The following is a 115,343-nucleotide window of genomic DNA, read 5'->3' as shown; positions in this document are numbered from 1 at the left end:
GTTAGAGCTATCTTCAAGTATAAGTGGTACTTTTGCTTTTAATTTGTAAGGGAGTTTTTCTACAACAATACCATACTCACTTAATAGACCACGTAACTGATTAACCAGTGCCGTACGGGATTTAATTAAGCGCTCCCGAATTCGCTGTAAGGACTGAACATCTTGTTGCTCCAACGTTTTAACTGGGACAAAACGTGCCTTGGGTCGTAGCGAGGCTTCTGCAATGGCCACTGCATCATTGTGATCATTTTTATTGCCTACTAAAAATGGTTTGACCTGATAAGGGGGAATTAACTTTACGTCAAATCCTAATTCCTGTAGTTTGCGACCCCAAGGGTTAGCTGAATAACAAGCTTCCATAATAACAGGAGCAGGCGATAGTTGTTGCAGCTCACTTACTAACTTTTTTCTAGTGACTTTTTTATTGAATACGACTTTATGATGACTATTTAAAGCACAAATTTGAAAACTATTTTTTGCTAAATCAATGCTAATTACACTATTATTCATGGTGGATGCCCTTTTTAATTTGCTAGTTAGCCAAAAATAATTCTAGCGTGGTACATATGATGCCGTGGATTAAAAGGGCATCCATCTCAGCATCCTATGAAATTTGACAGCACAGAAGCTTCATCTAAGCTTAAAATAGCTGTCAAATAAAAGGGGTGGGCCTATATGACTCGTGCCCGTCGTGAACAGGTGGCGTTGGATGCGACGCCTTTTTACCATTGTATTACCCGCTGTGTTAGGCGAGCATTTTTATGTGGTGAGGATAAATTGACAGGGTGTAGCTTTGAGCACCGCCGTCAATGGATTGTGGATCGTCTAGCAGAGTTGGTAGACATCTTTGCGATTGATTTATGTGCTTATGCGGTGATGAGTAACCACTACCATATTGTTGTGCGCATTGATAGCCATCGAGCTGAAGAGTGGAGTAATCATGAGGTGGTTGAGCGTTGGATGAAGCTTTATAACGGTAATTTTTTAGTTAATCGTTGGTTAAATGGTGAAACGGGTAAAGCAGAAAATTTTGTAGTTAGCGAAATTATTCAAACATGGCGTAAACGGTTAGCAGATTTAAGCTGGTTTATGCGTTGTTTAAATGAGTTTATTGCTCGCAAAGCGAATAAGGAAGATAACTGCAAAGGTCGTTTCTGGGAGTCTCGTTTTAAGAGCCAAGCCTTGTTAACAGAAGAGGCTCTGCTAACCTTTATGGCCTACGTGGATTTAAATCCTATTCGGGCTAAGCTGGCTGATAGGCCAGAAACTTCTGATTTTACCTCGGTACAAAGTCGAATTCAGACTCGGCAGCAGCAGAAAAAGAAAAAAATCATTAAAAAAGCTAAAGCTTCAAAAAGGGCTACGCAACCAAAATCAGCTGAGGAAAACAAATCACCGATGTTGTTACCTTTTAGTGGTAATATAAAACCTGAGGTTGATCCAACCTGTGGTATTTATTTTCATGAGAGCGACTATTATGATTTAGTTGACTGGAGTGGTCGTGCTATTCGTGACAATAAGCGAGGTAGTATTCCTGCGCATATTCCTCCTATTTTGCAGCGACTAGGGGTTAATGAAAATGAGTGGCTAAATACTATGCAAAAACTCACCCGCCAATTTAACCGAGCGGTTGGCCCTAAAGAAAAAATACAACAACTGAGCCGTCAATTAGGGCAAACATGGCTAAAAGGTATACGTTCTGCACAGCGATTATTTTCTACCCCACTAAATTCAACATCTGTTTAACTAAAGTTATTTTTAAAGAGTCACTAGTAGTTATCCTGTAGTTAACCTTTTTCTGCTGTTGTTATGAAGCAAATAGAGACTTAGTTTTCTCTTTGTATTTATTATTCTGCATGTCCTAGAAGTCTTTAAGTATGTTTTGGATAGAAAGTGTAAAGTGGTAGATGAAAGTGGTTTTGATTATTATCATAAAAAGCTAAAGAAAATACTGTTTAACATATGATTTAATAGTTGTTATCTTAATTTTTATATCTAAAAATTAAGCGTGTTGGGTATGTGTGAATGCTTTTCAGAAAATATTAAATTAATCAATACGACTAAAGTATTATATGTTGAGTGGTTATCTCCATGTATTAGTCATTGCTGCTAAATACAGGATAGATTAGTATTTGCTTCCATAACACATAAGTAAAAGTAAGGAAGTAGATAATGAAAAATAAAGCAGCTGTATTAGCGTTGGGTTTAGGCGTCAGTTTAGTTACTGGGCAGGCATTCAGTGCAAATGAAAGAACATTGACCTGGTATTCTTCTGGTCTTGGTAATCAGTTGGTGATCGATACAACGTTTGGCTGTATTGATCAAAAAATGATGTATGAAAAGCATATTGTAAAGGCGAATAGCTGGAATGGGGAGTGGGATAATAGTGACAATGTGTATTTATTTCAATTTTATCCTGAGAATAATGCCTATAATAACAGCTTGCCTGTTCATGCAGTAAACACCAAGCTAGCACATGATGCCAATGGCAAGACTACGAATGCATTTGGTAAGCCACTTACAACGACAATCTATAAATTCCGGCCTTATGCTGTTATCGGTGGTAAGCGTGATAATACCCAATCTAGAATAGATTATGCTCGTGAACGGGGGTATCGAGAAAGCTGGGGAATTCGCCAAATGTCTATTGATTTGCAATGTGGTAATTTATAAATAATAAAAGTAGCAGTATATTTGCTAGCTTCTGGTCCCTTCTTATTAACATTGAAGGGACATTAAGTGTTAGCCTTCTTTTTAGTTTCTTCTGAAGTATAGGAAAAACATAGAAAAAGCACCTAAGTACGCCGGTGATGAAAAAATGACTCCAGATCATAATATAACAAGCACACTTGCAGCACTGGATTATTATACGCATACCAAGCAAGTAATAATAAAAGACTTAAGTGAGGTGCTTGGTTGTGAACAAGATGATATTTTTTATAGTTGGTGTTTTCGAAAATTCAAGCAGCATGGTGAGTTAGTAAAACTGGATTATATTTACTTTTTTCATGGCTACGAATGCGATATTCGAAGTAAAGATAAAAGTCAGTATATAAGAATTGACTTTGGGCCTGGTGGGCGAATTGATACATTTTCTGAATGGGGGCTTTATAACTTTGTTGTATCGTTTAAGAGTCAAAATTCTGCCTTATTATCTTTGCATGAATATCTAATAAAAACGGTGGAAACAAGAAGTCGGAGTGAAACAAGCAATAATAGTGAGAGAGATATACTTTCAGAGTTAATTGATTATATGAAAAAAGATGGGTATTTATATCAAGCCTTTTACGAGCCATTAAACTATGAAAATAAACTTAACTTTCCTGTTGATGAAATCAAGTACTTTGATGAAGCTGTTTCAAACAGGCTGATAATTTCTACTGACTGAATGCGATGATATTAGTTTTTACTAATAAAACCCTGCAATATTACTTCATTAGCTTCAACCACACTATAGTTATAATCCCTACATTGCAATTGTCGTAGACTTCGGCTAAAACGATTCTTTTTTTAACAAGACAAGCTTAAAAAATTGTAAAGATAAAACTGTAAAGATTGTTTTAGGGGCGAGTGAATTATGGTAGGGCGAGTTAAGTACTTACTGCTATGTGCAGTAAGTGTATTGTTACTGGTAGGTTGTTCTGGTGCACCTAAAGTAAAAAGCGATTTAGGTATTGAAGATGCACCAAACTGGGTGAATGAAGGCTCTCAAGCAGTTGAGAATGATGACGGCCGTTTTATTCACGGCGTTGGCATGGCACCTGTGGTGGGGGATTTGTCATTACAAAAGTCCACTGCTGCTAACCGTGCTAGGGCTGAGGTAGCTAGAGTGCTATCTGTTTCGATGGATGCCTTACATGCAGATTATATAGCCAGTGATGGGGAGGAGGCTGATAGCAATATTGAGCGTGAAATAAACTCTCATACCCAGCTGGCACTGAATGGCGTGAAGATTATTGGCTATTGGAAAGATCAAAATACGAAAGATATTTATGCAATTGCTCAGCTGGATTTAAAAAAACTAGAAAAGTCAATAAAAAGAGCTTCTCGCTTAAGCGAAAACTTTAAAAGTCGCTTTATCAAACATTTACCTTTCTCAAGTAACTAATTGCAATTTTAAGGAAGTAACTCGTGAAGTTGATTATCAAGTCTGCATTTACTGTGGTAATGGCATTGGGGTTAGTAGGCTGTAATAGTACTCAAGTGACTCGAATTGGTGCTGATGAAGTCGTTGATTTAAGTGGTGCCTGGAATGATACTGACTCTCAGTTAGTGTCTCGTGAAATGATTAATGATGCACTATCACGGCCTTGGATTGCTAATTTTATGACAAGAAGAGGAAAAACGCCTGCGGTTATTGTGGGCACGGTGCGTAACTTAAGTCACGAGCATATAAATGTTAGAACCTTTGTAGCAGAGCTGGAAAGAGAGTTAATCAACTCAGGCCGGGTAGAGTTTGTCGCTTCCCAAAATGACCGTAATGAAATTCGTGATGAGCGAATGGACCAGGATCTTCATGCCAGTGAAGACTCACGAAATGCGGCGGGCCAAGAGCGGGGTGCTGATTTTATGTTGCAAGGGCAAATCAATACCATTTTTGATGTTAATGACAACAAACAAGTACGTTATTACCAGGTAGACTTAACCATGGTGAGTATGGCTGATAATAGAAAAGTTTGGATTGGCCACAAAAAGATTAAAAAGCTGGTTAAAAACGGCAAGTTTCGTTATTAAGATTTAATCAATGATGGAATTACTTTTTAGACACCCTTTAGGGGTGTCAGGACTGTTATTGTGCTTGTTATTACAAGGTTGTGCGCTTTCTTCGATGCGGCTCAATGATTTGGCCGCTGAGTTAGAGGCGCATTCACCGGAGCAGGTGCTGGCTGAATTAAAAACAATTAAATATTCAGCAAGGGACCAAGTGCAATACTTACTTGATTATGGCCTATTAAAAACCCTAACAGGTGACTTCATTGATGCAATACAAGATTTGCAGACGGCAAAAACGCTCATCCAACAACTAGACGCTATCAGTATTAGTGAAAATATAGGAGCGGTAGCGGTTAATGATACCTTAAAAAGTTATGTTGCTACGCCAAGTGAGCAGATGTTGCTGTATGAGCTGCTGGCTTTAAACTATTTATTGTTAGGCCAACTGGATGCTGCTCGTGTAGAAATACTTCAAGCACAGGTAAAAACACGACAATTTGCTGAAAGCAGTGCTTCGAATGGGCGGATAGCCAGTATGGAATACCTTGCTGGTTTTGTTTATGAGTTGTTAGGCGAAACAGATAATGCCATGATCAGTTATCGTAATGCAGCGAATATCTTAACAAGCCAGGAGATACCAATTCCTCAAGCATTGCAAGAAAAACTATTACGTTGCAGTTACCAATTAGGGCTACATAAAGAGTATAAAAAATATACTAAGCATTTTGGTGAAACGGCTAGTTTTCCAAATAGACACTCGGGTGAAGTGACCATTGTGTATTGGGATGGTGTGGTTAGTGCAAAAAAACAGCGATTTTTGACAGTTTATGTGCCTCAGTTAGAGCATAATGTTACTCTGGCTTTGCCCTATTATCCTGATATTGATAAGCAATCTAGACCATTAACGTTTCAAATTAATGGTGACAACTTTTATACAGACACAATTGAAAGTGTAGAAAATATAGCTCGTAAAGATCTTGATGAACAAAGTACTGTTATTTACTCCACTGCTTTAGCTCGCATGGTAGCAAAACATCTGGCTATTAAAGCCAGTCAAAATCAAAATAATGCAAACTTAACGATGCTGCTAAATGTTGCGTCAGTATTTAGTGAAGCTGCTGATGTCAGAAGCTGGAATATGTTGCCTTCTTCCATTCAAACGGCGACAGTTCAACTCAGCCCAGGCCGTTATCGATTATTTCCATATCAATTTACTTCTGAAAAAGTACGAAAAAACGACAGTAGTTTAATTGACTGGTTTTTTTCTGGTGTGAATAAAACATCAGAAAAAAAGGAAATACCTACTGTTAATGAAAAAGGAGTGGAGCTAAGTCAGTTTATTTTAGATATACAGGCAGGGCAAAAGGTATTGTTGTTCGTTTCAAAAGTAGGTAATCGAGTGTACAGCTCGACACTTCACCAAGAAAATCAATAGTTTTTTGCAAAAATGATTAAATGAGAAGGCTTTATGGTTAGCATACTAAGTAAGAAAATACGGCAGTATCAGCAGTATTACTGGTACTTATCTATTTTATGTTTGGCTGTTATTACAGGTTGTGCTGGGCCTGTAAAGCAGCCTGAATGGTTGACTTCTCAACCAGCCAGCTACCCAGCCAAACAATACTTAGTGGCAGTAGGTGAGGCTGACAACCAAGCTCTAGCTGATAATCGAGCGTTAGCCAATTTAGCTAAAATTTTTGAAGTGTCAATTGCTGATATCTCAACTGATTTGGTGCAGTCGAGTGTGTCAGGTCATGGTGTAAATAGAAAAATAAAAACAGAGCAACAGCTAAGTCGCTCAATTAATACGGAAGTAAGACAGGTGCTGGAAGGGGCGCGAATAACAGACCGTTATAAAGGAGCAAATGGCTTATATCACAGTTTGGTAGTGCTTAAAAAATCTGCTGTTGGTCGTCCATTAAGACGATCCATTTTAGCCGCTGATAGAGAAACCACTAATTTGATTGCGTTTGCTAAACATCAAGAAGCCACTAACCCTTTTCTTGCTTTGGCTACCTTGGATAAAGCACAACAAGTGCAGCGACAACGGGCAAGTAATAACCGTAAGCTACATGTTTTGTCTGGAAGAGGGGTAAATGAAAAAAACAGTAGTGCTGACATCGAACAAATGATTCGTCAGCTGATAGCTGACTTGCGCTTTGAAATTGATGCTGATACGCAAGAAGAGTTTGATTTACTCTCAGCGGCATTAGGTGGTGTGGGAAGCCAAATTGCAGACAATGCTCCCTATCTGGTTAACTTGAAGTTAGATAAGTTGCCAATTAAATATCGACAAAATTGGTATTGGCAAAGGGGGGCTGTTGAATTAACCATCTATAATGATAGTGGTGCTATAGTCAAAAAACGCTGGCCGTTTAAAGTGTCAGGGCAAGAACCCGATTTAACAGAACAGCGGTTATATGATCATTTAACTGAGCACTTGCCTGGTTACTTTTATACATTATTAACTGATACCTTGTCGAAATAACCTAGCTTAAAAAAGTAGGTTTTACAAAGTAAATGGTTATAAATTAACTATAGTTGTAAAATTTAAACGGCCTATAAGTTAATCTTTATAGGCCTTTTGTTTATTGGTCAGAGATTATTTTACTTCCCAAGCTGATTGCCAGGCACTACCTACACCTGGTTCAAACTGGTTAGCATACTTAGACCATTGCTGACAGTAGCCACTGTATGGAAATGGTTTACACTGGTAAATTTTTCCATCTTTGGGCTGTAATACAGTCGTGCCTGCTTTATAGCTTGATACACCTTCTGGGAATTTAAAATCATAATCACCTGAAGGATCGGGATTTGGTTTGTCTCCACCGTCTTTTACTAACTCAAATGAATAGGTTTGTTGCATAAAACTGCTAGCAATGCCCTGTGCTTTCGCTTTTATGACCAAGGTATGCTTGCCTGGAATTGCATTGGTTATATTGACCTGAACATTTTTAGAAGCGTTATCAATAGGCTCTGAACCAAATGCCACTTGTGAATTATTAGGGCCATATATAGTGTAATCAATTTTCAATTTAGCTTGAGTCGTTAACGTAAAGTCGACAATTGCTTGATTATCGGTAATAGTGTATTTATCTTGAAGCCCACCTACATCTACCTGTGGGTCAGGTTGTTGGTCTTTATTAATTTGAATTTCTACACGCTTAATTCCACTGTCTTTTAAGGCGTAAATATTATTTTTACCCATTGCTGGCACAACATTGCCTTTGGCGTCTACATGACCTGCTGCGATCTTTGTTTGCTTGTTATTAATCGCTTTGGCCAATAAGTAAGGCCAGTTATTTTTACGTCCATCATCGGTTGTATTGATTGCCAGCTCAGTTGCCATATCCGGTAACTCTCCTTGGTCATCGAATACTCTGGCTTTTACGCTATCACCTGGCTTAAGTGTAATGGTAGGGTTAATATCGCCTATGTCAGTCCAGTTATTGGTGGGATTGGGGTTTGGATTAGGGCTTGGATCGGTACCACCATCAAAGTTGACATCGATCGCTTGATAAAAGCTCATCGCTGTATCGCCTACATCCCATACTGCTAGAATGACGTGATATCCTTGGCGGTTAGGTACATTACACTGATGAGAGACTGTTTTAGGTGGCTTTTTATTATAGGGAATGTTACAGAATGGTGTTAGCTCAAATGAGCTGCGTTTAAGCGTAGCATTTTTATTCCACCCCTGTTTAGTCATATAATATTTAAAATCTTTTGTGACATGATTGGCTGTGAAAGTCCAAGTAAACGTATTATTGCCGGGCTTTATATTGTTTTTATTCCAGCGGTCAACCGTTTGTTCATTCAACTGAGAAAACTGAACCAGACCTGCACTGGCTATTTTGCCGTCAGCAGGACCACCATTAGGAAAGCCGTCAGGCCCTTCAACACTTTGTGGTTCATATTGTACTGGACCACACTTCACGTTATCTCCCTGTTTGCACTTTAATGAGCGTGACTCAGGCTGTGATACATAACCATGGGCAAAAACACCCTGGGCAATAATAACAGAGCACATAAGAGCAATTTTAGTTAAACCAATAGGAATAATATTTGAACCTTGTACTTTCATTGGAAGTGCCTCACTTATTTATTGATTGAATATTTAGATAGAAACTAATTAATTATCTTAGTATAGAAGACCCGAATAGATTTAATCTGTTGTACTTCAAATTAATAGAAGTCGCTAAATTTTGAAGTTGGTATATGTTTCGGTCATTTTGGCTATAGAAAGAAGTGGTTGTTTGTAAGTGTTTGGTCATAAAATATAAAAGTTTTGTGATTCAAATTCGAAATTATTTTTAATAAACAATTAGAAATATACTCTTCGCGAATGATTTTTAGGCTTTGTTACCATCGCTCTTGTGCCCTAGGGGTATAAATAATCCTTCGCTGTGAGTATATACCACTTTATTTTTACACCTAAAAATGATTCATGATGGGTATATGTATAAAAATATTTTTGGGGAATAACTAAAAATTAGTCTTTGCATCTAAAAGTGAATCATGATGGACATGTGTTGTGTAGGCTATCAATAAGAGGGTTAACAATAGGGTAATCTCGCGAATAACAATCAATGCAACGTGTTAGGCAATGCAACGTATTAGGTATTAGCGACTTCTGAAGTATTAGCTATTTGAGTGAATACTTCTTTGAAATAGTTTCCATATTTTTATATCTTCTTTATTTTGTTGTTTGAAAGTCAGTTAAATGACACAAAAGGTCTGTTAATGGTTCTAAATATTTGGACATTAATAAACTTGATAGAAAAATTAGGTAGGAAATGAGTTGATAAATAATAAACCATTAAGGCCAGCAAAGGGTTACTTTGATGATGTAAACGGCCATAACGCCAAGTTAACACTATTTTGCTTTCCCTATGCTGGTGGCAGTGCTGCAATTTATTACCATTGGCCACAGCTGCTGAAAGCTAAGATAGCGGTTTGTCCTGCTTATTTACCTGGTCGGGGAATACGTTTTGATGAGACTCCCATTGATCAACTGGATTGTTTAACAAATAAGCTGTTATCTGCTATTACCCCTTATTTAGATCGTCCCTATGCCTTGTTTGGGCATAGCATGGGAGCACTCATTGCATATGAGTTGACTCAAAAAATTTGCCAAGCAGGTTTAACACAACCTGAGCACTTGTTTGTATCAGGTAGACAAGCACCACATGTATCTCGGAAAAAATGCAATATACATCATTTGTCAGATAGTGAGTTAAAGGTTGAGTTGAAACAACTGAATGGTACACCACAAGAAGTATTGAACTCGGATGAGTTAATGGAGTTGATGTTGCCTGTGGTACGAGCAGATTTTAAGCTGGTAGAAACTTATCAGCTTACAGAGCATGCTCCATTAACCATCCCGATCACGGCATTTACAGGCACTCTTGATGTTGATATTCCTTTGGCTGATGTTATTGCCTGGCACCAGCACACATGTAATCAATTTAATTACTATGAACTACCAGGAGACCACTTTTTTATTCACCAGATGAAAGACGATATGTGTCAAATTATCAGTAACAGTCTATTGGACTCCAGCCCGTAACTATGGATAGGTAATTGTGAACAAGTGATTGTAGATATACCCAAAGCGGAGGATTGTTAGTTGCAGCTGTCGAGTAATGAAATCCTATGAGCCTAAAAATCGTTCGCGAAGGGTATATCATTGAGTGGCTCTCAGAGATATCCACTTGATGTTGTATGTGAGTATTCTCTGAGATAAGAGGGCATGTAGAATGACTGACTTTGCAATTAATGATGTGTTGTTTCTTCTCCCCGTCTTAACACGATGACTGGACAGGGAGCCAAACGTACCACCCGCTCTGCAACCGAACCTAACATGAGTCGTTTAATACCATGGTAGCCATGAGAAGGAATGATTATTAAGCTGGCACTCGCTTCTTTAGCATAAGCTACAATTTCTTCACCAGGTTTACCGGTAAGTAATGTCCAATTCAGTTCTTGCCACTGATGGTTTTGAATAAATTGCTGAAAATGCTTCTCTATTTGCTTGGTATGCTCAGCTTCATCCAACTGTACATAAGCTGTACCACAAGTAATGTAAGTGGTTGGACATTTCACATGAACAAGCGTCACCTGCTTAGGAGAGTTGACCAATTCTAATGCGGTGTTAACTGCACCGACACACTCCTCTGAAAAATCAATGGGAACAATGACTGAATTAAATGAAAGTAAGCTCATTTGAGGGCTCCTAACGGTTTATTGTTGTCCTGCTTTTAGTATCTTTGATCCATCACAGTGATGAGATGACCTGAATCAACAATTATTTTACATAGGATATCTGACTTGAATATTTCACTGAAACTTGGCGACTACGTTGACAAACACCGGAATTGAACGTGATGCTTTATGTCAATTTCATCAGACTTGGGCTAACGCAAGACAGTCATTTCTTCTGACATAAAAGTGTCTACTGACTACCATTTCTATCGTTGTCTACTAATCTACTGAATAGAGGGTTTTAACCTTTAATTCTGTACTTAGTGATAGCGCTTCATACCAGGTAAACATAGTAATGGCCACTTCAACTCAAGCAACTAAAACAGCGATTGGTTTTGTAAAAAAGTCTTATGGCGAGGTATATGCTTATGACGCAAGTGGGCAGCAACGAATTTTAAAGTCCGGTGAAGAGGTTTATGGGTTTGATACCATTAAAACGTACTCTGGGTTTATTATGGTGGAGTTTGTTGATGGTAGCTGGATGGATATGGGTGCCGATGACCAAATGACGTTTAATGAGAGTCTATTCGGTAAAAAGGCATTAACCGCTTTAATGAACATTGAACCAGATGATGTAACACTTATTAAAGAAGCATTAGTGGCAGGTAAAGACCCTACCGATATTGCCCAGCCTACAGCAGCAGGCCCTGCAACTGAAGGCGCTATAGAAGACTTGGGTTCTACTCCTCCAATTATTGGGCGTGAGCCTCAAGCCGTTTTATCAGAAGAAATTCTACCTTCAATTACCACCACAGGAATAGAGCAGAGGGAGAGCCAGGCGCGCACAATTTCAGAAATTGAAGTAGACGAACCTGATAAAGCGATTGCTATAACACCTGTACCGGTTAGCATAATAGGGACGGCAGCAGATGATATTATTTTTGGCACGTCAGGGGATGACTTAATTGAAGCTGGCCCAGGCAATGACACAATTACTGGTAATAGTGGAGCTGATGGCTTTGTTTGGAGTCAGGGCGATGATGGTACAGCCATCGCACCTGCCGTCGATACGATTACTGACTTTAGTCGAGGTGAAGGTGATTTTTTAAATGTCAGTGATTTATTGGTAGGGGAAGATGCCAGCAATTTAGACCAGTTTCTACAGCTTAATTTTGCTGGGGGCAGTACACTCATTAATATTAGCCCTGATGGCTCTGGAGTTGTCACACAACAAGTGTTGCTGAGTGGTGTTGATTTATCTGTTGATTTTGGTACAGCTGATTCAGCCACTATCGTTACTAATTTACTTGATGAAGGGAGTGTGGTAATTACCTGATTACCACACTCTCGCTGTAGCTATTGTTTTGCTAGTTGTGTAGAGGGTTGTTGGTAAACTGGTTTTCCTGCCACCCAAGTTGCAGCAACTTGAACTTTCCAAAGTGATTGCTTATTGACTGCAAAAGGATTTTGCTCTAATAAAATAAAGTCAGCCCAATGCCCGGGCTGTAAATTACCTACTTTATCTTCCTGATAGGCTGCATAAGCAGCATTATAGGTAAACAGTTTAAGAGCTTCTGCTACTGTTAATTTCTCTTCAGGGTACCAGCCTTTTGGGGGGTGATTATTATGATCCTGACGAGTGACTGCAGCATGGATACCATAAAAGGGGTTTGCTGGCTCTACCGGAAAGTCAGAACCACCTGCAATAAGTGCATTATTATTCATCAGCTTACGCCAGGCATAGGCCCCTTTAATCCGTTGTGGCCCTAGCCGATCTTCAGCCATGTTTTTATCACTGGTTGCATGAATTGGTTGCATGGATGGAATGATATTAAGCTTGGCAAAACGGGGGATATCCTCAAGCTGAATCACTTGTGAGTGTTCTATGCGATGCCTAGAGGCTTGTTTTGAGGCTAGCTTATTCAGTCGCTGAAATATATTCAGAGCCTCACTGTTTCCACGATCACCAATAGCGTGGATATTCACCTGAAAACCATGGTTTTGAGCTTGTTTGGCTAATAGTAATAATTGCTTGGATGGATATAACAGTAATCCTTTATGATTGTTTTTATCACTATAACTGTCGTGTAGTGCAGCTCCACGACTACCGAGAGCGCCGTCAAAAAATAACTTGATGCTACGAATGGTTAGGTAGTCATTGTGAGATATAAAGGGGCCTGCTTTAATTAGCTGGTCAACGTTTTTGTCACTACCCGACAGCATGGCATATACCCGGATAGGGAGCTGCGACTGCTCAGCAAGGGTTTTATAGGCGGCAACTGTCTGACTGTTGATGCCTGCATCGTGAACACTGGTTAAGCCTAATTTAGCTAACTGATTTAATGCTTCGGGCAGTAGAGCGATCTCTTCCTGTAGCGAAATTTCAGGAATATGCTTACTGATAAGATCCATTGCATTATCAATAAAAATACCAGTAGGGTTACCTTCACTGTCGCGAATAATTTGTCCACCTTCTGGGTCTGGTGTCGTACGACTGATACCGGCTATTTGCATCGCTTTAGAATTGGCCCAGCCTGCATGGCCATCAACCCGTCTTAACCAGACAGGACGATCTTTAATTTGCTTATCTAGCATAACGGCTGTTGGGTATTGTTTACCTGGCCAGAGAACTTGGTTCCAACCTCGCCCTTGTAACCATTTTAGTTTTGGGTGGCTATTACGGTAAGCAACAACTCGTTTAACTGAGTCGGCAGCTGATGCTGAATTGCGTAAATGAATTTGTAGCTTTGCTAAGGCGTATCCTTTGATATGACCATGCGCATCAATTAATCCTGGTAGCATCGTTCTACCTTGACCATTGAGTCGTTTACCTTGATAACTGGAGGGAATATCTGTTGCTGCTTTATAAATGTTTTTTACTTTCCCTGAGTTAATGTGAATGGCTTTGAAAGGTTGCCATTGGTCTTTTTCCAAAAGATAGCCATTAAGGTTGTCAATAAGTAACTCCTCCGCTTGAGAGGAGTAAATCCAGAGAAAGGTAGCAATAAGCAGGAGTGTTTTTCGCATAATTTTTTTCATTATTGTTAGTTAGTATCAGGGAGCTGATAACAAGCCCTAAAAATAAAGTGATATATACTCACTATGAAGGGTATATAAAAAACAAAAGTTAATTGCAGTTATATTAAAGCATCCATAAAATCAACTAATCATTAATATTAATAAGGATGCAGCATGGTTAAGTTAAGGACAGTAGTGCTTACATCAAGTGTGATAGCAACATGTTTTGCTCAAACCACTCTGGCACAAATGAATAGTAAAGACCATAAATGGATTACGTTAGGCAAAGATGCCGCTCTCACAATAGAGCAATTAGTCCCTGGTTTATTGTCTGAAAGAAAAATTATCAAGAAGCCTGTTGTCAATGGAGAAGTAAGTAATAACGATAATATATCGCCTGATAAACAATCGACAATAGTCGTCAGATCAATCAACAGCAAGCGTATTGAAGTGTTATCAGTTTATATGCATCGGTTGTTTAACCGCTGTGGTGGGTTTATGGTGCATCCAAGCTATCAGTCTGCTCACAAGTTTTTAAAGCAAACACACCGTTATGTAGACCGGGCAAAACATCGTGCGGCCAGTGATATTGCAGAGACTACATATTCGATTAATCAACAACAGCAAGTAGCACAATTATTACCACAAATAACGGAGTCCCAAATTAGGCATACCATTGGTAAGCTTTCAGCTTACCAAAACCGTTACTATTTGAGTGAAACAGGTGTGCAGGCTGCTAAGTTTATTAAGCGACAGTGGGCGCATTTAGCGCGCAACCGAGATGACATACAGGTTAAATTGTTTAACCATGATTCATACCCTCAGTCATCGGTAATTATGACGATACCGGGTAAAACCAAGCCTGATGAAATTGTGGTGGTGGGTGGTCACTTAGATTCGATTAATGGTGGCGATCCTCGGCTCACTGCATTAGCCCCCGGTGCAGATGATAATGCTTCTGGTATTGCCACCATTACTGAAATTATTCGAGTGTTATTAAAAAATGATTTTTATCCTGAACGCACGATTCAGTTTATGGGATATGCAGCAGAAGAAATTGGTTTATTAGGCTCTTCAGATATTGCTGCACAATATCGAGAGGCAAACAAAAAGATAGTAGGTGTAGTACAGTTTGATATGACTAACTTCCAAGGAAGTGCCAATGATATTGTGTTAATGGAAGATTATACTGACCCAGCACAAAACCAGTTTTTAGCCCGCTTAGCCAGAACCTATTTACCTGAAATGCAAATTGGTTATTCCAAGTGTGGTTATGGCTGTTCTGATCATGCCTCTTGGACAGCCAATGGTTATCCTGCCTCTTTCCCGTTTGAAGCTACTATGGATAAACTGAACTGGAAAATACACTCCACAGAAGACACTATAGAGCAGTCTGGTGGTCATGCGTTACATGCACATAAATTTGCCAAACTAGGCATTGCTTATGTAGTGGAAGTCGCTATACCCTTCTCGCATGATTTTTAGGCTTTGGGTAAAAATCAGAGCTGCGTTTATAGTTGTTAGAAGAAGCTGAAAAACAGGGATATACGAAGGATATACTGAAGTAAGGAGAACAGATGAAAATAAAAGGGCTATTTAAATCATTAGCAGTCATTAGTCTTAGCTGTCAATTAAGTTGGGCAGCGGATTTAAATGAAGGAATTACCTGTGGGTTGGTAGATAAACCCCCTGAGTCACTTAAATCGGTTCACAACAACCTAGCGGGTCAACTCGATTATTCAGGTGCTCTGCGCCAGGTAATGAATTATGTGTTTACCCCTTTACCTGAGCGAGGGTACGACGTTGACAATTTTTTATATTATTTACAGGTCTTATATGAAGACAGCTTGGGAGTAACCGTTACCCCACGAGAGTTAGACTTGCTTTTGTGCACTTTTTTAAGTGAATCGACAATTACGCTATATCCAAATCATAGTGAAGCAGGACTGGCAAGTTTTTCACCAGAACAGTATTACTTATTCTATTTAAAGTTGAATATTTTAGATGGCTTTATGGCCCATGGCTGGTTACTGGTACATAAACAGACAGGGCAAGTGACTTTAGCGGCTTTGGATGACTAAAAGCCTTCATAAGTATTATTAACAGAATATACCCAATGCGAAGGATTTTTAGGTGAGGAACGAAGACAGTTAAATGCTCCTGAATTAACTGCATTCCCACCATCCATGGTGATCATAACAAAACCTAAAAATGATTCGCGACGGGTATATCATGACGTTTGATTGGCTTTTTCAAGTAGCTTAATTGAATTCATATTAGGAAGTGTAATAGCAGCATAGAGCCTATGAATAGGCATTTGGCTGATTAAATTAAATAGCTGGTGATATAGTTTATAACCAATACCTAAACCAGTGGAATCTGGTTTAATATAGATTGTCACTTCTGAAGAGGTTTGGTAAGCAGCCCTTTCCTTAAATTGTGCATTATAGGCAAAACCAACAACTTGCTCTTGCCATTCAGCAACTAGCAGATAATAAAGAGAGTTGTTATTAAATGCTTTATACCATGAACGTCGTTTTTCAATAGACCAAGGCTCAATATCAAAAGTGGCGTTCGTTTTTAACACATAGTAGTTGTATATTTCATTGATCTGGGCTAGGTCTGGAGAGGTTGCTGGCCTTATTTTTGCTTTCATAGCTAACTCTTTTTTCCAGTGAACAAAATGTTAATGATGAGGTAGTGTAAATCTCATGGTTGCTGAGGCCAAGGCTTTGCAAGACTAAGTATTTGGTAGGTTGGCTTTATAAGATCTAAACTTATTTAGATCTTATATGGTGTTCAGGTTATGATCAAATTTGAGGTTTATATAAATGATAAGCTTTATTCCGAAGCTGATGTAGCATTTGGTGATCAGTTAGAAACAGCTGTCTTCAAATTAGTCGGCGATGAAGGTATTGGCATGGTAATGACAGCTTTTTTACCAACCTCGCTTGAGTCAAAAAAATATTTGAACTGGGAGTATGAATATTTAGATGTTGGTGATGAAATAAGGATTAAACTGACTAAAGCTGAAGCAGCGGAAACAACCCAGATAACAGATCATACTGAACCTGAAAATGAAGAAAAAGCCGAAAGCAGCTTATTTTGCTCATTTTGTGGCAAAGGTGATTTAGAAGTAAGAAAAGTTATCTGTGGTGAAGAGGGTAATATCTGTGATGAATGTATAGAGCTTTGCTACAGTGTGATTGAGGATGAAAAACAACGTTAATACTGTAAACACTCCTTACTATGGCTGTATAGTAACAATATGCAAAATGATAAAAAGTAAAAAATCTACTTGATGTCATTATTATATTCTAGCATGATACCCCACCTACAATTTAAGGGTAGGTATTTTACATGAAACACATGCGTTTACTGGTTATTTTGGCTTGTACTATTTTTGCTGGATGTGCATCTAACCCAATGCTTGTTTCACAGCAGCAGACTATAAAAGTAGTTGATTCAAGTCTATCTCAAGTGGTTTTTCTCCGTTCCTCTTTTGTCGGTAGTGCTATTAGTGCATCATTATATGATGTGACTAATGGAGAGCCTGAGTTTATTGGAATTATCGCTAATGGTACTAAAATCGCCTATGATACGACACCTGGTCCACATACTTTTATGGTAGTTTCGGAGGCGGCAGACTTTTTACAAGCTGAGATTTTACCTGGAAAAACATACTATAGCCTTGTGACCCCAAGAATGGGTATGTGGAAGGCAAGATTTTCCTTATGGCCCATTCGTAATGACAGCTCTTCCAAGTTTAATACAAGTATGCCTGAGTTTAAAAAATGGCTTGATAATACAAAACTTGTTGAAAATTCAGACAAATCAAAAGCATGGTATAAAAAGAATGCAAATAGTGTGAAAAGCAAACAGGTAGAGTATTGGCCAGTATGGAAAGAGAAATCAGCTGAAGATATAGAAAAGCGTACACTAAATCCTCAAGACGGTATTTAAAAACTGTCTGATGCCAAGCGATTATAATCAGCTTGGCATCTTTTCTTTTTCTAATATTTTAATCATTATTATTATTCGGTTAGGCACTGAAACACATACCCCATTAAATATTCATGAATTTCTTTACAGCGTTCATTTTTAAGGTCGTAAATTGATGACTCTGCTGGAAAATAAACTTTCCATTGCCCTTGATCCTGGGGGGTTAAGGTTATTTGGGTATTGGTGGTGGCGAGTTTGACTGGCGTGGTGGAGGCGACTACTGGAATTGCGAATGCATCTCCTATCTGTATATATAGACCTGCCTGATCTTTGTTTTCAGCTCCTTTGCAACCTGCGAGTAAACAAAACTTAAAACGAGTTGGAGTGAGCCCTAAGGCAACAATGTTTTTAGCAATTTCGCTACCTGACAAATAGGCTTTGTAACCACCACTGTTGTAATCGGTAATAAAGTTTTGATTATTGGCATGGCTGAGCAGGGTAATTGGGTGTATTTTATTACCGTTATAACTATGAAGATCTGGGTTTTTCCAATAGCGTTTAGCGACACAGGCTGCATCCATACTAACAATTTGCAAATAATCGTCCAATGCAGAGTCATTTTTTGATATTTCTACTATTAGGCTTTTTTTTAGCATTTTTTCTTCCTTGAATACTGTAATTATGTCCCTTATTTGTCGGTTTTGCTGCAAATCCTGTTTTATAATTAAAAAAGAACGTTTTATAGATGCCTAAAATATTAAGATGAAGTTATATAGAAGTATATAGAGGGGCGGCCGTTATACTAAAGTACATTTCGCTATAGCCTTCTCGAATGATTATTGGCTACCTCCAGTGTATACCCAATGCGAGTGGTTTTTAGGGGCGGCCGTCGAGCGACGACAACAATCCCTAAAAATCACTCGAGAAGGGTATAACTGGTTTTAGTGTGAGGTTGGCGATAGAATCTACCTATGAAAGAGTTGTTCATGTTACTTATCAGAGCCTATCAGCTAGCAATTAGCCCGTTATTTGGCAGAAACTGTCGGTTTTATCCCAGCTGTTCTACTTATGCTCTTGAGGCTGTGGAGCAATACGGTGCAATTAAAGGCTGTTGGTTAGCTACTAGACGTTTACTGCGTTGTCATCCTTGGCATCCGGGTGGCTATGACCCTGTGCCAGGTACTGTTGATTGCTGTGAGCAAACTGAAACTGATAATAATCAATCTCAAGCTGCTGCTAATAATAAGACACATTCTAAAGGTTGAGATTTTTTAAAGACACCCTCACCCCAGCCCTCTCCCAGAGGGAGAGGGAGCTAAAAATGTCTTTTGCGACACCCTAAGTAAGCGAAAATAACTTCCCTCGTACCTGGTGCCGATAGTCACTAGGGCTCGCTAAGGCATGCTTTTTAAACGTACGTGCAAAATAACCTTCGTCGTTAAAACCAACTGCATCGGAAATTTCTGCAATGGTTAGGTTGGTATGGTTAAGTAGCTCTTTGGCAGCTTGAATTCTGATTTTTTGCAAATAACTGGACGGTGTTTGATGGGTAGCGGCTTTAAAGCGCCGGTTAAACGTTCGTAAACTCATTTGTAACTGTTCTGCCAATTGCTGCCAATGAATGGACTGACTGTGATTGGATGAAATCCATTGTTGGGCTTCAATAATTGCTTCATCCTGATGATTACGAGTATCTTCAAAAGAATAGAAAGAGGTTTCGTAAGGGCGGCGTATTTCCCGTGAAAATTGCTGCTCTACTCGGGTGGCAATTTTTTCTCCTAATAGCTTACCGATTAAATGTACGGTTAAATCGGCAATAGAGTTGACACTACCTGCGCAATAAATGCGTTCACTATGGGTGATTAAGTGATGACGACACAGCTCAATATTAGGGTAGCGGCGACTGAAAGTATCAAAATAGTACCAGTGTGTGGTGGCAGGTTGATTATCCAGTAAGCTTGCCTCTGCTATTAAGGCTACCCCCGTACCGGCTGCGCAGATCGTGGCTTGTCGTTGATACTGTTGTTGCAGCCACTTAATCAATGGTTGGTGGTTGTGAATAGTTGTATGTGGGTTGCGCCACAAGCCAGGGATGATAATTAAATCTGTTGTTTCAATATCTTTCAGTGAACAGTGGGGGGTAATACTTAACCCACCCGTAATAGCAACAGGTTGGCCATCCCAACTACCGACAATGATTTCCAGGGGCTGTTGGCGGGTTTTATGATAAGCCTGGAAAGTTGCATTGGCTGCATTCAACATTTCCATAGGTAAGGTTAGGCTGGTGCCTAGCATATGCTCAATGGCAATTAGAGTAATTCGAGTGTCCATCACATAACAGATTTTTCACCAGTGGGTAGTGACTAAATAATCCTAATATTTGGCGAAAATGTCCAGTCTTGTTAGTCAGAACGAAATTACACTGTAGTGAGTGTTGTTAGTGGTGCATCTAGTTCATCAGAATGCCTTTAGAGCGTCTACTCGTTCCAAAACCATTGGCTTATACCTTTCACTAGCCTCCAAAACGCCGTTATAGGTAAATCAACTTTAAGGGGTAATGGTTTGTCTAGACTTCCTGTTATTGTCGGTATGGGTGGTATTAACTCCGCTGGCCGTACCTCGTTACATCATAGTTACAAACGTTTAGTGATTGATCAGCTTACTCAAGCAGAAGCTGATAGTACCTGGCGAAGCCTGGCCCAGCTGATGGGGATTAATTATGGGGTTGATCAGCAGAATTATATCAAACAACATACCCTAATCCGTCAAATAGAGTCAGGCTATTTTGATACTGAACAACTGTCGTATCATCAAGCAGAACAATTTCAAGCAGGCGCCAGTGTCGTATTAGCAAAACGTAAGTTGCCTGCCGATATTCCATCCCATTGGCAGCTAGAAGATATTGATGCACGCCATGTAAAAGTCACTTTTACCGATATCCAAGCTTGGTTATTGCCTGCTACCCGGCAAGCGGCTGTCCGTGCTGCTGGACAATTACCTAGTGGATTTAAGCCTGATCAGTTATATCAATCCCGTAACCATCCCCGAGGCCTGCAGTTAACAGTCTATGGTGCATCTGATGCGTTAGGCTCAATAGGTGTTGATTGGCAACAGGTTATGCAATGGGTGAAGCCTGATCAAGTCGCTGTTTATGCAGGCAGTGGGATGAGCCAACTGGATTACAACGGCAATGGAGGCATGCTCAAAGCCCAGCTGTTGGGCAAGCGAGTTACGTCTAAGCAATGCCCATTAGGTATGGCAGAAATGCCAGCTGACTTTATCAATGCTTATTTGTTGGGAAGTGTTGGTAATACCGGTACCAGTATGGGTGCTTGTGCCACCTTCTTATATAACCTGAAAAATGGTATAGACGACATTCGTAGTGGTCGCTGCCGAGTTGCAATTGTTGGTAATGCGGAAGCCCCTTTGTTACCCGAAGTATTTGATGGCTATGGCACAATGGGTGCTTTGGCAACAGACAACGAGCTGCGGGCATTAGATAAGCTGGCAGCAGACCAGTCACTAAACTATCAACGTGCTTGCCGTCCATTTGGTGAAAACTGTGGGTTTACCTTGGCGGAGTCTGCTCAATTTGTCGTGTTATTCGATGATGAGCTAGCTTTGGAGCTGGGGGCTAATGTGCTGGGGGCAGTCGGTGATGTCTTTGTTAATGCCGATGGTTTTAAAAAATCTATTTCCGGCCCAGGTGTGGGTAATTATTTAACCATGGCTAAAGCGATGGCCTCTGCCCGTGCTGTTTTAGGCGAAGAAGCGCTGCGGTTAAGAAGTTTTGTCCAGGCCCATGGCACTGGTACGCCGCAGAACCGGGTAACAGAATCGCATATTTTGGATAAAGCCGCTGAAGTTTTTGGCATTACAGGCTGGCCGATTACTGCTGTAAAAGCGTTTGTTGGGCACTCTATTGGCGCAGCAGCCGGTGACCAGTTGGCAAGCACTTTGGGTGTTTGGCAGTATGGGGTATTGCCAGGTATTACCACAATTGATAAGCCTGCAGCAGATGTATATCAAACCCATTTAAAAATAAATACCCAGCATCAAACCGTAGATAAAAGCGCACTGGATATTGCATTATTGAATGCGAAAGGGTTTGGCGGAAATAATGCGACAGCATTTATTATCGCACCACATATCACCCAGCAAATGCTACAGAAAAAACATGGCAAGTCAGCCTATCGGCATTATTTAAAATCCAATGAGCAAGTGCAGGCCAATGTTGAAGCATACGATCAGCGTTGCATAGCTAATCAACAACAACCTATTTATCAGTTTGGTGAAGGGGTTATTGAAGGTGAAAATATTCAGTTTGATACCCAGGCAATTCGCTTGCCAGGGTTTGAGCATGAAGTTTCACTGGATTTAGATAACCCTTATCCTGATATGGTGTAATTGGAGAGTTTCGCTGAGCTATATGAGTTTTCATATAGCCTAGCCCAAATATTTCATCAAATCACAAAAAAATCCATGTAGTTCAGTGGTATCTGATGAAGTATTCGGGCTAGTGAGGACAGAATTTATGATTCCACAAGTATTTGAAGTAACGGCAATAGGCAAAGGGGCTATTTTTGTCATGCCAAAGCTATCATCAATGTGGCTGAACGATGATATAAAACATTTACGCTCAAACAGCAATTGATATGGTCTCAGCTGCTCGTGGTGTTGGTATTCCAGACACTCAAGAACAATATGATTTAATATGTAATTATGAAAAGGGAAGTCTCGATTAAAAAAGTCAACCTGCTCCCTAAGCAAAAAGAGTATCTGAGCAAATATTCCAAGAAACAACTAAAATAAGAAGGTTAGATTAAACCAGATGGTTGGAAGCCTGCTAAGGAATATGAGCTTTGGTAAAGCGCGACAAGATGTTTAAAAATGGTGTTTAGTAATACTGAGAAAGAAATTATATGGGTAGATACCTGGAACGATTTATATGATTTAATTGAAAAATATCCAGGTGGATATATATTGCTACCTGACTATATTGAAACTGATAAGGAAGGTGCTGAAGGTTGGATACAAAATGCTGCTTATGAAAGTAATCGAATTGTATTCAAGGTAGAGTATTTCAAAGGTAAAGAATCAATATTTATAAACAAGATGGAGGCATAAGCATTTAATAAGTTCAGATAAGAGGAACTTCTGATGTTGCACCACAATAAAAAACCCGCTGCAAGCATATGTCACTCGTACAAACTTCCATTAATATCCTATCTCAGCTGTGATCACCCCTGTTTAGGGTTGGTATATACGTATTTTCCGAGTAAAAATCATTATCTTTAATTTTTATTTTGAGCAATGATAAGGCAAGCTTATGAGTATGAATTATAGTTGCAATTATTATAGGTTTGGTTGAAATCTGTTCGCTTTATTGCTCTTCAATTCAAAGCCTCTTAACTTAATTATTGAAAAATCTCTTGTAATGCTAATGAAACGACTACCTACCCCTGCAGAAGTTAAAGTTAACTGTCTCATCTTTATTGCTGTGTTATGTGCGATGTGTGGGATCGTATACTATGGTAAAAACCCCAGTCCACCGGAGAGTGTGGAGCAACAGTATTTAAATCTGGGCTCCTACGAGCAATCTAAAGAAAAATTTAAGGACTTGTTATTGAACTCAGAAGACCCAGAACAAGTGGATTCGGCTTATAACGAATTTGTTGATGATGTTCAAAGTAACTTTGCCTTGATGGAAGGGGTAAAATCAGGGAAAGAAAAGTTATTTTACAGTATTTTGAGAACATTTATTGAGGAAACGGCACAAAAAAATATTCAATTGAATGATGTAATGATTGCAGTTCAATCACCGAGAATTCTTGACTACTCTATTTTAAAGCGGGAAGGTGAGTTTGAGTTTCAAATAGGAGTAGTTAGCGATTATATTAAAAAAGCAACTGAAAATAATGAGTATACTTTCAATGCAATTGTAAATTTACAAGAAAAGTTAAAAGCACTTGGGGAAGATAGTCAAATATATAAAAATTCAGTAAGTGCAATAAGTGAAACTTTCGCAAAACAGAAGCCTGTTTTGGAATTATTAGGCCAAGCACAAATCGATTATGGTAATCATTTGTTAGGTATATTAGAAAACCTAAAAAATAACAAAAAAGTATGGTTGTATGAAAATGATATGTTGGTAATTAATGATGATGGGGTGCTAACTAAACATAATCAGTTGTTTAATTTTCTGGAAGAAGATGAATAAAAAATAAATGATTTGGTAGAGCAGTTAGTTCCATTGCTATAAATGGCCTTTGATTTGAGTAAGACAATATTAAGTTTCCCCCAATAACAGCTTGAGAGGATAATTGCATTAGTGGTGTCTCAAACTTCTTCCTAATCCGCTGTCATTGCGAGGAAAAAATCTGACTAGGAATCCGAAGGGAGCAGTCAGACTTCTGGGAACCGGAAAAAGCACTCATCGGTTTTGCATCATAAAAGTTTTGTGCAATTGAAAAGAGTACAGAAGAGTAGGGGCAGTCCTATGATAGTAAGAGATTTTTCAGTAGATAGACTTATTCACGAAGTGAAGAAAATGAAAGAATTTCTACTAGGTTAGAAAACGATGAGATTAGAAGTGATATACGTAATAACACTTAATTGAAGGTAGGCGAAATAACTTAATTTTATATTTAAAATAAGCAAGCCTTATAATAATTTGAACTGGTTGATTTTTGAACCAGTGCGTATAAAATACCGACGCTTTATTGCTATTGAATGATTCGATCTTATTGATCTCAAGTAGCTTTTAGTTGTCATGACAATACTCGCTCTGGGTATGGGTGAGTTTTTGAAGTTCTCTTATTACGGATATAGGTAGAGTTGTGCATTACCGAAGTAAAAAACTAATTATCAAGCTTATATATGTCCTGTCTCTTCTGAGCTGTTCTACTGGATATGTTTTTGCTAAAACATATACTACAAGCTTGACTGGTGGTCAGGTTTTTAAAAGCAGGGGGGATGCTGAAGCAGCTATGAAGAGTACGAGTGATGCTGCTTCTTTACTTAGGTATGACTCAATACAGTCTAAAACAGCTAGTGAGATTATTTATCTGTATAAAATTCCCCCTAAAGACCCTAAATCAACTCCTTGGGTTTATCATCATGTACGCTGTGATGCTAAGGATGAAACATATACTACAGAACAAGCAGCTATTCTAGGTGGAATGAGAAAATATTATAATGGTTGTGGTGATCCATCTATAGAAAATAAAGGCCAGTGGGGAACACTTAATAATAAAACATCAGGATCGTGTGGTAGTACAAATACCTATCCTAAATACTACAAAGGCTTAGAATATATCAATACTAGAGGAGTCACAGTTAAATACTGTAAACATATTAATGGGGGAGTTTCTGATGGTTTTACTGTTTATCGTGAGCGAGAAGTGTTTGACTGCCCTGAGAATTATAAACCAAGTCCACTAGGTGTTAAGTGCGTTTATAAAGACAATATCGTTGCAACAATTAGTGAAAAATGTGAGCCGCATGAAAACTGTACTCCTCCAGAAACTGAAGAAACACCTGAGGAGTGTGAGGAAGGATTTGAATTGGTTAATGGAGAGTGCGTGCCAAAATGCCCAGAAGGATATGTACGTAATGAAAAAGGTGAATGCGTTTTAATAATTGAGATAATTAAAGATAATGGACCAGGAGACCCTTGTGATAAGAATCATCCAAATACTCGCCCAAGCGTAGGCGAGCCTATACGCATATCAACAGGTAATATGTTTCACCAAAATGTCGATATTACAGGACGCCTCCCACTAATCAGAACCTATAACAGTAGTACGGGTGAATGGACACATAATTATCAGACTTACTTAACTATTAATAATCAATTAATTTTACTAAAAGATGGTGATGGCAAGGGCTTTCAGTTTAAATTAAAGAATTCTGAGTGGGTAAGTGACCCTGATGTATTTCATAAGCTTGAAGAGACTACTGAGTACAACGCGGCTTGGAAAGTCACATTTTCAAATAATGTTATAGCCTGGTTTGATTTCAAAGGAAAAATTATTAAAAAACGTGTATTGGGTGGTGTAGAGCTCGATTTTATAAGGGAAGGAGCAAATCTTACTATCAATGATACGAAAAGTAATTATAAGTTAAATATGATTGTTGGTGAGTATGACCGTGTATTACAAGCTTCAATAGACCCCAATGAAAGAGTTGTTTATCAATACAGTGATCAAGGACAGTTATTATTTGTTACTTATCCTAATAGTAAAACTCGTCAATTTAATTATGAGGATAGTCGTTTCCCTAGATATCTAACCAGCTTAATTGATGAAAATGGTGTTGTAGCTATTAACTGGAAGTACGATAATCAAGGTCGAGCCATATCATCTGAGCGAGCTAACAGTAAAGAAAAATATACTCTTACCTATGGTGATGATTTTACAACAGTAGTGAATCCACTCGGTAAGGTCACAACCTATTATTTTAAAAAAATTCATGGAATTAAATACTTAACTGAAGTTACAGGTCATGCGTCTGAAAACTGTGCTGCTGCTAATCAGTCGTATGAGTATTATAGTAATGCGCTATTAAAAGCTAAAACTGATTGGAATGGAGTCAGAACCACTTATCAATATAACCAAAGAGGCCTAGAGGTGTCTAGAACTGAGGCATCAGGGACATCAGATTCATATACTGTTTACACTGAGTGGCACCCCTTTTTCGCTAAACCAACAAAAATTGCTGAGCCAGGCAAGGAAACAACATTAGAATATAGTGAGGCAGGACAGCTCATTAATTTAATCGAAAATGATACTACTTCTGTTTTTTATCGTGGTGGTAATGCAAATGGATTTTCAGAAGAAGTAATTGAAGACCCAAGTGATAAAGAGACTAGTGTCGTTATACCTGAAATAGAAGTTAAAGGCTCTGAATCAAGTGATTATTTGAATGGTACAAATAAGAGTGAATATTTAACTGGATTGATAGGAAATGACACACTTCTTGCAGGTGAAGGAAATGACGTACTAGAAGGTGGAAAAGGAAATGATAGCCTAGATGGTGGTGCGGGCAATGATATTTACTTATTTGGCCGAGGCGACGGACAGGATAGGATAAATAACTATGACCCTAGACAAGGGAGCCTTGATAAATTGCGATTTAAAAGTGGAGTATCTCCACAAGATGTAAGATTACGTCGTAATGCTAATCAATTAATTGCAGAAATTATAGGTACATCAGATAGTGTAATCATCAATAACTTTTTCCATAATGGCTATAATCTTGATGCTATTGAGTTTGATGATGGCACAAAGTGGTTATTGACTAAAATTAGGCAATTAGTACAGCGTCCGTCGGACGATAAGGACGAAATTCACGGCTATGAAAGCGATGATGAATTACATGGTGGGGCAGGTCATGATGTGATCTCAGGCCATCAAGGTGCGGACCGGCTGTTTGGTGACGCTGGGCATGATCGCCTGCTGGGGGATGACGGCGATGATGTGTTATTCGGTGGTGAAGGCAATGACAACCTATCAGGTGGCGCGGGTCAGGATCGTCTACATGGTGGTGAAGGCTCAGATACCTTAACGGGTTATACCGGTGATGACATACTGGATGGTGGCCCTGGTAATGACAATTCTGATGGTGGTGCGGGCAATGATATTTATTTGTTTGGCCGAGGGGATGGGCAAGACCGAATTACTAATTATGATCCAACGCCAACCCATATCGATATCTTGCGTTTTAAAGCTGGTATAGCGCCAAAAGATATTAAGCTGCGTCGGAGTGGTAATTTATTAATCGCAGAAATTATGGACACGTCAGATAATGTGATTGTGAATTATTTTTTCAATACAGGCTATGCGCTAGATGCTATTGAATTTAATGATGGCACAAAGTGGTCATTGACTAAAATTAGGCAATTAGTACAGCAGCCGTCGGATGATAAGGACGAAATTCACGGCTATGAAAGCGATGATGAATTACATGGTGGGGCAGGTCATGATGTGATCTCAGGCCATCAAGGTGCGGACCGGCTGTTTGGTGACGCTGGGCATGATCGCCTGCTGGGGGATGACGGCGATGATGTGTTATTCGGTGGTGAAGGCAATGACAACCTATCAGGTGGCGCGGGTCAGGATCGTCTACATGGTGGTGAAGGCTCAGATACCTTAACGGGTTATACCGGTGATGACATACTGGATGGTGGCCCTGGTAATGACAATTCTGATGGTGGTGCGGGCAATGATATTTATTTGTTTGGCCGAGGGGATGGGCAAGACCGAATTACTAATTATGATCCAACGCCAACCCATATCGATATCTTGCGTTTTAAAGCTGGTATAGCGCCAAAAGATATTAAGCTGCGTCGGAGTGGTAATTTATTAATCGCAGAAATTATGGACACGTCAGATAATGTGATTGTGAATTATTTTTTCAATACAGGCTATGCGCTAGATGCTATTGAATTTAATGATGGCACAAAGTGGTCATTGACTAAAATTAGGCAATTAGTACAGCAGCCGTCGGATGATAAGGACGAAATTCACGGCTATGAAAGCGATGATGAATTACATGGTGGGGCAGGTCATGATGTGATCTCAGGCCATCAAGGTGCGGACCGGCTGTTTGGTGACGCTGGGCATGATCGCCTGCTGGGGGATGACGGCGATGATGTGTTATTCGGTGGTGAAGGCAATGACAACCTATCAGGTGGCGCGGGTCAGGATCGTCTACATGGTGGTGAAGGCTCAGATACCTTAACGGGTTATACCGGTGATGACATACTGGATGGTGGCCCTGGTAATGACAATTCTGATGGTGGTGCGGGCAATGATATTTATTTGTTTGGCCGAGGGGATGGGCAAGACCGAATTACTAATTATGATCCAACGCCAACCCATATCGATATCTTGCGTTTTAAAGCTGGTATAGCGCCAAAAGATATTAAGCTGCGTCGGAGTGGTAATTTATTAATCGCAGAAATTATGGACACGTCAGATAATGTGATTGTGAATTATTTTTTCAATACAGGCTATGCGCTAGATGCCATCGAATTTAATGATGGCACAAAATGGAATCTCGATACAATTAAATCTAAAGCACAAACTAATTAATAACTAATTGTTTTTTTATTAGGCAGCCAATGCTGCCTAACAGCAGTTTTTTATATTTAAATATTTTGAGAATAATTGATATGAAGTTTACTCAAACAGTATTGGCTGGCTCATTAGCATTTATTTTTTCCTCTTTGGGGTTAGCCAGCACATCAAGCTCAATTAGTTACCAATACAATGATATGGGTTTGGTGAGCCAAGTTGATGACCCAAGAACAGATGTACAGGATATCACCCAATTTCATTACAGCGAAAAAGGCCAATTAACGGAAGTTATTAATGCTCTGGGCCATACTACTCGTTTAGAAAACCACGACAGTTATGGTAATCCTCAGCGTATAGTTGATGCTAATGGCCTAGTGACCGAGCTGACTTATAACCGTCGTGGCTGGCTGACCCAAGCTTCTGTAAAGAGTGCTGCAGGTAATGCGATTACTCAGTTTACTTATGATGGAGTAGGGCAAATTACTGCAGTGGTTTTACCTAATGGCAGCCAATTAAATTATACCTATGATGCTGCTAGGCGTTTAACGAGAGTTAGTAACGGCTTAGGTGAACGGATTGATTATCAACACGATAACATGGGCAACCTTACTCAGCAGCAGGTGACATCAGCCACTGGTTCTGTTGTTAGTCAATCGACTCAGGCTTACGATGAAATGGGGCGATTGCTGCAAGCTGTTGGTGCTGGGGGGCAAACAACTCGTTTTCAGTATGACAAAAATAGTAATACAACAGCTACAACGAATCCTCGCAATTATAAAACGAGTCAAGCCTTTGATGGTTTAAATCGTTTGGTAGAAATTACTGACGCTTTAAATCAGGTGACTCAACTTAAATACGATGTGCAAGGTAATTTAACTCAAGTCACTGATCCGCGAGGGGTAACGACGACCTATGTTTATAATGGTTTAGGCCAACTAGTTAAGGAAGTTAGCCCAAGCAGTGGTACAACACATTATTTACATGATGCGGTGGGTAATTTAACAGAAAAAACCGATGGCCGAGGCCGTATTACTCGTTATCGTTATGATGCATTGAACCGGCTAACCCAGCGTATTTATCCATCAACACCCACATTAAATGTCACTTATCTTTATGATGACACCAGCGATGGCAGCAAAGGCATTGGTCGCTTAACTGGCATTCAGGACCAGTCAGGCTTAATTGCTTACCATTACGATGACCGAGGCAATGCCACCAAAACCATGCGCTCGGTAAGCCTGAATGGTAAGGATCAATTCTTTGGCGTGGCTTATGGTTACAACCTGGCTAACCAACTGACCCGTATTCAATACCCTTCTGGTTTAACCATCAGCTACCAGCGCAATAGCAATGGTCAGGTTAACCAAGTCACGGGGCAATTTAAGGGAGGCGACCAGGTCATTAATTTAGCCAACAATATTGGCTATGTTCCCTTTGGCCCTGTACAACAACTGACGTGGGGTAACGGTAAAACCTTAAACCGCCAATATGATCAGGACTTACAGTTAACTCAGCAAACCGTGCAAGGGATTCAAGAGCTAAATTACCAGTACGATCCTAACGGTAACATTACCGGCATTGAGAACTTATTGGCTGAGCAAAACAACAGCTCATATGGTTATGACCCGTTAGACCGCTTAATTGAAGAGCAAGCTAATTATGGCCGTAAAACCTATGAATATGATCCGGTTGGTAACCGCACCAAGCGTACAACTGAAAAAGCCGGTAAAACTGAAACCCAACAATTAATTTATGCTAGCAACAGTAACCAAGTAGTCCGTCGTAATGAAGGGCCTTTTACCTATGATGGTATGGGTAATATGACGCGCAATGGGCAAGGACTTAGCTTTAAATATGATGGCCAAGGGCGACTAAAAGCCGTTGTTAAAGGTGGTACTACCCAAGCCAAATACCGTTATAACGCGATTGGCGAACGATTAGTAAAAGCCTTAAACAGCCAGACTGTTATTTATAGCTACAACCAAAACGGGCAACTGTTAGAAGAAGCTTATTATAACGCTAGCAATAAACTCTTCTACACCCGTAACTATGCGTGGTTAGGTACGCAACCGATAGCCATGTTAGAGCAATGGTTAAACGACAAAGGCCAAAGCACTAAACAGCAAGTGGCGTATATCCATAGTGATCACCTTAATACCCCACGAGTAGCTACCAATGCAGTAGGTCAAGCCATTTGGCAATGGCAATCCGATGCATTTGGGGTTGGCTTAGCTAATGAAGATGTAGATGGTGATGGCCAGAAGACAGTGGTTGCACTGCGTTTTCCTGGGCAGGTTTTTGACCCCGAGTCAGGATTACACTACAACTATTTTAGGGATTACGACCCGAATTTAGGGCGGTATGTTCAGAGTGATCCGATTGGGCTTGAAGGTGGATTGAATACTTATGCTTATGTAGAAGGAAATCCTCTTGTATATTTTGATGATAAGGGATTAAACACTCAAACTCTTATAAAACAAATTTTGGGGGGGCGTGGAAATTCAATAAGTTGTGTCCCTCAAACAGCTCGCTGGTTAGCTGCGGGAGATTGGAATGGAGTTTTAACTGTTGTAGATGCTTGCTGGCCAGGCATTCCAACTCATAAATTAAATCAGCTAAAGAAGTACTGTAAAGATAAAGTTAAGTGGGATGACATTATTAAACAAAAGTACAAGAGCTATGATAAGCTGGGAGCGCATGAAAAGAAAATAGCTGATAATATACTGGACCGCTTTCAACAGCAATATTTAAGTGGAACAGGTACTCCATTATCTAATATACGAGATGTAAGATACTTAAAAAATGGAATCTATGAAATTAAGTCAAAACAAGGAGTGAGGGTGTATTTAGACTCAAAAGGAAATGTTATAGGATATGGTAATAAAAATAGTCAGCCTAAAGATATCCCGAGACTTAAGTCATTGCTTGGTGAATAATGAGTGAATTAGATTTTGAATTATGGTTAGAATTTGAAGAGTGGAATGATGAATACAACGAGGTTTGTGAGTATTTCAATATGCATGTGAAATTAAAAAATGGAAACGTATATGCATTGAATGTTTGGACTAAGAAAGTCCTTGAAGATAGCTTGCAAGAGGACTTTGAACAAAGTGGACTTAAATATTTGTTATTACCAGATTTAGTAGTAGATAAAGCAAACCGAGACTATTTAGAAAAAGTTGTATTTCGATTGATAAGTAATGAGGAGATGAAAGAGAGCTGGTTGATAGGTGATGATAGTTAAGTGTAGGTAGCATACCAAATTATTGACCATACAGTTTGATGATAATTTAAATCTCTTCGGGTTCTATTCCCCGCCGCTTGCGGCGTAAAAGGGAGGGGTATTCATCTAACCAAAATACCCCGCTTCGCAGAGCGAAGTTGAGCGTAAGCGAAAGGGCTTGCCCTAGCCTGTCGAAATAAAATATATTTCGCACAACATTAATTCCCGGTTTTCAGTACCTGCTCAGACATACAGGTTTTCTAAAAATGCTCGTCTATTGCTGTATAGGGAGTGTGAGATATTTTTTTGCTCCCATCTAGCAAGATCTTCATGCTTAGTCTGGCTGAAAGCGTTTAGCATGGTCTGTTGACTCATTCCGTTTATACATAATGCAGGAATAATTAATACCATTCGATTAATATCAGATAGAGGACAGCGTTCAATAATGTGTTTGTATTTACCAAATAAGCTTTCAATAATATCGCTGCTCACTAATAATGGTGTTTGTTTGACCCCCAAATGAGCTTGCTTTGCCAAGTGACTCTTTAACCATCTGACAAGTCGTTTTCTAACAATTGATCCTCTTGGTAATGCTTCTGACAGTTGGCAGTATTGTCGATAAGTCCTCTGGTTAAGCCCTTTGTTTTTTAGAACCTTATTGACTTCGTTAACAATATGCGTGGTCCGACTAAAACCTTCAATAAATGTTTTCATTTGAGTAAAACCTGGAAGTGCTTTGCGTAGTTTTTCCAACGGACTATTCACTGCTGCTCGCCCACGTACTCGCATCAAACACTCTATTTTTGTACTCCATTTTGCTAGTTTACTAATACTTTGAAAACGCCCCTTGACCCTTATTTTTGGAGGTAATAAAAAAGCAAGCTCCGTTTGTCGTAATCGTGAGGCACCTTTTCTCACTGCTTCCAGAAATTGTTTTAGTGGCTTACTTTCTTTATATTGTTCTTGTAGTGCATTGGCTAGTACATGACCAATATCGTCAATGGTCGTGACGGACTTTACTCCAGATATTTGCTTCCACTGACTAACCCCCTTTGATAAATTACCTGCCTGATCTTTCACAATCACTGCCGGTGAGCCTGCTAACTCAAATATAGACACTAATTGTTGGGTGATGGTATCAGCATCTGTCTTTTCTGATACCTTTAAACCAATACACTCACAGTCACTCAGTGTTAAAGCTTGGCCCTTTTTTGCAAATACTTTGATTGGTACTCTCAGGACAACTAATACTTTTTTTACACCGATTACTATTGAGTGGTCCATAATGGCAACCCAAGGCTCTTTTGACTCAGTGACCTGATTTAAACAAGCTAAGCCTATACGTAAGGTCCAGTTAATAACAGATGTAAAATGTGGTATCCAGCCATAAGGGGTGGCACGTTGAGCATTCAATACACTTAAAATTCGAGGTACTGATCGGAATGAGACAAAAGCGCGCAGCACCATAAAAACACACTGCGTACGCACTTGTTGGGCTTGACTAAACTCAACGGCTGAAGTACTTGGTTGAACTGGGTTATTTTTTTTTCTTGTTTACTTCTTTTTCCAGTTGAATCAGTTTTGCTTCAAGTTCGGCTATTTTGAGCTCTTTTCTGGAAACTTTTTTGCGAAACTCCCGGATTTCTTCAGCCCGTTTTGTTGCTTTTTCTTTCCATTCGTCTCGGCTGTAACGCATTCTTGTCAGTTTATGCATTAGTGTGCACTTGCATTATTTCTATAGTTAATAAGTATACAATGCATTCTTATACTTTTGGTTGGAAACTTCAATAGCTAAAGAAGAGGACTGAAAACCGGGATATAAAGCCGTACATTAAATAAACAATTTCGACAGGCTAGGCTTGCCCCGGGGATCTTTATTAGGTAAGTCCCTGTTAATCAGTGGGCTTGCCTGCATTCACCTATTTATTACCTTCACCTGAGCAACGGCTGTTGTACAACCCTAAACAGCACTTGCCGTCCATCCAGGCAAAGAACTTTTGCATGATGCGCCATGTAACCAAAAATACGGAGACAGTAGATCAGAAACTAAGCGGAAGATTATACAGAAAAATTGGCTTTACCACATTAGCGTTATAACGAAGGCATCAGTTATGATTTTAATTTGGCTAAAAAAGGGCTGATTTTACGACGATAAACTGGGAATTAACAGCATAGAGCATTTAACTGTCAACCCAATCACCTATTTATATAGGCTCATGGGGCTTCGTCACTTGATGGCCTCACCTAAAAACCCTTCGCATTGGCTATATTAGAGGTGCCCTAAAGTCCATCACATCGCTCTTGCAGATTTGGCAAGTCGCACTAAATTAATAAACTCAGCGCGATAGCCATACTCATCAGTACCGCGAGCATCCTTGGCTAATGCAATGATGTCATCGAAAGAGAAGTCACCCAGGTATTGGCCGCCGCGTAATAATTGTCCAAATGCAGCGACACTGGCAGCAAAGCGAATATCTGTCGTGGTTGCTGTAATACTGGTTGCTTCTGCTTCTTTGTTGATAGGTACTTCAATCAATTGGCTGATATCTGAATCAGGCAGTTTATAACGTAATTTCAGAAATGCATATTCAGTTGCTTTTTCTGATGCCTCTTGCTTGGTGTCTTGCTGATACCGTAAATTATCTATGAGGGCTCCCTCTGAGTTAGTTGGGGTGATCTCATAAATTGCAGTTACCGTGTGGCCTGAGCCAATATCACCAGCATCTACCTTATCATTATTAAAATCTTCTCGATTTAAAAGGCGTGTTTCATAGCCAATCAATCGATATTCTGAAACCCTATTTGGATTAAATTCAATTTGTATTTTTACATCTTTTGCAATGGGGTATAAAGTGGAGCTGGCTTCATCAACTAATACTTTTCTTGCCTCATTTAGCGTATCAATATAAGCGGCATTGCCATTGCCGTTTTGCGCCAATATTTGCATTAACGCATCGTTATAATTACCTTGACCAAAGCCTAACACAGAAAGAAAAATACCGACTTCCCGTTTGCGTTCAATATAGCTTTTAAGTTCTTCACGGTTGGTGATACCTATATTAAAATCACCATCGGTTGCTAAAATAACTCGGTTAACCCCTTCTTTGTTAAAGTTTTGCTCTGCTAATGCGTAGGCTTGCTTGATACCTTGGGCACCTGCGGTAGAGCCCCCTGATTGTAATTGATCGAGGGCAGCTAATACCTTTGCTTTTTGTTTAACTTGAGTGGGCTCAAGTACTGTGGCAGCTCGACCCGCATAGGTCACGATGGCGACGGTATCTTCTGGGCTTAAATTTTCAACCAGCAGGCTGAAAGCATTTTTTAGTAGCGGTAATTTATCTGGATGATTCATTGACCCAGATACATCCAGTAAAAATACCAGGTTAGCATGTGGCTTTTCGGTTAGGGTAATGTTGTGACCTTTAATACCGATATGGAGTAGTTTGGTGTGCTGATTCCATGGGGTTGGGTAAACCGCGATGGTTGGTTTAAATGGCTGTTTTAACTCTTTTGGAAGGGGATAAGCATAATCAAAATAGTTAATTAATTCTTCAACACGCACAGCATTTTTCTGTGGTAATTTACCTTTATTCAAGGCATTGCGTGTAAATGCATAGGAGGCTGTATCCACATCAATAGAAAAGGTAGAAACGGGCTCTTCAAACACTTTTTTTACGGGGTTTGGAGTGATTTTTTCAAATTGATCCCTGCCTTTATCTTGATATTGCCCTGCTGAGTTATCTGCCAAAGTGGGTTTTGAAGGTAATGTTGAAACTGGCTGCGCTGCAATTGCCGGAGTGGCTGGTAGTCTTACTAACTCTGTTTTTATATCGACTTTTGCTTTTGCCGGTGGATTTACTACAGGCGCTGTAGCGGCTTGAACCTGAGTCGGCTCTGTCGCTTGTGAAGCGATTTCCTGCTCGCGACGTGCTTCAATTCTACCGGATTTCTTAAAACCAACAGTATCTGCTTTTGTTGGTTCTGGAGATGTAGACGCTAGACTATCTAACGGAATAGTCTGTTCGTCTTGTTGCCATAAGAAAGTCGTTACTGCTACTGCTAACACACTAGTCAGTACTGTGCCTCCAATGATTTGTTTTTTCATGATGAAACTCCATAGCTTTTGATTAAAAACATGGATAATACGTTTCACGCGTTCAAATCCTTGGAATTTTTTTTGCTCTTTTTTTGCTTGGCTGTTTTTGGCGGTAGTGAAAGCCTCACAAGCCATATTAATCGCTTGTTGCTTAGCTTCGTTAGAAGGTGGGGGAGGTTCAATATGCCTCAGTTGATTTAAGTCTTGTTCTTCAATCATGATGCATCAACGCTTTCAATTGTTTTTTAGCTTCGTGTATGTACCAGGATACGGTGCTCTCTTTACAGTCCAGCACATTGGCTGCTTCACTATGGGATAGGCCTTCTGCATATACTAATAAAACTGCATCACGCTGCTTGTCGGGTAATTGTTGTACCAGCTGCCATAATTGCGTGTTATGCATCTGCTGTTCTGAAGTATTACCATTTGTGGCAACTGATATTTCATCAATATTGGCATGATTACGTTGCTTGCGTTGAAAATCTCTCACTGTATTCAATACAATTTTGTATACCCAGGTGGAAAATTTACTATTGGCTTGAAAACCATGAATCGACCGACCAAGTTTGATACAGACTTCTTGCGCAACATCTTCAGAATCGTCCTGGTTGCCCAACCATCTAAATGCCATTCTATAGATCATCGTGTAATACTTCTCCAACAAAGCAGAAAATGCTTGCACATCTCCTGCTGTCGCTTGTAGCAGCAACGCTTGCTCTTCAGGTTGGTTCATATATTCGTAAGACGCTGTTTGATTACTTTTCCTTGGCTCTTTGTTTGAGAAAGCCGCACATTGGGTTATTCATAAACACAAAAAATGTAATAGTAAATTAACTTCTAATAGCTTTATGTGCTGGCAAGTTTCTACTTATATTAGACGGGGGATTTGCGGTATTCCTTGGACGTTTGCGAAATATAAATTTATTCTATGTGTTGGATAGTAGGGACCACCATTAGTCTAATAAGTGATCCCATCGATCCTAATCAGCTTTTACTGCTTTAAATAGTTTGAATGCTGCTTTTACCCGTTCAGTATTGGGGTAGAATTTATTGGCGAGAATCACAATACCTGTTTTTTCTGCTGGAATATAAGACACATAAGCACCAAATCCACCTGTTGATCCCGTTTTGTTAATGAACACATTGTCATTGGCTGGCTGTGGTGACTTAAACGGCTTAGTTGGTTTTGCTTCTAATATGGTTTCTACTGAATTACCTGCTAACAACGTATTTAATTTAACTGGATAGGGGTAGGTTTCCCAGCCTAATGCTTGGGTGAGGGTGCTAGCTTTGTAATATCCTATATGGGTGTTTTGCAGGGCTTTATTAATGTCTGCCTCTAATGGAATCATCCCCATATTCGCTTCTATATAACGGAGCATATCTTCAGTTGTTGATTTAACGCCATAAGCTTCAGAGTCCAACATGCCAGGGTTTACTCTGACGGCTTCGCCTGATTTTGAGTAGCCATATGCGTAATCCTTCAATTTTTCTTTTGGCACATTAATATAGGAGCTACTCATGCCAAGTGCGCTGAATAGTTTATTTTCTACCAACGTTTCATAAGGGGTACCCATGCTCAACGCGGCCAGATAGCCAAATAACCCAATACTGGGATTAGAATATTGTCGCTTTGAGCCAGGCGTAAATTCAGGTTGCCAGGATTGATAGTAGGCGAGCATTTTTTCACTGCTATCTACTTTTGCAGGAAACTGTAAAGGTAAGCCGCCAGCTGTGTAGGTAGCTAGTTGAAGTAGACTGGTATTGCCAATAGGACTGTTACCAAGCGTGGGTAAGTATTTTGAAGCTTTATCCTGCATAGACAACTTACCCTTGATCTCAGCGTAGCTAGCCAGTGTTGCGGCGAAGGTCTTACTAACAGAGCCAAGCTCAAATAGTGTGTTTTCTGTGATTTTTTGCTTAGTGGCTTTGTTTGCTAAACCATAATTAAAGTAATGCCTGTTGCCATCAATGGTAATACCAATTGCCATGCCAGGGATTTGATACTTATCCATTAGCATGTGTGCCTGCTTATCAACTATTAACTTAAGTGATTGAGACTTTTGTGTTGTTTGGGCGTAAGCGGCGGTATTGACTATAAATGATATTGCAGAGCATATAAGGGTTTTTCTTAAAATGGTTTGCATAAAAATCTCTTTTTATTGAAGGGTAGCCAAGAAGGCACATGTATTACTTCTTACTGTTTGAATCACTAGGCTCGAGCGTTGGCCATATTTTATGGGTTTGCTGAGTGGCGGCGCAAAATGTTATTTTTAGGAGTAGCCATAAATTAAATTAGGGGCTTAATATGATTCGTCCTTATTTGCCACTTAATGCGTTACGGGCGTTTGAGGTTTCAGCAAAACATTTAAATTTCACGAAAGCGGCGAATGAGCTGTGTGTGACTCAAGCAGCAGTGAGTCATCAAGTGAAAACGTTAGAAGGGCAGTTAGGGGTAACTTTATTTAAACGGCAGCCAAGAGGACTTGCCCTCACAGAAGAAGGTTATATGCTGCTTCCTGTAGTCAAAGAGGCTTTCCTCAGTATTTCAGATACACTTGATAAATTCGAGCAAGGCTATCATCGCGAAGTGTTATCAGTGGGGGTGGTAGGAACGTTCGCTGTTAATTGGTTATTACCAAGGATGAATGATTTTTATGCAAAACATCCATTCATCAATGTTCGTATATCAACCAATAATAATGCAGTGGATTTGGTGGCCGAAGGGTTGGATTATGCAATCCGATTTGGCGGAGGACGCTGACATGGCACGAATGCTGTCTTGTTGTTTGACTCACCTTTCTCGGTATTGTGTAACTCAACAATCAGTCAGCAATTGAGAAAGCCAAGTGATGTATTGAATTATACTTTGCTACGCTCATATAAGGCGACAGAATGGCCAAATTGGTTGAAAAAAGCCAATGTAAAAGAGCCCAAGCATATGCCGCACAGTATTATATTTGACTCGTCCATTACCATGATGGAAGCGGCAATCCATGGCCATGGTGTTGCATTGGCGCCACCCGTGATGTTTGAACGTCAGTTGAGAGAAGAGACGATTAAGCAGCCCTTTGATATTGAAATATTGGACGGCGCTTATTGGCTCACCAGTTTACAGGCCAAAGTAGAAAACCATGCAATGGAAACTTTTAAGGCTTGGTTAATAGAGCAAACTAAACAAACCACCTGATATCTGAAATAAATTAAGGATATTTTTAAATATCCTTAATTATTGTTGAGTAGGAATGAGTCCTTAATTAATAACACTGGGTTGAATGCTTGGTTAATGCTCGCAAAATATCTGAACGGGTAATAATACCCACCAATTTTTCATTTTCTACAACCGGGTAAATTTTAGGCTGATGATTAATAATTCGCTGTGCCACATCGATAATATCATCATTAGGCGACACAGTGAGTACGTCTTTCTGCATCACCTCATTGACTCTGGCGTTTTGGTTGCAGTAATAGGAACCTTCTAAGGCTTGCTTGACACAATCCTGTTCAGACACAAAGCCTATCACTCGCTTATGTTCATCGACCACCGGAAGGCCGGTTAGGTGATCATGGATTAATCGTTCTACTACTTCATTTAATGGGGTGCCGCAGTGAATCGGTTGATGGTGCTCGGTCATATAATCTGCAACACGAATTGACGTTTCTTTCATTGCTGTCACTCTTAAAAAAAAAAGGCACCACAGTGTTTAGCTGCTGCTTGTGGTGCACTACTTATCCATTAGTGTAGATCAAGGTTGCCAGGGCTTGGTAGTTTAAGCGCCAGGCCCACAGTCAAGACAGTGCTTAATCATTTCTGGCCCTAGCTTCAGTTTGCTGTTTAAGTCTCTTAGTGCAGTGCGCAAACCTTCTTCAATGACTGGATGATAAAAGGGCAATGCTAATACTTCATTAACAGTTAAGCGCTGTTGAATCACCCAGGCTAATAAGTGAGCCAGGTGTTCAGCGGCTGGACCCATCATTTCTGCTCCTAACAGCAGGCCAGTCCCCTGTGCGCCATATACCCGCAAAATGCCTTTATTTTTAAGCATTACACGGCTTCTGCCTTGGTCTTCAAAAGATACTTCTCCTACTGCATAACAACCACAGGTTTGATTTTTCTGATCAACCTGCTTGAAGGTTTGACCCACCATTGCTAGTTGTGGGTCAGAAAACACTACACTGATAGGCGTACGTCGCTGGCCACTTCGAATGGTTGGGTATTGGCCTGCATTATCACCGGCAATGCGTCCTTCGTCGGCTGCCTCATGGAGTAACGGTAATTCATGATTAGCATCGCCTGCAATAAAAATATGGCTATCACTGCACTGCAAGGTATAGCGGTTGTATTCTGGAATGCCTCGTTCTGACAAATTAAGAGTGGTATTTTCCAAGCCTAATTTATCCACATTGGGGGTGCGCCCGGTGGCAGCCAATAAATATTCAAAAGTGTCTTGTTGGTAGTTACCTTCATCATCCTGGTATTCAATACTCAGCCCTTGCTCGGTTCGCTGAATACGCTCCAATTTAGCATCTGCAATAAAAGGGAACTGCTGTTTAAAGTGGTTGCGAGCATAATCAATAACCGCTGGGTCAGTCAGTGGCCCTACTAAATTACCAATCCCAAATAATTTAACGTTAACGCCTAACCGACTTAGCGCTTGGCCAAGCTCAAGACCAATTACTCCTGGGCCAAATACAGCGACAGAGTGAGGCAGATCTTTCCAGTCAAACACATCATCATTCACAATGAGGCGATCTCCTGCTTCAGCAAAAATAGCGGGATAACTGGGGCGAGAGCCTGTCGCAATAACAAACCGCTGAGCAGTGATAACAGTGTGGTCATCGACTTGAATACGGCTGTCGTCTAGGAACCTGGCATAGCCACGAATTTTATCGGTTGCAGGGATATTATCGACAGACTCAACAACAAAGCCTGCAAAGCGATCTCGCTCAGAACGTACCCGTTGCATAACCGCTTTACCATCAATCAGGATTTCCCCGCTGGCTTTTACGCCAAAACCAGGTGCTTGCTCAATATGATGGACTGCTTCAGCTGCCGCAATCAGTAGTTTGCTAGGCATACAGCCTACCCGGGCACAGGTAGTGCCATAAGGGCCACCTTCAATTAATACGACATTCTCAGTATGGGCTTTAGCCGTGCGATAAGCGCCTAGACCAGCTGTTCCTGCACCAATAACGGCTACATCCACGTTTAACTGCTTCATTGACGGGTTCCTAAATTGTTTTGAATTTCAGATGGGGTTTATTATTGTGAGAAGCTATAAAAAGGTAAAATTGATTAAATAAAATCGACTAATTAAGAAAATTAATTAACTTGGTGGTAAATATAGCCAAGGCGAATGGTTTTTAGGGGCGGCCGTCGAGCGATGAAGCCCCATGAGTTTATGTATTTATAAATGATTGGGGTGAAGACAGTTTAATGCTCCTGCATAAACTGCATTCCCACCATCTTTGGTGGTCAGCGACGACAACAAACCCTAAAAATCATTCGAGAAGGGTATAAAAAACAATAAAAAGAGCCACCTAATAAGGTGGCTAAATGGTTGAGTAGGGGAGTCAATTTAAAAGATCTACAGAACTGGATTTATAGTGAAACTATTGGGCGAAAAAAGCTTCCAGGTCGTCAGCACCGCCAATTCGAACGCCACTGCGGAACACTTGGGGTACAGTATCTGCACCTGTTACGGCACGTAGGCTGCGGCTCGATGCATCGCTACCTACTTGGATTTCCTCATATTTAGCACCTTTTTCGGTTAGCAATACTTTGGCTCTGGCACAATGTGGGCAGCCAGGTTTGCTAAATAAAGTGTAGAACTCAGGCTCTTCCGCTTGGGGGTTAATATAGTTCAGCATTGTGTCAGCATCAGATACTTCAAAGGGGTCGCCAGGCTTATTAGGCTCAATAAACATTTTTTCGACCACCCCATCTTTCACCAGCATTGAATAGCGCCAGCTACGAGCGCCGAAGCCAAGCTCAGCTTTATCAACTAACATTCCCATGCCTTCAGTAAATTCGCCATTACCATCAGGGATTAGCCTAATATTTTCAGATTGCTGATCTTCAGCCCAAGCATTCATAACAAAGGTGTCATTAACCGAAACACAAACAATGCTATCAACCCCATTGGCCTTGAATACATCTGCTAGCTCATTGTAGCGAGGCAAGTGGCTGCTGGAGCAAGTAGGCGTAAATGCCCCTGGTAATGAGAAAACGATGACCGTTTTATTAGTAAATAGCTCATGAGTCGTGATGCTGACCCACTCGTTGTTTTCTCTTACGCGGAAAGTAGTTTCTGGAACCTGTTGGCCTTCGCGGTTTTCGAACATGCTGGTTTACCTTAGTGTCAAATCTTAAAAAACCATTCATTTTGGCTATACATCTAAATTCGCTATATAGCCTATGCTTTGAATATACCCTTCGCGAATAATTTTTAGGGTTTGTTGTCGTCGCTCTTCACCCTAATCATTTATAAATACATAAACTCATAGGGCTTCATCGCTTGACGGCCGCCCCTAAAAGCCATTCGCTTTGACTATAAATAGAACGTTGTTGCCTTGAAAGTGAGGTCGATTATGGAGGGAGGGGGGTAATTTGGAAAATTGATAATATCTTTTTTGTTGATAGTTTTTGTTGATAGTTTTAGTTAATTTTAGATGATGATGAGTTCAAAACTATCTAAACGAAGTATTTCTCTACTCATTGCGCTGGTTTTGGTGATGGTGACGGCTAGTGCTATTTGGGGGCTAAAGTTAACAGCCAAGCAGCCGGAGCGGAAACCTAGCCAGGAGCGTGCTTGGAAAGTAGAGGTGATGACGGTAGCTAAACAAGACCATCAACCAGAGTTAACTTTGTATGGCCGTGTAGAGTCACCTTTTGAAACCACTTTAACGGCAGCTACCACAGCGTATATTGAAGCAGTACCGGTAAGGGAGGGAATGCTGGTTCAACAGGGGCAAGTACTTGTCAAACTTGATCAACGGGATTTATTGCTGAAAAAAAACCAAAGAGAAGCTGATATTCTTAATATTAAGGCAAAGATAGCGACTCAAAATACCCGTTATCAATATGACCAGCGTTCGTTAGTTGAAGAAAAAAAACTATTAGTGATTGCCCGTAATGCGGTTGCCCGGCAAAGTTCACTTAAACAACGTAATCTGTCGTCTGTTACCCAGCTGGAAGAGGCGAAACAAGGTGAGGTTCGGCAGGCACTGAATGTTAATAAAATGGAACAGGCCATTGCTGATCATGATAACCAACTGCAACAGTTACAAGCCCAATTAAAGCAGGCAGAGGCGCTGCTTGCCGGGACGTTGCTTGACCTTGAACGAGCCACAGTCAAAGCCCCTTTAACTGGCCGTATATCACAAGTACAGGTAGCCCCCGGTGCTAGAGTGAAAGAGGGAGAGCCTCTGTTGACTTTGTATGATGTGGCTAACTTAGAAGTGCGAGCACAACTTCCCAGTCGATTGCTGCCACGTTTAAAAACACAAAATCCGCTGATTGGACAACAGGTGCTGCCTGATCATACTACACAGAAAGTGGATGATAATCGCTCGACGACATTAGTAGGTATTTTGCAAGGTACACTTTCCGAAGTACAAGGCACCTTGTCTGAAGTAACAGAGGCTCAAGTAAACAATAGATTAAGCGTTCAGTTAGACCGGTTTGCTGCCGCGGTCAGCCAAGGGCAGGGCGGGGTGGATGGTATCTTTCGGATTACCTCCACTTCATTACCTAACCTGGAGTTAGGCCGTTCTGTTGTGCTTACTTTGCAGCTGCCCCCGGTAGATGACTCTATGGCTGTACCAGTAACGGCTGTTTACAACAATCAGCGTGTATTTAAAGTGGTTGATAATTTTTTGCAATCGGTTTCGGTAGAGAAAATCGGGGAGTTGAAGCGAGAAGGGAAAGAGTGGGCTTTAATTCGCTCTAGTCAATTGCAAGTAGGTGATCAGTTAATGATTACCCAAATACCCAACGCCATTACGGGAATGAAGGTTCAGCTGACAAGTACGGTGGTTAACCCAGTAAAAAAGCAGCAGCCAGCCAAACTGCTATCAAATAGCTGAAGCTAATTGATGAGAGAACAGATGCTTTTGTGACAGCTTTATCTATTATGGACAGGGAAAATGGCCCAGCCAGGTTTGATTAATTTATTTGCCAGTCATCGTGTGGCAGCCAATTTATTAATGTTTATTGCAATTCTGGCGGGCATCTGGGGAGTCAAAAAACTGAATACTCAGTTTTTTCCTAATTTTGAAGTGGATGTGATTACGGTAGCTGTCGTTTGGAGCGGTGCTTCAGCAGAAGATATTCAGGCTTCTATTACCATCCCCATTGAGCAGGCCCTGAAAGGCATTAATGGCATTGATAAAGTATTTGCCACATCGGCACCAGGTAGCAGTCGGATTCGTTTGGAGGTGCAGCCAGAAGCAGATCTTGCTGGCGTGCTCGATGAAGTCAAGCAGGCTGTTGATAATGTCCGTAATCTGCCGTCTGATTCTGAAAAACCAGAAGTACTGAAAATTACCCGGTTTGAAAATATAGCCAAAATTTTATTAACTGGCCCCGTTACCTTAGCTGAGTTAAGGCCCTTGGCATTTAGGCTAGAGCGGGATTTACTCAGACAAGGCATTCGCAAGGTAGAGTTTTCCGGTTTGCCTGAGCTGGAAATTGCTATTGCCGTTCCTCCAGAGCAACTACATGAACTGGGTTTAACCCTTAATCAGCTGACTGAGGTAATTCGTCAGCATAGCCTGGATTTACCCGCTGGCACCGCAGGGCGCAAAGCGGGGGCTAAACAAGTGCGAAGCTTAAGTCAGGAACGTGATGTTGAAGGGTTTCAACAGTTAGTGATTTTAGCTGATGAACAAGGGCGGCTGATTCGTTTAGGCGATATTGCTGTAATAACAAAAGGCGCAGACCCTGATGATGAATATATTACCTATAAAGGCCAGCCTGGCATTGAGTTGCGGCTATTGAGAACAGAAGCCGATGACACGCTGAGGTCTGCAAAAATAATGCGTCAATGGTTGGAAAAAATCAGGCCAACCTTGCCCAAAGGTATTCAACTGGTGGTGTATGATGAGTCTTGGGTATACCTTAATGAACGAATCCAATTACTGCTGAAAAACGGGGTGGGTGGTTTAGTTCTGGTAATTGGCATGTTGTTTTTATTTTTAAATGTGCGGGTTGCCTGGTGGGTGACGGTAGGTATCCCTATTTCATTTTTAACTGCCCTTGCCATACTGTATGTAATTGGCGGTACTATCAATTTAATCAGTTTATTTGGCTTAATTATGACCCTTGGTATTATTGTTGATGATGCTATTGTGGTTGGTGAAAATGCGCTAATGCGGATTCAGCAAGGAGATAACCCCGAGCATGCGGCAGTAGCTGGTGCGAATATGATGTTGGCACCAGTCACTGCATCGTCTTTAACCACGATTGCTGCGTTTTTACCCTTATTAATTTTGGAAGGGAATATTGGCAATATTTTAATTGATATTCCGGTTGTGGTTATCTGTGTAATTTTAGCCTCGCTGGCAGAATGCTTTTTAATTTTGCCTGGCCATTTAAATCATAGCTTTCGTCGTCGTGCGGTTACAGAAACACAATTAAGGAAAAAACTGGATCGATTATTTAATCAGTTTCGGCAGGGAATATTTTTAAAAACCGTTAAAATATCCATTGAATATCGGTTTATTACTATTTTGGCTGCCATTGGCTTATTTGTATTTAGCTTAGCTATGTTGATAACCGGGCATTTAAAATTCACTTTTTTTCCTTCCATTGACAGTACAGCTATTAATGCCAGTGTGCAGTTTAGTGCAGGTACGCCTGCGACAACAGTTGATGAATTTTTAATTGAACTTGAGCGTGCACTTTACGAAGCGGAAAAAAAACTGGGTGAGAAAATAGTCGTTAATGTTTTTGCCCATCACCGAAAGGCCGCTTTTGCCAGTTTTTCAGGCACCCGGGTAAAAGGGGATGAATTTGGTTCTTTAAAAGTGCAAATTGTTTCGGCCGATGAGCGGGCAGTGACTAATGCGCAAATTGTTAAAGCCTGGCAGCAAACTATACAGCGCCCTGCGGGTATTGAACGTTTTGCTATTGCCCAGCGGCGCCCAGGCCCACCGGGTAAGCCAATCGAAATTAAATTAATTGGTACTGATGTGTTAGCGTTAAAAGAAGCGTCTTTAAAATTACAGCACGTTATTAAAAGTTATGCAGGGGTGAGTAATATCGAGGACGACCTGCCCTATGGGCGAGAGCAGTTGATTTATAAGTTAACCCCGGCAGGTCAGGCATTAGGCTTAACCATGGAGGATGTAGGGAAACGGTTAAGAAGTGCCTTAGATGGTCAGGTAGTGCAGATATTTCATGATAGTAACGAAGAAGTGGAGGTGAGAATTGAACTACCGGCTGCCCAGCGTGATTATTTAACCTCCTTATTGCAATTGCCCATTGTTCTGCCCAATGGCAATACGGCATTACTGGCTAATGTGGTGTCATTTGATACTCGCCAGGGCATTGATACATTAAATCGAGTGGATGGTGAATTAGCGGTGTTGGTCAGTAGTGATGTGGATGCAGATACGGCCAATGCGAATGATATTGTGGCAGAGCTGGAGGCAGTGGTACTGCCAGAGTTGAAAACTCACTATGGGGTTAGCTATGCCTTTGAAGGGCGTAGTGCTGAACAACAGGAAACCCTGGCCAATATGCGGCTTGGGTTGTTTATTGCGCTAGCGCTGATATATATTATTTTAGCTTGGGTATTTGCTTCTTATAGCTGGCCAGTGGCTGTGATGCTAGTTATTCCATTTGGTATCACCGGTGCGATTTTTGGTCATTTTTTTATGGGGCTGAATCTCACTATTTTATCTTTATTTGGCTTGTTTGGCCTGACAGGGATAGTTATTAATGATTCGATTATTTTAGTGAGTGTTTATCGCCGCTTACGAGCTGAAGGCCTAATTATAGAGCAAGCGATTGTGCAAGCCGTGTGTATGCGGCTAAGGGCTGTGCTGCTTACTTCATTGACTACTATTGCTGGGTTAACTCCCATTTTGTTTGAAACATCGCTACAAGCTCAGTTTTTGATCCCAATGGCTACTTCTATCGTATTTGGTTTAGCCTTTGGCACGCTACTGATTTTGTTAGTGGTACCAGCCATGCTAGTGGTAGTTGAAAATATCTCTCTGACAACTAAACGACATTTGCGTGGTCTAATTGCCAACATTTGATTTGGAGGCTGAACAATATGACAACTGATGTACGCTGGACTCTAAAGCCAATTATATTTTCACCGATTAGACTCTCACCCATTGTACTGTCGATGTTATTACCTGCAGTTGCATTTCAAGCAGCAGCTGCAGAAGAAGCTACCTTAGATGCGAGTAAAGAAGCGAAATCCACTCAGCTGACCCTTTATCGTCAAGCGACTTTGGTCAAGCAACAGTTTACTAAACCCTTACCAAAAGGTGATTATCAGCTATTGCTGCATAACATCAGTGATCAATTATTATTAGATTCTTTGCAGGTACAAGTAGCAGGCGGGCAGATTAATGCCCTGGAAATGATTCGTAAGCCACTGACGGTAGATGAAGTATTTAAACGATTAGTGGGCAAATCGGTGAGAGTGTACCAAGCGAGTAAATATCAAGCCAAGGCTGGAAAAGGCATATTGCAGGCTTATTCAAACCGACTAGGTATTGTAGCGCTAGACCATGGTGAGCAGGTCGTTGTTAACTGGAAGGATAATAATGGTTTACGGTTGGCGTTGCCTGAAAATACCTTAGCAGAAGCCAGCTTTGCACCGCGGTTGAGTGCTCAAGTGTCAGCATCGCAGTCGGTGGAGTCTGCATCTGTTCAGTATCTAACCCGAGGGCTGTCATTTAATACTAATTACAGTATTCAGCTGCACCCTAATCAAGCAACCTTGGATTTAGCTGTTACCACTGTTTTATCTAATAAGACCAATACCGTCTATCCAGATGCGCAAGTCACTTTAGGAGTAGGAGATGTAAAAGAGCCGATGCCTCGCGGGGCACGAGTAGAAATGATGGCTCAGGCAGCTCCCATGATGGATAAAGCGGTTTCTGAGCCTGAAGCGGTTGGTGATGTACATTTTTATCACTTTAATCAGCCCCTCTCCATTCCCGCACACTCTGAGCAGCAATTACCATTGTTTGAAAAACAACAAGTGGCGTACAGCAAATATTACCGCTTAAACTGGTATGCTTATGCCTTTGATCGTAACTGGCTGCCACAAAAAGAAAATCCTGTCACTCTCTATCGGTTTAAAACTGATACACCGATGCCAGGAGGTGCTGTTAGAGTATTTCAAGATGATAAACAGGGGCAGTCTCGTTGGATTGGTTCCAGCCAGCTAGAGGATACTGGCGCTAATCAGTCAGTAGACTTACAGTTGGGGAAAAGTGCGGATATTGCCATTAAACGCAATCGGTTAGCTTATCAGCAGTTGGATTCTAAGAATGCCAATATTAGCTGGGAAGTAGACATTCACAATAGTAAAAAGGAAGCCTCTACCTTAGAGCTGGTTGCCAATGATCATAGTTTGCTGGAAATTAGCAAAATTACAGGGGCCAAACTTAAGGGAACGAATACACTTGTTGTAGACTTGCCTGCTGAAAAAACAGTGAAGGTTAATTATACCAGTACCCATCAACGGTAAACTTCATGCAATGGTAAGCCTTATGCGTTATCAATCTATTGTTGTATTAACGGGAGCCGGTATTTCAGCTGAATCCGGTATTCGAACCTTCCGTGCCAGTGATGGCTTATGGGAGGATCATCGAGTGGAAGATGTAGCCACCCCGGAAGGGTTTGCTGCAAACCCCGCCCTGGTACAGAATTTTTATAACCAGCGGCGTCAGCAACTCTTGTCTGAAGCAATTAAACCCAATGCAGCACACCTTGCATTAGCTGAGTTTGAAGCCAGCTTTGCAGGTGATTTTTTACTGGTTACGCAAAATATTGATAATTTACATGAGCAAGCGGGTAGCCAGTATTTGTTGCATATGCATGGAGAATTACTCAAGTCGCGCTGTATTGCTACTGGTCAAATCTATGAGCAAACCGTGGATATTCAAGTTAACTCTCGCTGCGAATGTTGTCAGCAGCCAGGTTACTTAAGGCCGCATGTTGTCTGGTTTAATGAAATGCCACTCTATTTGGATAAAATATATCAAGCATTAAGCCGTTGTGACCTTTTTATTGCGATTGGGACTTCTGGTAATGTCTATCCTGCTGCAGGCTTTTTTCAGGAAGCAAAAAGCCATGGCGCAACTACGGTAGAGCTGAACTTAGATCCATCGCAGTCAAGCTCCTGCTTTGATATTCAGCAACAAGGCCTGGCAACCGAAGTGGTACCTGCATTTCTGAATGGGATTAAATAGGCTTTACACGTTTTCTTATTAGAGGTGCCCTGAAGGGAAAGGTGAAGAGTTTATTGTTGAAGAGTGCCAGTACTAAAAATATCATGTTTTGTCATAAGTAATTTCGGCTTATTACTTGTTGATAATGCCCGTTGGCTAAAATATGACAAAATTGTGATGGCTTTTATGGAGAGCCCATTAAAGAAAGTCATACCATAACTCCATTGGTTTGCGGCCAGTGGAGAGGCGTGATGAATCGGTTTTTTGAAGCACTTGTCATGTTAGGCTTGTTTTATTTGTGTGTTGTAGCCATTGGCATTGTTGCCTTATTTTTTTATCTTTATGGATATTATGCATTATTGCCAGCAGTTGGTTTTGTGGGGGTGGTTTACCGGTTGCTGAAGCACTCACCTTCTAATGATCTACATAACGTCAACTAGCTGAAAGCCATCCAGTCAGACCAAAATAAAAACAGACGTTTGTTTTTATGGCTTGTGCTTCTCTCTTTTACTTGGCTCTTCTTTGACCCGATTGGTTATTAGTCCCTTTGAGGGGCACTTTTAATTCAACGTTAATTATTTGAGCAAAAAATAGCCTGGTGAGATCAAGGCCTGCTGGAAACCAAGTACACTGTTTCATTAAAATACCAAAAGTCGTTGATGTCTGATGAAATATTCAGGCTAAGGCATTGTTTTCTGGGTTAAAGTGGGGTAGAGTAACGCGCCTCAGCTACAGGGGTGCGGCTTGTCTATTTATTTAAGCTATTTTTTTAAGCATAAGTTGCTATAAATAAACCCTAAGGCTGTCTTTTTATGGTGAGGTGTCCGAGTGGCTGAAGGAGCACGCCTGGAAAGTGTGTATACGTTAATAGCGTATCGAGGGTTCGAATCCCTCCCTCACCGCCATCTATTTTGAGTTATGTTCTCTTTAATTAAATCTACAGCAGAAATTATTTAAAATTTACTGCCCTTTTTCCGGTGTTTTCCCGTCATTCAGTTTGGCTATTTTTTAAAAGCTTTGTACTATCAAGCTTATTTCCTGTTTATATTGATTAACTAGTTGCAGTTCGTTATTGCTTGTAACGGCGGTAAGTTCCTCAGGTAGTTTACGAAAGGCAACAAGAGAATTAATCGCAGGTAATTCTACTTGTGGTGAAAGTATGCGAATAGCACTGAATAAACCAAGATTGATTAAATCAATTAGGGTAAAGCCATCACCAGTATCACCCTGCCAGTTACCAGAGTAACGGATGGTTTCAATGTAATGCTCATTGACTCCCCATTTTTTGAGTAGAACAATTCCTAATGATTTGCTGTATTCCCTACATAATGTGTAGTAGGTTTTGTCACTGGGAATGTCTTTTTTACTTTTGAAGGCAGAAAGTACAGCTAGTGTTCCCAGGTCACTAATCAGGCTAGCAATCAAAACTTCTTCTAGCGGCTTATAGGATAGTTGTTTGGCAATTGTATAGCTGATCGCAGACTTCAGTTTTTGTCTCTCCCACGCAATATGAAATAATTTTTTCAATTGAGGTGACTGCATGGTGAATAAGCTTTTAATACTATGACTCATGACAATACGGTCGACAGTCTCCCAGCCTAAATGAGCAATTACCTCTGTTAGTGATTTGGGTGATACCCGCGTGCGATAAAGAGGGCTACAGGCATATTTCAACAAAAGGGCAGTTAGGCTTGGGTCTGCTTTGATGAGCTTGGCCAGTTGGTTATTCGTCGTATTAGGTTGGGTCAGCGCAGCACGGATTTTCATCGTAATCGTGGGTAAGCTGGGTAGTTGTTCTTCCTCCCGTAGCACCTGCTCTATCACAGTGCGGTAGATTGCATAGTCCTCTAGCATAGTTTTGTTCCTAGCAATATGCTTACAGGATAGTCTATTTTTTCAATAGCTAGGAAAGTGAAAAAAATTAATATATTTGTAGTGAAGCTGTTTAAAGAGGCTCAATAGAATAAGCTATATCGCTATCACACAAATATAACAATAAACTTTTGATTGTCTGAGCATAAAGTGCCGAAATCCTCACTCTCGACAGCGATAATAACTTTGCAACTTCAATAAATAAAAGCAGATAAAAATAATAATGAAAAAAAGTTCTCTTTTTTTTGTATTTTTTCGGTATTTTAATGGTATTTAATGTTTGGCCTATATACTTTATATATTGGTGCAACTGAAAACATAATCTTTAGTGTAATATAAATGTAATGTTCATCTGTACAATAATAGCTAACCTGTAAAGTTGCTTTTAATTATTTAAATTTGCTCGATAGCTGGATTAATAATGAACTCTAGTCCCTGTTAGTAATTTTACCCTTCAATAAATAGCAGCTAGCTATTGAGGTTTGTTGTGTTTCGTATGGTACTATCTTGATAAATAATAAACATTCTTGTTATTTAATTATACGCCAATATGTTTGTTTTTTGAGCGAGTGGATGAGGTGGTAAAAACAAGTATTAGATAGGTATATTAGATAAGTATGTGATTCTTCAAAAATGTCGGCTACTTAAAGTCAAAAATTTGTGCTTTGTCACAATTACTGGTTCAAATAAACTCGATATATTTATTAAATAGGTAACAAGATATCGAATGCATTATGATTCAGAGTTAAGCGCAGCAATACTAGTGTTGTATGAAAATGCATCAAAAAATATTCCTAGCTTTTTGGTTAGATAAGTTTTATAGATGGTAGGCCTCGGAAGTAGTTTATTTTAGAGAGTGCTTATGTTTTATCGATAAATAACCTTTTTGCTAGGGTGATTAGGCTCTGGTGATTGAAGGCAGAATAAGTGTAAAGATAGAGAATCGGTAACAGCTTATTTATTGTTGATTTTATGTCGAGATAATTAATGGTTACAGGTGGTAGTAAAGAGAGTGCTATCTATAAAAAGTCCCGGCTTTTCTTGACAGTGGATATTGTTCAAGGCTCGTACTATCAAAGAAAGTCAATTGTTTATAGATGTTTTTAGTCGTCATCTTTTTAGATTTTTGATTGGGTTTTCATTGGCAGACTGGTTGTTTTATGAGCGCATCAGATGAATTGATTGAAAAAAAAATACAACAAATAATTTCAGATACAGAACGACAATATAAAGAATTTGAAAACATACAAGCAGGTTTTCAAGGTTTACAACAGGATATGTTGAGAGCAGGCCTACCTAACCAATTGAGCCTCACCCCTGCTGAGCAAGCTGAACTGGATAGACAGCTAGCACAGTTCAACCAACAGCTAGACAGTGAGTTGGCGCAGCAGAAAGAGTATTCAATTGGTTCTGGCTCTCGTACATCAATAAAACGTAGGCCACGTGGTATTAAAATCTAATTTAGGAGAAAATAAAATGTCATCAGTAAATGCTGTAAGCTCACCTAATGCGGCAATTGGTTTGGGTATGGGTATTGATGCAATGGCCATGCTTGTAATGATGGAGCAAGCAAACAATATTCAAGCAAGAATCCAAGACCAGTTTGCTGAAATTCAACAGCGTAATAACTTGTTGAAAGATGCTAACCAGTGGCTGCAACAAGCAAGAGTATTGCAAAACCAAGCCGGTGATGATGGCTCTAGTAATATGCCTCCTGCAATGGCTGAATGGTTTAAGAGTCATGGTGTTGAATATGATAAAACTGGCGGTGATTTAATACACAATAAAGACGAGTGGAGTATTAACATTGAAAACTTGAAAACCAAAATTGATGAGTTTTCTAGCCAAAACCAATTAGAAACAACTCGTCTGCAGTCCCTTTTAACAAAGTTTAACCAAAGCTTTGAGCTTGCTTCTAACACTGTTAAGAAAGACGGTGAAAGCAAGTCGACTGTTGCGCGTAATGTTTAGTAAAGGTTAAGTAGTATGACGACAACTGAAAAGGCCGATCAAACACCTGCAACCCCAGAAGACTTGCTGGATTTTTTTGCTAGTGGAGGGGCGATACGTGATCTAAGAGCAATCAGTGATGAGTCTATCGAAGCTATGTATAGTATGGCTTATAGCCTCTACGAAAGTGGTAAATACCAAGATGCGCATAAAGTATTTCAGTTTTTGTGCTATTTAGATCACTATCAAAGTAAGTATTTTATAGGTCTTGGTGCTTGTCGTCAGATGATGAAGCAGTATCAACTGGCGATTGATGCGTTCAGCTATGCTTCTGTTCTGGATGCTAACGACCCACGACCACCTTTTTATGGCGCAGAGTGTCACTTGGCATTAGGTAACTTAAAAGAAGCAGAAAGTGGTTTTACGGCGGCTATTCATTGGGCTAATGAAAACCAAGAATATCAGTCGTTAAAACAGCATGCGGAGCAAAAATTGCGAGTGGTTACTGCCACTTTAAAAAAACAGGAAGACGTCAAATGACCGATTCAATCATGTTTCCCAGCGCGATTTCGGGTTTTGATACAGCCACTGATTTAGCAGACGTTAAAAATATTATTTCATCTGCAACATCAACCAGTGTGCCAACTGAAGCTGCAAAATCAGATGCTAATCCGCAGGTTCGCGCCGATTCTGCTGCACCCTCTTTAACCGCGCCGAGAGGAAATGCTTTAGCAGATAAAGCATTGGCGTTTGCTATGTTGCAAACGATGATGAGTCAAGAAAATTTTGCTATTGCAAAAGAAACAATTAATACCACCCGCCAAGAGAAAAAACTAGCTGCTGAAGAACGCATGGAAAAATTAAAAGAGTCCATGGATCAGCAAAAAGAAGCTAAAAAAGGTGGCTTCTTTGGTAAGTTATTTGGCTGGATTGCGACGGCAGTGACTGCCATTGTAGGAGCTGTGCTAATTGCAACGGGCGTAGGTGCAGCAGCCGGTGTAGCATTGATAGCCTGTGCAGTGATTACAGGATTAAATCAGATTTCTGAAGAAACCGGTGGCTGGCTACAAGCCGGTGTCGCCAAAATGTTCCAAGCTTTTGGTATGAGTGAGGAAAAAGCCAAAGAAGCGGCGGGCTGGACATTAATGGCAGTTTCTGTAGCAGCTGGTATTGCGGCAGCTGTTGTAAGTGGTGGAGCATCAGTGGCTGCTTCGTTTGGTCGATTAGCAGCCAAAATTGCCACTGATGTTGTAGCAAAATTGGTTAAAGCCATCCCTCAAATTACTCGGGTTGTAGAAGCCAGCTTGCAAGTAGCAACAGGTGCAACCCAAATTTATTCAGGTGTTAAGCAGAAATTTGCGAATGACTCAAAAGCTGAGGCAATGGATTTAAAAGCATTTTTACTTAAGCTACAGCAAATCATGGATGATGAGAGTGATCGAATAAAAGATATTCTTGATCGTATTTTGAACTTGGCAAGTGTAGTGAATGAGATTTTATCTGGTCAACAAACCAGCAACGCCAAGCTTAATCAACGAATTTCTGCGTAATCAGGAAAAGGTATTTATATGTCAATTACATTTAATAGCGACATAAGTAGTGCAGCAGTTAGAGGGGCAGGGGAGCCTGTTATCTCCACTGGTACTTCAAATCCTGTTAGCTATGAAGCAGCTAATGTTGCTGGAGCAGGTCCAGCAGCCAATGAAGTGTTGGATGCACCAACCCAGCCTCACACGCTTGCAAGCTTAACGTCGCTTGCAACAGAGCTAGCAGCTGCAGGGGGAGGTAAATCCTCAAGTACCAATATTATATTGGAAGCCATTAGGTTAATGATGGAGTCTGCTCGGGAGCAAAAAAAATCTTCCCACGAAATTAAGCAGGCAGAGTTAAGCATGGAAACTCAGGCTATTTATGATATTGCTGAAAAAATAGTTAAATCAGGGAATATTGCTTTAGTGGGGGCCATTGTTGGTGGGGTAGTATCAATTGCTGGTGGTGCTTTTAGTATGAAAGCGGGTGCTAAAAACATTAAGGCGATAAAAGAAGGACCTACTGGCTTGAAGCAGGGGCCTAGTATAAAAGAAGATTTGGATTTTAACGCTGAAACGAAAAGAGCGTTTAACAGCCTTATGGATAACCGTTCTGCGAAAGCAACCGCTTGGTCAGCTGGTCTGAATGGTACAGGGCAGAGTGTTAATGGGGTAACTCAGCGCCAGTCTAAACTGGAGGAAGCGGGCTCTAAAGAAACTGAAGCGGAGCAGACTAAACACTCAGCTGCTCGTCAAGCTGCTACTGATTTCCGTAAGGATGCTTCTGATCTTATTAAAAGCCTGGAGAGTAAGCTTCAAGAAATGCTGAACGCAGAGAATAGCTCTGTTGGTAAAATTATTAATGCCTAAATAGTACACAACTACTTCTCAGGCAATGGGAGGTTGACTCCCATTGCTTTTTCTGTTTGATAAGATATTTATAACTACTGCATTCATGCAGTATGGCTTCAACTAATACGCTTCATCTATTTTATTTTTTTAGTATTCCTGTTCTAGTTATGTTGTATTTATGCTTTTTTGCTGAAAGCCTACAATGGTAATTGGTAGAAAAAACAATATAATTTAGATTAAATAATCGGCAATCAATCGTTTGAATTAATTGTTTGACCAATATTTTTTTAAGTATATTGTTGAAAATTTAAGTACTAATGCGGATTAAAAAAATAACGTGGTTATTTAAAAATCATCATGCAGAGGTTGTAAGGTGAAACGCCAACTAACTGCTAACTCGTGTTGTCAAGCAGGCATCAACCTCGTCACTTCACCACAACTAGCGCGACTTTTTGTGTAAGTACATATACACTACAACAAGTATTAAGCTGTTTGTTAGTCTAAATAATGAACAGTTGTGGCATAAAAATAATTATAATTCTAACGTGCTTGTTTAATAAGCAAGCTTGATCTTTGTTGGATAACATTATAGTTTGACTGGGCGGGCATTTTGTTAGAAGCGTCCTTGGTTTTCTCATTTTTGAATGTAACCCAATCAGGTAAGTGATAATGACTAGCTTATTTGGTTAGTGTGCGTACCTATTGGAATAATCACAACAACAATGACTTTACTTAATAACTCATTGTGGGAACTACCTTTATGCAAGCGAGCTCTTCAGTATCTAGTGCATTATCTTGGGAACAAAGCCTATTAGTGAGTAATGTGGTAACCGATGAGCTTCGGTATCGTACCAAATTTTATGAAAAAGATGTGTTAATACTTGTAATTTCTGGTCAATTTGAGTTAGAAATTGCTAATAAACAACATATTGTAAATGCGGGGCAAGGGATTTACTTACGTTCAGGCAGCTACTTGGTATCTAATCATTTAGCTGAAGATAATGGCCGCTTTCAGAGCATAGAAATTTCTATTTGCTCGTGGTCATTGCAGCATTTTATCAGCAAGCATGGAAAAGCGGTTGCAGAGCAATATTCAGCGTCTGTACCGAGTAATAGCTCAGTGATTATTTTTGATGCGGGTGGGCTTATCGAACAAAGTATTACCTCTATTTGTAGTCTGTTTAAATATGATCACCCTGAAAATCTACGCTTATTAAAAATAGAAGAGCTATTGTTACTCTTATTATATAGCCCGCAAGGCGGTGAGTTTGCAGCTATTTTGCGCCAATCAACTAGCAAGAATGCTATTCGGTTGCGTCAGTTTATGGAAACTCACTTTATGCAGCTTTGGTCGCTTGAGCAATACGCTAAAGAGTTTGGTGCAAGTTTAACCACTTTTAAAGAAATGTTTGACTCTGAATTTGGTATGTCACCTCGTGCCTGGATAAATGAAAAACGCTTGCAATATGCTCATGAATTGCTGCTAACCAGTAATGTAGGTATTGTTGATGTGGCTTTTGAGGCTGGGTTTTCCAGTCAGTCTTATTTCACTCAAGCGTATCGACGTCGCTTTGGTATTACACCGAGTCAAGCGCGTAAAATGCAATAATGACTTCTAAAATAGCCAATTATTGAGTAGCAGATCAGTTACTGACTTTTTGGTTATTAGATTAACATTTGGTTTACACTATTTAATCGAAAATCGCTTTGTAGAAAATCAAAGTATATCGATGTAAAGGTGGTAGTTGCGATTTTATGACGACAACTATTAGTGATGTACAAGCCATTAAGTAGCATCAATAGCATAGCACTAAGCGTTTGAAGTTATGTTGCTTTTAAAATAGAAAATACTGACATACCTATAAATAGCAGTATCTTAGTGTCGACTAATTTTAAGTATTAAAAATAATTTTTTATATTGTTTGCTATCAATAGTTAGGGTAACGCGCCTAAAATAATGATTGGTTCACAGTTTGCTGATATATAATAAACGTAGGAATTTTTATATTAAAAAATACCTCTTTTTTAGTGTGATCATTTAGGCTACTATCCTGTGAAGTAAACATTTGTAATATTGAGGCTGATCGTTGGTTACTTTAGCTGCACTTGTAGACTCATTAACTAAAAAATTACAGATAAGTCAATGGCAAATAAGTGGTGATAGTACGTATCAGCTTGATGTTGATGGCTCGATTTCATTGACACTTTTTACAGCTAGACAACGAGTTTTTATTATTTCAGCGTTTGGTCAGTTGAGTGATGACCTGATAGATTACCCTCATCAGTTAGCGCGTATCTACCAGCTAGCGTTATTAAGAGCGAGTGATTACCAAGATGCCTTGATAACGACCGATAAAAAACAAATGCAACTACAGCGACAATTGGTTTTAAATGGGTTAACAAGCGATCAGTTTGAAGCAGCCATTTCAGCGCAGCTTAATTATGCAGATGAGTTATTGTTGATTATTCAACAGTCACACTCGCAAAAATTAACCAATAGTAATGTGTGGTTTCCCTAGCCGTGTTAATGCAGTTAAGTCGTCTATACAGTAAAGTGCTCATTTTGGCGTGGATAGCTTGGTATCCTGGCACCGTTTTTTCTGCTCAGCCCAATTGGTCAGGAAAGCCTTTTAGTTATGTGGCACGTGGCCAATCGCTGGGTGAAATTCTGACCAGTTTTGCTTCAAGTTACAGTATTCCAGTAGTCATTAGTGAAGCGGTGGATGATACGGTAAATGGTGAGTTAAAACAGGATACCCCCATAGCTTTTTTGGATTATCTTGCCAAAGTTTATAATTTAACCTGGTATTTTGATGGGCATATTTTATACATCTATAAAACCAATGAAACTAAAAGCAAGTTGATTAAGCTCACCAGCTTTTTAGATGCCAGTCAATTGAAAAGGTATTTAGATAAGCTGGGGATTTGGGATAGACGTTTTAACTGGCGAGTGATTCCAAGTAAAGATTTAGTGTATGTGGCAGGTCCGCCACGCTATGTTGAGCTTGTCAGTGAAACAGTGGCAGCGCTGGAGAAAAAAATAGTTAACCAGCAACAAGATCAAATGGTGGTAGAAGTATTCCCATTAAAGTATGCCTGGGCAGTTGATCGGGAATATAGTTTTCGTGGTAAGCAAGTGGTAATGCCGGGTATTGCAACCATATTAAATCAAATGATCAGGGGAAATCAGCCACCCAAATCAAATACTACAAATGATGCTTATGGCTTAACCAAACTAAAGGGACAGGGACTAGTTAAGTCTGCTCCTCATCAGTCGTCTACCTCCCCAACTAATCCAACAGCAGATACCAGCGGGTTACCTGCAGCAATGCAAGGCCCAACCATTGAAGCTGATCCAAGACAGAATGCTGTATTGATTAGAGATGTCAGAGCACAAATGCCAATCTACCAAGATTTAATCCGCAAGCTGGATCAGCCACAAGGACAAGTTGAAATAGGACTATCAATTATTGACATCAGTCGTAGTGATATCGATGAGCTGGGAATTAACTGGTATGCTCAAAAAAGATCCGGAGATGGTATTTTTGAAGTAGTAACTCAACCTCGAACAAGTCAACCAGTTAGTACGTTACTTACCCAAGGCTCAGATTTCTTTCTTGCTAAAATCCGTTTGCTAGCAGAAGATGGAAAGGCGCAAGTTTTATCGCAACCAACAGTTCTCACGCTAAACAATGTAGAAGCAGTGTTTGATCAAAGCACAACATTTTATGTACGTCTTGCAGGGCAGGAAGAAGTAGATCTGGTGCCAGTAACAGTAGGAACAGTATTAAAAGTTACGCCACGCATCGTGTCAGAACGCGGTGCTAACAGAGTCCATATGGATATCAATATTGAAGATGGTAACCAAACAGATGATCAGGTCGACAGTATCCCAACGACTCAGAAAGCAACTATTAGTACCCAGGCAGTGGTGGGAGAACAGCAAAGTTTATTAATTGGCGGGTTATATAGAGATAGTGAAGAGCAAACTGAAAATAAAGTACCAGTATTAGGTGATATTCCCTTCATAGGGGCTTTATTTCGCTCTACTGAAAAAACTAAGCGAAAAATAGTCAGGCTTTTTTTGATACAACCTAGAATAGTAGCTGACCCATTAAAAGTCGCTAATGAGTTAACCCAAAATGCTATGGCATTGTCTCAACTACCATCAATTAATCAGCGTTTATCCGCTAACCGGGCAGTGCCAGATGCAGGGTTTTGTCATTCAAAAAAATCGGCTCAAGCAATTTTGAACGCTTTAAAGCGACAGCAGATAAAAGTACATACAGAAGTTTGCTATTTAACGAATGGGCAGTCTGGTTTTTACATTAAACCTGTACAACAGGGCACCTTGTGATAAGAACAATAATACATTTAATCCATTTGGCTGAAGGTAACTCATCATGAAGCCGCAGTGGAAAATAAAAGTACTATCTGGCACTCATCAAGGTGCTGAAATTCAGCTTGTTGAAGGGGAGTTTCTGCTTGGCTCGGACATTAATACGGCAGATCTTGTCTTCCAGGATAATGGCGTGCCTGCTTTGCTGGGGCGGCTGATTGTTACTGTAGAAGACCTTAGATTTCAGCGTGGAGAAGAGCCTTTTGAGTTACTTGTTGATGGGCAGCCAGAAACAGAATTACTCATCAGTTTGGTATCTCAACAGCAGTTACAAGCAGGTGAATTGCTTATTGCGGTTGCTCGGTTCGATGAGCCTTGGGCATTAATTGAAAAAGCAGTAAAGGATAATGAATCGATCACAGCTGATGAACCTCTTGCTGACTCTGTGCCATCTCGTACCAATCAAAAGCCAACAAATAGGCAGATAAATAATTCAGCTAAAAAACAACCAAAAAAAAAGTTGACTCAGAAAAGTAAGTTTCATTACTCTCGTGGATTAGCTTTATTGTCTAGTGTTGCTGGCACTATTTTGCTGGTTTGGTTTATTAGCTTTGCCTGGCCACAAAAAGTCGACTCAGGTGTGCAGCCAACTAAGCAATTGTCGCCTTTAGAAAAAGCCCAACAAGTAGTGAAACAATTAACTCTTGAGAATGTCAAGATCACTTGGCAAGCTTCCCGTCAGCGGCTGTTGTTAACAGGCTATGTACCTGATACAGAAAGCAAGTTGCAGCTAAAAAATGAGCTGGAGTCGGCTTCTTTATTTAATAGAATTAACCTTTATGTCGAAGCTGATATTATTCGCTCAGTGCAATTTATTCTTGATAATAATGGTTTGGGACATATTAACGTTACTTCAGGCAAAACGGCTGGTGAAGTTAGATTAATGGGGCTGTTAGATAATGGGAAACGTTGGGCCAAAGTGGAAAAAATGCTTAAACATGATGTGCCTGGCTTAAAAGGCTACCAGGTTGATTTTGATTCTAGCCGCCAACATATCGCAGCATTAACTCAGGTATTAGAAGAAAACCATTTATTGGGTCAGTTACAAATTGTTTCAGTAGGCAACTATATCGAAATTCGTGGAGAAATTAACCAGAAGTTGGAAAATAAACTTAACCAGCTGATTGAGCATTTTGAAACAAACATTGGCCAGTCAGGACTGATTAAAACGCGTAATATGCCGCTTTTTGCTGATGATCCACTGCATCTCCCCGTAAAAAGTATTAGTATTGGCAGTGTTCCTTACATTGTATTAAAAAATAACCAGAAATATATGGTGGGTGCCAGGCTACCGAATGGTTATCGGCTAGCGAAAATTGATAATGACTTTATTAAACTGCGTAACCAAGACCAAGTAGTAAAAATTACTATCAAGCCAGAAAATTATGCAAACTGAACTACTTTTAACTGATTTAGAGGTGCAGTTAACCGGTCCGCATGGTGAGGATTTGGCCCATCAGCTACTGGCCAAACTGGGTGAAGAACAGCAACAGGTAAAAGCAAAAATAGCCATGGGGCTAGATCCGCAAGCCTTTCATTATCAGCAACACTATTTAGAGGCTTTGCAAGCAGCTGAAAAAGTGATAGCTAAAGTGCGTAATGCAAGTCAGCCAGACTTAAACGAGGTGATAAATGGCTTTTAATATTGAAGAAGTAAACAATGTAATAGGTGGTCAAACAGCAAAAGTTGAAAGTGAGTTGAAAGCTTTTCAGAGATCAATGGATCCTAATAGTCAGCAAGACTTACTTAAGTTTCAGTATATGATGAATCGTTGGAACCTTGTGACTAACTTACAAAGTAACACGATTAAAACAATGAAAGAGACGTTGCAAAGCACTATTCGCAATATGGTATAGCCGGTAATATGGTGTAGCTCATAATACAGTTTAATGAGGCGCAGTGTATGGTAAATAATCATTTGCCACAATTGTTAGTTGAGCTTGGCTTTATTGCTGTTGGTCAGGGAATGAATAGCGAGGCACAATGTATTTTCGCTGCAATGCAGCAGCAACATCCGCAACAGTTGGCGCCTATATTGGGGCAAGCTTTATTGAAGCTAAACCAAAATGAGCCTGAAGCAGCATTAGTAACCTTAAAAAACTTCTCTACTGTAAAAGAACAGGATATGTTGCAGGCATATCAAGCACTTTGCTTAATGAAGCTAGGCCATAACAATGAAGCAGAACAGTTGTTAAAAATACTCATCAATAGCCCTGAGCCGGCAGTTGTTCCCTTTGCTCAAGCCTTGCTTAAGGAGATCACTGATGACTGAAGCTGTGTTCCATAGTATAACGGTGGCAATTGATAGCCCTTTAACTGACGGCGGGGCTGCCAGAGGTGATGATATTCAGCAGTTTGACGCTATGATGACAGAAGAAAATGGTATTACTGATCAAGCGGTTGAACTAGTGGAAAATGTAAAAGCATCGATTGAAAAGTCTGATCAAAAGCTGTCTAGCTCTATGGAGGTAGCTCAAGATGATCCACTATCAATGCAAGCAATTATGGCTATGCAGGTTGAGCTTGCAAAAAAACATTTGCAGGAAGAGCTAATTACCAAAATAGCCAGTAAGTCAACACAACATGTCGACACTTTTTTGAAAGCACAATAGCTGTCTACCAGCAGCACTGGCTATTCGAAAACAAGAGTAAGACGTAAACGGTAAGGTAGTAAAATAGTGTTTATAACGCTAAAAAGACTGAGTTTTATCTTGTTCTTATCCGTTATTCTAACGGGTTGTAAAATTGAGCTTTATTCCGGTTTAGCGGAAACTGAAGCAAACGACATGTTGAGTATTTTATTGGCAGAGGGGATTGCTGCAGAAAAACAACCTGGTAAAGAGCAAACGGTGGCTATCAAGGTTCCAGAAAGCCAGGTGGCTGAGTCAATTAGTTTGCTGAAAGCTAAAGGCTATCCTAAAGAAAAATTTGCCTCTATCAAAGAAATTTTCCCCCAAGAAGGGCTCATTTCATCGCCTACTGAAGAAAAAGCCAGACTGGTTTATGCACTGTCTCAAGGCTTAGCAGAAACACTTACGCAGATTGATGGTGTAGTGACTGCCAGAGTGCATGTCGTGCTTCCTAAAGCGAAACAACGTAAAACTGAGTCTGTTACACCTTCTTCTGTTGCAGTATTTATTAAGCATCACGCTGATGTTGATTTATCATCTTATATTCCACAAATTAAGTTGCTAGTCAATAACAGTATTGAAGGGCTTGATTACGATAAGATCAGTGTTGTGTTATTCCCTACAGCCCAACAAGAAACATCATCAATAAAAGCAAAAATGACCTCAGCTTTAGGCGTTAGTCTCGCAAAGAATTCTCAAGGGGTATTTTGGGGATGGCTGAGTGGTTTATTACTATTATTATTGCTTAGTAATGTAGGCTGGTGGTTAAAGCTAAAAAAGGGTAATAATAACCAGCAGGCCAAAGCCAGCTAGCAGTTTTAACTGTGTAATTGTTGTTCTGATATTGGTGTTATTCATCTTATGTTAATAGGCTGGTTTGCTTTAAAACGTTTGCATTGGCTATGAATAATTGAGTATTGATGAGGTAATCGTTGAGTACAACACTTGAGGTAGCTATTGCAGAGTTTAACTGGTCGCTACTTAATACCATGCATCCAAGCCAATTAGCTGTATTTGAGCAGGAACCCTGGTGGCAGACGATAGCCGTGGATCACCGATTTACGGCTATTGTAGACCAATATTTACTTAACAGTTTAGCCTTATCCCACTGCCCTGATTATGACTTTCAACAACCGTTGAAACGAATTGCGCTACTTGATCACGAGAGTATTCTGCAATGGCTATTGGCCATTGGTGTTACTCTACACTCTCATACCATTAAGCAAACTATTTGGCGCCAGCAACAATTGCTAATTAAAGAGCAAATTGGTGAGCAATGGTATCAGTTTGCTTTAACTAACGGCTTATTTTTATATCATCAGCCTATCGCTTCTATTGATCAGTGGCTTACAGAGTTAACTATCAATGAGCACTATTGTGAGCAACTATTAATTGTTGGTCTAGCTGTGTGGCAAGCCTGTTTAGAAAATTCAACCGATGGTTGGTGGCAACGATTGCAGTTGAAGTTACCCATTAGCCTTTCCCTGGAAAAGTTTTCGCCTTTTCCTGAGTTGGGGGAGCAGTTAATCACTTTAAGCAAAATGTTAGAAAAACTGATTCATCAGGTGTGCCCGCATGTTTTCGATCACTAACTTAACACAAGGTGACTTTCAAGTAGCACCAGGAACTAAGTTAATCAAGCGGGAGCAGTATGCGAAGTTTTTGTCTGCAGAACAGCTGATTGAGCACGCGAATCAACAGGCTGCTGGTATTGTAGCAGACGCTAAAATATTGCAGCAGGAGGAAATGGAAAAGGGGTTTAACCAAGGTTTAGCAGAGGCTCAGCAGCAACAGACAGTATTAATTAATCGTACATTACTGGAATGTGCGCAATTTAAATCGCAGTTGGCGGCAGAGTTAGTTCAGGTTGTATTGCAGTCGGTTAAAAAAATTATCGCTGACTACGATGATATTGCGCTGGTAAAAGCGTGTGTTGCTCAAGCATTAGCACAAACTACTGACTGCCAACAGTTAAGTTTATTAGTGGCACCTGCCATGTTAACCAGTGTTAAAGATCGCTTAGATGATATTAAGGAGATGGCCCCTGATATTCAGTGGAATGTTTTGCCTGATAGCAGTATTACAGGAATGGGCTGTAAAATTGAGACACCTATTAAAGTTATTGACACAACCATTGATAATCAGCTAACTGCCCTGGAAAAGGCTGTTAATGATTGGTTTGTAAATGCTGATGAATAATGCTTTGCAGCTTTTTAAGCGGAAAATAAGGGCGATAATCTGAGAGTTGAAGAGCTAACCACTCTTGACCGTGCTCCCAATGGCTGGTTTGGCCATTGAACCATTGTTTATAAATGACTTTTAGCTTTTCTGTGGAAAGTGGGTTAGTAAAACATGCTTGCAATGCATCTGCGGAGCCTTTTACTTCATGCACTTCAGGTATTGATGATAATAAATAAAGAAATGCATCAAATACTAAAAAGGGGTTTTTAAGATTATTTCGTGCCGACATTCGCCGGTAAATAATAAATATGACTGTGTTGCCTTCCAGCCGGTAGACAAGCTGAAAACCGTTAATAGTGAGCTGATAGCCTAATTGAAAAGAAGACTTTCTTAAGTAATAAGGCTTAATGATAAAACCACGTTGTTGTAACTGCTTTGATAGTACATCTTGTGTACTGGGTATAGCATCTTGTTGGTCAAACATAGGTGGTCATTTTCCAAGGCTGTTCATTATAATGTCATAGTGACGGGTAAGTCATAATATTTCAATGTTTGACAACGTTTTGTCAATAGTGTATTGACAGGAGTAGTATGTTAAGGAAAACAAGGACTCAGGCATCTCAGGAAGAGCGTCATTATGACATATACTACAAATGATATTAGAAATATTGCCCTTATTGGTCATACTGGGGTAGGTAAAACAATATTAACTGAGCGGTTATTGTACACCGCTGGTGCCATCAATACGATGGGGTCAATCAGTCGTGGCTCAACCCTTAGTGATTTTGATGAGCAAGAAAAAGCGCAGGGCCATTCACTTTACCCAGCAGTTTGTAGTCTTGATTATCAAAATACTCATATTAATTTATTAGATACCCCAGGATTTCCTGACTTTTCTGCTCGGGCGATGAGTGTGTTGGCTGCGGCTGATGCGGCTGCACTGGTGATTAATGCCGCTGAAGGGGTTGAAATGGTAGCTGAGCGATTAATGGAATCTGCTAAGCACTTTAAACTATGTAGGATGATTATTGTTAATCACATAGACAGTCAGCAGATAAATTACCAAGAACTTATCGAACAAATTCAATCAACATTTGGTGAAGAGTGTTTACCATTAAACTTACCTGTTAAGAATGGTGAGGCTGTAACTGATTGCTATTTCTCTCCTGATGAAAACCAGCAGACAGACTTTAGTTCAGTTGAGGAGGCACATAACCAATTGATTGATCAGGTTGTGGAAGTGGATGATCAATTAATGGAACTGTATTTAGAGCAAGGAGAGTCACTCAGCCCTGGTCAATTACATGACCCATTTGAAAAAGCATTACGAGAGAATCATCTTATCCCTATTTGTTTTACATCGGCTGAAACAGGAGCAGGTATTAAAGAATTATTGCAGATTTTTAAACAGTTAATGCCTAGTCCCCTCGAAAGTAATTTACCTCAATTTATTAAAGGAGAAGGGGAAAAAGTGGCACCGGTTAAGGTGGTTGCTGATTCTGATAAGCATGTGATTGCTCATGTGTTTAAGGTTGCTGTAGATCCTTATGTAGGAAAACTCGCGATGTTTCGTATTCATCAAGGTACCATTAAGCCTGATACCCAACTCTTTATCGGTGATAATAGAAAAGCATTTAAGGTATCTCACCTACTAAAACTACAAGGTAAAAAAAGCCAAGAAATCAGTAAGGGGATACCAGGCGATATTTGTGCAGTGGCAAAAGTGAATGAAATAGAATACGACAATGTATTACATGATTCTCATGATGAGGATCATTACCATTTAATACCTATTGATTTACCTCCTCCAATGCATGGTTTGGCGATAGAGCCGGTCAGAAGAGGTGATGAACAAAAGTTATCAGATGCTCTGCATAAAATTGTGGCAGAAGATCCAACGTTGGTTGTGGAGCAGCGAGTGGCTATGAATGAGACTGTACTTCGTGGGCAAGGGGAGCTTCATTTAAAAATAATATTAGAAAAAATGCATCAGCAAATGAATGTGGCAGTAGCAACCCGGCCTCCCAGTATTGCTTATCGGGAGACAATTACTCAGCCTGCCGCTGGCCATAGTCGACATAAAAAACAGACAGGTGGGGCAGGGCAGTTTGGTGAAGTTTTTCTTAAGGTTGAGCCGTTAGAACGGGGGGCAGGTTTTGAGTTTGTTAATCAAATTACCGGTGGCGTTATTCCCTCGCAATTTATTCCTGCTGTAGAAAAAGGAGTAAAGCAGGTATTGGAAGGTGGAGCCATTGCAGGTTATCCGCTTCAGGATGTCAGAGTGATGGTTTATGATGGTAAACATCATCCTGTTGATTCAAAAGAAATAGCCTTTGTTTCAGCTGGTAAAAAGGCTTTTTTAGACGCAATTGATAAAGCGAAACCTGTTATATTAGAACCAACAGTAAATTTGGAAATAACCGCGCCAGCACAATGTATGGGGGATATTTCAGGAGATATTGCTAGTTTTAGAGGAATTATTAGCGGTACTGAAGCGTTGCCTGGTGGAAAAATCAAAATTAAAGCGCAAGTGACGTTAAGGGAAATCAGTGATTATCAGTCCAGGTTAAAGTCATTAACAGGTGGAGAGGGTTTCTATTCAATGACATTCAGTCACTATGGAGTGGTGCCAGCTGACTTACAGCAAGCACTAATTAAAGAATATCATCAGCATAAAGAAGCCTCTTAGTTAGGTTTTGCTTTGTTACTCATGATAGACATTATTACTATGGATCCAGTAGCGCTTTTATAGTAATTGAAAGTGCTACCGCAAGTTAAACAGTAGTTAACTTGCCTATCATGGTTAACTGGTTTGCTCTTTGCGGGATAAAGACCAGTACTCCATCAGCTCTGTTGAAAACACCTTGTTACTTTGGTTGGTTTGATCAATATATAATACAAACTCAGAACCATCATGGCGGGTAATAACAATCTCGGCGTAGTTGTTACAACAATCTTCTACAATAATGTCTTTAATTTCATTGAATTTCGCTGTTTCGTGTCCTCTCGACAGTTGTGGGTAGTTAATTAAAATATTTCTGCTGACACATACTTGCCAAGGGGGCACTACTGTACTGTATCTTTGTCAAGGAGGCAGAGTTATCCTCCCATTGTACAGTTCAATTACGCTACGTAAGTAGTGCATACAAAGGAAATGCTATGAGTAAATTATCATTGGGAGTCATAGGGACTTCCAAAAAAGAAAATGAACGACGAGTAGCTATTCATCCAGGACATTTTTCACGCCTTCCTGAACACATTCTTCGTCAATTGATATTCGAAAAAGGCTATGGAGCACCCTTTGGTATTGCTGACTCAGAAATTGCTAATCAGACTGGGGGGATTGCGTCAAGGCAAGAGTTATTGGCTGATCTAGGTACAGTCATCATTGCGAAACCAGTACTCGCAGATTTACAAGCACTTCGTGAAGGTGGTCTTCTATGGGGGTATGTACATTGCACGCAACAACGAGCCATTACACAAACAGCAATTGATCGCAAGCAGACACTTATTGCGTTTGAAGATATGTACATTTGGGGCCCCAATGGTGAGGTTGGTCGTCATACCTTTTATAAGAATAATGAAATGGCAGGCTACTGCGCAGTCTTACATGCACTACAACTTAAAGGTATTGATGGGCATTACGGAAATAGGCGTAAAACAATTATTTTTGGTTTTGGTGCAGTTAGTCGCGGCGCTATCTATGCACTCAAAGCTCATGGGTTTAGAGATATTACTATCTGTATTCAACGCCCTGATCACGAGGTGCGTGAAGAAATACTCGATTGTCATTATGTCCGTGTTTGTGCAGACAAAACAGGTGACGAACGTATGCTGATAGTCGAGCATGATGGGGTTGAACGCCCGTTAAAGAGCTTGATCAAAGAATCAGATATAATTATAAACGGAACCTATCAAGAAACTGATCACCCTATTCTCTATGTGACTGAAAATGAAAGCTCATATCTCAAACCTGGCTGTCTTATTATTGATGTTAGCTGCGATGAAGGAATGGGGTTTTATTTTGCTAAGCCGACTACATTCAAAAATCCAATTCTTAAAATTGGTATGATAGATTATTATGCCGTTGATCATACACCAAGCTATTTATGGGAAAGCGCCTCTCGATCTATCTCGGCCGCTCTAATTGTTTATCTACCAACTGTGATAGAGGGCTATAGCAGCTGGCAGCAAAGTGACACTATCCGAAAGGCTATCAATATTGATAAAGGTGTTATTCAAAATTCCTCAATTCTATCGTTTCAAAATCGCCAGCAGCAGTATCCTCATGCAACCATCGACATGCTTGAGCACTAGGAATTTGGGGTAGTGACTCAAAACTGTGTCTACTCATATTTGAAGGCCAAACTCATAGCGATTAATAAAAAGTCCAATCACAATATCATGCATTTGATTGGTCTTTAAAAAGCAAATGGTTTTTCTGGTAAGGCGTTTAATACGAGTCCTTAACGTTAGGTGTTTTCGCTCTATTTTTTGAGTGTTTCTTTTTCCTATAATATGTTATTCACCTGGAATATGTCGGCTATATGCTCCCCAGTCATCTGTACAAAATACCTTGATTTTAAAGGGTTTCAACAAGGTTTGTAATGTTTGAAAAGCTTCATCTTTTCTAGAGGTTAGTATCCCTAATGCCACTGCCACAAACGTTATCTCATCCAAAAACACCTTACTAACATATGATGATTATACAACAAGTGCTACATACTTTGAAAAGATCTGCGTTGAGTGAAAATCATACAAACCAGTCTTTAGACATACTTTTGAGGCACTACCAAGATTCATTTGTTCACTTTGAAACACTAGAAAAAATTTAAAACAGCCATAGTGGTTACTACTTAAATAGTGATTACTAGCTGTTTGTTTGAAAAATTAACTAAATATTTCTGTAATAAATACTTATTAAAAATCACTATTTTATCTTTTGTAATTAACTCATTCGGAATTCTTCTAACGGCTTTGTAAGATATTAACCATAATTCAAGTAAGCGAATCAATTAAGCCGCTTAGGAATGGATGCTATGTACGTATACTTGACCAAAGAAGCGCCTAATCAAATACCAGCTCTTTTTGTTATTGTAAAACTGGAACATGATTTGACTAATCACTGGTTAATTAGACAGATATCTGGATTGGCAAAGTATCAAAGGCAAGTAGCCTGTGATAAATACGAAGCTTTTAATAGTTTTAATCAAGCATTTTATCGCTTTCAACAACTGATTGAGTTGAGAGCAGAGCAGGGTTATAAAGTGCAATAAATAATATAATATTAGTAGAGGTGCTCTTTCCTCTAATGTTCGGTAGTTTCTTTAATTTGTTCGGCCCATTTAATCACTTCAGCAACGGCGGCGAGTAGTTCACTGGCAACAAACTCATTTTCGCCTACTTTAGCTGATAACTGACGGGCTAACCAGACGTGTCTTAGTACAGGAACATTAGCTTCTTCTGCAAGTTTTATCATATGTTGAGCTAGCCAGTCGGTTCCTTTGGCTGTGACTTTGGGTAAGTCTGTTTCTCCACGTTTATAGTATAAAGCAACGGCGAAGTGGGTGGGGTTGGTCACCAGTAAATTGGCATTATTGACATTATCGACAATATTTGAAGCCAGTAAATCTTTATGGATTTGCTTTCTTTGTTGTTTTATTTCTGGGTTACCTTCAGTTTCTTTGTATTCTCGTTTAACTTCATCTTTCGACATTTTGAGTTCTTTTTCATGGTGATGCTTTTCATACACCATATCCAACACAGCCAGTATGACAAAAACAACCAATACAACAATAAATAACTGGAGTAACAGTGCGCCTAATAATGGAATGCTGCACTCTACGCCACAATGTACAATTTTAACTAAATCTTGCATGTTGGCGCGAATGACCCAGTAAATAGCAATGCTTAAAGTCAAAATTTTAATGACTGACTTTAAAAATTCTACCAGATTTTTTTTGGCAAAAATTTTCTTGGCACCTTCAATAGGATTAATTTTTTTAAGTTCTGGCTTAATGGGGGTAAAAGACAGCAGCCAACCAAATTGCAGGTTGTTAGATAATATACCAGTAATGAAGACCACTGTAAAAATCGGGGCAAGCAAATAAAATGACTCAGTTAAAATACCTTTGCCTACTTCACTCAGTGCAAGCTGCCAGGGGGCATCGAGAAACTTGACAGGAAGGTTGATAAGTGCTGTTAAATGGCTTAAATAATAGCCACTCATTAGCCAGAATAGCAGCACAATAACAACCAGCAGTGCCAGTGATACGATTTCTTTACTTTTGGCTACTTGCCCTTTTTTTCGTGCATCACGAATTTTTTTGGGGGTAGGCTTTTCTGTTTTTTCGCTCATTATTGGATAACGGAGTAAAGCTTATCAAACACGAGATCGATGTTTATTAACTGCTCACTGGCAATGGAAACCAATATTGCAAGGTAAACCACTAAAATTGCCTGAGACACAGCGCTTTTAATTGGCATCGCTAAAAAGAATACATTGAGTTGGGGGGCAAATCGGCTGATTAAACCCAGTCCAAACTCGCTGAGAAACATTCCTATTATCACCGGTGCAGCCAGTAACACAGCTACATAACCTATCATATCTAGCTGTTTTAGGAAAAAATAAACGCCATCTGTAGTAAATGCAGGTAATAATGCACCTACAGGCCAAAGCTTATAGCTCAAAAACAACCCTTTTAGGCACACAAAGGCTGCGCCACCGACAAAAAACAAAGTAATAATAGCCTGGCTAAGCATCAAGCCTAGGGGGGATGTTTGGGTACCTAAACTAGGGTTAACCACACTGGCTAATGTGGCCCCCCGTTGGTTATCTATAAAAAAGCCGGCTGCCTCTATTGCCCAGAATGGGATTGCAGCACAATAACCTAATAGTAAACCGAGAGCGACTTCTTTAAATAGTAATGAAAGTAGCCAATAATCAGGCTTTGTTGCAAGGGCTTCAGAGTCTGGCATTAATGGAAAAACAAACAAAGCAAAACTTAAGGCAACCCCGTTACGAATGAGTCCGCCTCCCAACGACTTTTTACTAAAAACAGGCAAAATAGTAAAAAAGGTAATTAGCCGGGGCAGGGCGAGCGCATAGCTTAATACGGTTGCCTGAATATCGGTTAGCTGGGCCAGTGCATTCATATAATGGTTTCCTGGTTGCTGGCCTTACACATTAACCATCGCATCAAATATATTTAGCCCATAATTATATAGCTCAATACCCAACCAGCGAGCAGTAATAAATAAAGTTACAATAACTGCAATCAGTTTAAGCGTAAATGATAGGGTTTGTTCTTGAATTTGGGTGAGGGCTTGGATTAAGCTCACCAACGTCCCTATTAATGACGCAGCAATAATGGGTGGTAAAGAAAGTATCAATACTAATAAAAGAGCTTGGGCTGAATATTGAACGATTTCTGCTTCGGTCATTGGTTCATTCTCTAATAAGATAATACCAGACCGTGAGTAAGCCGAGTCCAGCCATCTAATAACACAAATAACAATAACTTAAATGGTAATGAAATAGTGACAGGAGAAACCATCATCATACCCATTGCCAACAAAATATTCGATATAATCAGGTCGATGGCAATAAAGGGTAAATAAAGTAAAAATCCCATTTTAAATGCATCAGTGAGTTCTGATAGAGTAAATGCTGGCATTAAAATTAATAGGCTATCTTCACTGAGTCGCTCACTGTAATTGTCTGGCCATAAATTGGCTGCAGCATCTTTAAAAAAAGTACGTTCGCTTTCGTCACTATGTTCCAATAAAAACTCTCGGTAAGGATTTAACCCACTGTCAACAATTTTGCTGATAGCTTGTTTGTCCTCAAGATTGATTGGGTTTTCAATAAAGTGATCATGAATAGCAAAACCAACCGGCGCCATAATATAAAGGGTTAAAATCAGTGCTAAACCATATAGCGCCATATTAGGTGGAATTTGCTGGATACCTAATGCATTTCGTAACAGTGAAAATACCACTGCTAGCTTAACAAATGACGTAGCCATAACAGCAATAAAAGGAATAAGCGATACAAGCCCTAATACTACGACTAGCGTAAAGGGTTCAGGTAAAGTCATTGGTTATTTTATACTCCTTCGTTTGCCAGCTGGTTTTGCCAGGCTAACGATTGCACCTGCAAACCTAGTTGATTAGCGATATTGACTAGAGCGCCGGTGCCAATCAGTTTGCCATTGGCTTTAATATTAACTTGTTGGGTATTTAATGACGGTAGGTCAAGCACTTGTCCGGGCTGCAGTGCTTGTAATTGTGCTAGGGTTAATTCTACTTCACCGACTTCTATTGAAACCGTTACGGGTAATGCATCCAGTGAATTCATCGCTAAGTCATCGGTTGAAGGCTGTTCAGAGTTATGTATCATTTGTTCAATCATGATTTGTTGTCCGTCATAAGCAAGCCAGGCCACAGGCTGTTGATTAGCTAACAGTTTAAGGCGTTGCTCAATAAAGTAGCACTCGTCAAATAATAAAATATCACCCAGTGTGATAGTCGACAGAAGCTGCTTAGTTAAATTGGTTTTACCTAACTGTAAGTGAACTGATCGCTGGATATACTCCAAGGCTATGGAGGAAGGTTCGCCACCTGGTAATTGTTGAAGCAAGTCCAATAGTGCTTGCGGTTCAGCAGTTATATAAAGATTAATGGAATTAAGCTGATTACTTTCTTGGCAGTTGACTTTTAAATAAAGGTTATCAGTAGTTGATAAAAAACCAGTTGTTGCAGAGTGTTGCCATTGAGCGCTATCAAATTGAACAGTACTTGGGTCAATCATTAAGTTCACACCTATCTGATGCAGCTGATTAACCCACTGCATTAAACCGCTTTGAATTAACCCTAGCTGAATGGTTTCAGGCATGACTCGCCATTGCTCTAGTGCCAGTTTAACCGGTAGCCAATCTACAATTTGGCTGGCACAAAGCGTTAATTGATAAGGTTGATCATTAATAGCGAGCTGTAAGCTAATGGGGTGATGTATGCCTATAACGCTACTGGTTAAAGACAGTTCACTATTTAACCAGGCGACTTGATCGGAGTAGTCATGGTGAGTCGCTGTGCTGTACTGAAAATAGAACTGCTGTTGCTTGCCTGAAAATAATTGGTACAGTGTTGCTGTGTGGCGATCTATGCTGGGTAATTCGACCGTTGAGGTTGTCACTCGTGCTCCTCCCGCTTGGTAATATAGTCGGGCCTGGCACCTTGTTGATTCGTCGTGTCTGTGGATAAGCCAAGTTCAACTGACACTTGACCAAAGCGTTTAGCCAATTGGTTTTTTAATTGGGTCGATGCTTGGTTGAGCAAGTCATACTGTTGTTTTTCTGAAGTAGCAAAAGCAACTTGTAGCTGGTTATTCGTTAAGCTTAAGGTTAATTGGGTATTATTTAACAGGGGGTGGTTCAGGGTAATTTGTAATGTCGATTGATTCGACAACTGTCTTCTATATTCAGTAATAAGTTCTGTTAATTGCTGGTTGACTTCTGCAATGACTTGGCTGCTATGGCTAGGTCCTGTTTGTTTTATGCTAGCTGCTAGCATAAACGGGTTTGGCAGACTGCTCAGAGTGTCGGGCTGTTTTTCTAGGTCATCTTTGCGACTGGATTGTTTGGGTTGCTTATTTAACTGCTTTTCAAAGTGCTCTTTATCCACTTGGCTTGAACGCTGTCGGGTATTTTCCGCTGAGGTTGTTGAGCGATTGGATTTACTGCTATCTATTTTCATAATCAATTTTTTTAAAAGCGGTTGCCATGATGGGCTATTTTCATGACTGAAAAGCCTGTTGTAATTCAGCCACTTCTTCTTGTTCCTGCTCAGCTTTGTATTGCTCAACTTTATCATTAGTTTGTTGCAATTGCTCAATCAATTCTTCAAAGCGCTGCTCTGCTTGAGTGGCTTGTTGGCGCTTGGTTTTTAGCATTGATAAGGTTTGTTCCGCTTCAGCAAGAGTTTGTTCTGCTTCAGTTATTTTTTCCTGTAATTGATTTTCTTTATCTCGTAATAACGAAATTTGAATTTTTAAACGGTCTAGCTCAAACCGCTTCATCACTTGAGTGCTTGCCTCTTGCCAAATTCGCTGTTCTTCTTCCAGGCGCCATTGGTGGTATTGGTTAAATTGCTGCTGGCAATGATTAAGCCGTTGGTTATAAACATCAACCTGCTGTTGTTGTTGCGTAACAGCCAAAGCAGCCTGCTGTTGTCGTTGCTGTTTTATAACAAGTAATTGAGATAAGTCCATTATTTAAATAACTCCATTAATTAGCCAACGCGATTAGTTGACTAAAGGTTTCTTCAACACTTGTTAGCTGATGTTGTGGTTGCTGTAAAAATGCTTGGATAGCAGGCCACTTATCAATAGCCTGGTCTGTTTCTAGGTCGGTACCCTGCTGGTATTCTCCTACTTTGAGTAATAACTCAGCAGACTTATACTTAGCCATCCATTGTCTTATTTGGCCAGCCGCCATTTGCTGGTCTTGGCTGACAATATGGTTCATTACCCGGCTGCTGCTTTGCAAGACATCAATGGCAGGGTAGTGGTTAGCAGCAGCAAGTTCCCGCGATAAAATAATATGGCCATCTAAAATAGAGCGCGTTTCATCGGCAACTGGCTCGTTCAAATCGTCACCTTCCACAAGTACTGTATATAAGCCAGTAATTGAGCCTTTGGCGGCAGGTCCAGCACGTTCTAATAATTTAGGTAATGTTGCAAAAACAGATGGAGGAAAACCGCGGCGGGTGGGCGGTTCTCCCGCAGCCAAGCCGATTTCTCGCTGGGCTCTGGCAAACCGAGTAACAGAATCCATCAATAGTAGTACTTGTTTGCCTTGGTCACGAAAAAATTCAGCAATAGTGGTTGCCACAAAAGCGGCTTTAGCTCGTTCCATTGCTGGACGGTCAGAGGTTGCTACTACTAGTACTGCTCGTTGGCGGGTCGCTTCGGTTAAGCTATGCTCAATAAACTCTCTAACTTCTCGGCCCCGTTCACCAATTAAAGCAATAACGATGACATCAACACTGGCTCCTTTAGCTAGCATTGACAGTAACGTACTTTTACCTCCACCAGCCGCGGCAAAAATTCCCAGGCGTTGACCCGCTCCACAGGTAAGGAGCCCATCAAGGGCTCTTACGCCTAAACTGAGAGGAGTATTAATCAACTGTCGGTCAAGTGGCGCGGGAGCATCAGCTAATATAGGGTAATAGACAGCATTTGTATTATCTTGTGTAGCGGGGTTTAGTGTGTCTGTTTGCAGGGGCTGGCCAAGCCCATTTAGCACCTGACCCAGCAAATGATCTCCCACTGCCACTTCCAACATTTTTCCTGTGGCGATCACTTGCGTGTTGGATGAAATACCGGCTAGTTCTCCAAGTGGCGTCAGTAAGGCTTGCTGATGCTCAAAACCAACCACTTCTGCTAATTGACGCTGATTCGTTGATGGGCAATACAGGGTGCAAAGCTCGCCAACTTTCACATTGGCCATATGGGCACGAATAATTGTGCCTGTTACATGGGTCACTTTGCCATGAGTCTTGATTAGACTGGCTTCGGCAATGGTTTTCTTTAGTCCTTCGCTGAATTGCTCTGCAAACAAACGCTGACTGCTCAACGGTGGACTCCTTAACGCATGAATAGTAGTTATCAAGGTGATGATTATATATCGTCCAAAAAAATAGGATTTGTTTAGATTAGTTGTATTTTTTTATATTGATGGGTTGTTGATGTTTAGGTAAAGATTACTATGACCAGTTTGCTTTTTGAACGATTAGTTGAGGCGAGATAAAAATTCTCGGCTAGTGGCTAAAGGATATAGTGAAACGGTTTCTTACAATCGATGAAAAGTGGATGTTTTAAAAGGAAATATTTACATATTTAGGCGAAATAAAAGCGACTGCTAATTTAAAGCGATTAATTTCTGTGTAGCCTATTTTAAAATTGAAAGAAAATAACAGCCGTTATTTTATGCGAGTATAAAATAATAATCGACACGTTGGATTGATTTTGACTAGGCTGCTTGAACGATATCGCTTGAACGAAATGAATTAAGTAAAGTTGTAAAAGGTTATGAGCGTGGTTATATTACGATGCTCTCATTACTGTGGATGATGTATACCCTTTGTAAAGGAAAAACTGACAGGCTAGTTGCCTAGTAGCGTACTCCACAATGGGTATAAAACAACTGCCAGAGGTGTTTTAACAGTGAATCATATATCATCAGTAACTAACCAGCCTCTTGGTAACAATATCGCTTCAGGCCAACCTTTGTCAGGTAGTGCTCAAGGTAACTACCAAGGTCAACAAGTTCGATTATTAGATGCCAAACCATTTACTGCATCTGTGGCTGAAGAAATGTCATTTGCTGCCAGTGAAAAGCGTGAGTCTGATAGCTTACGTAATCGCAAAATCAATGATCGTTTTGGCGGCAAGTCTGCAGTACAGCAAGTGGCAGAAGACTATTTGAAGTTAGTGGCAAAAACGCCACAAGCTGAGGCAATGAGGCGATTTGCTGAAAATTTGTTAGATGGTTTCTTTAGAAACCCACAGCAAACGATGCAACAGCTTAAAAACTTTAGCTCTGATATTAGTGATCAATATTTGATCTTAAAGTTGGCTGCTCAGTTGGCAGGTGAAATGCTAGCAAGAGACAAGCAGGCTAAAGATAAACTGAAAAATAAAAATCAACTGCAAATGGCTAAAGCCCATTTTGAAGGGCTAGCCGAACAGCTGTTAAATAGTAGTGAAAATGCTGAAGCCTCTATTATTGCTGGGATCAATATCAACCAAGTCGTATCATCACCGGCTGGGCAGGCTCTTAATAGTGCCCAAAATTTAAAAGACTTTTATCGGGAAACTATTTTTGATACGAACAACTTGCTGAGTGCCTATGAGCATATCCTGAATCACTGCTCAGAAGGGCAGCTAGAGCAAGGTATTGCGTTATTACTGAGAGGTCTGGCAGCCGATTATAATGCCCAGCACTCTTCTATTGAAAAGCCTAAATTGCAATTGATTATGTCATCAATGCAAAAGCTGAAAACCCTAACCACTATCCGAGAGTCGGCACTAGGGTTGTTTAGTCAATTTTCCCGACTGCAACCACAGGTCACTCATCAAGGGATAATGGCAGGTGGCTAAAACGAAAGTAATACAAACGAAAGTAATACAAGAGTGTAAAGCAAACGGTTTTATGGCGTATTGTGAAGGTTAGGCTGTTGTATGTATAACAAAGAACAGTTTTTTAAAGACCTGTTAGTATTGCAAGATAAATCCTGGGTGAGAGCCAATGATATTGATAACTTTGTCAATGCGCTTAATTTAAAAGACGCAGAGGAAGTCATTGGTTTTTTACAGCAATTTAAACAGTTAGTGCGAGAAATTCCAGTGGAAGCATTTAACGACATGGATCATCGCTTTAACTTATTGGAGGCTATTCAGGAAGCATTAGATATAGCCATAGAAAAAGAGGAAGATGAACTGCAATGATTCAGCAGTGGGTAGACCAAGCCGTAGTAGAATTTGTGGGGCAGTTTGGTATTAATGCCCAAGGCTGGGCTGAGTCTGGTTGTTTAGGCCTTGATTTTGAGCAAAATGGTCAGTTGCATATAGAGCAGCATCCCGCAGGAATTATGGTACTACTAAGTCAGCACTACCCTTTAGGGGATGCTTGGTTGCAAACAGCCAGCCAGGCCTGTGATTACCAATTGGGGATACCTTTTCCAATTCAAGTAGGACTTAAAGGAAGTACTGAATTAGTGTTTTTTTGCTTATTAGAAGAAGAGCAAGTGACCATTAATCAACTAAGTCAGTTATTTAATACGCTGACTCAATTGCACATCAAGTGCCGAGCAAGTTAACTGCAGTATTAAGAGGATTGTTGTATGGTTAAGCCATTGACGGATATTACCGCTAGCCCGGCTGTAACCCCCAGTGAGTCGATTAATCCCGCCAGCCAGTCATTGCAAAATCCACGTCCGTCTGACTCCTCCTCTACACAGCAACTGCCGGTTGAGCTGGCAGGTAGCCAGTTAAATCATGCAACAGAAACAATTTTTGATGCACCACTAGGGACTTTTCAATTAGATGGCCGTGTGCTGGAGCCTTCCCAGCAACGTAAGTTGTCTGATCAGCTTATTGAACAATTGGCTACTGCAATCAAACCGGAAAACCCTACTAAAAATGCTCCCTCTCAGCGAGTAGTGAGTGAAGCTCATGAAGTATTAGTTGAGTTAAAAAAATTGCGTAGGGAGTATGAAGTGCTTGCTCGACTACTACAGAAGCCTTAACCACAGGTATATTCAGCATCAATGAAGTTAACTGAACAGCAGCAGCAGTATTTGCTTGCTCAAGCACAGTTTTTAATCGAATATCAGCACCCAGGTAAAGCCATTCCCTTGTTACAACTGACTTTACTGGAGAACCCTGAATGGTCACTGGCTAATAAGTTGTTATTGCGTGCTTATTGGGCAAGTAAACGTTTTAAAAGCTGCTTCCATTTGGCAGAGAAATTACTACAGCAGCCAGAATTAACACTACAAGAAAAATACCAGGTGGGGTTGATTCAGTGTCGGGCATTAGTGGCAACCAATCATGTTGCTGCCGCCAAAACCCGTTATCAAAAGCTTAAAAAAATTCTTGAGGATAGTCATGCAAGCTAGTTGGTTATCGGTGTTAAACCGGCTGAGTCAGCGTAATGATATTTTGTTGGCGATAATGCTAGTAGCAGTGGTATTCATGATGATTTTACCACTGCCAACTGGACTGGTTGATGTATTGATTGCGCTTAACATGGGGATATCTGTCGTCTTATTGATGATTGCTGTTTATATTAGCAGCCCGTTGGAATTCTCAGCATTTCCTTCAGTACTGTTGTTAACCACCTTGTTTCGTTTGGCATTATCCATCACTACTACTCGGTTGATTCTATTGCAGGCTGATGCTGGGCAAATAGTTTACACCTTTGGTAACTTTGTGGTGGGAGGCAATTTAGTCGTTGGTATTGTTGTCTTTTTAATTATTACCATTGTTCAGTTTCTGGTTATCACTAAAGGCTCAGAACGGGTGGCAGAAGTCAGCGCGCGCTTTTCTCTGGATGCAATGCCCGGTAAACAAATGAGTATTGATGGAGATATGCGTGCGGGAGTGATTGATGTAAACGAAGCCAAAGAGCGTCGAGCCATGATTGAGAAAGAAAGTCAGTTATATGGTGCGATGGATGGCGCGATGAAGTTTGTGAAAGGTGATGCGATCGCTGGGCTGGTGATTATTATCGTGAATATTTTGGGAGGGGTGACCATTGGGGTTATGCAGCGAGGGCTGCCTGCAGGGGAAGCGCTGCAAGTGTATTCTATCCTAACAGTGGGTGATGGCTTAATTTCGCAAATACCGGCATTGTTTATCTCCATTACCGCAGGGATGATCGTTACCCGAGTGACTACAGAAAAGGCCACTAATTTAGGTACAGATATTGGTTCACAAGTAGGAAAACAACCAAAGGCACTATTAATTGGTGGTGGTTTATTGCTAGCTTTTGCTTTAATTCCCGGCTTTCCTACCGTTACGTTTATTTGTTTAGCCATCGTGATTGGTGGAGGAGGCTGGCTGCTTAATGGCTTGGCGAAAACTGAAGGTTCTGCTGAGTTAACAGATAAACATGCTGTGCCGGGTATGCCTTCGAATAAAGCCAATGAAAGTGCACCCGTTGCAGCTAAGCAGCTAGCTGAGCAAGAAACGGTTGCTTTAACCGTTCCAGTCTTAATTGACTTATCCAGTGATTTACAAACGTTAGTTAACCTGGACCAAGTAAAGCAGCAGCTTGCCACTATAAGACGCAGCCTTTATTTAGACTTAGGTGTGCCTTTCCCTGGTATTCAAGTGCGGGTAGTTGATAATTTGGAGCCTGGTAGCTATGCCATTTACCTGCAAGAAATTCCTGTAGCCAAAGGCCTCTGGCAGCAAGGCCAAATACTGTATACCGGCCCATTTGAGCAGCTAGCCTTATTTGGCTTGACTGCAGATAATCCAATTAACTTTTTACCAGGTGCTTCAGCTTGTTGGGTGGCAGAAGAATATGCAGCTGAGTTTAATCAAGCTGATTTAAGCTATTTACAGCTTGATCAGTTGGTGAGTTACCATTTGTCATTAGTGCTCAAAAAACATGCAGAAGAGTTTATTGGTATTCAAGAAACTCGCTATCTCCTGGCTGAAATGGAAAAGGGGTTTGCTGAGCTGGTAAAAGAAGTACAACGTTTGTTGCCTATTCAAAAAATCAGTGAAGTATTGCAGCGTTTGGTGTCTGAAGAGATTTCTATTCGAGATGTGCGTAAAGTGCTAGAAGCATTGGCCGAGTGGGGGCAAAAAGAGAAAGATGTTGTACAACTGACAGAGTATGTACGTAGTAGCTTAAAACGCTACATTAGCCATAAGTTTAGTAATGGACATCAGTTTTTACCCTGTTACATGTTGGATCAGTATGTAGAAGATACTATTCGTGGTGGCATTCGCCAGACCTCTGCAGGTTGCTATTTAGCGCTAGACCCTGCTGTCACAGATAACTTGCTGACAAGTATTAAACGGCAGGTGGGAGACATTGAAACCGCCGCAAAAAAGCCCGTTTTAATTGTGGCGATGGATATAAGGCGTTATGTGCGTAAAATTATTGAAGCAGAGCTTTATGCGTTGCCTGTACTGTCGTTTCAAGAGTTAACAGAGGAAATAAATGTACAACCTTTAGGGCGAATTGTTTTATAATATTTGTGTGCAATGGTTCAATCAAATAATGTTAATTGTTACAAGAGTGAGCCGTCGGAGCGTCAATAACATAATGCCAGCCAGAAAGAGCTTATACGAAAGGTATTCAGTGACGCTAAAGGTTATTTTCCGTATATATACTGTTGTATATACGACTGAAATCATGAATAAATCGGGAACAACTGGATGGATGTTGTAGAGACAATCAACCAATGGTTGGCACAAATCAGTACCAGTGATGCTAAGTTGAAATTGGATGATGGTGGGTGCTGCTGTCTTGAGTGTGAAAATGGCGCGCAATGTATCATTGAGGTAATACCTGAATCTGATCGGGGCTACTTTTATTCTCCTTTGGTTAAACTGCCAGAAACCAAAGAGCAACAGGCTGACTTACTACAAGAGGTATTACATTTAAATCTATTTCAGTTAGATAATACTGTTTCTAGTATGGTGCTTGATAAACGAACAGGTTATGTGATGTTAGCCCGTGCTATCTCAATTGAGAAAATGGATTTTGGTTTATTTCAGCAAGACCTGGCGGATTTTATTGAGGAAAGCATCGACTTACAAACGGAATTGACCTCTGTCGATTTTTCTTTTAGCTCATTTGAACAGCCGTATACTGATGAGCCGGTTGCCCTTCGGGTATAACCTTTCTTTATTTTACCTTCAAAATAATTTCTTTATATTTGTTAAACTCTTAAACAGAAATAAAAACACCCTCTTATAAGAGGGTGTTTTCGGTTAACTGCATAATCTGTCACAAGGGCTGCATGGGAAGCGCCACAGAATAATTAATTAATACACGGGTGATAGTGACCTTAAACCCTCTACTAGGTACCCTTTAGCCTGACTAAATTTGAATTAACTGGGTTAGAGCAAAATCAATGCATGCCTACCGAGAAATAGCGACATATTTTAAACAAAGCTTTGTCCCTGATATTGTTCGATCTGAATGTAAAAGAATTAATGCAATACGTTCCGAAAGTAGATTATATCAGCTATTAGGTTTGGGCTATGTCAATGTACTATTAGTAACAGGCTTTTTAGCGAATGATGTAGGCTCAGGGTTTATGCTATTAACGCTGGCCTCACTTGCTTATTTTATTTTAGTGTTATTGTTGTTGTTAGTTTATACCGCTAGTGACCGTCGTATTCCTGAAAGTTTCGCAGAGTATTATCATAAATTATATAAACATGTGGCGTTTATTAATGACTGTAAAGCTAGAAACTATATGCAACATGATGGAATTAATAAAAGTTTATTTCATTGTGGGCTGCTTGCACGGCAAAAAGCTAAGCCCAGTTGTCACTTAGGTTTTACAGGTGAATTAGAGGGTGTTCAATACGATATTTGTGATCTGGAAATAGGACTGGCTGATCAGCAACTAGCGATTGAAACCACAGAATGGTTACAGCGGGGTGCAGTATGGGGTACCTTAATTTCATTGAAAGTACCTCATCGTTTCAAAGGAATTTTGTTAGCGGTGTCACAACAAATTCCAGGTTTAGAAGCATTGAGGGATGAGCAGTTGTTGCCCTATACCGTTGACCACGGCTTGGGAGTTGGTAAAGAGGTGTCACTTTACTATTCTTCTGAAACAGCTGTGGATGCGGTAAAAGCTTCACCTTATTATCCTGCCATCAAAAAATTATTAAAAGGGGACTTACCCATTGCGATTGGCTGTTATGCAAATCGAGTGGTGATTTTTATTGCAGATGAGTTTTATCTTACTTTATTTGAGCAAGAAAACTCTTATAAAAATTATGATGTTTTTTGTAAAACATATCATCATTACGACAGAAATATAGACATTGCGCAGTTATTCTGCCAATAATCTCGCCTATCATTACATACAATTTTTAGTAATTTATTGAGCCGCCTTACTGAATATACTCGTCGCAAATCATTTTTAGGTTTTGTTATCATCACTCCTCACCCCAATCACCTATTTCAATAGGTTCATGAGGCTTCGTCACTGGATGGCCTCACCTAAAAACCCTTCGCATTGGGTTATAAGTAGGCGGCTTTTTTCTTATAGGCGCTGCAAAGGCTTGCTAGGTGTTGAGCTGATAATTAGAAGCCTGCATTGCGACGGGTTCTAGGAAATGGAATGACATCCCGAACATTAGCAACCCCAGTAATATAGGAAACCAGCCGTTCTAGACCTAAGCCAAAACCACCATGAGGTACGGTGCCATAGCGACGTAAGTCTCGATACCAGCCTAAACTTTCTTTGGGTATGCCCATTTCATCTAAACGCAGGTCTAGTTTGTCTAAACGTTCTTCACGTTGTGAACCACCAATAATTTCACCAATACCTGGGGCTAGCACGTCCATTGCAGCAACTGTTTTATTATCATCATTCATCCGCATGTAAAATGCTTTAATATCTTTGGGATAGTTGCTTACCACTACGGGTGCCTTAACATGCTCTTCACTAAGGAAGCGCTCATGCTCTGTTTGTAAATCGATACCCCAGCTAACCGGATGTTCGAACTTTTTGCCTGAATCCTGGAGAATTTTAATGGCATCAGTGTAGTCAATTTCTACAAACTGGCTTTCTAAAATATGCTGTAGCCGAGAAATAGCTGTCTTTTCAACGCGCTTAGCAAAGAAGTCCATATCATCAGCTCGCTCGCTAAGTACTTTGTTAAAAACATACTTGAGCATATTTTCGGCAAGCTGAATGACATCTTTTAAATCAGCAAAGGCAATTTCAGGTTCTACCATCCAGAACTCAGCTAAATGACGGCTGGTGTTGGAGTTTTCAGCACGGAAAGTTGGCCCAAACGTATACACTTTGCTCATAGCTAAACAATAAGCTTCAACATTTAATTGGCCTGATACCGTTAGAAATGATTCGCAACCAAAAAAGTCCTGGCTGAAGTCAATGTTGCCTTGTTCTGTGCGAGGCAAATTTTGCATATCTAATGCACTGACCCGAAATAATTCTCCAGCACCTTCACAGTCACTGGCTGTAATAATTGGTGTGTGAATCCAGCAATAGCCATTTTCATTGAAAAACTGGTGGATGGATTGCGATATAGTATTTCTTACCCGAGTGACAGCCCCAATTAAATTAGTGCGGGGTCTTAAGTGGGCAACCTCTCTAAGAAACTCAACTGTATGAGGCTTTGGTTGGATAGGGTAGCTATCAGGGTTTTCAACCCAGCCAACAACGGTTACTTGCGTTGCTTGAATTTCGAATGACTGCCCTTTACCTTGTGATTGAACGAGTGTGCCAGTAATAGTCACTGCACAACCACTGGTAATCTGTAAGACAGTCTCTTCGTAATTAGCTAATTCTTTAGGAACAACGATCTGAATGGGGTCAAAGCAAGAGCCATCATGTACATTGAGAAATGAAATACCAGCTTTTGAGTCACGACGGGTACGGATCCATCCTTGAATCGTAATTTCACCACCTGAAGAAACTGCCCCTGCTAACGCCTCTTTAATGGAGGTAATGGCCATTAATGCATTGCTCCTGTTGTTACTGTTGAATGTTATCTGTTGAGTAAGTGTACGTTATATAATCACTAAGCGGTTAACGTACTACTTCTTAAGTTATTTGGCGATTATATCAGTGAATATTAGGAGACAGAAGGATGTGAGAAAGGATCAATTCATGGCTGGTGAAGAGATAGTCTGATTGTCCCCTTGTCGGCTGTAAAATAATGTATTTATTAAAAAAACTTTTTGATAATGCTTTTCATTAGTTAGAATAACGCCCCATACTGCAATGTCGTCTTTATTTATGCATTTTACGGTTAATTGCCTATCAAGTTTAATTATCGGTATCTTATGTTTACCTGTCTGCTGGGCTTCTCTTCCAGGCAAGATACTGCTGACGACGCATAATCAAGCGCCTTATGGTAGTTATCAGCCAGAAGGGCATTTTGATGGGCTTGCGTACCAAATAATTGAGTGTGTATTGGAGCAGTTGGGGGTGGCATTTGATTTGCGTGTATTGCCGTGGAAAAGGGCGCAACGTGAAGTGGTGATAGGTATGGCCGATGGCTTCTTTGCCGCATCACAAAATGCTGAGCGTGATAAATATGCAGTAAAATCAAGAGATATTTTAGAACAGCAATGGACTTGGTATTTTTTGGATAGTGCTCAAATTAAGCCAACAAATAAACAGTTTAAATCCCAAGCTAGAGTGAGCAGTTTTTTGGGGGCCAATATGCACCGCTATTTAAAGCAGCAAGGTTACCAAGTGCTATCCGTTCCCCCAACGAGTACTAAGCAGTTGGTACAAATGTTAAAACTTAAGCGGATTGATGCTGCTCTGGCCAGTAGTGATGTAATGGAACATGTATTGAAAGATAACCGTTGGCATGGTCAGCTAAACGCTGAGCCTTTTAAGTCCAAGCCTTTAGCCGTTTATTTTGCTATTCCCTTTGTTAAGCGTTATCCTGCATTTTTAGCTGCGTTTAATCAGCAGGTAGCAAACTGTCGTATGTAAATGAAAGTTAATTTTTTAGTCATTGTATTAGGTGTTATTGCATTAGTCTTCGCATTGATAGCTGATTATGGTTCACAGCACTGGTTTGAAGGCGAAACACTGCATCAGGCGTATTTGAATGTGAAAGGGGAGTTAATGCCCAACTCCACCAAAACAGAACCTGCATTCAAGGCACCAGTATCTCCCATCATTGACTTGCTGAGCTTGGTAAAATACCTCTATGCACTGGCTGCTATGCTGGGTGTAATAGGGTTAACAACAGCTGTTGTTAGGCGTATTAAAGGCATAAAATCATTAGCCAATCGAATTGGGCTAGCAACCAATGCCGCTGGGCTGATTATTGTTTGTTTTATACCAAATCCTTGGCTGTGATTAAGATATTATCAATAAAAGATGAAATTTTTGTTAGCCGTCGTTTTAGTTGCTTTATCATTTTACGCTCAGGCTGCTGATATCAGCACTTGTTATGGGACCACTGCTAATGGCAGATTGCAAAACGGTGTTCAGTTGCCCAGTGAAGGTGAAAATTTTGTTGGCTATAGTCCTATTGCTCAGTTAGCAGGGTGGACCTATGTGCATTCGTCAGTAAAAGCTATTATTCTCAATGCTTATTCACAACTAAAGCAAACATTGCCTGGTAAAGTATTTAAATACTCTGAAACAGGTTTTGCTGAGGGCGGTAAGTTCTCACCCCATAAAACCCATCAAAATGGCTTATCAGTTGATTTTATGGTGCCAGTTGTCAACTCACAAGGTAAGTCAGTTCATTTACCAACTACACCATTAAATAAGTTTGGTTATGACATAGAGTTTGACAAAAATAGCGAGTTTGATAATTATAAAATCGACTATGAAGCGTTAGCTGCTCATCTTGTTGCTTTGCATAAAGCTGCAAGAAAACAAGGCCATGATATCTGGCGAGTGATATTTGATCCTAAGTTACAACCTAATTTATTCAAAACTAAATACGGTAGCTACTTACGTAATAATATCCAGTTTTCTAACAAGCGTTCCTGGGTCAGGCATGATGAGCATTATCATGTGGATTTCGATGTGCCTTGTGAGCGAAAGCATCGATAGCCTGTTATAGTATTTTGTTTTTATCAGTAGTATTGGTCATTAGACCGTTATTCTAGCGTTTTCAGGCTTTATAACCCAATAGTTATATATAAAGAAAACAGTTAAGCGACAAGGTAATCAACATCTTGGATATATCCTTCTAACGATTCGCTTTGGCTATAGTTATGCACCTTGCTGGATATTTGATATAAAATATAAAAGCTAAACTGTCGTGTACTGAGAAATAAATTATATGATTGAACGAAAAATTTACCTGAAATTGTAGGGCCCTATGTACATGCTGTTCGTCATGATAAAACATTGTATGTATCAGGGTTAACGGCATTAGGTACTGATAATCAAAGCAAAGGTATAGCAGAGCAAACAGAAACTGTATTGAGCCAGCTTCAAACAATTCTTGAGATTGAAGGGTGTGATTCAACTAATATCCTAAAAGCCACATTATTTTTAAAATCAATCGATGGTTTGTCAACCATCCGACCTATGCTTGTTGAGTTTTACGGTAAGCATCTTCCTGCTTGCTCTCTGGTTGAGGTATCCAGCTTAATTCATTCAGATCTACTGGTTGAAATTGAAGCGGTAGAAGCATTATTTTAGTTACTGTATTCTAGTTAGCTTTTACGACACTTTGTTTGGAAGTAATATAAATGGTTGAAATAGCAACCCTGAAAACAGAGCGGGTAATACTTCGTCAATGGCTGCCGGAGGATTATAAACCTTTTGCTGCTATCAATGCTGATCCTGTAGTGATGAAGTACTTTCCCAGTTGTTTATCAGCTGTGGAAAGTGATGCGTTTGCAGATAAAATAGTCTCTTTGATTGCCAAACGAGGATGGGGGCTATGGGCAGTAGAGTTGGTGGATACTAAACAGTTTATTGGTTTTGTAGGTCTTCATCAACCTGAAGCAAAGCTGCCTTTTACCCCTTGTGTTGAAATTGGCTGGCGTCTGGCTAAGGCATATTGGGGCGTAGGTTACGCAACGGAAGCAGCACAATCAGTATTACAGTTTGCGTTTAATCAATTGAACTTGAGTGAAGTGGTTTCTTTTACATCAGTGACTAATAAACAGTCGCAAGCGGTGATGCAAAGGCTAAGGATGGTCAATACTGGGCAAAATTTTGAGCACCCTAGTGTGTCTGCAGAAAGCCCATTACGGGAGCATGTATTGTATAAAATTACTAAGCAGCAATGGTATACCCTTCACGAATGAGATAATAATGAAAGCAATAGATAAGTTGGCATGGATCTTTATAAAAGATAAAAAAATACTGGGTGCTCGATCTAAAGGTAAAGATACATACTATATTCCTGGAGGAGAACGGGAAGAGGGTGAAATGGACCAAGCTGTACTTATTAGAGAAATTAAAGAAGAATTACCAAATGAACTTAAACCTGAAACGCTTGAATATATATACCCAATGCGTAGGATTTTTAGGTGAGGCCATCAAGTGACGAAGCCTCATGAGCCTATATTAATAGGTGATTGGGGTGAGGAATGATGATAAAAAACCTAAAAATGATTCGCGATGGGTATAGCAACATTTAAAGCGCAAGCCCACGGTTGTGCAGTAGGGGAGTTAAAAAAGCAGAGTTGCATTTGTTAGTTGAATCCGCACCTTATAAAGAAGTTAGTTTGTAAAATTGTAAAAAAGCATTGCCTCACAAAATGCGGACGATAAACAAGCAGTCGAACATGAGACAATGCAGTAACAACTGGGTCAGAGTTGTTTGAGTTACACAAGAGTTATAGTACAGCAAGCGTGGTTTTTAGTGCTATTTGGTTCCGACTATTTGACTAGTAAAACAGACAGAGAGTTGATATAAGTCAATTGGAGCGACATAGCTTCTCACAAGGGACTCCATCTTTGTCCCTATCCAGTCTCGTTAGGTTGCACTGATTAAGATAAAATTTTGCTTCCTCACAAGAAATCATGTGTTTACAGTACTTTTTGTTATCATAATTAAACTCGTGTTTATAGTCTGGTTTAGTTTTAGATTGGGTAATTTTTCTTTTGTTGGTTGGTTAGTGGATAACCCCATTTAAAAATTAGCGAGAGGGTATTGTCAAACTACCATCTGGTTTCATTGTTTTTTATGAGATAAATAAGATATAAAGTACAGGTACCCTACAGGCTTTGACAGAAAACGACGTTGGCTTATGAGGGCGATGGTGCGTTTTGCTTACAAAGGCAACTACTTGCTTTGCTAATAGAGTAAATGAAGGTTAGTAAGATTTGTTACTGGATTATTTCAAGGCAGGTATTGTAAAATGAATGGATGGGGAATAACAGGATGTTCTTCAGAAGGTTTCAGTCGTATGATGGTAAAGAGTCTGATTAAAAAGGGGCCAGTTAGCCCCTTAGGTTTTATATAGGATACTTATGTTTTATCTTAAGCACTTTTGACTGGCAAAGTCTGCATCAAGGTTTGTTGGTGTTCTGCTTTTAATGCTTTTACTAATCCCCACATCATAACAATGATGACTACTGAAAAAGGTAAAGCAACATTAATAGAAGCGGTTTGCAATGCCTTTAAACCTCCCGCTAATAATAATACGGCAGCAACAGCACCTTCACCGATTCCCCAAATAACTCGATGGATAGTAGCAGGGTGGGGGTTACCATGAGATAAAATAGTAGCAACGACTAATGTGCCAGAGTCGGCTGAGGTGATAAAGTAAGTGGCAATTAATAAAGTGGCAACAAACGTAGCTGCCCAACCTACAGTGCCGTTATCTAGTGTTTCCAATGTTGTGTAAAGTGCTGAAGTGACATCGGTTTTAACTGCATCAACAATACCAGCTTGACCCACTGCTGCAACTATTTCACCCGCTTCATTTTTTACTTGATGGAATAGCTCAAGTGATAAAGCTGTACTTCCAAATAGAGTTAACCAAATAAAACCAAGTAGTGTTGGTACTAATAAAACGCCAACAACAAACTCTCTGATGGTTCTGCCACGAGATATACGAGCGATGAACATACCAACAAAAGGCGCCCATGCAATCCACCAACCCCAATAAAAAGCAGTCCAGCTATTTTGCCAGCTGCTGGCTTGGCTTTCGGCATCTGTCCATAAGCTGAGAGGAATAACATTTGCCAGGTAGTCACCAGTACTTTGTAAAAAGCTATTTAGTAAATAGCGAGTGGGACCATACAGTAATAAGAACCCCATAATAATAAAAGTAAGCCAAAGATTAATGCTTGAAAGCCATTTAATACCTTTGCCAACACCTGTGACGGTCGATAAAGTGGCAATAGCGGTGACTATGGTAATGAGAATAAGCTGGTTAGTGGTTGAAATATCTACCCCAAACATGTGGTGTAAACCAGCATTCATTTGAGATATCCCCAAGCCCATGGAAGTGGCCACTCCAAAAACAGTAGCAAATACAGCTAGCACGTCAACTAAATGCCCCCATGGGCCATACAAACGATCACCAATTAATGGGTGAAGGGCGGATCGAATTGCAAGAGGTAGTTTTTTACGGTAGCTGAAGAAAGCCAATGATAAGCCAACGACCACGTAAATAGCCCATGGGTGTAATCCCCAATGGAAATAGGTCAATCGCATGGCAACTTCTGCGGCTTCCGGTGTCAGTGGCTCTGAAATAAATGGGTTACCTTGAAAGTGATAAATAGGCTCGGCAATAGACCAGAAAACTAAACCAATGCCCATCCCGGCGCTGAACAGCATAGCAAACCAGGCAAAATAGCTATACTCTGGCTGTTCTTCATTATCACCCAGTTTAATTTGACCATAAGGGCTAGCAATTAACCAAAAGCAAAAAAATAGTAAGCAAGCAACTAAACCGATGTAATACCATTTAAAGTAGCTAAGTATCCAGCTGGACATTGCACCAAACCAACTAGCTATGGTATCTGTTATCAGTACACCACTAATCACAAAAAGCAGAATGGTAAGGAAAGAGATTGTTGAGGAGGTGGGGTCAGTCCCTCTAAAAAAGCCCTGAGTTGATACCATGGGTTAATCCCCTTTTTATATTTATCGTTATATTTTGGTTGAGACATTAATTAAGCAGCAGAGATGGTTATTAGTTCGCATTATTTTTTATGGAGGGGAGCGGGTATCAGGGCAGTGATGAGGATATAAGAAAGGCCTAATGTACTGTTTTTTAACTATATAATCCACTATATAACTACCATTTATTAGAATATGCTTCGGCTGATTCTGGCGTAATACACTTGTAGTAACATAGTTAAAAGCGACTTTTTTCAGTAAAAATACCGACGATAGGAAATGAAACTGAGCGGCTGGATAATTTAGCTCTACTTTAGTCGTTTTGAAGTAACAGGAAACGGGCTTAGCTGACCATAATCATCATTTGGTCAATCTATTATAAAAAGTAAGGTAACAATGGTTGATAACGCTACCTATATATTAACAGCTACTTGCCTCAGTCGTTTGGGTACGGTTGATGTCATTACGCACTTTTTATATCAGCAGGGCTGTTATATTAAAGATATGCATAGCTTCGATGATACAGCTTGCCAGCAGTTTTTTTTACGGGCTGCATTTTGTCATGATAAAGGTGATGCTATTGATGTAGAAGCATTTAAATCTCAGTTAAATGAGCGAGCAAAGCCATTTAATATGGTATGGCAGTTACATGAGCCTGATCATATACCAAAAGTATTAATTATGGTGTCGAAGTATGATCATTGTTTAAACGACTTGCTTTATCGTTACCGAACGGGCCACTTAAATATAGAAATTCCCGCAATAATCTCTAACCATCCTGACTTGAAAGGGTTAGCAGAGTGGCATCAAATCCCTTATTACCACTTTCCTATTACAGCAGAAACCAAGCCACAGCAAGAAGCGAAAGTGTGGGAAGTGATTCAGCAAACCCAGGCAGAGTTAGTGGTGCTGGCGCGTTATATGCAAGTGTTGTCGTCTGCAATGTGTGACAAGCTAAATGGTTGGGCCATCAATATTCATCACTCATTATTACCCGGTTTTAAAGGTGCCAAACCTTATCATCAAGCCTTTGCGAAAGGGGTAAAACTAGTGGGTGCAACCGCGCATTATGTGAGTAATGCGTTAGATGAAGGCCCCATTATTACCCAAGGTGTTGAAACGGTAGATCATACCCATTATCCAGCTGAGCTGGCTGAAAAAGGTAAAGACATTGAGTGTCTTACTCTGGCCAGAGCAGTTAAGTACCACTGTGAAAATAGAGTGTTTTTACATCATAACAAAACAGTGGTATTTCCTGACTAATATATCATTTGATGAAGAATCAGCTTTAAGCTGATCCTTCATCACTGCCAAGATCGTCTGCTTTTTCATCATCAATGCGGTTCTGTTTTTTTAGCTCATCTGAAGCAATAATACTGTCGGCTGCAGCGGCAGCTGCTTTTTGTAATGTAATTGGAGTGGTTGAATCATTATTTTGATTACCAACAAGTTTCTCTTCAAGTTCTTTGGGTAGCGCGACTTTAACCTCACGATGGGCAAAATGAATGCCATTTGTTTCTAGGGCTTCTTTTACCCGACGATAGGCTTCGCGACGAATTACCCACTGTTCTCCCGGCTTGCAGGTAAATTTCATGCGAATAATCAGAGCAGACTCTTCTACTCGCATTACCCCTTGAGACTTTAAGGGTAAAATCATATTGGGGCCCATTTCATCATCATCCATCATTTTTTGGCCCACTTTTTTGATGATTTTTCTTACTTTTTCAATGTCAGTATCGTAGGGTAGGCGAAGTTCTAACTTCATGGTAATCCAGTCACGGCTTAAATTTTTGACAGTGGCGATTTCGCTATACGGCAAGGTTTGTACTGCACCTAAATGGTGTCTTAGTCGCATAGAGCGCACCGAAATATGCTCCACTGTGCCACGTAAACCTCCTGCTTCGATATATTCACCGCGCCGAAAGGCATCGTCCCATAAGAAAAAAATACCGGAAATAATATCTTGTACCAACTTTTGTGCACCGAACCCAATGGCAATACCTACAACCCCTGCACCGGCGAGCAAAGGGCCAATTTGTACGCCGAGTGAGTGTAAAATTGAAATAATGACTGACACAACAATGATGGCTAATAAAAAGGTACGCAACAAAGGCAGCAGTGTTTCTACACGGCTAGCTCCAGCGCCGCCACCTTCACCTTCTAAACTGGTTCCGTCACTTTCGGGTGGTTCTGGCAGCTGGCGTTCGATGGTGGAGTGAATAATCTCCCATAAAATGTAAGCGATTAACAGGGTAATTAAAATATCTAGGCCAGCAGAAATAATTCGTTGGCCAACTTCCGTATTAATAATGGATAAGGCGCCAAAGCCCCAGGCTTCTGCTAATGCAACGATTGCTGTACCAAATAATAGGGTTCGAAAGCCAGTTTGAATTACATGAATAAAGTGATGAGAGCGTTCAGGAAATGAACGGCTTTGTAACCACTTAATAGTGACAATTTTCGTCAGAAGCTTATGAAATAAACGGTCTGCAATGGGAAATAATAGGGTTAGCCACCAAGCTAAGTCGACACGCCGGTAAAGAGCTTCGTTATCTAAAAAGAAATTAAATGCCCATACAAACCAAAGTAAGGCAATCCATAAAGTAAATAAGAACGGCCAAGCTTGACTGATTAACTGTTTAGGTAATGATGTATGTGGTTGACTAGGAGGTGGTTGGTTTTCTTCTGTCGTTTGTTCTACTACCTCAGCAGAGGCAGACTGATCACTGAATAAACTAGCGATGAGTTTTCGGTTTAGCCAGGTAAATAACAGCAAAATACTCGCTAAACTCAAGCCAACACAGGTGACGGTTAAAAAACGCTGTAGCTCAAGTGGCATGCCCAGCTCAAACCAGAGGTCTGATGTATAAATGCCAAACACATATATGGCAGTAAACAGCAATACCCAATGGTGGAACTTTCGGGCATCATTACAATGTAATGGCAATGGACGAATGCCCTTACTATAAGGAGCAAACAGTGCCCTTGATAAGACATAAATTACTCTAAAATTAATCAGTGCAAAAAAGTAATTGAATAATGTCGTTTCCATATCATTAGGCAGGTCGAAAAATATAGCTGCAGTAAGGCTACCTGCAGCAGCAAAAAAGCCAATGCTAATCAAATCGAACAAGGTTCTTAGGGAAAAATATCCCAACAAAGTGGTCCACTGGTGAGTCTCTTGAAGAGAGATACGCTGGTTTAACATATGTAATTTGCGCCCCATTAACTTCTCAGCCACCCAGCCAATAGCACACATAGTTAAAAAGATCACGGCCAGCCAGAGAACCCCTGACCATCCTTGATCACCACTGGCTTTTAAGAATAAACTGTAAAATATCACTCGGGCATCGTTGAGCTGTTGATGAAGCCGTTTTAATGAGGCTTTTAAACGCTGTTTTTGCTGAAATCCAGATAACACATTTTGTTTTTTTGCATCGGCTGTCGCTTGTGTTGATAAGCTTTTAATGAGCAGAGCTCGGGCTTGTTGGTCATCTAAAGGTGCGACATAACCTGACACTTGTTGTGGAGTGCTAGGGCGACTTTCATAAAGCTGCTCAACGGAATCTGAAGAGGCCTTTGTAGCGTTGTTTAAACCTCCTACCTCTGCTGCTGATCCTAGTTGAGTGATAACTACTAGTAGGATGATGCAAAGGTACTGGGGTAGTCTACAATGCTGGATCATCATTAACCTCATCAGAAAAACACACTATAAAAATAGTCTAACACTTTTAGGGCCTATTGACGTTTGCTTGAAGGGTTCATACTCAAGCAAATGTTACTATCCCCTTATTAAAATGGTTATTCTAGCTACTTTATACCCTGTACTGAAAGGTGAAAGCCATATGACAGATCAACACCAATTAACAACGCAGCGATTTAGTTCGCTTGATAGTCTGCGAGGATTAGCGGTGTTGGGTATTTTGTTGATGAATATTCAATCATTTGGACAGCATGATGCAGCCTATTTAAATCCCCATGCATTAGGTCCGTTGACGGGGGTGGATATCTGGTTATGGAAAATTAGTTTTATCTTATTTAATGTAAAGTTTATTAGCTTATTTGCCATGATGTTCGGTGCAGGCGTTGTTTTGCAAACCCAGCGATTGGAAGCAAAGCAAGTCAATGCATGGGATATTCATAAATGGCGAATGCTTTGGTTGGGGGTGTTTGGACTCATTCATGGCGTTTTTATTTGGAGTGGTGATATTCTGCTTATTTATGCTATCAGCGGTTTGTTAGTGTTTTCATGTCGCTATTGGTCTACTCGTAAACTGTTAACAGTGGGTGTAATCATTATTGTGATGGTATTGGGTTTGGATCATGCCACTTATACCGCACTTGAAGAATCACCAGCAGAGCTGGATGATTGGCTCAACACTTATTGGCAACCAACTCCTACGGCTATTGCAGAAGATCAGGCCACTTTTACAGGTGATTACTCATTACAGTTGATGGCCCGATTGGATGAGCTATTCATTACCTACTTATATATGGGTATTTTCATTATTCCAACAGTTGTAGGATTAATGATGCTAGGCATGGCTTGCTTTAAAACAGGAGTTTTTACTGCAGAAGCAGCTAATCGCGTTTATATTGGGTTAATTTGCTTGGCTCTATTAGTAGGGCTACCCATTACTTTGGCCAGTTTGATTTATATTGAACAATCGAACTGGGAACCTGTTAGCACCTTAAGTATTGGCTATTTATTATTAAATAGTGCTGCACCACTAGTGGCTTTTTGTTGGGCTGCACCCTTGTTGATCAGCCATAAACTGAACAGGGCAAGCTGGTTGCACCGTTATTTAATCCCAGTGGGCCAGTTAGCTTTTAGCAATTATTTGTTGCAGTCATTAATTTGTACTTTATTTTTTAATGGTTTTGGTTTTTACGGCCAACTTAGTTTAACGATATTATTTTTTATCGTACTGGTTGTATGGACTATCTTGTTTGTTTGGTCAAACTGGTGGGTAAAGCATTTTTACTATGGCCCAGCCGAGTGGTTATGGCGTACTTTGGCTTATAGGAAACGACAGCCATTTAAAAAATAAAAAAATTTTACTTTTACTATAGCTATAGCCAAAGCGAATGGTTTTTAGGGGCGGCCGTCGAGTGATGAAGCCCTATGAGTTTATATTTTTATAAATGCTCCTGCTTAAACTGCATTCCCACCATCCATGGTGGTCAGCGACGACAACAAACCCTAAAAATCATTCGCGAAGGGTATATTTGATGTAGGTATCTATTGAGCTATATCAATCAATTGCTAGCAAGTTAAGCATTATAGTAAAAGTAGGCTCTTTTAAAGAGTGTGTTTACAAGACTGTATTTACAAATTGTAGAATAATGTTTTATAGTGAAATCTCATTCTAACAATGGTTTAGAAGGACCTAAATAATGAAAATAAAATTATTTTTTATCGCTATTTCAGCCGCCACTTTGGGGTATCAAAACGCTCATGCAACTGATGTATACTGTGTTGATTTACAACAACAGCAATGGCAGCAAACCGTTGATCAATCAGGTAATCCTGTTAAGGTACAACAAACTGCTCAAACAGGGGAAGTTAATCAAAAACAACAGACTTATGTGCAAATACCTATACAGCAGTATCATCAAATTTCTCAGCATTGCCAACCTGGCCAGTTTCCTCAGCCAGTTAACCAGCAAAGTGGTTTACCAGAAGACTTGTTTTTACTTGAGCTGTTATCTGGACAAACAATATTAGCACCAGGACAAACTCAGCAACATGGCCAGCGAGTGATATATCGTGACTTTCAAATGGTCATTAGCTTGCAAGTAAACCCTGGCAGGCATAACCGTGTAGCAGCGGATATTAACGATCGGCAAGCCCGTGAAATCAGTCGTCAATTGTATGAAATTAATTATAATTTAGAAAAAGTTTTAAAAACTGTTTCAGAAATTGACTACACTCAGCAGGATATGGTTAACCAGTTAAGTGACATCGAACACCAATTACAAAATAATTAGCAAACTATCTTTACTTGAAAAGCTGCTTGCCATTTTTTTTGATGAGCAGCTATTATTTTAACGCAATGCTCGACTTTTCAGCCTATTAATTTAGATAACTGTAGTGGAGCATTGCCTTGGTTCCTATTAAATAATACACATAAGCTGTGCGATAACAGCTTGCGGGTCATTCGATTAGTCAAACTCCACAGGGTTCTGCCTTTGGTCCGTTGAATATTAAACCTCTCTACTAGCTGACCAATGGTTGTCTCAACTCGTCGTCGTAACCGATTAAGCTGGCTCCTCCAGGATTTGGGTAAAGGATCAATCATGTTATCTCTAACCGGGGTTTCTAGCTGAAGCGATTTTAACTCTAACAATTCAGCTTTAAATTCAGCCCCCAAATAACCTTTATCCCCTAACAACATGCCTGACGGCATACCTTCTGTTAACTCCCATACAGCTTCCCTTTCGCCATCACTTGCTGGGGTTAATGTAAATCCTGCTATGGCTCCATGAAAGTCAATAATGAGGTGCCCTTCAAAGCCATAATAGGTTTCCCCCTTGGATGCACAATAGCCATACTCAGCCTCTTCTTTAAAGCGGCGGCAATTTCTTGCACGTTTAAAGTGGCTAACAGGCAAAGGAAAACCATCGACAACATGTATAGGATCATTAATAGTACCCAGCTCAGCTGTTACTTGCTTTTGTAATTGTTGTTTTATCGCCCATAAATTAGCAGCTTGTTTAGCAAACTGGCTTCTTGAGCCTATGCCTGGAAAATACGCTTTCCAATGCTCTTTGAAGTATTTCCAGATAGCGGTATCAGCATCAAGGCCTTGAAATTCACCAATTAACTCCATGGTAATGACTTCTGCATCCGACAGTGAGGGCTTAATTCCTCGCTGACGTAATCGCCGTTGTTTTAATAAATCAGTTAAAACATCATCGACCCAACAATAAGTAGTTATGATAAACTCTTCCAGTGACATTCCCTTTCCTTGATATCCCTGTTTTCGCAAACTTAGGATGGGGTTAGGGTTTGTCATTTCAAGTTATTAAAAGTCGAGCATCGCGTTATTTTAAGTTTATTATTAATAAAAAACCGGATAGCTACAACTAAGTAAACTATCCAGCTGTTGTTTTTTAGCTAGATAAAATTAGCACTTTCTGAACATTAAGCCATAACGATGAGTCAGTTTGCCGTCGATAGTATCAGTAGTAATTAAGCCGCTACTTCTTCTAGCCTGCTTATTATCTACTTTAATTTCAGTCTTAATAACAACAGGCGCAGTGGCATTACAAGATGACCAGACCAGGCTGTTGATACCTAGGCGGTCACTGATGGTGTAATCTTTAGAAATAGGGCCTCTAAAGTTAGAACGGAGAGCTGCTTCTCTTGGATTGCCTGCAAAGAAATAAGTTGACTTTTGCATTGCTTCAACGTTGCGGTCCAGGTCAGCATAGCCACGATAGTTAACATCAGCTATTGTATAAGCATAGCCATTAGGAATTTTGAGCACGACAGTTAAGTTACAAACCTTGCGGTTTTCTCTTCTTGGAATACCAGGTCCTGCTTCAGCAATATATTCATCAAAACCTAAAACGAAAGACTTTCCATCGGGTGCAACCGTGCTGGAAACAGTGCCATTTGGACACCCATTACCAGAGCTTTGGATGCTTTTAATAGTGACTTGAGATAAATCTAAATGAACTGAATCATCAACAACTGTCGCTGCTGAAAGCGCTGAAGATGTAGCTGCAGTCATTAAACAAACAGCAGAAGCTAAAAGCGTTTTTTTTAATTGGGTCATTGAAATCTCCATTTCTCGTTTGTAATTCGGCAAGTTAGCAACCAACTGCTAATCCCAAACAAGGGTAAAACTAGTACGCATAAGCCGAAATTCAACGTTATTAAGTTATTAATTATTATCCTGTACAGCGTACTCAGGGGTAATTGGCAGGGTAATGGTACCTAATTAAAATGATGATTAAAACCAGTAAATTGGATTTTTTTGTAAATATGAAAAAAAACAAATATGTGAGTAATAACTATTTTAATGAGTAATAATTTACTTTTATTTAAGGGTTCGCCTATTAAGAGTTAAGTAACTTGGAATATAGGTCAATTGTTTGGTTATATAAAACGGCAGTAAGCTGGGAAAATAGTTGTTTAATGATCATTAATAAATAATATGATGTAGTTGGTCCTTTTTGTGGGCTGACAAATTTAATTAATACAATAATTAAATCAGCTAATTAAGTAAGCAGATTGTTATTTACAGAAAGAGTACTATGGTGTCACTTCTGTGGGGTTTTCAAAAATTAACTGGGTAGTAATTGATGTTTTATTGGTGACTCACTCAATGAAGTTGGTTGTGCATGAAAAATAAACGGAAAAATATGTGTTTCTAGTATATTTCATTTTAAGTTTTCATAAAGCAGAAACACAGTGCCTTCCATAAAATATCTCTTATATTGTACCTATTTGTAATAAGGGACAATCAATGAAATAACGTATAGCAAAAGCAGGTTCTGTTTAATAAATAAGTCGTGAGTGGGCTAAGTGCACGAGTCTTCTGTGAGGTTAGTCTGTACCCGAAGTATTTCAGTTTGCGAAAAATATTACTTAAGAAGGTTAGTTTCAATCACGGTAAACTCACTGCCAATTTATAGGTACCTGAATTGATGATGAGATTTTGTGTCTAATTGATGAACAATTTTATTGTATTTAGTCTTTGTTGGAGCTTTTTCTTATTGGTATCAATACTTTCTTTTTGTCATTTGTTGCAAAGAACTCTTTATTGATAGGTGGTTTGACTAAAAAATAGCCTAATATGTTAGTTAGATTCAATACTTCTGTTTGATAAAAGTACAACGCAAGGAATGCGCCATGTCTGTAAGCGCCAAATAACCCGCGTACTTTGATAAATATTCTAGTGGTTCATAATGGGCTCATTGTTCAGAGGAGTCAATTATGGCAACACATACAGCCCTTCAAAATAAGTGGTATAAACATATTCAAGCATGGAAGCAATCCAACCTCACTCAAAAAGCGTATTGTGAGCAACACAATTTAAAAACTAACCAATTAAGTTATTGGTATCGTAAGTTTGAACACGCCGACGTTCCACAAGCCGCTACACTAGCTCCCTCTAACTTTGTCCCTGTGACAATGAGCGAAGAGAGCCAAATAAAAGACAATAACACTCCCCCCAACCTAACACTTCAGTTTCCCAATGGAGTTTGTTTGACGGGTATACAGCTGTCGAATATAGAAATTGTCCAAGCGCTATTGAAGGTACTGTGATGACATTGATTATGCGTCCTTCAGCGTCATTAACAGCCGTTTACCTTTATCGTCCTCCTATCGATTTTCGTAAGTCCTACCAAGGGTTAGCCGCGATTGTTGAGCTAGAGTTAGGGCATAACCCTTATGAAGGACACCTCTATGCTTTTACCAATAAAAAGCGTAATAAAATTAAATGTTTGTTTTGGGAAAACAATGGGTTTGTTCTGTATTATAAAAGTTTAGTTGAGGAAAAATTTAAATGGCCTAAGCGGACAGAGTCACTGATTACCCTATCAGGTGAGCAAATAAATTGGCTACTGGATGGGTACGATATCAATAAAATGGTACCCCATAAAAAACTGCATTATGAGTCGTGTTTTTAATCTTTAAGGCGTGAGTTTCAGGCGTTAATTGGGTATAATTTATCTACGATGAAATTACCCAAAAATATCGCCTCTACTAGTCAGCAATTCTCCTCTTCTTATGTAGAAGAACTCAGTAGTTTGCTCCAAGAAAAAGAAGCCATTATCGCTGATAATAAACGGCTTATTGATCAAAAATGCCATATTATTGAAGAGCAGCAAAAGCGCATTGCCATATTAGAGGAGTATTTACGTTTAGAACGTCACCGCCGATTTGGACCCAGCAGTGAAAAAAATACTGCTCAAGGAGAGTTGTTTAATGAAGCAGAGCAGCTTGAGCAACAGGCTAACACGGCTGATGGAGAAGAGAGTAAGCCACAACCGCCCAAGAAAAAGGGTGGCCGGAAAGGGTTGTCACCTGCTATTCCAAGAGAGCAAATCTACCTCACACTCAGTGAAGAAGATAAAGCGGGGGCACTTGATACTTTTTTTGTCAAAGTGAAAGAGGAGCTGGATATTATCCCAGCCAAAGTGCGTGTCCTGGAATACTTGCAAGAAAAAGCCGTATTTGAAGATGATAACGCGCAACGCACAATCAAGTCAGCCCTACAACCTCAGCATCCCTTACCCAAATCGGTAGCAAGTACTGGTATGCTTGCTTATATCATTGTTGCCAAATACATGGATGCGCTTCCTTTACATCGTTTAGAAGGTATCTTTAACCGCTACGGAGGAAGCGTTACCCGAACGACGATGGCGAACTGGTTAATTAAGCTCGCTCGGCCATTGCAGCCATTAATCAATCTACTGCGAGACCACCAACTGGTATATGAACTTATTCAAGCCGATGAGACCCGCATCCAGGTATTAAAAGAGCCTGGTCGTTCACCTACATCCAATAAATATATGTGGGTGACACTCGGTGGTCCACCAGAACAACCAGCCGTATTATTTACTTATGATGCCTCTCGCGAAAAGGAGGTGCCCCTGCGACTGTTTGAAGGCTATCAAGGCTACTTACAGACAGATGGTTATGCGGCTTACGATGCGGTATGTCAAGAGAATAGTATTACGCGACTTGGGTGTTGGGATCATGCTCGCCGTAAATTTGTAGAGGCCAAAAAAGCTGAGCCTCAACATACAAGTCAAACGGGCAACGTCAGCAAAGCGACCATTGCTCTCAATATGATTGCCAAGCTATATCGCATAGAAAAAGATATAAAAGGGCTGGATATTCAACAAAAATATCAAATCAGACAAAAGCACGCTAAACCACAATTAGACAATATCCGGAAATGGTTAGATAAACATAAAGACAAAGTACCCAAGGACGGCAAAATTGGTCAGGCCTTTACTTACCTTGATAATCAATGGGATAAACTGGTCGTCTATTGTGAATCAGGAATACTCCCCATCAGCAATATCAAAGCAGAAAATGCTATCCGCCCCTTTGCTGTTGGTCGAAAAAATTGGATGTTTGCAGATACACCACAAGGTGCCTATGCCAGCGCCACTTATTACAGCCTCATTGAAACCGCTAAAGCCAATGATTTAGAGCCTTATGATTATCTTAGAATCGTCCTAAAAGCACTACCCTATGCAGATAGTGTCGAAAAGCTTGAGGCATTACTTCCTTGGAATGTTGATAAAAGCCTGCTGAGTTAACCGTAAATTATTGACTAGCTTAGCTCAATAACGCTAAAGAATTGGCGCTTACCCATGTCTGATCAATTAGCTACACTAAATGCTACTAGTAATGCTGAAACCAGCAGGATAATACCAAGTACAAGTAGTTATTTGACTCAGTTGGATGCAGCTGATGATGACGAAAAATTTACATTAGTAAGGCAATGGATTGACCATGAGCCATTAACTTTTTTTAAAGCCTTGCGAGATGATCGCCCCATTCTTGTTACTCCTAAAGCAACGTTAGTCACTCGTTTAGATGACTGTGTAGAGGTGCTTAATCAACCTAAGGTTTTTACGGTTGGTTTGTATGAACCTAAAATGGACAATTATTTAATGTCTCATGATGATAATGCTTTTCATACTCGTGAAAAGTCTATCATGCAAGGTTTTTTGAACCGAAATGACTTGCCTCGGGTGCGTTCCATGGTAAGAGAAACTTGCATTGATTTATTGAGTCAAGCAGCGGGCAATATGGAGTTAGTTGGTAGTTATTGTCGGATGGTGCCTGCAACGTTAGTACAAGATTATTTTGGTTTAACTGGGGTTGATCGTGAAGATTTGATTGAGTGGTCTTACTGGATCCAGGCAGATACTTTTTATAATCAACCGTTTGATAGCCACACTGAGGATCAGAGAAAATATATTCGAGAGCAACATGAAAGAACGGGTACCGCTTTAGCTAAATATATTACGGAGCTAATGGTGCGTCGTGTGTTAGCAGTAAAGTCTGAGCAGGCAACCAATATTATTCTTGCTTTATGGTATGGGGTGCGTAAGTTAGTGCAGCACTTAATGGGTGAAAAGCCTGAAGTGCTAAATGATGATATTGTGACTCGAATGATTCGCAGTTGTCAATGCCAACTTAAAAAGTCCGCTGTTTGCCAATTTAAAATGTCCGGTTTTTAGCACCATTATGATGCCTCTTCTTTTGATTTAGTCGCATTTGTTACTTTTGTTAATATGCCTGCTTTACGTTTATCTTTCAGTCGATAGCTTTCTCCTTTAATATTGATTGTCGTTGAGTGATGAAGAAGCCGATCTAAAATGGCTGTTGCAATCACTTGATCACCTAGCACATCACCCCAGTCAATAAAGCTTTTATTTGACGTCAGGATGATACTGGCTTTTTCATAGCGTCTGGCAATTAAGCGAAACAGCAAGCTCGCTTCTTGATGAGTTAATGGTAAATAGCCAATTTCATCCAGCACGAGTACCCGAGGGTAAATTAATTGTTGTAACTGACGATCCAGCCTATTTTCTAATTCCGCTTTTTTGAGTTTTGTCATTAATTGTTCAAAGCTAAGAAATAACACACGCTGGCCTGCTTCAGCCGCTTTAACCGCTAAGGCAATGGCTAAATGGGTTTTACCAACACCGGGAGGACCAAGTAGGACGACATTTTCAGCCTGCTCAATAAAACGAAGTGAGGTTAATTGACGAATCACTTTTTTATCTATGCTGGGCTGAAAACTAAAATCAAATTGCTCTAATGACTTAACCCATGGTAATCGGGCCTGCGTGAGCCGTCCTTCTAGCCCTTTTTGATAACGGCCTGCCCATTCCACTTCCAATGCTTCGGTTAAAAACTCCTGTAAATTAAGGCTTTGTTGTGTGGCTTGTTCACAGACACTATCAAGCTGTAGGGGTAAATATTCAAACCGGAGTCGTTCAAATAGTTGGCAGAGGTTCATCGATCACCTCCTGATAAATGGCTAAACTACGTTGCTCTACGGTACATTGAGCCCAGAGAGCACGATGATGATCTGCTTGTGTTTGCCATCCTTGCTGTATCGGCTGCAGTAAATGCCTCGTCAGAAGTTGATGATTTTCTCCATCATAAATACGTAACTCACCGTCTAAGCTAATACGAATGATGACTTGTTTACCCACTTCAGAGTCCGGCACGCTATAGCGATTACCCGATACATCAATGTAGCCATCCCAATTGACCAAGCGACTTTCACGGTAACTGGTGTCATAACGTTGCATAGGAAGGGGAATTAACGCCGTTTGCTCTTGGTGAAACCGTTCCATCACGGGCGCTTTGTAGGTGCCATGAATACGCTGATCGGCTTCTGTTTGCAACCATTGTTGTGCCTGCTGATTTAAATGATCCAGGCTGTCAAATTGGCGATAACGCTGGAAAAAGTGGTGCTTAATATACCCCACCATCCGTTCATCCTTGCCTTTGGTTTGCGGGCGCCTTGGACGACAGGCTTTTGGCATAAAATCATAGTGACTGGCCATATCCAAAAAGCGTGGGTTAAAACGGACATGACCACCTGGGCTATGGGCTAATACTAAGGCTTTTTGATTATCAACAAGCACTTCCTGTGGAATGCCACCAAACCATTGGAAGCTGAGAATCAGGCTTTCTAGTGTATGCTCCGCATCCATACACTCTGTTGCCCAAAAATAAAAACGACGGGAGTAACCTAAAGTGTTAACTGAAAAATAAATTTTCTTTACTTGACCTGCAATGAGGGTCTCGATTTCTCCCCAGTCATGCTGCAACTGCTTCCCTGGTGGGGTTTCAAATCGTACCGTTGCTTTTGTTTTTCGTAATGGTCGCTTCGGTGTAATATAAGCGCGCAACAAACTGGTGCTGCCATCATAACCTAGCGCTACAATTTCACGAAAAATAACCACTGCATTCCAGACATCTTCTTGCAATAAACGATCAATCGTTGGCTTATAAGGATCGAGTTTACTGGGTTTTGGTTTGCGCGATTTTGATGGCGGCGATCCACCTTGCTGTAATACCCGCCTTACTGTTCTTTCACAACAGCCTACACGTTTAGCAATATCTTTTTGGTAAATCCCTTGGCGATGTAAGTGGATTATCATGTGATAGTCCTCCTGGCACAGCATGACCACACTCCAGTGTTGGTGATATCACTAACAGCATGGTCGATTTAATGAGAGGACATTTTATTTTGGCAATCATAGGACTTTTAGCACTGGCACTGACACAGTCACTTTGCAGATACGGTTGAATTTGACCTACAACGGGTTGGGGTTAATGCAGGCGGCTTGTTAATTGGCGCTATTGAAACCACATCACAAGCTGTGGCTCAGTCTGTTCAGCATTTGTTAGACCATCCTGATTGGTTAGCAAAGGCGAAAAGTACTGCAACACAGACAGACACTACAGCGTTTGATGATATTGTTTGGGAAACCTTACGTTTCGTACCAATCTCACCGTATTTATTTAGGCAGGCTACGACAGGAGCTGTAATTGCACGAGGTACTGATCGTGAAACAACCATTCCAGCAGGTGCTTATGTCTTAGCGGTTACCCAGTCGGCTATGTTTGATGAGCGGGCATTTGATGATCCAGAGACGTTTAAGCCAGGTCGAAATTGGTATCATCAATTTCACTTTGGTTATGGTGAACATCAATGTTTAGGGCGGTATGTGGGTGCTGAAATGATTCCGGAGATGGTTAGACAGGTGGTATTGTTGGATGGGGTGCATGCTGAAGGGCGAATTGATTATGAAGGAGGCCATTTGCCACAGAAATATCAGGTTGCCTGGTTTGATTAGTGCTGACTAGAGTAGTATTCTGCTTAGCTATAATATAGTGAGTGTACTAACAGAGCTTCTAAACAAGCTCAATGATATGTGTTGTATAAAATGTAAAATAGTTAAATACTGTTATAGGTGTCTTGTTGTCTCATTTTTCACAACCTTTTCCTTTGCTGAAGAACATTGTAAGCAGATTCAATACGCAGGGGCCAGCGGATGGATGCCAATATCATTTGTTGATGATTCAGGGCAGTATCGTGGATTGGTATATGACATTATGCTACAGGTTTTAAAACCGCTGAATATTAAATTAGTGTCTGCTCCTATTTCTCCTTGGACACGGACTATTGATAATTTAAAAAAACATAAAATAGACGCAATTTTTGGCGCTTATTATAATAATGAACGTGCAAAGCTGTTTATATATAGTGCTCCTATCATTGCTGAACCGATTAAGCTTTTTGTTCATAAAGAGAATCAGTTTGCCTTCAAGACTTTACAAGACTTAATAGGTAAACATGGTATTAGGCCATTTGGTGGAAGTTATGGGGATCTCTTTGATCATTATGATAAGCAGTATCTTCAGCTTGGCAGAATTAAAAGTAATCAGTTAATGATGAAAATGGTAGAAAAAGGAAGAGCAGATTATGTCATTCTAGCTGAGTTTGATGGCATCGCAGCAGCGAAAAACAATGGCTTAAGTGAAGTGATTATTCCTCTTGATCAAGAGGTTACCCAGCTTGATGTTTATATTTTGTTTTCTAAACAGTCGGCATGTTTAAGTAAACTTAAATCTATCAATGATAAGTTAGGTGAACTGAGGCGTAATGGTCAAATCGCTAGGCTATACCAATACTATTTGCATGATATTCAATAAAAGCTGATTTGCAAGAGTATTTTTTACTATTTAGTTGCATTCTTACTCACAGCTTGGAGCACTAAGTTCTAAGCCTTTTTTAAGGAATTTTTTGACTAGTTCTTGGTATTTTTTACTATGTTTGAATTCTGAGATAGCCGTGCTAAGGGGTTCTACTAAATTAGCTCGTTTCTTATTTAAGTAAATATATAAATTTACTTTTAGTTCAGGTTTGACTTCAATTTTTAAGTTGTTCAAGCATGCGATCTTTTTATAGTAATAAGCAACAGCAATAGGTAATACGGCAACATGAAGACGCTTGCGGCGAAGAAGTTCGATTAGTTGCTCATAGTGTTTGACCCTAACCACTTTGATATTACTGAGTGACTCAGCGGCAATAGGCATGCCAGTTATTACACCAATACGATAGCTGGCTAGCTCTTCATATTTGATGTCATCAAAGCTGACATAAGCCATAAAAAAGGAAAAGTAACTGGGTGTTACTTTGAGTAACTCTGGGTAGCTGGCTTTATCTATATCCGATAGTAGGACGAAGTCTCCATCAATTTTTCCTTTATTGGCTTCTAATATTGCCCGCTCAGCAGGTAGGCTGATAATTTTTAAGTGGCAATTAAGCATTTCAAATATGAGTTGTAGGTATTGATCAACTAAACCATCCCTTAAGCGGGTATGATAAGGCTCTGATAATTGGCCACCTAATAATACATCATCTTCGGTGCAGAGTGGGTTAATATTCCCTGCCTGACTGTTATTGCTAAAGAGAAAGCTTAAATATATAAAGGATGTGAAAGCTAGTTGAGTGATAATCGAATAAGCCAATAATTTGGGAGTCTTTTGACGGGAGCGATTTATTGAAGATAATGTATTCATTACCAGTTTTTAACCTCAAAGCCGACAATAAGGCCTTTTGTATCGTATTTTAATCTTGCTGTTTGATATTTGTTTTTCTGTACAATATGAGCTAACTTTTTTAGTGTATAAAAAGGGGTGTCGGTAATTAAATTGTTAACTAACCAAGTAGGTAGGTCACCACCTGGCTCTGCATGGTGCTGCCAGGTTATTTGTATTTTATTCTTAGTTAAGGGTTCTATCAGATAAAATCCTTTAGACTTTTTAATGCGAATTAATTTGGATTTATTGATTTGTTTACAGATAGCTTTTTTATTGTTATGACAAAAGTCTGGTGCAGCGCGTAGCTGAATAGTGATTGCTTTTGTTGAAGGTGATTGGCTTAACTTTGCATGTAAGATGATATCTCGATTTTTTGAGGGGAAAGGAAAATCATTCACTTGATAAACAAAACGTTCATTGAAGCTAACTGACTGGATAAGCGTTGGCTGCGTACATTGGTATACCCATTGTGGGCAGGCACTAACATCATCCAATACACCAATAAGACTTGCTAAGCTGGTGTTGATAGTGGTTACACCTTTAAATTCGTGAATTTCAGAGCCTGGTATTGCTCTAGTGTAAACTTTTACTCCTTCTTTGTTTTTAACCTGTTGCCATTTATTGGCCCTTGAAATATTTGCTAAGGTTAACAATAAAATAGCAAGTGTTATAATCAACGAATGGGGTGTTTTATTATAACTCATTATTACTTAAATACCTTCAGCAAAGCGGGATAGAAACTGTTGGTCATTTTTTTGAATATCTTTAAATAGCAACCCCAACTGAAAATCATAGGTTCTAATGATAATATGCCTGACTTCTGCTTTAGCATAAATGGTTAGTTTATTTCCTTGGTAATTCACTTTGATCATAATGGGGAGCAGTTGTAGTTTTTTAAAGCAGAATATTGATTGTAAAAGTGCGCCTTGTTCTGAAACATTGACAGTAGTTGCAGGTACCACTTTATCTTGAGAAGTATCTTTTATCAGTGCTTTCCATTTAATTGGTCTGCGAGGATAGCGGCGCTTTTGTTCACTGTCGTCTTCTAATAACTCTTCAATGTCCACTCTATATTCCCCTCACATTAGCTATAGTAGGCCCTACTAAACTCATTAGACTGCTTGGCTGCAGTAGCCTGATGTTTGGGTGATCCTGTTTAAGCATAGTTCATCATTAATCATTTGCAGAAATGATCTTACAGGTAATGTGTTGACATATTATGTCTTTCGTGATAAAATGGGATTTCAACAGATGTAAACCCCTTAAAAGGGGGCTGCTTGGGTAGTAAAGAAGAGAGTTGACAGTTTTATTTGAGTATCTCAAGTTCATCATTATTGAGGCGGTGATATGAAAGGTATTATTGACATGAGCAATGAGGAAAAACAGTGGGGAATGTTTTGTCATGTGGCTGCTTTTGTAGGTTTACTGATTCCATTTGGTAGTGTCCTTGGGCCTCTTGTTATTTGGCTGATGAAAAAGGATGAGTTTGGTTTTGTGGATCACCAGGGTAAAGAAGCAATAAACTTTCAAATCACCATGTTGATTGCGTTTGGAATATTACTGGTACTCAGTTGGGTGTTGATCGGATTATTACTGATGCCAATATTATTTATTTATGGACTAGTTGTCACTGTGGTTGCGATAATTAAGTCTTCAAAAGGAGAAAACTATCGTTATCCACTCACTATTCGTTTGATTAAATAGTGATATTTTTACTTTAAAATTAGTATTTTTATCGGGTCAGTCATTGTATATGACTGGCCTTTTTTGTATTAGAGCGTCTCTTTAGACTGTAGCTTTAAAGAGTTATTTCTGTGATAGCGTTTTTACGAAAGGTTCCTCTAACTATCAGTTAATAGTTAACAGAAAAATTATTGATCGATGAAGGCTTTGTTACATTTATTGATATATTCTTCGCGAATGATTTTTGGGCTTTGTTACCATCGCTCTTCACCCCAGTCATTTGGTTTACTAAACGGCTGGGGTTTCATTGCTCGATGGCCTCGCCTAAAAAACCCTTCGCAGTGAGTACATACCGCTTTAATTTACACCTAAAAATGAATCGTGATGGGTGTAAATAAGCGGAAAATACTTGCCACCTGAATTTGGCTAATGTTTTGAATTTATTCAAAATTAGTTTATGGAACAGCTATTGCTTATACATATTGTGACTTATATTGATATATAACCTTATACCTCATAGTTTCAGGCTGGGTTATTAGACAACTTAAAGGGATAGATCTTGTTTAGAAAAGGAGTAAAAATATCATTTACTTGCCCAAATACTCAACAGCTATAGTCGAATTAAATAATACTCTATGTGAAGGGTATAGTAATATTAGTTGCGTTGACGACATGTGATGCCCATAACCAGGGGAGGTACTCAATGGGATTTAATACCGCACTCAGTGGCTTAAGGGCGGCCAGCTCAGATTTAGATGTGATTGGTAATAACATTGCCAATGGAGGCACTGTTGGTTTTAAGCGATCTAGAGCTGAATTTCATGATTTATATTCTCAAGCAATGTTGGGGGGAGGTAATAGCAAAGCCGGTAATGGGGTTTTTGTGCAAACAGTTGCTCAGCAGTTTGGCCAAGGTAATATAAGATCAACTGATCGCAATTTAGATATGGTAATTAATGGTGGTGGTTTTTTTGTCACGAAAAATCCAAACGGTCTTGCTTATACTAGACAAGGTATTTTTAGTTTGAATAAAGACGGTTATATAGTGACAAATACAGGAGATTTTTTACAAGGCTTTGTTGCAGACGCTTCTGGCGTTATTATTCCAGGAGCATTGTCTGATTTACAGATTAATGCACAATATCTAGACCCTCGTCAAACCAGTGGGGTTGATATTGATTTTAACCTTGACTCCAGAGAACAAGTTTTGGCTAGAAGGGGGAGTATAACCACGTCGAATAATACGGCTGTTGTTGCTAATGCGCAGTTATCCAATATTAATGGTTATAGTGCTGGTAGTTTTGTTTTACAGGATATCTCTCAAACCCCTCCGGTAACAAAAGCTACTTTAAATGTTCCCAGTGCGGCCAACATGCAAGCCAGTGCTATTGCCAGTGAGCTGGTCAGTAATGGTGAACAATATGGAATCATGAGTGCATCAGCGAATACGCGAGTAAAAGTTAATGTAGCTAATATTGCAGCTTTACTTGGTTCTTCTGCACCTGTTGGGGCATCTATCGTCATAAATAATCAAGCCGTTAGCTTAAGTTCTGTCAATAATGTGAATGAACTAGCAGTGGCCATATCTAATTTAAATGGAATTAGTGCACAAATTGATTCATCTGCACCTAATGAAATCAGAATATATAATAATTCAGGCGATAATATTACTGTATCAGTGAGCAATACTGGGACCAATGTGGCTGTTCAGGGAGCTGTTGGTTCTGCTTTTACAAATGCGGGAGGAGCTGTTACTGTCAATGATGGCAATACGGCAACTGTTGGGGGGGAAATTACGCTGCAGCTTGAAAATGATACACAAATTGGATCAGCTACTTCGAATATTTTTAATACGACAACTATCACCTATACTCCGTTTGCTGAAAATGAGTTTGACCCAACGAAGCCCGCTAGCTATAACCATGCGACTCAAGTACAGATCTTTGATAGCTTGGGCAACTCCCATACTTTATCATCTTATTTTGTAAAAGAAGATCCTAACCCATTAACGCCTAATGTTGCTGACTGGAGCATGTATCTATTGATTGATGGACAAGATATTGGAGACCCTGTTGTTTCAGGTGGCTCCGCCACCCGAGCTAGATTTACAGTGCAGTTTGATCGAGATGGAAATCTACTTACCTCTAGCCCCATAGTTGTTACTAACTGGATACCTCTAGATAGTGCAGGTAATCCGATTAATGCATTACAACCTCTCAACGTAGCTTCGGGTGGTAATATTTTACCGTTACCTGATCCCCCCACTAGCTCTAACTTTGTTTTTAATATTACTGGCTCTACTCAGTTTGGTAGCCTCTTTGCTGTTGAGAGTTTGTCTCAAAATGGTTACACCGTTGGGCGAATGACAGACTTGAGTGTGAGTGAAACCGGTATTATATTCGGGCGTTATTCCAATGGGCAAAATACTACATTAGGCCAAGTGGCGTTAGCTAATTTTGCTAATTCTCAGGGCTTACAGCCAATTGGAAAAACATCCTGGTTGGAAACGTTTGACTCAGGCGTGCCTGTGATAGGTACACCAAATACTGGTACTTTAGGTAGCCTAAGAGCAGGCTCTTTGGAAGAGGCTAATGTGGATGTGGCAGAAGAGTTAGTGGGATTGATTATTGCCCAGCGTAACTATCAAGCAAATGCAAAAACCATAGAAACAGAAGATACTGTCACCCAGACAATCATTAACTTACGTTAATAAACTTTGATGTAAAAGATTCATAACATACTTATAAAACAGGGGAACTGGATATCCCCTGACAACCCCTTACCTTATCTGCTTAATCATCAATAATGGATAAACCATCCAGATTATGCTTCATATTTTCAACGACGCAAGTTGCACCGATTTGCTCAATAGCGGCTTTATACTGGTCGGCTTCTGTTGCCGTTAAATTCTCTTTGATTGTATAAGGAATTGATTTAAAGATAGTCTTTGCTTTGTCATGGGAAATTTTGAATAGCTTAGCAAAGTCTGTTTCCACATAGTACTGGCCTTTATTGCCTGCTGCATAGCCAGTTAGTTTTACCCTGAACTGATTAGTTGTCATGTTATGTCTGTACTTCTATTCGTGTTTTAAGAGCATTTAAAAAACATAGCCTAATATAAATAGTATTGGCTAAAAGGCAATAAGGAATTCTATTTGCCGCGTTGGCAGCTGCTTGAACAGAAGATGCGGAAAGGCCTTATTGTTAGACAGTATTAGAGGTACTCATTAGCAAGGGACTGCTGGATATGACCATGTGTCTTGAAATTACGACGCTAGGTAGACAACACATTGAGGCTGTTTTGGGTTACCCGCCTTTAATCTGGCGGGTATTAGCACCTGATGAACCAGGGTATTTTTGGTATGAAGTCAGCCAATTTACTCAGTTAATGCGCTTTCCTCAGCGTAATCAACTAGTTGATGATACTGCACCAGCACCAGATTTTGATTATGTTGAAGGAGAAGGTATTCGTGAGCAGTTTGGTAAAGCATGGCATGGCTTGCATTATTTACTTACCCATTCAGTATGGGGAGGAAAGCCGCCAATGAACTTTATCATTAATGGAGGGGTACCTGTGCCAGAGACCGATACTGGTTATGGCCCCGTTAGAATGTTTGATGAATGCCAAACCCAAACCATTGCTACAGCGATCAGCAAGGTTGACCAGGTTGACTTATTTGAACGTTTTGACTGTCAGGAGTGGATGGCCTTAGCAATCTACCCAGTAGAGTGGGAAAGCTGGGGGAGAGATGAGTCGATAGTTTATTTACGTAATTATTTAATGAAATTGCAATCATTTATTTTTAATGCTGCTGAACATAATCTTGGTCTGGTAATGTACGTCTCTTAATGTATAAAAAATCAGCTTTTCCTCTTAGCTGCTTACGCTTCAGTATTTATTTGAATTCAGCACCTCTTTGAATGAAACTTAAAATATTATTTTAACTAAAATTTAATGTATCTTTGGTTAATATAGTTTTTAACTGAATATGTATGTTTTTTTGGAGGTAAGCAGTCATACAAATACTCCTTTCACTTTGTTTATACCTTTCACAAATCCAAAAATAGGCAGTATTTGTGAGCTAAATTTGCTTTATGTTTACCAGTATTGTAATGGTGATTTCGCTATGCTGGTCTCACCCGTTAGGATCAGGAGACTATTGCAATGAGTACTGTTACTCTTCGTCAACCCACACATTGGATAAGTGTTACCCTACGATTTTTGTATATTATTTTAGTAGCCTTTTTCATTCTTACGACACTGGCAAAGGCTAATCCTATTTCTCTCAATAAGCCAGCTTGGGCTTCTTCTGTTGAAAACTATCAATTGGATGCACGCTTTGCGGTGGATGGCAATCTTGATACTCGCTGGTCCAGTCAGTTTAGTGATGGCCAGTGGATAACCATTGATTTAGGCAAATCTTTGCCGATCAAGCGTGTTCAATTATTTTGGGAAGAAGCGTATGCAAGCCAATATACCCTTCAAGTGTCGGATGACCATTGGCAATGGCGCAACCTTTACCAACAACGTCAGGGGAAAGGTGGGGAAGAGGATATCGTCGTTAATGGTAAAGGACGATATTTTCGATTACGAGCAGATAAGCGTGCAACAACATGGGGTATATCGCTTAAAGAGATAAAAGTATATGCCAGTGATAGTCCTGTGACAGCTCACCAGCTGCCAGGAAAAATACAAGCAGAGCAGTTTAGTCAATTTTATGATACGACACCTGATAATTTAGGTGGGGAATTAAATCCAACCAGTGTTGATATAGAAAAAACAACGGATGAAGGCAGTGGTTATAACGTCGGTTGGATAGAGCCAGGTGAATGGCTGAATTATTCAGTTAAGGTTGAGAAGACTGGTAAATACCAGGTTAAATTTCGGGTGGCTTCAGCGGTTGGCGGTGGTCAGTTTCACTTGGAGCTTAACGGACATGATATAACAGGATTATTATCATTTAATGAAACGGGAGGTTGGCAGCAGTGGCAAACGATTACCTCAAAGCCTGTACAACTCTCTCAAGGAAATCATCAACTCAAACTCGTCATGGATGACCGAGAGTTCAATATTAACTGGTTTGAAGTGGTTGCTACTACTGACCCAGTACCACCTAACCCTATACCAGGGAAAACCCCAGTGGCTAAACATGGTCAGTTACGGGTGGAAGCCGGTCAGTTGGTTAACCAACAAGGTAAACCGGTTCAATTAAAAGGTATGAGTTCTCATGGATTGCAGTGGTTTGGTCAGTTTATGAATAAGTCATCCATTAAATGGTTGCGTGATGATTGGCAGGCGACTGTGGTAAGAGCTGCTATGTATACAGCCCCTAGTAGTAATGGATATATTAAAAACAAACAATTAAAACAGAAAGTACTTGAAGTAGTCGATGTGGCTGCTCGTAACCCGCTTAGTTTTAATAATATCATGTATACCTTGCATTTTTATGCTGGTAGTCATAAAGCAAGCTTACGCCAACGTGCTCAGCAAGCCATGGCTCAAGGCGCAGCTATTTTTGTGACGGAGTGGGGAGTAAGCGATGCTTCAGGCAACGGTGGTGTGTTTTTGCCTGAGTCTAAGCGTTGGTTAGAATTTTTAGATAAACATAAAATTAGCTGGTTAAATTGGT

108 protein-coding genes, 1 tRNA gene and 3 pseudogenes (1 of these 112 running past the window's edge) are annotated in these 115,343 nt (G+C 40.0%); 73 read left to right on the top strand and 39 right to left on the bottom strand.

Features of this window, described 5'->3' with window-relative positions; genetic code table 11:
- Positions 1–510 carry the start of an IS110 family RNA-guided transposase gene (locus tag OQE68_RS00560; RefSeq protein WP_180568294.1) on the bottom strand. Its footprint begins 510 nt before the window's first position, so only the first 510 of its 1,020 coding nucleotides appear in the window; it begins with the start codon at positions 508–510; its stop codon lies beyond the left edge, outside the window.
- 165 nt (positions 511–675) lie between these two features.
- On the opposite strand from OQE68_RS00560, the gene OQE68_RS00555 reads away from it, so the two are divergent.
- From OQE68_RS00555 to OQE68_RS00525, 7 genes are all read left to right on the top strand, one after another.
- On the top strand, positions 676–1,746 hold the full coding sequence (locus OQE68_RS00555) for a transposase (protein ID WP_180568295.1): 1,071 nt from the start codon (positions 676–678) through the stop codon (positions 1,744–1,746).
- Positions 1,747–2,172: 426 nt separating this feature from the next.
- Positions 2,173–2,673 carry a hypothetical protein gene (locus OQE68_RS00550; protein ID WP_180568296.1) on the top strand — a complete coding sequence of 167 codons (501 nt, stop codon included), beginning with the start codon at positions 2,173–2,175 and terminating at the stop codon, positions 2,671–2,673.
- Between the two features lie 145 nt (positions 2,674–2,818).
- On the top strand, positions 2,819–3,388 hold the full coding sequence (locus OQE68_RS00545) for a DUF6896 domain-containing protein (RefSeq protein ID WP_180568297.1): 570 nt from the start codon (positions 2,819–2,821) through the stop codon (positions 3,386–3,388).
- 189 nt (positions 3,389–3,577) lie between these two features.
- Complete coding sequence (locus OQE68_RS00540; protein ID WP_219340007.1) at positions 3,578–4,108, top strand: LPP20 family lipoprotein; 531 nt, start codon at positions 3,578–3,580, stop codon at positions 4,106–4,108.
- A 23-nt stretch (positions 4,109–4,131) separates the two neighbouring features.
- Positions 4,132–4,734 (top strand): penicillin-binding protein activator LpoB, encoded by a 603-nt coding sequence (locus tag OQE68_RS00535; RefSeq protein ID WP_219340008.1) that lies wholly within the window; start codon positions 4,132–4,134, stop codon positions 4,732–4,734.
- 10 nt (positions 4,735–4,744) lie between these two features.
- Positions 4,745–6,148 carry a COG3014 family protein gene (locus OQE68_RS00530; RefSeq protein ID WP_180568298.1) on the top strand — a complete coding sequence of 468 codons (1,404 nt, stop codon included), beginning with the start codon at positions 4,745–4,747 and terminating at the stop codon, positions 6,146–6,148.
- A 33-nt stretch (positions 6,149–6,181) separates the two neighbouring features.
- Positions 6,182–7,201, top strand: a complete 1,020-nt coding sequence (locus OQE68_RS00525) for an LPP20 family lipoprotein (RefSeq protein ID WP_180568299.1) — start codon at positions 6,182–6,184, stop codon at positions 7,199–7,201.
- 114 nt (positions 7,202–7,315) lie between these two features.
- Here the strand turns inward: OQE68_RS00525 and gbpA are convergent, their stop codons facing one another.
- Entirely contained in the window at positions 7,316–8,797 is a 1,482-nt protein-coding gene (gbpA, locus tag OQE68_RS00520) for an N-acetylglucosamine-binding protein GbpA (RefSeq protein WP_255490843.1), read from the bottom strand.
- A 717-nt stretch (positions 8,798–9,514) separates the two neighbouring features.
- Here gbpA and OQE68_RS00515 point away from each other — a divergent pair.
- Positions 9,515–10,282 carry a thioesterase II family protein gene (locus OQE68_RS00515; protein WP_180568300.1) on the top strand — a complete coding sequence of 256 codons (768 nt, stop codon included), beginning with the start codon at positions 9,515–9,517 and terminating at the stop codon, positions 10,280–10,282.
- A 206-nt stretch (positions 10,283–10,488) separates the two neighbouring features.
- Here OQE68_RS00515 and OQE68_RS00510 read toward each other — a convergent pair whose 3' ends face one another.
- A complete protein-coding gene (locus OQE68_RS00510) occupies positions 10,489–10,938 on the bottom strand; it encodes a universal stress protein (RefSeq protein ID WP_180568301.1) in 450 nt (149 codons plus the stop codon).
- Between the two features lie 334 nt (positions 10,939–11,272).
- Between OQE68_RS00510 and OQE68_RS00505 the strand changes: the two genes are divergently transcribed.
- Entirely contained in the window at positions 11,273–12,253 is a 981-nt protein-coding gene (locus OQE68_RS00505; RefSeq protein ID WP_180568302.1) for a retention module-containing protein, read from the top strand.
- 20 nt (positions 12,254–12,273) lie between these two features.
- Here OQE68_RS00505 and OQE68_RS00500 read toward each other — a convergent pair whose 3' ends face one another.
- Positions 12,274–13,944 (bottom strand): amidohydrolase, encoded by a 1,671-nt coding sequence (locus tag OQE68_RS00500; RefSeq protein ID WP_219340009.1) that lies wholly within the window; start codon positions 13,942–13,944, stop codon positions 12,274–12,276.
- A gap of 165 nt (positions 13,945–14,109) precedes the next feature.
- On the opposite strand from OQE68_RS00500, the gene OQE68_RS00495 reads away from it, so the two are divergent.
- Together OQE68_RS00495 and OQE68_RS00490 are read left to right on the top strand one after the other, a co-directional pair.
- A complete protein-coding gene (locus OQE68_RS00495; RefSeq protein WP_180568304.1) occupies positions 14,110–15,420 on the top strand; it encodes a M20/M25/M40 family metallo-hydrolase in 1,311 nt (436 codons plus the stop codon).
- Positions 15,421–15,512: 92 nt separating this feature from the next.
- Positions 15,513–16,016: a hypothetical protein gene (locus OQE68_RS00490; protein ID WP_180568305.1), complete on the top strand. Its 504-nt coding sequence runs from the start codon at positions 15,513–15,515 to the stop codon at positions 16,014–16,016.
- 149 nt (positions 16,017–16,165) lie between these two features.
- Here OQE68_RS00490 and OQE68_RS00485 read toward each other — a convergent pair whose 3' ends face one another.
- Positions 16,166–16,591 (bottom strand): GNAT family N-acetyltransferase, encoded by a 426-nt coding sequence (locus OQE68_RS00485; protein WP_180568306.1) that lies wholly within the window; start codon positions 16,589–16,591, stop codon positions 16,166–16,168.
- Between the two features lie 150 nt (positions 16,592–16,741).
- Here OQE68_RS00485 and OQE68_RS00480 point away from each other — a divergent pair, with 150 nt between their 5' ends.
- Entirely contained in the window at positions 16,742–17,164 is a 423-nt protein-coding gene (locus tag OQE68_RS00480; RefSeq protein ID WP_180568307.1) for a ClpX C4-type zinc finger protein, read from the top strand.
- A 131-nt stretch (positions 17,165–17,295) separates the two neighbouring features.
- Positions 17,296–17,898 carry a putative periplasmic lipoprotein gene (locus OQE68_RS00475; protein WP_180568308.1) on the top strand — a complete coding sequence of 201 codons (603 nt, stop codon included), beginning with the start codon at positions 17,296–17,298 and terminating at the stop codon, positions 17,896–17,898.
- Positions 17,899–17,969: 71 nt separating this feature from the next.
- Here OQE68_RS00475 and OQE68_RS00470 read toward each other — a convergent pair whose 3' ends face one another.
- The gene (locus OQE68_RS00470; RefSeq protein WP_180568309.1) at positions 17,970–18,533 is read right to left on the bottom strand and encodes a hypothetical protein; all 564 of its coding nucleotides are present in this window, start codon (positions 18,531–18,533) and stop codon (positions 17,970–17,972) included.
- Positions 18,534–18,848: 315 nt separating this feature from the next.
- Between OQE68_RS00470 and yidD the strand changes: the two genes are divergently transcribed.
- Entirely contained in the window at positions 18,849–19,142 is a 294-nt protein-coding gene (gene yidD / locus OQE68_RS00465) for a membrane protein insertion efficiency factor YidD (RefSeq protein ID WP_180568310.1), read from the top strand.
- A 73-nt stretch (positions 19,143–19,215) separates the two neighbouring features.
- On the opposite strand, the gene OQE68_RS00460 is transcribed toward yidD, so the two are convergent.
- Entirely contained in the window at positions 19,216–20,208 is a 993-nt protein-coding gene (locus OQE68_RS00460) for a GlxA family transcriptional regulator (protein ID WP_180568311.1), read from the bottom strand.
- A gap of 231 nt (positions 20,209–20,439) precedes the next feature.
- On the opposite strand from OQE68_RS00460, the gene OQE68_RS00455 reads away from it, so the two are divergent.
- The 6 genes from OQE68_RS00455 (at position 20,440) to OQE68_RS00430 (ending at position 32,202) form a co-directional block, all read left to right on the top strand.
- A complete protein-coding gene (locus OQE68_RS00455; protein ID WP_180568312.1) occupies positions 20,440–22,284 on the top strand; it encodes a beta-ketoacyl synthase in 1,845 nt (614 codons plus the stop codon).
- 483 nt (positions 22,285–22,767) lie between these two features.
- On the top strand, positions 22,768–23,004 hold the full coding sequence (locus tag OQE68_RS00450) for a hypothetical protein (RefSeq protein ID WP_180568313.1): 237 nt from the start codon (positions 22,768–22,770) through the stop codon (positions 23,002–23,004).
- A gap of 316 nt (positions 23,005–23,320) precedes the next feature.
- Positions 23,321–24,097: a hypothetical protein gene (locus OQE68_RS00445; RefSeq protein ID WP_180568314.1), complete on the top strand. Its 777-nt coding sequence runs from the start codon at positions 23,321–23,323 to the stop codon at positions 24,095–24,097.
- Between the two features lie 769 nt (positions 24,098–24,866).
- Complete coding sequence (locus OQE68_RS00440; protein ID WP_266195405.1) at positions 24,867–28,973, top strand: calcium-binding protein; 4,107 nt, start codon at positions 24,867–24,869, stop codon at positions 28,971–28,973.
- A gap of 80 nt (positions 28,974–29,053) precedes the next feature.
- Positions 29,054–31,894 carry an RHS repeat-associated core domain-containing protein gene (locus tag OQE68_RS00435; protein ID WP_266195404.1) on the top strand — a complete coding sequence of 947 codons (2,841 nt, stop codon included), beginning with the start codon at positions 29,054–29,056 and terminating at the stop codon, positions 31,892–31,894.
- Entirely contained in the window at positions 31,894–32,202 is a 309-nt protein-coding gene (locus tag OQE68_RS00430; RefSeq protein WP_180568317.1) for a hypothetical protein, read from the top strand. The genes OQE68_RS00435 and OQE68_RS00430 overlap by 1 nt, the downstream gene beginning before the upstream one ends.
- A gap of 222 nt (positions 32,203–32,424) precedes the next feature.
- Here the strand turns inward: OQE68_RS00430 and OQE68_RS00425 are convergent, their stop codons facing one another.
- The 5 genes from OQE68_RS00425 to ampC all read right to left on the bottom strand — a co-directional run bounded on the left by OQE68_RS00425 (position 32,425) and on the right by ampC (position 38,424).
- The gene (locus tag OQE68_RS00425) at positions 32,425–33,669 is read right to left on the bottom strand and encodes a hypothetical protein (RefSeq protein WP_180568318.1); all 1,245 of its coding nucleotides are present in this window, start codon (positions 33,667–33,669) and stop codon (positions 32,425–32,427) included.
- Between the two features lie 49 nt (positions 33,670–33,718).
- Complete coding sequence (locus tag OQE68_RS00420) at positions 33,719–33,895, bottom strand: hypothetical protein (protein ID WP_180568319.1); 177 nt, start codon at positions 33,893–33,895, stop codon at positions 33,719–33,721.
- A gap of 576 nt (positions 33,896–34,471) precedes the next feature.
- Positions 34,472–36,496: a vWA domain-containing protein gene (locus tag OQE68_RS00415; protein ID WP_180568320.1), complete on the bottom strand. Its 2,025-nt coding sequence runs from the start codon at positions 36,494–36,496 to the stop codon at positions 34,472–34,474.
- Positions 36,489–37,010 (bottom strand): RNA polymerase sigma factor, encoded by a 522-nt coding sequence (locus OQE68_RS00410; protein WP_180568321.1) that lies wholly within the window; start codon positions 37,008–37,010, stop codon positions 36,489–36,491. The genes OQE68_RS00415 and OQE68_RS00410 overlap by 8 nt, the downstream gene beginning before the upstream one ends.
- A gap of 247 nt (positions 37,011–37,257) precedes the next feature.
- Positions 37,258–38,424 (bottom strand): class C beta-lactamase, encoded by a 1,167-nt coding sequence (ampC, locus tag OQE68_RS00405; RefSeq protein WP_180568322.1) that lies wholly within the window; start codon positions 38,422–38,424, stop codon positions 37,258–37,260.
- A gap of 161 nt (positions 38,425–38,585) precedes the next feature.
- Here ampC and OQE68_RS00400 point away from each other — a divergent pair.
- Positions 38,586–39,467 (top strand): annotated as a pseudogene (locus OQE68_RS00400) (LysR family transcriptional regulator).
- Between the two features lie 67 nt (positions 39,468–39,534).
- Here the strand turns inward: OQE68_RS00400 and OQE68_RS00395 are convergent.
- The 3 genes from OQE68_RS00395 to OQE68_RS00385 all read right to left on the bottom strand — a co-directional run bounded on the left by OQE68_RS00395 (position 39,535) and on the right by OQE68_RS00385 (position 42,622).
- The gene (locus OQE68_RS00395) at positions 39,535–39,945 is read right to left on the bottom strand and encodes a CBS domain-containing protein (RefSeq protein WP_180568323.1); all 411 of its coding nucleotides are present in this window, start codon (positions 39,943–39,945) and stop codon (positions 39,535–39,537) included.
- Positions 39,946–40,047: 102 nt separating this feature from the next.
- The gene (locus tag OQE68_RS00390; protein ID WP_180568324.1) at positions 40,048–41,499 is read right to left on the bottom strand and encodes a dihydrolipoyl dehydrogenase; all 1,452 of its coding nucleotides are present in this window, start codon (positions 41,497–41,499) and stop codon (positions 40,048–40,050) included.
- Between the two features lie 391 nt (positions 41,500–41,890).
- Complete coding sequence (locus tag OQE68_RS00385) at positions 41,891–42,622, bottom strand: glutathione peroxidase (RefSeq protein ID WP_180568325.1); 732 nt, start codon at positions 42,620–42,622, stop codon at positions 41,891–41,893.
- A gap of 327 nt (positions 42,623–42,949) precedes the next feature.
- On the opposite strand from OQE68_RS00385, the gene OQE68_RS00380 reads away from it, so the two are divergent.
- The 6 genes from OQE68_RS00380 to OQE68_RS00355 all read left to right on the top strand — a co-directional run bounded on the left by OQE68_RS00380 (position 42,950) and on the right by OQE68_RS00355 (position 50,604).
- Positions 42,950–44,365 (top strand): efflux RND transporter periplasmic adaptor subunit, encoded by a 1,416-nt coding sequence (locus OQE68_RS00380; protein WP_180568326.1) that lies wholly within the window; start codon positions 42,950–42,952, stop codon positions 44,363–44,365.
- Between the two features lie 60 nt (positions 44,366–44,425).
- Positions 44,426–47,545 (top strand): efflux RND transporter permease subunit, encoded by a 3,120-nt coding sequence (locus OQE68_RS00375; protein WP_180568327.1) that lies wholly within the window; start codon positions 44,426–44,428, stop codon positions 47,543–47,545.
- A gap of 17 nt (positions 47,546–47,562) precedes the next feature.
- Positions 47,563–48,996: a DUF4139 domain-containing protein gene (locus OQE68_RS00370; protein ID WP_180568328.1), complete on the top strand. Its 1,434-nt coding sequence runs from the start codon at positions 47,563–47,565 to the stop codon at positions 48,994–48,996.
- Positions 48,997–49,018: 22 nt separating this feature from the next.
- A complete protein-coding gene (gene cobB, locus OQE68_RS00365; RefSeq protein WP_180568329.1) occupies positions 49,019–49,720 on the top strand; it encodes a Sir2 family NAD+-dependent deacetylase in 702 nt (233 codons plus the stop codon).
- Positions 49,721–49,950: 230 nt separating this feature from the next.
- Positions 49,951–50,139, top strand: coding sequence for a hypothetical protein (locus tag OQE68_RS00360; protein ID WP_180568330.1), 189 nt, complete (start codon positions 49,951–49,953; stop codon positions 50,137–50,139).
- Positions 50,140–50,513: 374 nt separating this feature from the next.
- A tRNA-Ser gene (locus tag OQE68_RS00355) sits at positions 50,514–50,604 on the top strand.
- 103 nt (positions 50,605–50,707) lie between these two features.
- Here the strand turns inward: OQE68_RS00355 and OQE68_RS00350 are convergent.
- Positions 50,708–51,553 carry an HDOD domain-containing protein gene (locus OQE68_RS00350; protein ID WP_180568331.1) on the bottom strand — a complete coding sequence of 282 codons (846 nt, stop codon included), beginning with the start codon at positions 51,551–51,553 and terminating at the stop codon, positions 50,708–50,710.
- Positions 51,554–52,731: 1,178 nt separating this feature from the next.
- On the opposite strand from OQE68_RS00350, the gene OQE68_RS00345 reads away from it, so the two are divergent.
- From OQE68_RS00345 to sctL, 16 genes are all read left to right on the top strand, one after another.
- Positions 52,732–53,031: a hypothetical protein gene (locus OQE68_RS00345; RefSeq protein WP_180568332.1), complete on the top strand. Its 300-nt coding sequence runs from the start codon at positions 52,732–52,734 to the stop codon at positions 53,029–53,031.
- A gap of 16 nt (positions 53,032–53,047) precedes the next feature.
- Positions 53,048–53,542 (top strand): hypothetical protein, encoded by a 495-nt coding sequence (locus OQE68_RS00340; RefSeq protein ID WP_180568333.1) that lies wholly within the window; start codon positions 53,048–53,050, stop codon positions 53,540–53,542.
- Positions 53,543–53,557: 15 nt separating this feature from the next.
- Positions 53,558–54,061 (top strand): SycD/LcrH family type III secretion system chaperone, encoded by a 504-nt coding sequence (locus OQE68_RS00335; RefSeq protein ID WP_180568334.1) that lies wholly within the window; start codon positions 53,558–53,560, stop codon positions 54,059–54,061.
- Positions 54,058–55,071 carry a type III secretion system translocon subunit SseC family protein gene (sctE, locus tag OQE68_RS00330; protein ID WP_180568335.1) on the top strand — a complete coding sequence of 338 codons (1,014 nt, stop codon included), beginning with the start codon at positions 54,058–54,060 and terminating at the stop codon, positions 55,069–55,071. The genes OQE68_RS00335 and sctE overlap by 4 nt, the downstream gene beginning before the upstream one ends.
- 18 nt (positions 55,072–55,089) lie before the next feature.
- Positions 55,090–55,920, top strand: coding sequence for a hypothetical protein (locus OQE68_RS00325; protein WP_180568336.1), 831 nt, complete (start codon positions 55,090–55,092; stop codon positions 55,918–55,920).
- A 742-nt stretch (positions 55,921–56,662) separates the two neighbouring features.
- Entirely contained in the window at positions 56,663–57,511 is an 849-nt protein-coding gene (locus OQE68_RS00320; protein WP_180568337.1) for a helix-turn-helix transcriptional regulator, read from the top strand.
- Between the two features lie 478 nt (positions 57,512–57,989).
- Entirely contained in the window at positions 57,990–58,421 is a 432-nt protein-coding gene (locus OQE68_RS00315) for a CesT family type III secretion system chaperone (RefSeq protein ID WP_180568338.1), read from the top strand.
- 8 nt (positions 58,422–58,429) lie between these two features.
- Positions 58,430–60,259, top strand: coding sequence for a type III secretion system outer membrane ring subunit SctC (gene sctC / locus OQE68_RS00310; protein WP_180568339.1), 1,830 nt, complete (start codon positions 58,430–58,432; stop codon positions 60,257–60,259).
- Between the two features lie 46 nt (positions 60,260–60,305).
- The gene (sctD, locus tag OQE68_RS00305; RefSeq protein WP_180568340.1) at positions 60,306–61,697 is read left to right on the top strand and encodes a type III secretion system inner membrane ring subunit SctD; all 1,392 of its coding nucleotides are present in this window, start codon (positions 60,306–60,308) and stop codon (positions 61,695–61,697) included.
- Positions 61,687–61,944, top strand: a complete 258-nt coding sequence (locus OQE68_RS00300) for an EscE/YscE/SsaE family type III secretion system needle protein co-chaperone (protein ID WP_180568341.1) — start codon at positions 61,687–61,689, stop codon at positions 61,942–61,944. The genes sctD and OQE68_RS00300 overlap by 11 nt, the downstream gene beginning before the upstream one ends.
- Positions 61,934–62,158 carry an EscF/YscF/HrpA family type III secretion system needle major subunit gene (locus tag OQE68_RS00295; RefSeq protein WP_180568342.1) on the top strand — a complete coding sequence of 75 codons (225 nt, stop codon included), beginning with the start codon at positions 61,934–61,936 and terminating at the stop codon, positions 62,156–62,158. Before OQE68_RS00300 ends, OQE68_RS00295 begins: the two co-directional genes overlap by 11 nt.
- A 47-nt stretch (positions 62,159–62,205) precedes the next feature.
- Positions 62,206–62,574: a tetratricopeptide repeat protein gene (locus OQE68_RS00290; RefSeq protein ID WP_180568343.1), complete on the top strand. Its 369-nt coding sequence runs from the start codon at positions 62,206–62,208 to the stop codon at positions 62,572–62,574.
- Positions 62,567–62,914, top strand: a complete 348-nt coding sequence (sctI, locus tag OQE68_RS00285) for a type III secretion system inner rod subunit SctI (RefSeq protein WP_180568344.1) — start codon at positions 62,567–62,569, stop codon at positions 62,912–62,914. Before OQE68_RS00290 ends, sctI begins: the two co-directional genes overlap by 8 nt.
- Before the next feature lie 66 nt (positions 62,915–62,980).
- Complete coding sequence (sctJ, locus tag OQE68_RS00280) at positions 62,981–63,745, top strand: type III secretion system inner membrane ring lipoprotein SctJ (protein ID WP_266195403.1); 765 nt, start codon at positions 62,981–62,983, stop codon at positions 63,743–63,745.
- Positions 63,746–63,864: 119 nt separating this feature from the next.
- The gene (locus OQE68_RS00275) at positions 63,865–64,524 is read left to right on the top strand and encodes a SctK family type III secretion system sorting platform protein (protein ID WP_180568345.1); all 660 of its coding nucleotides are present in this window, start codon (positions 63,865–63,867) and stop codon (positions 64,522–64,524) included.
- Positions 64,508–65,131, top strand: coding sequence for a type III secretion system stator protein SctL (gene sctL / locus OQE68_RS00270; RefSeq protein WP_180568346.1), 624 nt, complete (start codon positions 64,508–64,510; stop codon positions 65,129–65,131). Before OQE68_RS00275 ends, sctL begins: the two co-directional genes overlap by 17 nt.
- Here the strand turns inward: sctL and OQE68_RS00265 are convergent.
- Positions 65,100–65,597 carry a hypothetical protein gene (locus tag OQE68_RS00265; protein WP_180568347.1) on the bottom strand — a complete coding sequence of 166 codons (498 nt, stop codon included), beginning with the start codon at positions 65,595–65,597 and terminating at the stop codon, positions 65,100–65,102. The genes sctL and OQE68_RS00265 overlap by 32 nt on opposite strands.
- A 153-nt stretch (positions 65,598–65,750) precedes the next feature.
- On the opposite strand from OQE68_RS00265, the gene fusA reads away from it, so the two are divergent.
- Positions 65,751–67,802, top strand: coding sequence for an elongation factor G (fusA, locus tag OQE68_RS00260; protein ID WP_180568348.1), 2,052 nt, complete (start codon positions 65,751–65,753; stop codon positions 67,800–67,802).
- Positions 67,803–67,916: 114 nt separating this feature from the next.
- Here the strand turns inward: fusA and OQE68_RS00255 are convergent, their stop codons facing one another.
- The gene (locus tag OQE68_RS00255; RefSeq protein ID WP_180568349.1) at positions 67,917–68,180 is read right to left on the bottom strand and encodes a hypothetical protein; all 264 of its coding nucleotides are present in this window, start codon (positions 68,178–68,180) and stop codon (positions 67,917–67,919) included.
- Between the two features lie 92 nt (positions 68,181–68,272).
- On the opposite strand from OQE68_RS00255, the gene OQE68_RS00250 reads away from it, so the two are divergent.
- The gene (locus OQE68_RS00250) at positions 68,273–69,430 is read left to right on the top strand and encodes a N(5)-(carboxyethyl)ornithine synthase (protein WP_180568350.1); all 1,158 of its coding nucleotides are present in this window, start codon (positions 68,273–68,275) and stop codon (positions 69,428–69,430) included.
- A gap of 33 nt (positions 69,431–69,463) precedes the next feature.
- Here the strand turns inward: OQE68_RS00250 and OQE68_RS00245 are convergent.
- Positions 69,464–69,757: pseudogene (locus tag OQE68_RS00245) on the bottom strand (IS1 family transposase); the annotation flags it as partial.
- Positions 69,758–70,152: 395 nt separating this feature from the next.
- Here OQE68_RS00245 and OQE68_RS00240 point away from each other — a divergent pair.
- Complete coding sequence (locus OQE68_RS00240; RefSeq protein ID WP_180568352.1) at positions 70,153–70,389, top strand: hypothetical protein; 237 nt, start codon at positions 70,153–70,155, stop codon at positions 70,387–70,389.
- Positions 70,390–70,421: 32 nt separating this feature from the next.
- Here OQE68_RS00240 and sctU read toward each other — a convergent pair whose 3' ends face one another.
- Genes sctU through sctN form a run of 8 tightly spaced genes read right to left on the bottom strand, consistent with a single transcriptional unit; the run spans position 70,422 to position 76,749 of the window.
- Positions 70,422–71,471, bottom strand: a complete 1,050-nt coding sequence (sctU, locus tag OQE68_RS00235; protein ID WP_219340012.1) for a type III secretion system export apparatus subunit SctU — start codon at positions 71,469–71,471, stop codon at positions 70,422–70,424.
- Entirely contained in the window at positions 71,471–72,268 is a 798-nt protein-coding gene (gene sctT, locus OQE68_RS00230; RefSeq protein ID WP_180568353.1) for a type III secretion system export apparatus subunit SctT, read from the bottom strand. Before sctT ends, sctU begins: the two co-directional genes overlap by 1 nt.
- Positions 72,269–72,292: 24 nt before the next feature.
- Complete coding sequence (gene sctS / locus OQE68_RS00225; protein WP_180568354.1) at positions 72,293–72,556, bottom strand: type III secretion system export apparatus subunit SctS; 264 nt, start codon at positions 72,554–72,556, stop codon at positions 72,293–72,295.
- Between the two features lie 11 nt (positions 72,557–72,567).
- Positions 72,568–73,212, bottom strand: a complete 645-nt coding sequence (sctR, locus tag OQE68_RS00220; RefSeq protein WP_180568355.1) for a type III secretion system export apparatus subunit SctR — start codon at positions 73,210–73,212, stop codon at positions 72,568–72,570.
- Between the two features lie 8 nt (positions 73,213–73,220).
- Positions 73,221–74,309 (bottom strand): type III secretion system cytoplasmic ring protein SctQ, encoded by a 1,089-nt coding sequence (gene sctQ, locus OQE68_RS00215; RefSeq protein ID WP_180568356.1) that lies wholly within the window; start codon positions 74,307–74,309, stop codon positions 73,221–73,223.
- Positions 74,306–74,869, bottom strand: coding sequence for a type III secretion HpaP family protein (locus tag OQE68_RS00210; protein WP_180568357.1), 564 nt, complete (start codon positions 74,867–74,869; stop codon positions 74,306–74,308). Before OQE68_RS00210 ends, sctQ begins: the two co-directional genes overlap by 4 nt.
- Positions 74,870–74,909: 40 nt before the next feature.
- A complete protein-coding gene (sctO, locus tag OQE68_RS00205; RefSeq protein WP_180568358.1) occupies positions 74,910–75,383 on the bottom strand; it encodes a type III secretion system stalk subunit SctO in 474 nt (157 codons plus the stop codon).
- Positions 75,384–75,399: 16 nt separating this feature from the next.
- A complete protein-coding gene (gene sctN / locus OQE68_RS00200) occupies positions 75,400–76,749 on the bottom strand; it encodes a type III secretion system ATPase SctN (RefSeq protein ID WP_289623315.1) in 1,350 nt (449 codons plus the stop codon).
- Between the two features lie 590 nt (positions 76,750–77,339).
- Between sctN and OQE68_RS00195 the strand changes: the two genes are divergently transcribed.
- From OQE68_RS00195 to OQE68_RS00160, 8 genes are all read left to right on the top strand, one after another.
- Entirely contained in the window at positions 77,340–78,275 is a 936-nt protein-coding gene (locus OQE68_RS00195; RefSeq protein ID WP_180568359.1) for an HrpJ domain-containing protein, read from the top strand.
- Positions 78,276–78,356: 81 nt separating this feature from the next.
- Positions 78,357–78,623: a TyeA family type III secretion system gatekeeper subunit gene (locus OQE68_RS00190; RefSeq protein ID WP_180568360.1), complete on the top strand. Its 267-nt coding sequence runs from the start codon at positions 78,357–78,359 to the stop codon at positions 78,621–78,623.
- Entirely contained in the window at positions 78,620–78,994 is a 375-nt protein-coding gene (locus OQE68_RS00185) for a type III secretion system chaperone family protein (RefSeq protein WP_180568361.1), read from the top strand. The genes OQE68_RS00190 and OQE68_RS00185 overlap by 4 nt, the downstream gene beginning before the upstream one ends.
- A gap of 24 nt (positions 78,995–79,018) precedes the next feature.
- Complete coding sequence (locus OQE68_RS00180; RefSeq protein WP_180568362.1) at positions 79,019–79,423, top strand: hypothetical protein; 405 nt, start codon at positions 79,019–79,021, stop codon at positions 79,421–79,423.
- Positions 79,424–79,444: 21 nt separating this feature from the next.
- A complete protein-coding gene (locus tag OQE68_RS00175) occupies positions 79,445–79,795 on the top strand; it encodes a hypothetical protein (protein WP_180568363.1) in 351 nt (116 codons plus the stop codon).
- Positions 79,785–81,887 carry a type III secretion system export apparatus subunit SctV gene (gene sctV / locus OQE68_RS00170; protein WP_180568364.1) on the top strand — a complete coding sequence of 701 codons (2,103 nt, stop codon included), beginning with the start codon at positions 79,785–79,787 and terminating at the stop codon, positions 81,885–81,887. Before OQE68_RS00175 ends, sctV begins: the two co-directional genes overlap by 11 nt.
- A gap of 186 nt (positions 81,888–82,073) precedes the next feature.
- A complete protein-coding gene (locus OQE68_RS00165; protein ID WP_180568365.1) occupies positions 82,074–82,538 on the top strand; it encodes a CesT family type III secretion system chaperone in 465 nt (154 codons plus the stop codon).
- Between the two features lie 236 nt (positions 82,539–82,774).
- Entirely contained in the window at positions 82,775–83,725 is a 951-nt protein-coding gene (locus OQE68_RS00160) for a hypothetical protein (protein WP_180568366.1), read from the top strand.
- A 239-nt stretch (positions 83,726–83,964) separates the two neighbouring features.
- Here the strand turns inward: OQE68_RS00160 and asnS are convergent, their stop codons facing one another.
- Positions 83,965–85,365, bottom strand: coding sequence for an asparagine--tRNA ligase (gene asnS, locus OQE68_RS00155; RefSeq protein WP_180568367.1), 1,401 nt, complete (start codon positions 85,363–85,365; stop codon positions 83,965–83,967).
- A gap of 268 nt (positions 85,366–85,633) precedes the next feature.
- Between asnS and OQE68_RS00150 the strand changes: the two genes are divergently transcribed.
- From OQE68_RS00150 to OQE68_RS00125, 6 genes are all read left to right on the top strand, one after another.
- Complete coding sequence (locus OQE68_RS00150) at positions 85,634–86,359, top strand: substrate-binding periplasmic protein (RefSeq protein ID WP_266195402.1); 726 nt, start codon at positions 85,634–85,636, stop codon at positions 86,357–86,359.
- The gene (locus OQE68_RS00145; protein WP_180568369.1) at positions 86,360–86,731 is read left to right on the top strand and encodes a hypothetical protein; all 372 of its coding nucleotides are present in this window, start codon (positions 86,360–86,362) and stop codon (positions 86,729–86,731) included.
- Positions 86,732–86,752: 21 nt separating this feature from the next.
- Entirely contained in the window at positions 86,753–87,439 is a 687-nt protein-coding gene (locus OQE68_RS00140) for a penicillin-insensitive murein endopeptidase (RefSeq protein WP_180568370.1), read from the top strand.
- A 258-nt stretch (positions 87,440–87,697) separates the two neighbouring features.
- Positions 87,698–88,036: a RidA family protein gene (locus tag OQE68_RS00135; protein WP_180572066.1), complete on the top strand. Its 339-nt coding sequence runs from the start codon at positions 87,698–87,700 to the stop codon at positions 88,034–88,036.
- Between the two features lie 50 nt (positions 88,037–88,086).
- Positions 88,087–88,650, top strand: a complete 564-nt coding sequence (locus tag OQE68_RS00130; RefSeq protein ID WP_180572065.1) for a GNAT family N-acetyltransferase — start codon at positions 88,087–88,089, stop codon at positions 88,648–88,650.
- Between the two features lie 7 nt (positions 88,651–88,657).
- Positions 88,658–88,879 carry an NUDIX hydrolase gene (locus tag OQE68_RS00125; protein WP_266195401.1) on the top strand — a complete coding sequence of 74 codons (222 nt, stop codon included), beginning with the start codon at positions 88,658–88,660 and terminating at the stop codon, positions 88,877–88,879.
- Positions 88,880–89,265: 386 nt separating this feature from the next.
- Here OQE68_RS00125 and OQE68_RS30710 read toward each other — a convergent pair whose 3' ends face one another.
- A complete protein-coding gene (locus tag OQE68_RS30710) occupies positions 89,266–89,445 on the bottom strand; it encodes an excalibur calcium-binding domain-containing protein (protein ID WP_353618593.1) in 180 nt (59 codons plus the stop codon).
- Positions 89,446–89,831: 386 nt separating this feature from the next.
- Complete coding sequence (locus OQE68_RS00120; RefSeq protein WP_180571463.1) at positions 89,832–91,424, bottom strand: BCCT family transporter; 1,593 nt, start codon at positions 91,422–91,424, stop codon at positions 89,832–89,834.
- Between the two features lie 393 nt (positions 91,425–91,817).
- On the opposite strand from OQE68_RS00120, the gene purU reads away from it, so the two are divergent.
- Positions 91,818–92,684: a formyltetrahydrofolate deformylase gene (gene purU, locus OQE68_RS00115; RefSeq protein WP_180571464.1), complete on the top strand. Its 867-nt coding sequence runs from the start codon at positions 91,818–91,820 to the stop codon at positions 92,682–92,684.
- Positions 92,685–92,709: 25 nt separating this feature from the next.
- Here purU and OQE68_RS00110 read toward each other — a convergent pair whose 3' ends face one another.
- Positions 92,710–95,109: a mechanosensitive ion channel family protein gene (locus tag OQE68_RS00110; protein ID WP_180571465.1), complete on the bottom strand. Its 2,400-nt coding sequence runs from the start codon at positions 95,107–95,109 to the stop codon at positions 92,710–92,712.
- Positions 95,110–95,266: 157 nt separating this feature from the next.
- On the opposite strand from OQE68_RS00110, the gene OQE68_RS00105 reads away from it, so the two are divergent.
- A complete protein-coding gene (locus OQE68_RS00105) occupies positions 95,267–96,472 on the top strand; it encodes a DUF418 domain-containing protein (RefSeq protein WP_180571466.1) in 1,206 nt (401 codons plus the stop codon).
- 346 nt (positions 96,473–96,818) lie between these two features.
- Positions 96,819–97,412: a hypothetical protein gene (locus OQE68_RS00100; protein WP_180571467.1), complete on the top strand. Its 594-nt coding sequence runs from the start codon at positions 96,819–96,821 to the stop codon at positions 97,410–97,412.
- 77 nt (positions 97,413–97,489) lie between these two features.
- On the opposite strand, the gene OQE68_RS00095 is transcribed toward OQE68_RS00100, so the two are convergent.
- Positions 97,490–98,383 carry an IS982 family transposase gene (locus tag OQE68_RS00095; protein WP_266195400.1) on the bottom strand — a complete coding sequence of 298 codons (894 nt, stop codon included), beginning with the start codon at positions 98,381–98,383 and terminating at the stop codon, positions 97,490–97,492.
- 168 nt (positions 98,384–98,551) lie between these two features.
- A complete protein-coding gene (locus tag OQE68_RS00090; protein ID WP_180571846.1) occupies positions 98,552–99,205 on the bottom strand; it encodes a DUF4360 domain-containing protein in 654 nt (217 codons plus the stop codon).
- A gap of 1,163 nt (positions 99,206–100,368) precedes the next feature.
- Between OQE68_RS00090 and tnpA the strand changes: the two genes are divergently transcribed.
- From tnpA to OQE68_RS00070, 4 genes are read left to right on the top strand one after another with little or no spacing between them, the layout of a single operon-like run.
- A complete protein-coding gene (tnpA, locus tag OQE68_RS00085) occupies positions 100,369–100,701 on the top strand; it encodes an IS66 family insertion sequence element accessory protein TnpA (protein WP_266195399.1) in 333 nt (110 codons plus the stop codon).
- Positions 100,701–101,066: an IS66 family insertion sequence element accessory protein TnpB gene (tnpB, locus tag OQE68_RS00080; RefSeq protein WP_180571953.1), complete on the top strand. Its 366-nt coding sequence runs from the start codon at positions 100,701–100,703 to the stop codon at positions 101,064–101,066. The genes tnpA and tnpB overlap by 1 nt, the downstream gene beginning before the upstream one ends.
- Positions 101,067–101,114: 48 nt before the next feature.
- A complete protein-coding gene (gene tnpC, locus OQE68_RS00075; RefSeq protein ID WP_266195398.1) occupies positions 101,115–102,710 on the top strand; it encodes an IS66 family transposase in 1,596 nt (531 codons plus the stop codon).
- A gap of 54 nt (positions 102,711–102,764) precedes the next feature.
- Positions 102,765–103,640, top strand: a complete 876-nt coding sequence (locus tag OQE68_RS00070; RefSeq protein ID WP_180572087.1) for a cytochrome P450 family protein — start codon at positions 102,765–102,767, stop codon at positions 103,638–103,640.
- A 5-nt stretch (positions 103,641–103,645) separates the two neighbouring features.
- Here OQE68_RS00070 and istB read toward each other — a convergent pair whose 3' ends face one another.
- Positions 103,646–104,425 carry an IS21-like element helper ATPase IstB gene (istB, locus tag OQE68_RS00065; RefSeq protein WP_180571877.1) on the bottom strand — a complete coding sequence of 260 codons (780 nt, stop codon included), beginning with the start codon at positions 104,423–104,425 and terminating at the stop codon, positions 103,646–103,648.
- Positions 104,403–105,605, bottom strand: coding sequence for an IS21 family transposase (istA, locus tag OQE68_RS00060; RefSeq protein ID WP_180571876.1), 1,203 nt, complete (start codon positions 105,603–105,605; stop codon positions 104,403–104,405). Before istA ends, istB begins: the two co-directional genes overlap by 23 nt.
- 135 nt (positions 105,606–105,740) lie before the next feature.
- Between istA and OQE68_RS00055 the strand changes: the two are divergent.
- Together OQE68_RS00055 and OQE68_RS00050 are read left to right on the top strand one after the other, a co-directional pair.
- Positions 105,741–106,280: pseudogene (locus tag OQE68_RS00055) on the top strand (cytochrome P450); the annotation flags it as partial.
- Between the two features lie 37 nt (positions 106,281–106,317).
- On the top strand, positions 106,318–107,139 hold the full coding sequence (locus OQE68_RS00050) for a substrate-binding periplasmic protein (protein ID WP_266195397.1): 822 nt from the start codon (positions 106,318–106,320) through the stop codon (positions 107,137–107,139).
- Positions 107,140–107,181: 42 nt separating this feature from the next.
- Here OQE68_RS00050 and OQE68_RS00045 read toward each other — a convergent pair whose 3' ends face one another.
- From OQE68_RS00045 to OQE68_RS00035, 3 genes are read right to left on the bottom strand one after another with little or no spacing between them, the layout of a single operon-like run.
- Positions 107,182–108,009: a substrate-binding periplasmic protein gene (locus OQE68_RS00045; RefSeq protein ID WP_180571375.1), complete on the bottom strand. Its 828-nt coding sequence runs from the start codon at positions 108,007–108,009 to the stop codon at positions 107,182–107,184.
- Positions 108,009–108,734 (bottom strand): START domain-containing protein, encoded by a 726-nt coding sequence (locus OQE68_RS00040; RefSeq protein ID WP_180571376.1) that lies wholly within the window; start codon positions 108,732–108,734, stop codon positions 108,009–108,011. Before OQE68_RS00040 ends, OQE68_RS00045 begins: the two co-directional genes overlap by 1 nt.
- Before the next feature lie 6 nt (positions 108,735–108,740).
- Entirely contained in the window at positions 108,741–109,097 is a 357-nt protein-coding gene (locus tag OQE68_RS00035) for a PilZ domain-containing protein (protein ID WP_180571377.1), read from the bottom strand.
- 280 nt (positions 109,098–109,377) lie between these two features.
- Between OQE68_RS00035 and OQE68_RS00030 the strand changes: the two genes are divergently transcribed.
- Both OQE68_RS00030 and OQE68_RS00025 read left to right on the top strand, forming a co-directional pair.
- The gene (locus tag OQE68_RS00030; RefSeq protein WP_219340224.1) at positions 109,378–109,734 is read left to right on the top strand and encodes a DUF4870 domain-containing protein; all 357 of its coding nucleotides are present in this window, start codon (positions 109,378–109,380) and stop codon (positions 109,732–109,734) included.
- Positions 109,735–110,416: 682 nt separating this feature from the next.
- The gene (locus OQE68_RS00025; protein WP_180571378.1) at positions 110,417–112,423 is read left to right on the top strand and encodes a flagellar hook-basal body complex protein; all 2,007 of its coding nucleotides are present in this window, start codon (positions 110,417–110,419) and stop codon (positions 112,421–112,423) included.
- A gap of 82 nt (positions 112,424–112,505) precedes the next feature.
- Here the strand turns inward: OQE68_RS00025 and OQE68_RS00020 are convergent, their stop codons facing one another.
- Entirely contained in the window at positions 112,506–112,775 is a 270-nt protein-coding gene (locus OQE68_RS00020) for a ribosomal protein L7/L12 (RefSeq protein ID WP_180571379.1), read from the bottom strand.
- A 185-nt stretch (positions 112,776–112,960) separates the two neighbouring features.
- Between OQE68_RS00020 and OQE68_RS00015 the strand changes: the two genes are divergently transcribed.
- Both OQE68_RS00015 and OQE68_RS30455 read left to right on the top strand, forming a co-directional pair.
- Positions 112,961–113,563 carry a YfbM family protein gene (locus tag OQE68_RS00015; RefSeq protein ID WP_180571380.1) on the top strand — a complete coding sequence of 201 codons (603 nt, stop codon included), beginning with the start codon at positions 112,961–112,963 and terminating at the stop codon, positions 113,561–113,563.
- A gap of 315 nt (positions 113,564–113,878) precedes the next feature.
- Positions 113,879–115,343, top strand: a 1,465-nt coding sequence (locus OQE68_RS30455) for a carbohydrate-binding protein (RefSeq protein WP_289623785.1), incomplete at its 3' end; no start/stop codon positions are given.

This window comes from Spartinivicinus marinus, from assembly GCF_026309355.1.
GTDB lineage: Bacteria > Pseudomonadota > Gammaproteobacteria > Pseudomonadales > Zooshikellaceae > Spartinivicinus > Spartinivicinus marinus.
Note: the sequence above shows the minus strand (reverse complement) of the source record. Positions and strands in the feature narration are given on the sequence as shown.

Coding starts and splice junctions, on each gene's coding strand:
- purU (WP_180571464.1), top strand. CDS start 91,818: ATGGTTGATAACGCTACCTATATATTAACAGCTACTTGCCTCAGTCGT.
- OQE68_RS00030 (WP_219340224.1), top strand. CDS start 109,378: ATGAAAGGTATTATTGACATGAGCAATGAGGAAAAACAGTGGGGAATG.
- OQE68_RS00095 (WP_266195400.1), bottom strand. CDS start 98,383: ATGTCACTGGAAGAGTTTATCATAACTACTTATTGTTGGGTCGATGAT.
- OQE68_RS00360 (WP_180568330.1), top strand. CDS start 49,951: ATGAATCGGTTTTTTGAAGCACTTGTCATGTTAGGCTTGTTTTATTTG.
- sctE (WP_180568335.1), top strand. CDS start 54,058: ATGACCGATTCAATCATGTTTCCCAGCGCGATTTCGGGTTTTGATACA.
- sctT (WP_180568353.1), bottom strand. CDS start 72,268: ATGAATGCACTGGCCCAGCTAACCGATATTCAGGCAACCGTATTAAGC.
- tnpC (WP_266195398.1), top strand. CDS start 101,115: ATGAAATTACCCAAAAATATCGCCTCTACTAGTCAGCAATTCTCCTCT.
- OQE68_RS00390 (WP_180568324.1), bottom strand. CDS start 41,499: ATGAAGCAGTTAAACGTGGATGTAGCCGTTATTGGTGCAGGAACAGCT.
- yidD (WP_180568310.1), top strand. CDS start 18,849: ATGAAAGAGTTGTTCATGTTACTTATCAGAGCCTATCAGCTAGCAATT.
- OQE68_RS00495 (WP_180568304.1), top strand. CDS start 14,110: ATGGTTAAGTTAAGGACAGTAGTGCTTACATCAAGTGTGATAGCAACA.
- OQE68_RS00150 (WP_266195402.1), top strand. CDS start 85,634: ATGTCGTCTTTATTTATGCATTTTACGGTTAATTGCCTATCAAGTTTA.
- sctU (WP_219340012.1), bottom strand. CDS start 71,471: ATGAGCGAAAAAACAGAAAAGCCTACCCCCAAAAAAATTCGTGATGCA.
- OQE68_RS00175 (WP_180568363.1), top strand. CDS start 79,445: ATGAAGTTAACTGAACAGCAGCAGCAGTATTTGCTTGCTCAAGCACAG.
- OQE68_RS00240 (WP_180568352.1), top strand. CDS start 70,153: ATGTACGTATACTTGACCAAAGAAGCGCCTAATCAAATACCAGCTCTT.
- OQE68_RS00375 (WP_180568327.1), top strand. CDS start 44,426: ATGGCCCAGCCAGGTTTGATTAATTTATTTGCCAGTCATCGTGTGGCA.
- OQE68_RS00105 (WP_180571466.1), top strand. CDS start 95,267: ATGACAGATCAACACCAATTAACAACGCAGCGATTTAGTTCGCTTGAT.
- sctO (WP_180568358.1), bottom strand. CDS start 75,383: ATGGACTTATCTCAATTACTTGTTATAAAACAGCAACGACAACAGCAG.
- OQE68_RS00020 (WP_180571379.1), bottom strand. CDS start 112,775: ATGACAACTAATCAGTTCAGGGTAAAACTAACTGGCTATGCAGCAGGC.
- OQE68_RS00440 (WP_266195405.1), top strand. CDS start 24,867: ATGAAGAGTACGAGTGATGCTGCTTCTTTACTTAGGTATGACTCAATA.
- OQE68_RS00435 (WP_266195404.1), top strand. CDS start 29,054: ATGAAGTTTACTCAAACAGTATTGGCTGGCTCATTAGCATTTATTTTT.
- OQE68_RS00485 (WP_180568306.1), bottom strand. CDS start 16,591: ATGAAAGCAAAAATAAGGCCAGCAACCTCTCCAGACCTAGCCCAGATC.
- sctI (WP_180568344.1), top strand. CDS start 62,567: ATGACTGAAGCTGTGTTCCATAGTATAACGGTGGCAATTGATAGCCCT.
- OQE68_RS00335 (WP_180568334.1), top strand. CDS start 53,558: ATGACGACAACTGAAAAGGCCGATCAAACACCTGCAACCCCAGAAGAC.
- OQE68_RS00525 (WP_180568299.1), top strand. CDS start 6,182: ATGGTTAGCATACTAAGTAAGAAAATACGGCAGTATCAGCAGTATTAC.
- OQE68_RS00180 (WP_180568362.1), top strand. CDS start 79,019: ATGGTTAAGCCATTGACGGATATTACCGCTAGCCCGGCTGTAACCCCC.
- istA (WP_180571876.1), bottom strand. CDS start 105,605: ATGCTGTGCCAGGAGGACTATCACATGATAATCCACTTACATCGCCAA.
- OQE68_RS00320 (WP_180568337.1), top strand. CDS start 56,663: ATGCAAGCGAGCTCTTCAGTATCTAGTGCATTATCTTGGGAACAAAGC.
- OQE68_RS00410 (WP_180568321.1), bottom strand. CDS start 37,010: ATGAACCAACCTGAAGAGCAAGCGTTGCTGCTACAAGCGACAGCAGGA.
- OQE68_RS00250 (WP_180568350.1), top strand. CDS start 68,273: ATGAGTAAATTATCATTGGGAGTCATAGGGACTTCCAAAAAAGAAAAT.
- OQE68_RS00470 (WP_180568309.1), bottom strand. CDS start 18,533: ATGCTAAAAAAAAGCCTAATAGTAGAAATATCAAAAAATGACTCTGCA.
- OQE68_RS00395 (WP_180568323.1), bottom strand. CDS start 39,945: ATGAAAGAAACGTCAATTCGTGTTGCAGATTATATGACCGAGCACCAT.
- sctV (WP_180568364.1), top strand. CDS start 79,785: ATGCAAGCTAGTTGGTTATCGGTGTTAAACCGGCTGAGTCAGCGTAAT.
- OQE68_RS00025 (WP_180571378.1), top strand. CDS start 110,417: ATGGGATTTAATACCGCACTCAGTGGCTTAAGGGCGGCCAGCTCAGAT.
- OQE68_RS00540 (WP_219340007.1), top strand. CDS start 3,578: ATGGTAGGGCGAGTTAAGTACTTACTGCTATGTGCAGTAAGTGTATTG.
- OQE68_RS00070 (WP_180572087.1), top strand. CDS start 102,765: ATGTCTGATCAATTAGCTACACTAAATGCTACTAGTAATGCTGAAACC.
- OQE68_RS00145 (WP_180568369.1), top strand. CDS start 86,360: ATGAAAGTTAATTTTTTAGTCATTGTATTAGGTGTTATTGCATTAGTC.
- OQE68_RS00300 (WP_180568341.1), top strand. CDS start 61,687: ATGCAAACTGAACTACTTTTAACTGATTTAGAGGTGCAGTTAACCGGT.
- OQE68_RS00265 (WP_180568347.1), bottom strand. CDS start 65,597: ATGTTTGACCAACAAGATGCTATACCCAGTACACAAGATGTACTATCA.
- sctD (WP_180568340.1), top strand. CDS start 60,306: ATGAAGCCGCAGTGGAAAATAAAAGTACTATCTGGCACTCATCAAGGT.
- OQE68_RS00445 (WP_180568314.1), top strand. CDS start 23,321: ATGAAACGACTACCTACCCCTGCAGAAGTTAAAGTTAACTGTCTCATC.
- fusA (WP_180568348.1), top strand. CDS start 65,751: ATGACATATACTACAAATGATATTAGAAATATTGCCCTTATTGGTCAT.
- OQE68_RS00165 (WP_180568365.1), top strand. CDS start 82,074: ATGGATGTTGTAGAGACAATCAACCAATGGTTGGCACAAATCAGTACC.
- OQE68_RS00040 (WP_180571376.1), bottom strand. CDS start 108,734: ATGAGTTATAATAAAACACCCCATTCGTTGATTATAACACTTGCTATT.
- sctR (WP_180568355.1), bottom strand. CDS start 73,212: ATGACTTTACCTGAACCCTTTACGCTAGTCGTAGTATTAGGGCTTGTA.
- OQE68_RS00015 (WP_180571380.1), top strand. CDS start 112,961: ATGACCATGTGTCTTGAAATTACGACGCTAGGTAGACAACACATTGAG.
- istB (WP_180571877.1), bottom strand. CDS start 104,425: ATGAACCTCTGCCAACTATTTGAACGACTCCGGTTTGAATATTTACCC.
- OQE68_RS00450 (WP_180568313.1), top strand. CDS start 22,768: ATGGTGTTTAGTAATACTGAGAAAGAAATTATATGGGTAGATACCTGG.
- OQE68_RS00490 (WP_180568305.1), top strand. CDS start 15,513: ATGAAAATAAAAGGGCTATTTAAATCATTAGCAGTCATTAGTCTTAGC.
- tnpB (WP_180571953.1), top strand. CDS start 100,701: ATGACATTGATTATGCGTCCTTCAGCGTCATTAACAGCCGTTTACCTT.
- OQE68_RS00125 (WP_266195401.1), top strand. CDS start 88,658: ATGAAAGCAATAGATAAGTTGGCATGGATCTTTATAAAAGATAAAAAA.
- OQE68_RS00100 (WP_180571467.1), top strand. CDS start 96,819: ATGAAAATAAAATTATTTTTTATCGCTATTTCAGCCGCCACTTTGGGG.
- ampC (WP_180568322.1), bottom strand. CDS start 38,424: ATGCAAACCATTTTAAGAAAAACCCTTATATGCTCTGCAATATCATTT.
- OQE68_RS00420 (WP_180568319.1), bottom strand. CDS start 33,895: ATGCATAAACTGACAAGAATGCGTTACAGCCGAGACGAATGGAAAGAA.
- OQE68_RS00370 (WP_180568328.1), top strand. CDS start 47,563: ATGACAACTGATGTACGCTGGACTCTAAAGCCAATTATATTTTCACCG.
- OQE68_RS00505 (WP_180568302.1), top strand. CDS start 11,273: ATGGCCACTTCAACTCAAGCAACTAAAACAGCGATTGGTTTTGTAAAA.
- OQE68_RS00415 (WP_180568320.1), bottom strand. CDS start 36,496: ATGATTGAAGAACAAGACTTAAATCAACTGAGGCATATTGAACCTCCC.
- sctL (WP_180568346.1), top strand. CDS start 64,508: ATGTTTTCGATCACTAACTTAACACAAGGTGACTTTCAAGTAGCACCA.
- OQE68_RS00500 (WP_219340009.1), bottom strand. CDS start 13,944: ATGCGAAAAACACTCCTGCTTATTGCTACCTTTCTCTGGATTTACTCC.
- sctS (WP_180568354.1), bottom strand. CDS start 72,556: ATGACCGAAGCAGAAATCGTTCAATATTCAGCCCAAGCTCTTTTATTA.
- cobB (WP_180568329.1), top strand. CDS start 49,019: ATGCGTTATCAATCTATTGTTGTATTAACGGGAGCCGGTATTTCAGCT.
- OQE68_RS00340 (WP_180568333.1), top strand. CDS start 53,048: ATGTCATCAGTAAATGCTGTAAGCTCACCTAATGCGGCAATTGGTTTG.
- OQE68_RS00380 (WP_180568326.1), top strand. CDS start 42,950: ATGATGATGAGTTCAAAACTATCTAAACGAAGTATTTCTCTACTCATT.
- OQE68_RS00545 (WP_180568297.1), top strand. CDS start 2,819: ATGACTCCAGATCATAATATAACAAGCACACTTGCAGCACTGGATTAT.
- OQE68_RS00460 (WP_180568311.1), bottom strand. CDS start 20,208: ATGGACACTCGAATTACTCTAATTGCCATTGAGCATATGCTAGGCACC.
- OQE68_RS00110 (WP_180571465.1), bottom strand. CDS start 95,109: ATGATGATCCAGCATTGTAGACTACCCCAGTACCTTTGCATCATCCTA.
- OQE68_RS00290 (WP_180568343.1), top strand. CDS start 62,206: ATGGTAAATAATCATTTGCCACAATTGTTAGTTGAGCTTGGCTTTATT.
- OQE68_RS00295 (WP_180568342.1), top strand. CDS start 61,934: ATGGCTTTTAATATTGAAGAAGTAAACAATGTAATAGGTGGTCAAACA.
- tnpA (WP_266195399.1), top strand. CDS start 100,369: ATGGCAACACATACAGCCCTTCAAAATAAGTGGTATAAACATATTCAA.
- OQE68_RS00385 (WP_180568325.1), bottom strand. CDS start 42,622: ATGTTCGAAAACCGCGAAGGCCAACAGGTTCCAGAAACTACTTTCCGC.
- OQE68_RS00550 (WP_180568296.1), top strand. CDS start 2,173: ATGAAAAATAAAGCAGCTGTATTAGCGTTGGGTTTAGGCGTCAGTTTA.
- OQE68_RS00475 (WP_180568308.1), top strand. CDS start 17,296: ATGAAACACATGCGTTTACTGGTTATTTTGGCTTGTACTATTTTTGCT.
- OQE68_RS00210 (WP_180568357.1), bottom strand. CDS start 74,869: ATGAAAATAGATAGCAGTAAATCCAATCGCTCAACAACCTCAGCGGAA.
- OQE68_RS00350 (WP_180568331.1), bottom strand. CDS start 51,553: ATGCTAGAGGACTATGCAATCTACCGCACTGTGATAGAGCAGGTGCTA.
- OQE68_RS00090 (WP_180571846.1), bottom strand. CDS start 99,205: ATGACCCAATTAAAAAAAACGCTTTTAGCTTCTGCTGTTTGTTTAATG.
- asnS (WP_180568367.1), bottom strand. CDS start 85,365: ATGGCCATTACCTCCATTAAAGAGGCGTTAGCAGGGGCAGTTTCTTCA.
- OQE68_RS00530 (WP_180568298.1), top strand. CDS start 4,745: ATGATGGAATTACTTTTTAGACACCCTTTAGGGGTGTCAGGACTGTTA.
- OQE68_RS00345 (WP_180568332.1), top strand. CDS start 52,732: ATGAGCGCATCAGATGAATTGATTGAAAAAAAAATACAACAAATAATT.
- gbpA (WP_255490843.1), bottom strand. CDS start 8,797: ATGAAAGTACAAGGTTCAAATATTATTCCTATTGGTTTAACTAAAATT.
- OQE68_RS00045 (WP_180571375.1), bottom strand. CDS start 108,009: ATGAATACATTATCTTCAATAAATCGCTCCCGTCAAAAGACTCCCAAA.
- OQE68_RS00430 (WP_180568317.1), top strand. CDS start 31,894: ATGAGTGAATTAGATTTTGAATTATGGTTAGAATTTGAAGAGTGGAAT.
- OQE68_RS00480 (WP_180568307.1), top strand. CDS start 16,742: ATGATCAAATTTGAGGTTTATATAAATGATAAGCTTTATTCCGAAGCT.
- sctC (WP_180568339.1), top strand. CDS start 58,430: ATGCAGTTAAGTCGTCTATACAGTAAAGTGCTCATTTTGGCGTGGATA.
- OQE68_RS00510 (WP_180568301.1), bottom strand. CDS start 10,938: ATGAGCTTACTTTCATTTAATTCAGTCATTGTTCCCATTGATTTTTCA.
- OQE68_RS00190 (WP_180568360.1), top strand. CDS start 78,357: ATGTATAACAAAGAACAGTTTTTTAAAGACCTGTTAGTATTGCAAGAT.
- OQE68_RS00160 (WP_180568366.1), top strand. CDS start 82,775: ATGCATGCCTACCGAGAAATAGCGACATATTTTAAACAAAGCTTTGTC.
- OQE68_RS00325 (WP_180568336.1), top strand. CDS start 55,090: ATGTCAATTACATTTAATAGCGACATAAGTAGTGCAGCAGTTAGAGGG.
- OQE68_RS00555 (WP_180568295.1), top strand. CDS start 676: ATGACTCGTGCCCGTCGTGAACAGGTGGCGTTGGATGCGACGCCTTTT.
- OQE68_RS00185 (WP_180568361.1), top strand. CDS start 78,620: ATGATTCAGCAGTGGGTAGACCAAGCCGTAGTAGAATTTGTGGGGCAG.
- OQE68_RS00130 (WP_180572065.1), top strand. CDS start 88,087: ATGGTTGAAATAGCAACCCTGAAAACAGAGCGGGTAATACTTCGTCAA.
- OQE68_RS00140 (WP_180568370.1), top strand. CDS start 86,753: ATGAAATTTTTGTTAGCCGTCGTTTTAGTTGCTTTATCATTTTACGCT.
- OQE68_RS00120 (WP_180571463.1), bottom strand. CDS start 91,424: ATGGTATCAACTCAGGGCTTTTTTAGAGGGACTGACCCCACCTCCTCA.